Annotated in this window: 114 protein-coding genes and 1 pseudogene (2 of these 115 cut by a window edge); 67 read left to right on the forward strand and 48 right to left on the reverse strand. The window is 70.3% G+C overall.

Annotation, left to right across the window (positions count from 1 at the left end; translation table 11 throughout):
- The 4 genes in view from OG943_RS41350 to OG943_RS41365 are tightly spaced (at most 19 nt apart) and all read left to right on the forward strand, a layout consistent with a single transcriptional unit that may run on beyond the window.
- A protein-coding gene (locus OG943_RS41350; RefSeq protein WP_328606322.1) for an MFS transporter crosses the window boundary here: on the forward strand, positions 1-1,097 show its 3' portion. It extends 112 nt beyond the left edge of the window; the window shows 1,097 of its 1,209 coding nt (coding positions 113-1,209); its start codon lies off the left edge, out of view; its stop codon occupies positions 1,095-1,097.
- 19 nt (positions 1,098-1,116) lie between these two features.
- Positions 1,117-1,770 (forward strand): spermidine synthase, encoded by a 654-nt coding sequence (locus OG943_RS41355; RefSeq protein WP_328606323.1) that lies wholly within the window; start codon positions 1,117-1,119, stop codon positions 1,768-1,770.
- Entirely contained in the window at positions 1,752-2,327 is a 576-nt protein-coding gene (locus OG943_RS41360) for a hypothetical protein (RefSeq protein ID WP_328606324.1), read from the forward strand. The genes OG943_RS41355 and OG943_RS41360 overlap by 19 nt, the downstream gene beginning before the upstream one ends.
- Positions 2,328-2,331: 4 nt before the next feature.
- Positions 2,332-2,913: an HhH-GPD-type base excision DNA repair protein gene (locus OG943_RS41365; RefSeq protein ID WP_328606325.1), complete on the forward strand. Its 582-nt coding sequence runs from the start codon at positions 2,332-2,334 to the stop codon at positions 2,911-2,913.
- 7 nt (positions 2,914-2,920) lie between these two features.
- Here OG943_RS41365 and OG943_RS41370 read toward each other — a convergent pair whose 3' ends face one another.
- Positions 2,921-3,691 carry an AraC family transcriptional regulator gene (locus tag OG943_RS41370; protein WP_328606326.1) on the reverse strand — a complete coding sequence of 257 codons (771 nt, stop codon included), beginning with the start codon at positions 3,689-3,691 and terminating at the stop codon, positions 2,921-2,923.
- A gap of 50 nt (positions 3,692-3,741) precedes the next feature.
- Between OG943_RS41370 and OG943_RS41375 the strand changes: the two genes are divergently transcribed.
- Entirely contained in the window at positions 3,742-4,155 is a 414-nt protein-coding gene (locus OG943_RS41375; RefSeq protein ID WP_328606327.1) for a DUF2000 domain-containing protein, read from the forward strand.
- Positions 4,156-4,258: 103 nt separating this feature from the next.
- Complete coding sequence (locus OG943_RS41380) at positions 4,259-4,780, forward strand: hypothetical protein (RefSeq protein ID WP_328606328.1); 522 nt, start codon at positions 4,259-4,261, stop codon at positions 4,778-4,780.
- On the opposite strand, the gene OG943_RS41385 is transcribed toward OG943_RS41380, so the two are convergent.
- The 3 genes from OG943_RS41385 to OG943_RS41395 are packed head-to-tail and all read right to left on the reverse strand — an operon-like array spanning position 4,777 to position 6,274.
- The gene (locus OG943_RS41385; protein WP_328606329.1) at positions 4,777-5,376 is read right to left on the reverse strand and encodes a class I SAM-dependent methyltransferase; all 600 of its coding nucleotides are present in this window, start codon (positions 5,374-5,376) and stop codon (positions 4,777-4,779) included. The two genes, OG943_RS41380 and OG943_RS41385, sit on opposite strands and share 4 nt — an antisense overlap.
- Before the next feature lie 32 nt (positions 5,377-5,408).
- A complete protein-coding gene (locus OG943_RS41390; protein WP_328606330.1) occupies positions 5,409-5,771 on the reverse strand; it encodes a DUF2203 domain-containing protein in 363 nt (120 codons plus the stop codon).
- A gap of 29 nt (positions 5,772-5,800) precedes the next feature.
- Entirely contained in the window at positions 5,801-6,274 is a 474-nt protein-coding gene (locus OG943_RS41395) for a hypothetical protein (protein WP_328606331.1), read from the reverse strand.
- 229 nt (positions 6,275-6,503) lie between these two features.
- Here OG943_RS41395 and OG943_RS41400 point away from each other — a divergent pair, with 229 nt between their 5' ends.
- Positions 6,504-7,727, forward strand: a complete 1,224-nt coding sequence (locus OG943_RS41400) for an NADP-dependent isocitrate dehydrogenase (protein ID WP_328606332.1) — start codon at positions 6,504-6,506, stop codon at positions 7,725-7,727.
- A 199-nt stretch (positions 7,728-7,926) separates the two neighbouring features.
- The gene (locus OG943_RS41405) at positions 7,927-8,226 is read left to right on the forward strand and encodes an SH3 domain-containing protein (protein ID WP_328612297.1); all 300 of its coding nucleotides are present in this window, start codon (positions 7,927-7,929) and stop codon (positions 8,224-8,226) included.
- 398 nt (positions 8,227-8,624) lie between these two features.
- Here OG943_RS41405 and OG943_RS41410 read toward each other — a convergent pair whose 3' ends face one another.
- Complete coding sequence (locus tag OG943_RS41410) at positions 8,625-9,908, reverse strand: MBL fold metallo-hydrolase (protein ID WP_442874642.1); 1,284 nt, start codon at positions 9,906-9,908, stop codon at positions 8,625-8,627.
- A 62-nt stretch (positions 9,909-9,970) separates the two neighbouring features.
- Between OG943_RS41410 and OG943_RS41420 the strand changes: the two genes are divergently transcribed.
- Positions 9,971-10,780 carry an exodeoxyribonuclease III gene (locus OG943_RS41420; RefSeq protein WP_328606333.1) on the forward strand — a complete coding sequence of 270 codons (810 nt, stop codon included), beginning with the start codon at positions 9,971-9,973 and terminating at the stop codon, positions 10,778-10,780.
- Positions 10,781-10,847: 67 nt separating this feature from the next.
- Here the strand turns inward: OG943_RS41420 and OG943_RS41425 are convergent, their stop codons facing one another.
- A complete protein-coding gene (locus tag OG943_RS41425; protein ID WP_328606334.1) occupies positions 10,848-11,693 on the reverse strand; it encodes a chitinase in 846 nt (281 codons plus the stop codon).
- Positions 11,694-12,099: 406 nt separating this feature from the next.
- Between OG943_RS41425 and OG943_RS41430 the strand changes: the two genes are divergently transcribed.
- The 4 genes from OG943_RS41430 (at position 12,100) to yhjD (ending at position 15,345) form a co-directional block, all read left to right on the forward strand.
- On the forward strand, positions 12,100-12,408 hold the full coding sequence (locus OG943_RS41430; RefSeq protein ID WP_328606335.1) for a hypothetical protein: 309 nt from the start codon (positions 12,100-12,102) through the stop codon (positions 12,406-12,408).
- A 330-nt stretch (positions 12,409-12,738) separates the two neighbouring features.
- Complete coding sequence (gene trpS / locus OG943_RS41435) at positions 12,739-13,761, forward strand: tryptophan--tRNA ligase (RefSeq protein ID WP_328606336.1); 1,023 nt, start codon at positions 12,739-12,741, stop codon at positions 13,759-13,761.
- Between the two features lie 11 nt (positions 13,762-13,772).
- The gene (locus tag OG943_RS41440) at positions 13,773-14,276 is read left to right on the forward strand and encodes an AAA family ATPase (protein ID WP_328612299.1); all 504 of its coding nucleotides are present in this window, start codon (positions 13,773-13,775) and stop codon (positions 14,274-14,276) included.
- Between the two features lie 55 nt (positions 14,277-14,331).
- Positions 14,332-15,345, forward strand: a complete 1,014-nt coding sequence (gene yhjD / locus OG943_RS41445) for an inner membrane protein YhjD (RefSeq protein WP_328606337.1) — start codon at positions 14,332-14,334, stop codon at positions 15,343-15,345.
- Here yhjD and OG943_RS41450 read toward each other — a convergent pair.
- Positions 15,342-16,604 (reverse strand): D-alanyl-D-alanine carboxypeptidase family protein, encoded by a 1,263-nt coding sequence (locus tag OG943_RS41450; RefSeq protein WP_328606338.1) that lies wholly within the window; start codon positions 16,602-16,604, stop codon positions 15,342-15,344. The genes yhjD and OG943_RS41450 overlap by 4 nt on opposite strands.
- 42 nt (positions 16,605-16,646) lie before the next feature.
- Between OG943_RS41450 and OG943_RS41455 the strand changes: the two genes are divergently transcribed.
- The 3 genes from OG943_RS41455 to OG943_RS41465 all read left to right on the forward strand — a co-directional run bounded on the left by OG943_RS41455 (position 16,647) and on the right by OG943_RS41465 (position 19,499).
- Positions 16,647-16,898, forward strand: coding sequence for an SCO4848 family membrane protein (locus OG943_RS41455; RefSeq protein WP_328606339.1), 252 nt, complete (start codon positions 16,647-16,649; stop codon positions 16,896-16,898).
- 78 nt (positions 16,899-16,976) lie between these two features.
- Positions 16,977-18,377 (forward strand): S8 family peptidase, encoded by a 1,401-nt coding sequence (locus tag OG943_RS41460; protein ID WP_328606340.1) that lies wholly within the window; start codon positions 16,977-16,979, stop codon positions 18,375-18,377.
- A 249-nt stretch (positions 18,378-18,626) separates the two neighbouring features.
- On the forward strand, positions 18,627-19,499 hold the full coding sequence (locus tag OG943_RS41465) for a hypothetical protein (RefSeq protein ID WP_328606341.1): 873 nt from the start codon (positions 18,627-18,629) through the stop codon (positions 19,497-19,499).
- A gap of 64 nt (positions 19,500-19,563) precedes the next feature.
- On the opposite strand, the gene OG943_RS41470 is transcribed toward OG943_RS41465, so the two are convergent.
- Genes OG943_RS41470 through sdhC form a run of 4 tightly spaced genes read right to left on the reverse strand, consistent with a single transcriptional unit; the run spans position 19,564 to position 23,002 of the window.
- Positions 19,564-20,337, reverse strand: coding sequence for a succinate dehydrogenase iron-sulfur subunit (locus tag OG943_RS41470; protein ID WP_328606342.1), 774 nt, complete (start codon positions 20,335-20,337; stop codon positions 19,564-19,566).
- Positions 20,337-22,091 carry a succinate dehydrogenase flavoprotein subunit gene (sdhA, locus tag OG943_RS41475; protein WP_328606343.1) on the reverse strand — a complete coding sequence of 585 codons (1,755 nt, stop codon included), beginning with the start codon at positions 22,089-22,091 and terminating at the stop codon, positions 20,337-20,339. Before sdhA ends, OG943_RS41470 begins: the two co-directional genes overlap by 1 nt.
- Before the next feature lie 48 nt (positions 22,092-22,139).
- The gene (locus tag OG943_RS41480) at positions 22,140-22,556 is read right to left on the reverse strand and encodes a succinate dehydrogenase hydrophobic membrane anchor subunit (RefSeq protein WP_091624059.1); all 417 of its coding nucleotides are present in this window, start codon (positions 22,554-22,556) and stop codon (positions 22,140-22,142) included.
- A gap of 2 nt (positions 22,557-22,558) precedes the next feature.
- Positions 22,559-23,002 (reverse strand): succinate dehydrogenase, cytochrome b556 subunit, encoded by a 444-nt coding sequence (sdhC, locus tag OG943_RS41485; protein WP_328606344.1) that lies wholly within the window; start codon positions 23,000-23,002, stop codon positions 22,559-22,561.
- A 581-nt stretch (positions 23,003-23,583) separates the two neighbouring features.
- Between sdhC and OG943_RS41490 the strand changes: the two genes are divergently transcribed.
- The 6 genes from OG943_RS41490 to OG943_RS41515 all read left to right on the forward strand — a co-directional run bounded on the left by OG943_RS41490 (position 23,584) and on the right by OG943_RS41515 (position 30,422).
- The gene (locus OG943_RS41490; protein WP_328606345.1) at positions 23,584-24,732 is read left to right on the forward strand and encodes a BMP family lipoprotein; all 1,149 of its coding nucleotides are present in this window, start codon (positions 23,584-23,586) and stop codon (positions 24,730-24,732) included.
- 78 nt (positions 24,733-24,810) lie between these two features.
- The gene (locus OG943_RS41495) at positions 24,811-26,379 is read left to right on the forward strand and encodes an ABC transporter ATP-binding protein (RefSeq protein WP_328606346.1); all 1,569 of its coding nucleotides are present in this window, start codon (positions 24,811-24,813) and stop codon (positions 26,377-26,379) included.
- Entirely contained in the window at positions 26,376-27,473 is a 1,098-nt protein-coding gene (locus OG943_RS41500; RefSeq protein WP_328606347.1) for an ABC transporter permease, read from the forward strand. The genes OG943_RS41495 and OG943_RS41500 overlap by 4 nt, the downstream gene beginning before the upstream one ends.
- Positions 27,470-28,753 (forward strand): ABC transporter permease, encoded by a 1,284-nt coding sequence (locus OG943_RS41505; RefSeq protein ID WP_328606348.1) that lies wholly within the window; start codon positions 27,470-27,472, stop codon positions 28,751-28,753. The genes OG943_RS41500 and OG943_RS41505 overlap by 4 nt, the downstream gene beginning before the upstream one ends.
- Entirely contained in the window at positions 28,753-29,148 is a 396-nt protein-coding gene (locus OG943_RS41510) for a cytidine deaminase (protein ID WP_442874643.1), read from the forward strand. Before OG943_RS41505 ends, OG943_RS41510 begins: the two co-directional genes overlap by 1 nt.
- Positions 29,145-30,422 carry a thymidine phosphorylase gene (locus OG943_RS41515; RefSeq protein ID WP_328606349.1) on the forward strand — a complete coding sequence of 426 codons (1,278 nt, stop codon included), beginning with the start codon at positions 29,145-29,147 and terminating at the stop codon, positions 30,420-30,422. The genes OG943_RS41510 and OG943_RS41515 overlap by 4 nt, the downstream gene beginning before the upstream one ends.
- 85 nt (positions 30,423-30,507) lie before the next feature.
- Here the strand turns inward: OG943_RS41515 and OG943_RS41520 are convergent, their stop codons facing one another.
- Positions 30,508-31,638, reverse strand: coding sequence for a PA containing protein (locus tag OG943_RS41520; RefSeq protein ID WP_328606350.1), 1,131 nt, complete (start codon positions 31,636-31,638; stop codon positions 30,508-30,510).
- A gap of 211 nt (positions 31,639-31,849) precedes the next feature.
- Here OG943_RS41520 and OG943_RS41525 point away from each other — a divergent pair, with 211 nt between their 5' ends.
- Together OG943_RS41525 and OG943_RS41530 are read left to right on the forward strand one after the other, a co-directional pair.
- Positions 31,850-32,941 carry an adenosine deaminase gene (locus OG943_RS41525; protein WP_328606351.1) on the forward strand — a complete coding sequence of 364 codons (1,092 nt, stop codon included), beginning with the start codon at positions 31,850-31,852 and terminating at the stop codon, positions 32,939-32,941.
- 110 nt (positions 32,942-33,051) lie between these two features.
- The gene (locus tag OG943_RS41530; protein ID WP_328612301.1) at positions 33,052-34,260 is read left to right on the forward strand and encodes an MFS transporter; all 1,209 of its coding nucleotides are present in this window, start codon (positions 33,052-33,054) and stop codon (positions 34,258-34,260) included.
- Between the two features lie 7 nt (positions 34,261-34,267).
- Here OG943_RS41530 and OG943_RS41535 read toward each other — a convergent pair whose 3' ends face one another.
- Positions 34,268-34,849, reverse strand: a complete 582-nt coding sequence (locus tag OG943_RS41535) for a TetR/AcrR family transcriptional regulator (RefSeq protein WP_328606352.1) — start codon at positions 34,847-34,849, stop codon at positions 34,268-34,270.
- Between the two features lie 98 nt (positions 34,850-34,947).
- On the opposite strand from OG943_RS41535, the gene OG943_RS41540 reads away from it, so the two are divergent.
- Entirely contained in the window at positions 34,948-35,673 is a 726-nt protein-coding gene (locus OG943_RS41540; RefSeq protein ID WP_328606353.1) for an SDR family NAD(P)-dependent oxidoreductase, read from the forward strand.
- Positions 35,674-35,749: 76 nt separating this feature from the next.
- Here the strand turns inward: OG943_RS41540 and OG943_RS41545 are convergent, their stop codons facing one another.
- On the reverse strand, positions 35,750-37,000 hold the full coding sequence (locus OG943_RS41545; protein ID WP_328606354.1) for a primosomal protein: 1,251 nt from the start codon (positions 36,998-37,000) through the stop codon (positions 35,750-35,752).
- A 154-nt stretch (positions 37,001-37,154) separates the two neighbouring features.
- Here OG943_RS41545 and OG943_RS41550 point away from each other — a divergent pair, with 154 nt between their 5' ends.
- Positions 37,155-39,659, forward strand: a complete 2,505-nt coding sequence (locus tag OG943_RS41550; protein ID WP_328606355.1) for a DEAD/DEAH box helicase — start codon at positions 37,155-37,157, stop codon at positions 39,657-39,659.
- 22 nt (positions 39,660-39,681) lie between these two features.
- On the opposite strand, the gene OG943_RS41555 is transcribed toward OG943_RS41550, so the two are convergent.
- On the reverse strand, positions 39,682-40,311 hold the full coding sequence (locus OG943_RS41555) for an NADPH-dependent F420 reductase (RefSeq protein ID WP_328606356.1): 630 nt from the start codon (positions 40,309-40,311) through the stop codon (positions 39,682-39,684).
- Positions 40,312-40,385: 74 nt separating this feature from the next.
- Between OG943_RS41555 and OG943_RS41560 the strand changes: the two genes are divergently transcribed.
- A complete protein-coding gene (locus OG943_RS41560) occupies positions 40,386-40,727 on the forward strand; it encodes a winged helix-turn-helix transcriptional regulator (protein WP_328606357.1) in 342 nt (113 codons plus the stop codon).
- Here the strand turns inward: OG943_RS41560 and OG943_RS41565 are convergent.
- Complete coding sequence (locus tag OG943_RS41565) at positions 40,713-40,904, reverse strand: hypothetical protein (protein ID WP_328606358.1); 192 nt, start codon at positions 40,902-40,904, stop codon at positions 40,713-40,715. The two genes, OG943_RS41560 and OG943_RS41565, sit on opposite strands and share 15 nt — an antisense overlap.
- A 123-nt stretch (positions 40,905-41,027) precedes the next feature.
- On the reverse strand, positions 41,028-41,486 hold the full coding sequence (locus OG943_RS41570; protein ID WP_328606359.1) for a GNAT family N-acetyltransferase: 459 nt from the start codon (positions 41,484-41,486) through the stop codon (positions 41,028-41,030).
- 136 nt (positions 41,487-41,622) lie between these two features.
- Here OG943_RS41570 and OG943_RS41575 point away from each other — a divergent pair.
- The 3 genes and pseudogenes from OG943_RS41575 to OG943_RS41585 all read left to right on the forward strand — a co-directional run.
- Positions 41,623-42,579: pseudogene (locus OG943_RS41575) on the forward strand (WXG100 family type VII secretion target); the annotation flags it as partial.
- Positions 42,580-42,987: 408 nt separating this feature from the next.
- Complete coding sequence (locus OG943_RS41580; protein ID WP_328612302.1) at positions 42,988-43,431, forward strand: toxin glutamine deamidase domain-containing protein; 444 nt, start codon at positions 42,988-42,990, stop codon at positions 43,429-43,431.
- A gap of 52 nt (positions 43,432-43,483) precedes the next feature.
- On the forward strand, positions 43,484-44,797 hold the full coding sequence (locus tag OG943_RS41585) for a YrhB domain-containing protein (protein WP_328606360.1): 1,314 nt from the start codon (positions 43,484-43,486) through the stop codon (positions 44,795-44,797).
- 123 nt (positions 44,798-44,920) lie between these two features.
- Here the strand turns inward: OG943_RS41585 and OG943_RS41590 are convergent, their stop codons facing one another.
- Complete coding sequence (locus OG943_RS41590) at positions 44,921-45,916, reverse strand: sugar-binding transcriptional regulator (RefSeq protein ID WP_328606361.1); 996 nt, start codon at positions 45,914-45,916, stop codon at positions 44,921-44,923.
- Between the two features lie 131 nt (positions 45,917-46,047).
- Here OG943_RS41590 and OG943_RS41595 point away from each other — a divergent pair, with 131 nt between their 5' ends.
- From OG943_RS41595 to OG943_RS41615, 5 genes are all read left to right on the forward strand, one after another.
- Positions 46,048-47,052: a zinc-dependent alcohol dehydrogenase family protein gene (locus OG943_RS41595; RefSeq protein ID WP_328606362.1), complete on the forward strand. Its 1,005-nt coding sequence runs from the start codon at positions 46,048-46,050 to the stop codon at positions 47,050-47,052.
- Entirely contained in the window at positions 47,045-48,385 is a 1,341-nt protein-coding gene (locus tag OG943_RS41600) for an ABC transporter substrate-binding protein (protein WP_328606363.1), read from the forward strand. Before OG943_RS41595 ends, OG943_RS41600 begins: the two co-directional genes overlap by 8 nt.
- Positions 48,382-49,314 (forward strand): carbohydrate ABC transporter permease, encoded by a 933-nt coding sequence (locus OG943_RS41605; protein WP_328606364.1) that lies wholly within the window; start codon positions 48,382-48,384, stop codon positions 49,312-49,314. Before OG943_RS41600 ends, OG943_RS41605 begins: the two co-directional genes overlap by 4 nt.
- Positions 49,315-49,397: 83 nt before the next feature.
- Entirely contained in the window at positions 49,398-50,186 is a 789-nt protein-coding gene (locus tag OG943_RS41610; protein ID WP_328612303.1) for a carbohydrate ABC transporter permease, read from the forward strand.
- A gap of 13 nt (positions 50,187-50,199) precedes the next feature.
- Positions 50,200-51,288: an ABC transporter ATP-binding protein gene (locus OG943_RS41615; RefSeq protein ID WP_328606365.1), complete on the forward strand. Its 1,089-nt coding sequence runs from the start codon at positions 50,200-50,202 to the stop codon at positions 51,286-51,288.
- Positions 51,289-51,369: 81 nt separating this feature from the next.
- Here the strand turns inward: OG943_RS41615 and OG943_RS41620 are convergent, their stop codons facing one another.
- From OG943_RS41620 to OG943_RS41635, 4 genes are read right to left on the reverse strand one after another with little or no spacing between them, the layout of a single operon-like run.
- Positions 51,370-51,564, reverse strand: coding sequence for a ferredoxin (locus OG943_RS41620; RefSeq protein WP_091624110.1), 195 nt, complete (start codon positions 51,562-51,564; stop codon positions 51,370-51,372).
- 40 nt (positions 51,565-51,604) lie between these two features.
- A complete protein-coding gene (locus tag OG943_RS41625) occupies positions 51,605-52,810 on the reverse strand; it encodes a cytochrome P450 (protein WP_328606366.1) in 1,206 nt (401 codons plus the stop codon).
- A 10-nt stretch (positions 52,811-52,820) separates the two neighbouring features.
- Positions 52,821-54,023 (reverse strand): cytochrome P450, encoded by a 1,203-nt coding sequence (locus OG943_RS41630; RefSeq protein ID WP_328606367.1) that lies wholly within the window; start codon positions 54,021-54,023, stop codon positions 52,821-52,823.
- A 10-nt stretch (positions 54,024-54,033) separates the two neighbouring features.
- Entirely contained in the window at positions 54,034-55,248 is a 1,215-nt protein-coding gene (locus OG943_RS41635) for a cytochrome P450 (protein WP_328606368.1), read from the reverse strand.
- Positions 55,249-55,453: 205 nt separating this feature from the next.
- On the opposite strand from OG943_RS41635, the gene OG943_RS41640 reads away from it, so the two are divergent.
- Positions 55,454-56,086: a TetR/AcrR family transcriptional regulator gene (locus tag OG943_RS41640; protein WP_328606369.1), complete on the forward strand. Its 633-nt coding sequence runs from the start codon at positions 55,454-55,456 to the stop codon at positions 56,084-56,086.
- Here the strand turns inward: OG943_RS41640 and OG943_RS41645 are convergent, their stop codons facing one another.
- The 7 genes from OG943_RS41645 to OG943_RS41675 are packed head-to-tail and all read right to left on the reverse strand — an operon-like array spanning position 56,087 to position 61,628.
- Positions 56,087-56,263 (reverse strand): hypothetical protein, encoded by a 177-nt coding sequence (locus OG943_RS41645; RefSeq protein WP_328606370.1) that lies wholly within the window; start codon positions 56,261-56,263, stop codon positions 56,087-56,089.
- Positions 56,264-56,265: 2 nt separating this feature from the next.
- A complete protein-coding gene (locus tag OG943_RS41650; RefSeq protein ID WP_328606371.1) occupies positions 56,266-56,451 on the reverse strand; it encodes a hypothetical protein in 186 nt (61 codons plus the stop codon).
- Positions 56,452-56,484: 33 nt separating this feature from the next.
- Complete coding sequence (locus OG943_RS41655) at positions 56,485-57,369, reverse strand: aldehyde dehydrogenase family protein (protein WP_328606372.1); 885 nt, start codon at positions 57,367-57,369, stop codon at positions 56,485-56,487.
- Entirely contained in the window at positions 57,362-58,795 is a 1,434-nt protein-coding gene (locus OG943_RS41660) for an aldehyde dehydrogenase family protein (protein WP_328606373.1), read from the reverse strand. Before OG943_RS41660 ends, OG943_RS41655 begins: the two co-directional genes overlap by 8 nt.
- A 1-nt stretch (position 58,796) precedes the next feature.
- On the reverse strand, positions 58,797-59,771 hold the full coding sequence (gene deoC, locus OG943_RS41665; RefSeq protein ID WP_328606374.1) for a deoxyribose-phosphate aldolase: 975 nt from the start codon (positions 59,769-59,771) through the stop codon (positions 58,797-58,799).
- A gap of 23 nt (positions 59,772-59,794) precedes the next feature.
- Complete coding sequence (locus OG943_RS41670) at positions 59,795-60,988, reverse strand: serine hydrolase domain-containing protein (RefSeq protein WP_328606375.1); 1,194 nt, start codon at positions 60,986-60,988, stop codon at positions 59,795-59,797.
- 25 nt (positions 60,989-61,013) lie between these two features.
- The gene (locus OG943_RS41675; protein WP_328612304.1) at positions 61,014-61,628 is read right to left on the reverse strand and encodes a DUF1707 SHOCT-like domain-containing protein; all 615 of its coding nucleotides are present in this window, start codon (positions 61,626-61,628) and stop codon (positions 61,014-61,016) included.
- A gap of 108 nt (positions 61,629-61,736) precedes the next feature.
- Here OG943_RS41675 and OG943_RS41680 point away from each other — a divergent pair, with 108 nt between their 5' ends.
- The 4 genes from OG943_RS41680 to OG943_RS41695 all read left to right on the forward strand — a co-directional run bounded on the left by OG943_RS41680 (position 61,737) and on the right by OG943_RS41695 (position 64,751).
- Complete coding sequence (locus OG943_RS41680) at positions 61,737-62,174, forward strand: protein-tyrosine phosphatase family protein (RefSeq protein WP_328606376.1); 438 nt, start codon at positions 61,737-61,739, stop codon at positions 62,172-62,174.
- Positions 62,175-62,274: 100 nt separating this feature from the next.
- Complete coding sequence (gene upp / locus OG943_RS41685) at positions 62,275-62,898, forward strand: uracil phosphoribosyltransferase (RefSeq protein ID WP_328606377.1); 624 nt, start codon at positions 62,275-62,277, stop codon at positions 62,896-62,898.
- A gap of 63 nt (positions 62,899-62,961) precedes the next feature.
- A complete protein-coding gene (locus tag OG943_RS41690; RefSeq protein ID WP_328606378.1) occupies positions 62,962-63,501 on the forward strand; it encodes an RNA polymerase sigma factor in 540 nt (179 codons plus the stop codon).
- Entirely contained in the window at positions 63,498-64,751 is a 1,254-nt protein-coding gene (locus OG943_RS41695) for a hypothetical protein (RefSeq protein ID WP_328606379.1), read from the forward strand. Before OG943_RS41690 ends, OG943_RS41695 begins: the two co-directional genes overlap by 4 nt.
- Here OG943_RS41695 and OG943_RS41700 read toward each other — a convergent pair.
- Both OG943_RS41700 and OG943_RS41705 read right to left on the reverse strand, forming a co-directional pair.
- Positions 64,738-65,334, reverse strand: a complete 597-nt coding sequence (locus OG943_RS41700) for a TetR/AcrR family transcriptional regulator (protein WP_328606380.1) — start codon at positions 65,332-65,334, stop codon at positions 64,738-64,740. The two genes, OG943_RS41695 and OG943_RS41700, sit on opposite strands and share 14 nt — an antisense overlap.
- A gap of 38 nt (positions 65,335-65,372) precedes the next feature.
- Positions 65,373-66,266 (reverse strand): esterase/lipase family protein, encoded by an 894-nt coding sequence (locus OG943_RS41705; RefSeq protein WP_328606381.1) that lies wholly within the window; start codon positions 66,264-66,266, stop codon positions 65,373-65,375.
- Between the two features lie 127 nt (positions 66,267-66,393).
- Here OG943_RS41705 and OG943_RS41710 point away from each other — a divergent pair, with 127 nt between their 5' ends.
- The 12 genes from OG943_RS41710 to hisS all read left to right on the forward strand — a co-directional run bounded on the left by OG943_RS41710 (position 66,394) and on the right by hisS (position 78,764).
- A complete protein-coding gene (locus tag OG943_RS41710) occupies positions 66,394-67,020 on the forward strand; it encodes a TetR/AcrR family transcriptional regulator (protein WP_328606382.1) in 627 nt (208 codons plus the stop codon).
- 56 nt (positions 67,021-67,076) lie between these two features.
- Entirely contained in the window at positions 67,077-67,478 is a 402-nt protein-coding gene (locus OG943_RS41715) for a MerR family transcriptional regulator (protein ID WP_328606383.1), read from the forward strand.
- Positions 67,475-68,455: an aldo/keto reductase gene (locus OG943_RS41720; protein ID WP_328606384.1), complete on the forward strand. Its 981-nt coding sequence runs from the start codon at positions 67,475-67,477 to the stop codon at positions 68,453-68,455. Before OG943_RS41715 ends, OG943_RS41720 begins: the two co-directional genes overlap by 4 nt.
- Positions 68,456-68,483: 28 nt before the next feature.
- A complete protein-coding gene (locus tag OG943_RS41725; protein ID WP_328606385.1) occupies positions 68,484-69,485 on the forward strand; it encodes an aldo/keto reductase in 1,002 nt (333 codons plus the stop codon).
- A 184-nt stretch (positions 69,486-69,669) separates the two neighbouring features.
- The gene (locus OG943_RS41730) at positions 69,670-71,220 is read left to right on the forward strand and encodes an NAD(P)-binding domain-containing protein (protein WP_328606386.1); all 1,551 of its coding nucleotides are present in this window, start codon (positions 69,670-69,672) and stop codon (positions 71,218-71,220) included.
- Positions 71,221-71,222: 2 nt separating this feature from the next.
- Entirely contained in the window at positions 71,223-72,266 is a 1,044-nt protein-coding gene (locus OG943_RS41735) for an alpha-hydroxy acid oxidase (protein WP_328612305.1), read from the forward strand.
- Entirely contained in the window at positions 72,263-73,726 is a 1,464-nt protein-coding gene (locus OG943_RS41740; protein WP_442874644.1) for a cytochrome P450, read from the forward strand. The genes OG943_RS41735 and OG943_RS41740 overlap by 4 nt, the downstream gene beginning before the upstream one ends.
- Positions 73,723-75,003, forward strand: coding sequence for a cation:proton antiporter (locus OG943_RS41745; protein ID WP_328606387.1), 1,281 nt, complete (start codon positions 73,723-73,725; stop codon positions 75,001-75,003). Before OG943_RS41740 ends, OG943_RS41745 begins: the two co-directional genes overlap by 4 nt.
- A 93-nt stretch (positions 75,004-75,096) precedes the next feature.
- Positions 75,097-75,744, forward strand: a complete 648-nt coding sequence (locus OG943_RS41750; RefSeq protein WP_328612307.1) for a response regulator transcription factor — start codon at positions 75,097-75,099, stop codon at positions 75,742-75,744.
- A gap of 13 nt (positions 75,745-75,757) precedes the next feature.
- Positions 75,758-76,960 carry a sensor histidine kinase gene (locus tag OG943_RS41755; protein WP_328606388.1) on the forward strand — a complete coding sequence of 401 codons (1,203 nt, stop codon included), beginning with the start codon at positions 75,758-75,760 and terminating at the stop codon, positions 76,958-76,960.
- Between the two features lie 91 nt (positions 76,961-77,051).
- Positions 77,052-77,435: a hypothetical protein gene (locus OG943_RS41760; protein WP_328606389.1), complete on the forward strand. Its 384-nt coding sequence runs from the start codon at positions 77,052-77,054 to the stop codon at positions 77,433-77,435.
- Between the two features lie 36 nt (positions 77,436-77,471).
- Complete coding sequence (gene hisS / locus OG943_RS41765) at positions 77,472-78,764, forward strand: histidine--tRNA ligase (protein WP_328606390.1); 1,293 nt, start codon at positions 77,472-77,474, stop codon at positions 78,762-78,764.
- 25 nt (positions 78,765-78,789) lie between these two features.
- Here the strand turns inward: hisS and OG943_RS41770 are convergent, their stop codons facing one another.
- From OG943_RS41770 to OG943_RS41805, 8 genes are all read right to left on the reverse strand, one after another.
- Positions 78,790-79,533, reverse strand: coding sequence for an alpha/beta fold hydrolase (locus OG943_RS41770; protein ID WP_328606391.1), 744 nt, complete (start codon positions 79,531-79,533; stop codon positions 78,790-78,792).
- Positions 79,530-81,194, reverse strand: a complete 1,665-nt coding sequence (locus OG943_RS41775) for an FAD-binding dehydrogenase (RefSeq protein ID WP_328606392.1) — start codon at positions 81,192-81,194, stop codon at positions 79,530-79,532. Before OG943_RS41775 ends, OG943_RS41770 begins: the two co-directional genes overlap by 4 nt.
- A 1-nt stretch (position 81,195) precedes the next feature.
- The gene (locus OG943_RS41780; protein ID WP_328606393.1) at positions 81,196-81,807 is read right to left on the reverse strand and encodes a TetR/AcrR family transcriptional regulator; all 612 of its coding nucleotides are present in this window, start codon (positions 81,805-81,807) and stop codon (positions 81,196-81,198) included.
- 103 nt (positions 81,808-81,910) lie between these two features.
- Positions 81,911-83,056, reverse strand: coding sequence for an amidohydrolase family protein (locus tag OG943_RS41785; RefSeq protein WP_328606394.1), 1,146 nt, complete (start codon positions 83,054-83,056; stop codon positions 81,911-81,913).
- A 4-nt stretch (positions 83,057-83,060) separates the two neighbouring features.
- On the reverse strand, positions 83,061-84,272 hold the full coding sequence (locus OG943_RS41790; protein WP_328606395.1) for an MAB_1171c family putative transporter: 1,212 nt from the start codon (positions 84,270-84,272) through the stop codon (positions 83,061-83,063).
- Positions 84,269-84,790 carry a hypothetical protein gene (locus OG943_RS41795; RefSeq protein ID WP_328606396.1) on the reverse strand — a complete coding sequence of 174 codons (522 nt, stop codon included), beginning with the start codon at positions 84,788-84,790 and terminating at the stop codon, positions 84,269-84,271. The genes OG943_RS41790 and OG943_RS41795 overlap by 4 nt, the downstream gene beginning before the upstream one ends.
- A complete protein-coding gene (locus OG943_RS41800) occupies positions 84,787-85,194 on the reverse strand; it encodes an XRE family transcriptional regulator (protein WP_328606397.1) in 408 nt (135 codons plus the stop codon). Before OG943_RS41800 ends, OG943_RS41795 begins: the two co-directional genes overlap by 4 nt.
- Positions 85,195-85,542: 348 nt before the next feature.
- On the reverse strand, positions 85,543-85,995 hold the full coding sequence (locus OG943_RS41805; protein ID WP_328606398.1) for a flavodoxin family protein: 453 nt from the start codon (positions 85,993-85,995) through the stop codon (positions 85,543-85,545).
- Positions 85,996-86,047: 52 nt separating this feature from the next.
- Between OG943_RS41805 and OG943_RS41810 the strand changes: the two genes are divergently transcribed.
- On the forward strand, positions 86,048-86,389 hold the full coding sequence (locus tag OG943_RS41810) for a hypothetical protein (RefSeq protein ID WP_328606399.1): 342 nt from the start codon (positions 86,048-86,050) through the stop codon (positions 86,387-86,389).
- On the opposite strand, the gene OG943_RS41815 is transcribed toward OG943_RS41810, so the two are convergent.
- Positions 86,370-88,001, reverse strand: a complete 1,632-nt coding sequence (locus tag OG943_RS41815; protein WP_328606400.1) for a phospho-sugar mutase — start codon at positions 87,999-88,001, stop codon at positions 86,370-86,372. The two genes, OG943_RS41810 and OG943_RS41815, sit on opposite strands and share 20 nt — an antisense overlap.
- 108 nt (positions 88,002-88,109) lie before the next feature.
- On the opposite strand from OG943_RS41815, the gene OG943_RS41820 reads away from it, so the two are divergent.
- The gene (locus OG943_RS41820; RefSeq protein ID WP_442874839.1) at positions 88,110-89,261 is read left to right on the forward strand and encodes a glycosyltransferase; all 1,152 of its coding nucleotides are present in this window, start codon (positions 88,110-88,112) and stop codon (positions 89,259-89,261) included.
- 27 nt (positions 89,262-89,288) lie between these two features.
- Here the strand turns inward: OG943_RS41820 and OG943_RS41825 are convergent, their stop codons facing one another.
- From OG943_RS41825 to OG943_RS41835, 3 genes are read right to left on the reverse strand one after another with little or no spacing between them, the layout of a single operon-like run.
- Positions 89,289-90,074: a purine-nucleoside phosphorylase gene (locus OG943_RS41825; protein WP_328606402.1), complete on the reverse strand. Its 786-nt coding sequence runs from the start codon at positions 90,072-90,074 to the stop codon at positions 89,289-89,291.
- A complete protein-coding gene (locus tag OG943_RS41830) occupies positions 90,071-90,499 on the reverse strand; it encodes an ABA4-like family protein (protein WP_328606403.1) in 429 nt (142 codons plus the stop codon). Before OG943_RS41830 ends, OG943_RS41825 begins: the two co-directional genes overlap by 4 nt.
- Positions 90,496-91,455, reverse strand: a complete 960-nt coding sequence (locus OG943_RS41835; protein ID WP_328606404.1) for a hypothetical protein — start codon at positions 91,453-91,455, stop codon at positions 90,496-90,498. The genes OG943_RS41830 and OG943_RS41835 overlap by 4 nt, the downstream gene beginning before the upstream one ends.
- Positions 91,456-91,559: 104 nt before the next feature.
- Here OG943_RS41835 and OG943_RS41840 point away from each other — a divergent pair, with 104 nt between their 5' ends.
- Entirely contained in the window at positions 91,560-92,198 is a 639-nt protein-coding gene (locus tag OG943_RS41840; protein WP_442874645.1) for a MerR family transcriptional regulator, read from the forward strand.
- Between the two features lie 18 nt (positions 92,199-92,216).
- Here the strand turns inward: OG943_RS41840 and OG943_RS41845 are convergent, their stop codons facing one another.
- Entirely contained in the window at positions 92,217-94,148 is a 1,932-nt protein-coding gene (locus OG943_RS41845; RefSeq protein WP_328612308.1) for a serine/threonine-protein kinase, read from the reverse strand.
- 191 nt (positions 94,149-94,339) lie between these two features.
- On the opposite strand from OG943_RS41845, the gene OG943_RS41850 reads away from it, so the two are divergent.
- From OG943_RS41850 to OG943_RS41870, 5 genes are all read left to right on the forward strand, one after another.
- Entirely contained in the window at positions 94,340-96,208 is a 1,869-nt protein-coding gene (locus OG943_RS41850) for a methylmalonyl-CoA mutase subunit beta (protein WP_328606406.1), read from the forward strand.
- The gene (gene scpA / locus OG943_RS41855) at positions 96,205-98,400 is read left to right on the forward strand and encodes a methylmalonyl-CoA mutase (RefSeq protein WP_328606407.1); all 2,196 of its coding nucleotides are present in this window, start codon (positions 96,205-96,207) and stop codon (positions 98,398-98,400) included. The genes OG943_RS41850 and scpA overlap by 4 nt, the downstream gene beginning before the upstream one ends.
- A 3-nt stretch (positions 98,401-98,403) precedes the next feature.
- Positions 98,404-99,399 (forward strand): methylmalonyl Co-A mutase-associated GTPase MeaB, encoded by a 996-nt coding sequence (meaB, locus tag OG943_RS41860; protein ID WP_328606408.1) that lies wholly within the window; start codon positions 98,404-98,406, stop codon positions 99,397-99,399.
- Positions 99,400-99,552: 153 nt separating this feature from the next.
- Positions 99,553-99,888, forward strand: coding sequence for a hypothetical protein (locus OG943_RS41865; RefSeq protein WP_328606409.1), 336 nt, complete (start codon positions 99,553-99,555; stop codon positions 99,886-99,888).
- Between the two features lie 192 nt (positions 99,889-100,080).
- The gene (locus OG943_RS41870) at positions 100,081-101,382 is read left to right on the forward strand and encodes an amidohydrolase (RefSeq protein ID WP_328606410.1); all 1,302 of its coding nucleotides are present in this window, start codon (positions 100,081-100,083) and stop codon (positions 101,380-101,382) included.
- Positions 101,383-102,049: 667 nt separating this feature from the next.
- On the opposite strand, the gene OG943_RS41875 is transcribed toward OG943_RS41870, so the two are convergent.
- Positions 102,050-102,502 (reverse strand): gamma-glutamylcyclotransferase, encoded by a 453-nt coding sequence (locus OG943_RS41875; RefSeq protein ID WP_328606411.1) that lies wholly within the window; start codon positions 102,500-102,502, stop codon positions 102,050-102,052.
- A 130-nt stretch (positions 102,503-102,632) separates the two neighbouring features.
- Between OG943_RS41875 and OG943_RS41880 the strand changes: the two genes are divergently transcribed.
- The 6 genes from OG943_RS41880 (at position 102,633) to OG943_RS41905 (ending at position 107,307) form a co-directional block, all read left to right on the forward strand.
- Positions 102,633-104,036, forward strand: a complete 1,404-nt coding sequence (locus OG943_RS41880) for an NAD(P)H-quinone dehydrogenase (RefSeq protein WP_328606412.1) — start codon at positions 102,633-102,635, stop codon at positions 104,034-104,036.
- A gap of 85 nt (positions 104,037-104,121) precedes the next feature.
- The gene (locus OG943_RS41885; RefSeq protein ID WP_328606413.1) at positions 104,122-104,586 is read left to right on the forward strand and encodes a hypothetical protein; all 465 of its coding nucleotides are present in this window, start codon (positions 104,122-104,124) and stop codon (positions 104,584-104,586) included.
- Positions 104,587-104,790: 204 nt separating this feature from the next.
- Positions 104,791-105,327, forward strand: coding sequence for a hypothetical protein (locus OG943_RS41890; protein WP_328606414.1), 537 nt, complete (start codon positions 104,791-104,793; stop codon positions 105,325-105,327).
- Between the two features lie 42 nt (positions 105,328-105,369).
- The gene (locus OG943_RS41895) at positions 105,370-105,639 is read left to right on the forward strand and encodes a hypothetical protein (RefSeq protein ID WP_328606415.1); all 270 of its coding nucleotides are present in this window, start codon (positions 105,370-105,372) and stop codon (positions 105,637-105,639) included.
- A gap of 161 nt (positions 105,640-105,800) precedes the next feature.
- A complete protein-coding gene (locus OG943_RS41900; protein ID WP_328606416.1) occupies positions 105,801-106,403 on the forward strand; it encodes a class F sortase in 603 nt (200 codons plus the stop codon).
- Between the two features lie 97 nt (positions 106,404-106,500).
- Positions 106,501-107,307, forward strand: a complete 807-nt coding sequence (locus OG943_RS41905; protein ID WP_328606417.1) for a VOC family protein — start codon at positions 106,501-106,503, stop codon at positions 107,305-107,307.
- 141 nt (positions 107,308-107,448) lie between these two features.
- Here OG943_RS41905 and OG943_RS41910 read toward each other — a convergent pair whose 3' ends face one another.
- From OG943_RS41910 to OG943_RS41920, 3 genes are all read right to left on the reverse strand, one after another.
- Positions 107,449-108,228 (reverse strand): polysaccharide lyase family 7 protein, encoded by a 780-nt coding sequence (locus OG943_RS41910; RefSeq protein ID WP_328606418.1) that lies wholly within the window; start codon positions 108,226-108,228, stop codon positions 107,449-107,451.
- Positions 108,229-108,506: 278 nt separating this feature from the next.
- Positions 108,507-110,015 (reverse strand): glycerol kinase GlpK, encoded by a 1,509-nt coding sequence (gene glpK / locus OG943_RS41915; protein WP_328606419.1) that lies wholly within the window; start codon positions 110,013-110,015, stop codon positions 108,507-108,509.
- Between the two features lie 31 nt (positions 110,016-110,046).
- On the reverse strand, positions 110,047-110,793 hold the full coding sequence (locus tag OG943_RS41920) for an MIP/aquaporin family protein (RefSeq protein WP_328606420.1): 747 nt from the start codon (positions 110,791-110,793) through the stop codon (positions 110,047-110,049).
- A 234-nt stretch (positions 110,794-111,027) separates the two neighbouring features.
- Here OG943_RS41920 and OG943_RS41925 point away from each other — a divergent pair, with 234 nt between their 5' ends.
- Positions 111,028-112,332, forward strand: the 5' portion of a protein-coding gene (locus OG943_RS41925) for a glycerol-3-phosphate dehydrogenase/oxidase (protein ID WP_328606421.1). Its footprint extends 435 nt past the window's final position; the window shows 1,305 of its 1,740 coding nt (coding positions 1-1,305); its start codon is at positions 111,028-111,030; its stop codon lies beyond the right edge, outside the window.

A 112,332-nucleotide genomic window follows, 5' to 3' on the forward strand; every position in this document is an offset into this window, starting at 1 on the left:
CGGAGCTGCACGTCTCCGCGACGGCCGCCGCGCAGCTCGTCACGTCCTTCGCCATCGCGTACGCCATCGGCTCGCCGCTGTTCGCCGCGGCCACCGGGCGCTGGGAGCGCCGGTCACTGCTGGTCGCCGCGCTCGTCGTCACCGGCCTCGGCAACCTGTTCGCCGCCGTCGCGCCGGGTTACACCACGCTGATGATCGCGCGGGTCGTCACCGCGGTCGGCGCCGCCGTCTTCACCCCCGGCGCCACCGCGGTCGCCGCGGAGCTGTCCACGCCGGAACGCCGCGGCCGCGCGGTCGCGACGGTGTTCGGCGGGCTGACCGTCGCGCTCATCTTCGGGGTGCCGCTTGGCAGCCTGATCTCGCAGCAGCTCGACTACGAGGCCGCGTTCCTGCTCGTCGGCGTGCTGTCACTGGCCGGCGCGGTCGGCATCCGGCTCGTGCTGCCGAAGGTCGCGCCGCCGCCGGCCGTGCGGCTGGCCGAGCGGTTCGCGGTCGCGCGGGACAAGCGCGTGGTCGCGCTGCTGGTGACCACCGTGCTCGCGTGCCTCGCCGCGTTCATGGTCTACACGCTGGTGTCGCAGCTGCTGGCCGCGACGGCCGGGGTCACCGGTGCGACCGTCACGGTCCTGCTGTTCTGCTACGGCATCGGCGGCGCGGTCGGCAACTACGTCGGCGGCCGGGTGGCCGACCGGTGGGGCGCGCGGGTGCCGATCCTCGTGGTGCTGGCCGGGATCACCCTGGTGTTGGCGCTGCTGCCGCTGACCACCACCACGGTGGTGGGCGCGGGCGTGACGCTGTTCTTCTGGGGCGTGGGCACGTGGGCGTTCAGCCCGCCGGTGCAGCACCGGCTCATCGAGCTTTCGCCCGGCCACGCGGGCCTGGCGCTGTCGCTCAACGCGTCGGCGATCTACCTCGGTGTCGGGCTGTCCGGCGTGGTCGGCGGCGCGGTGCTGACGTCCGCGGGCCCGAAGGTGCTGCCGGAGATCGCCGCGGTGCTGACCGCTGTGGCGTTTGCCGTGATGCTGTTCTTCTGGGGCGCGCGGGCCCGTCCGGTCGTGCGTGAGGAGCGGCTGCCGGCCGATTCGACCGCCGGGTGATTGTGAGAGGCTGCCCGGCGTGGCTGAGGTGCTGGATGTGGTGACCGGCCGCGGCGGTGAGCTGGTGCTGCGGCGTGACGGGTCGGCGTTCGAGGTGATCGCCAATGGCGTTTTCCTGATGGACACGCGTAACGGGGAGTCGGAGCGGCTGCTCGTCACCGGCGCGGCCGGCCGGCTGGCGCCCGGCGCGACGATCCTGATCGGCGGCCTCGGCGTCGGGTTCTCGCTGCGGGCCGCGCTGGACCACCCGAACGTCGGCTCCGTCGTCGTGGTGGAGCGCGAGGCCGCGGTGATCGAGTGGAACCGGGGCGGCCCGTTGCGTCCGGTGCACGGCGACGCGCTCGCGGACCCGCGCGTGCGCGTCGTCGAGGCTGATCTGGTGGCGTGGCTGCGTTCCGCGTGGTCGGCGGGGGAGCGGTTCGACGCGCTGTGCCTGGACATCGACAACGGTCCGGAGTGGACAGTCACCGAAGGCAACGCCGAGCTGTACGCGGAGTCCGGAGTGGACGGTCTGGCGCGGCTGCTCCGCCCCGGCGGCGTGCTGGCCGTGTGGAGCGCGGGCGCGGCGCCGGCGTTCACGGACCGGCTGCGCGCCCGGTTCGGCGACGTGCGGACCGTCGACGTCCCGGTGCCCCGGGGAGAGCCGGACGTGCTGTGGTTCGCCCGCTCCTGACCGCGGCCGTCGAGGAGAACGCGGGCTGGTGCGACGCGTACTGCCGGGTCCACGGCGTCACGGGCGTCTTCGGCCCGCGTGCGTGGACGGCGCCCTCGCGAACTCCGGAGTTCTATCCGGACGCGGTGACGCTGACCCCGTCCGCCACGGCGGCGGACGTGCTGCCGCTCGTGGACGCGTCGGCGGGCTGCTCGGTGAAGGACAGCTTCGCGAGCCTGGACCTGCCGGGTTTCACGCTGCTGTTCGAGGCTTCGTGGCTGCACTTCCCCGTGCCCGCCGCGATTTCGGGGTGGACGGCCTCGCCGTCGCCGGATCCGTCGTTCGTGTTCTTGACCGGGCCGGGCTCGTCCGCGGTCGCCCATTGTGGCTCGTCGGCGGCCGGCCTTTCGAACTTCACGGGCGATGACTGGCGCGGTGCCGTTGCCGCGGTCTCGGCGGCTTTCCCGGGGCTGCCGGTGGTGGGCTACGAGCACGGCGCCGCCCTGTCCGCCGCGCTCGCTGGCGGTGCCGAGCCGCTCGGCGCGTTGCGCGTCTGGCTCCGCGACCTGCCAAAATGAGCCCATGACGCGTGAAGTGCACCTGAGCGGCGAGGCCGAGGCCGACAAGCTGCTGAGTGAGGACCCGGTGGCGCTGCTCGTCGGGATGCTGCTGGACCAGCAGATCGCCATGGAGGTCGCGTTCATCGGGCCGCGCAAGATCGCGGACCGGATGGACGGGTTCGACGTGCGGAAGATCGCCGAGGCGGATCCCGAGCAGTTCGTCGAGCTGTGCGTCACGCCGCCCGCGATCCACCGTTACGGCGGCTCGATGGGGCGCCGCGTGCAGGCCCTGTGCCAGTTCATCATGGAGAACTACGACGGCGACGCCGAGGCGATCTGGACGTCCGGCCGGCCCAAGCCGGACGGGCCCGAGGTGCTCAAGCGGCTCAAGGCCCTGCCCGGTTACGGCGAGCAGAAGGCCAAGATCTTCCTTGCCCTGCTGGGAAAGCAGTACGGCGTGCAGCCGAAGGGCTGGCGCGCCGCCGCCGGCGCGTACGGCGACCGCGGCTCGCGTCGCTCGATCGCCGACGTCGTCAACCCCAAGACCCTGGCGGAGGTCCGCGCGTTCAAGAAGGCCGCGAAGGCCGCGGCCAAGGCGGGTTAGCCGGGTTTCAGCGTCGGGCGAACCGGCCGGGCGTCGTGCCCAGGTAGCGCTTGAAGTGCCGCGTCAGGTGGGCCTGGTCGGTGAAGCCGGCGGCGGCCGCGACGTCCGCGGGCGGGGTGCCGTCCAGCAGCAGCCGCCGGGCGCGGTCGACGCGGCGGCCCGTGACGTACCGGTGCGGCGGCAGCCCGAACCGGCGTCCGAAGGACCGCACGAGGTGCACCGGGTGCGCGCCGAGGGCGTCGGCGGCTTCGGCGAGGGTCAGCGCGCCGGGCAGGCGATCGTCGAGCAGGTCGCGCAGGTCTTCGGCCAGGCCCTTGGTGGTCACACCGGTCGGTGCCGGGGCGCCGAGGTGCGCGCGCAGGCGTTCGGAGACGAGCACCAGGCGGCTCTCCGCCTCGAGCGGCTCGGGGTTCGCGAGCGTCTCGTGCAACTGGTGGACGCGGGTGCGCAGCAGCCCGTCCGCGAGGCTCGGCCGGTCGACGGCGGCGCCGATCAGGTCGTCGCCGAGCACGCCGGCGTCGAGGTAGAGCACGCGTTTGCGGAAGCCGTGGCTGGTGGCCGCGCGGCCGTCGTGGGCGACGTTCGGGGGCAGCAGCGTGACGGCGGTGCCGAGCGCGCCGTGGTGATGGCGGTCGAGGTCGTAGCGGATGGCGCCGTCGTCGACGATCAGCAGCGTCCAGGTGTCGTGCGTGTGCACGGGGTAGGCGTGGTCGACGAAGCGGGCGTGGAACACCTCGGCGATGCCCGGCACCTGCGGGCGCCACGCCGAGACGGTCATGTTCAGAACGTACAAGACCCGCGCGTTCCGGTTGGGCGACGCTGGCCGCCATGATCCGATTCGACACGAAGATCGCCGTGCTGCTGCGGGACGACCTCGCCTCGTGGCAACGGCTCAACGTCACCGCGTTCCTGGTCAGCGGGATCGCCCACGTGACGCCCGAGCTCATCGGCGAGCCCTACGCCGACGCCGACGGCACCGAGTACCTGCCGATGTTCGGCCAGCCCGTGCTCGTCTTCTCCGGCTCCGCCGACACCCTCGCGACGGCCCACCGCCGGGCCCTTGACCGCGGCTTCCGCATCCCGATCTTCACCGAGGACCTCTTCCACACGGGCAACGACGCCGACAACCGGGCCGCCGTCCGCGCCGTCCCGCGCGAGAAGCTCGCACTGGCCGGGCTTGCCGTCCACGGCCCGAAAAACGCGGTGGACAAGATCCTGAAGGGTGCGGAACTGCATCGCTGAGGACGACGGTTTGCGCCGAACGGCGCCTTCCTGGTGACCCGCCGCGCTGCAAAGATCACCGACAGTGCCGCGTACGCAGCACTGTCCAGGGGAGGGAAAACAGATGAAGCCGAGCCATGTCCTGACGGTCGTCGCGGTGGCCGCCGCGGTCGCGGGAATGACCACGACGGCCGCGAACGCCGAGCCCGTGTCCAGCTTCGGGTACACGTCCGAGCCGGGTGCCTCGCCGCTGAGCGGTGACGCGAAGTGGGCCGCGCCCGCCGACGAGGTCGACGTCTGGGAGTACTCGGGCGCGGTCAAGGTCGACGCCCAGACGGCTGACGGCTGGGACTCGGCGCGTGTCGAACTCAGTGCTCCTGCGGGAGAGCAGCTGCACGAAGGCACGTACACCGGCGCGCGGTACCGTGACCAGACCGCCGAGCAGCTTGATACCCCGGGGTTCTACGTCGTCCGCGGCACTCGGGCTGGTGCGGTGGGCTGCAGCGATGTGTACGCCGACTTCACCGTCAGCCGCCTGGTGCGGGACGGCGGTGGCGCCATCACGGACTTCGACGCCGTCTTCGATCAGCGCTGCGGCGCGGCCGACGCCCCCGCCACCCACGGCGAGGTGCACTTCCACCGCTAAACCACCGCGTGCACCACGAAGACCGAGCGAGTCCGGTCGCCCGCGGTGCTGGTCACGGTGTCGGCGGTCGCTTCACGGAAGCCCGCCGCCGTGGCCAGCGCCGCGGCTTCGGCCAGGTCTCCCGGCATCTGCAGGTCGGCCGCCACCACGTCCGCGAATGCGTCCGAGTTCTGGAACCGGTGGACCGACGGCACGCTGAACGCCGCCTGCCCGCCCGGCCGCAGCACGCGCCGCCAGTCGGCCAGCGCCGCGGGGCCCAGGAAGTGCAGGGCGGACGCGCAGACGACGGCGTCGGCCGAGCCGTCTTCCAGCGGTAGCGGCACGCCGGGGCCGACCTGCCACGAGATCCGGCCGTCCGGGTCCAGCGAAGGGACCTTCGCGGCGGCCAGCTTGATCATCGCCGGCGAGATGTCCACCGCGAGCACCGAGCCGGGTGAAAGGCGCAGCGCCGCGAAGGCCGCGGCGCCCGTCCCGGTCGCCACGTCGACCAGCAGGGACGGTTCGGGGGTGAGCCCGTTGATCAGTGCCTCGGCCACCAGCGGGTGGAAGGCGTTGTCGTCGTAACCGGGGGCCAGCGCGTCGAAGAATTCACTCACCGGCTCACTTTAGTGGCGCTGACCAGCGATTTTCAGCCCAACGGCCGGCGACCGGCGAAGCCGAGATCGGTGCGGTGGTACCAGGACAGCTCGTGGTCGCCCTCGAGCCAGCACAGCAGCACGTCGACGCCGTCGAGCTCCGCGGGGAAGTCCACCAGCAGCGGCGCGAAGCCCTTCAGCTCCGCGCCGGTGCGCTGGACCGTCGTCATCAGGTCGTCGAGCCGGGCCTGCGCGGCCTTCCACTCGGGCAGCCCGCCGAGGTCGGTGTCCCGCCCGCCCGGCCGCAGCGACGCGGCCAGCTCCGCGGCGTCGGCGCGCACCCGCACCAGCTCGTCGAGCACGGGGCGCAGCCGGGCGAGTTCGGCGCGAGCCTCCGGCACGGTGAACAGTCCCATGCGCGAAATGTTCCCACCGGGACGGGCGGTCATCGGCGGCGCCGCACCAGTGTCGCCGTCAGTCCCGTGCCCACCAGCAGGAACCCGGCCGCGATCAGGCCGCCGGAGAACAGCCAGACACTCGCGCCCGCCATCAGGTCGAAGGGTAGCGCGCGCAGCAGGTCGAGGTCCCATTCCGGCATCGCCAGCCCCACGACGCCGGGCAGCACGCCCCACACCAGCCCGCCGAGCAGCGGCCCGGTCGACGACCACGCGCCGAGCGCGGCCACGACCAGCAGCAGGATCGCGCCGCCGGCCAGCATCGCGATGGCCGGCGCGTCGCGGTGCGTGACGACCATGGCCAGCTCGTTCTGCTGCTCGCGGAAGCCGCCGTAGCTCAGCAGCCCGAGCGCGACGGGCGTCAGGACCAGGCCGAGGACGCCGCTGACCAAGCGCGGCACGGCCCGGCTGTGTGGTTCCGCGACGGCCGGCTGGTAGGCGGTGTACGGCTCGGAGTACGACATGGCGTGACCTCCCGGGTGACTGAGTGCCCGAGGGGATGATCGCCGAGTCCGGCCGGTTCCGCGATCCGCTGAACGCGGGGTAAACCCGGTGATCGGCGCCATCGGCGCTTGTTGGAGACTTGACGCCTACCACTTCTGGAACCATCCAGCTCCGTCAAGCAGTACGCTTGTACCGCTACGACGAGTCGAAGAAGTATCGCGAAGATCCGCGGAAGGAGCACCGCTGCTCATGGCCAAGATCAAGGTCCAGGGCACCGTCGTCGAGCTTGACGGCGACGAGATGACCCGCATCATCTGGCAGTTCATCAAGGACAAGCTGATCCACCCGTACCTGGACGTCAACCTGGACTATTACGACCTGGGCATCGAGGAGCGGGACCGCACCGACGACCAGATCACGGTCGACGCGGCCAACGCCATCAAGCTGCACGGCGTCGGCGTCAAGTGCGCGACGATCACCCCGGACGAGGCCCGCGTCGAGGAGTTCGGCCTGAAGAAGATGTGGCGGAGCCCGAACGGGACCATCCGCAACATCCTCGGCGGCGTGGTCTTCCGCGAGCCGATCATCATGTCGAACGTCCCGCGGCTGGTGCCGGGCTGGACCAAGCCGATCATCATCGGCCGCCACGCCCACGGCGACCAGTACAAGGCCACCGACTTCAAGGTCCCGGGCCCGGGCACACTCACCATGACCTACGTGCCCGACGACGGCTCCGCGCCGATGGAGTTCGAGGTCGCGAAGTACCCCGAGGGCGGCGGCGTCGCCATGGGTATGTACAACTACCGCCAGTCGATCGAGGACTTCGCGCGCGCGTCGCTGCAGTACGGCCTCGACCGCGGCTACCCGGTGTACCTCTCCACCAAGAACACGATCCTCAAGGCCTACGACGGCATGTTCAAGGACGTGTTCCAGGAGATCTTCGAAGCCGAGTACAAGGCCGACTTCGACGCCAAGGGCCTCACCTACGAGCACCGGCTGATCGACGACATGGTCGCCGCGGCGCTCAAGTGGGAGGGCGGCTACGTCTGGGCCACCAAGAACTACGACGGTGACGTCCAGTCGGACACGGTCGCGCAGGGCTTCGGCTCGCTCGGGCTGATGACGTCGGTGCTCCGCACGCCGGACGGCAAGACCGTGGAGGCCGAGGCCGCGCACGGCACGGTGACCCGGCACTACCGCCAGCACCAGCAGGGCAAGCCGACCTCGACCAACCCGATCGCGTCGATCTACGCGTGGACCCGGGGCCTCGAGCACCGCGGCAAGCTGGACTCCAACTCGGAGCTGGTCGGCTTCGCGAACAAGCTGGAGCAGGTTGTCATCGACACCGTCGAAGGCGGCAAGATGACCAAGGACCTCGCGATGCTGATCGGCAAGGACCAGCCGTTCCAGACCACCGAGGAGTTCCTCGCGACGCTGGACGAGAACCTGGCCAAGAAGATCGCGCAGGGCTGATCTTCGGCGCTTTTTCCGCAAGGGCACCTCGGAGGAGTCTTCCGAGGTGCCCTTGTCGTTTTTACGCAGAGTGATGATGTGGTGACGCGGTTGGCGCCTCCGGGTGGTCTGGGGTCCGAGGCCTGTCCGCCGGACCCACTCAGTGTCTACCCTGGTCCAGCACACTTTTCGCGACAGAGGAGCGGCCGGCATGCTGGGCTTGTCGAAGAAAACGCTGATCATCCTCGCCGCGGTCGCCGCTGTGGTGATCATCTACGTGCTGAACCAGAAGGGCCAGGCCGACGCCCAGGGCTCCACGACCGGGTGCAAGGTCGCGGTGACCGCCGACGTCCTGAACGCCCGCGAGACCCCGGACGGCAACGGCAAGGTCGTCGGCAAATACCTCAACGGAGCCCAGTTCGACGCGCTGCCGGTGGTGCAGAACGGTTTCCGCAAGGTCGCGGAGGACAAGTGGGTGGCCGGCGACTTCGTGAAGCCGCTGGCTGGTTCGAAGTGCTGACGGTGGCTGGTTTCCGGCGTTGACGGTGGCTGGCTTCTGGTACTGACGCTGGTCGGTTTCCGGCGGTGGCGAGTTGAGCCGCTCGGCGCTGACGGCCTGAGCCGCGCTGTTGGCTCGCAGTTGACGGTTTGATCCGCGCGGTTGTTTGGCGCTGGTGGGTTTGAGCCACGCCGTTGGGCTAGGCGCCTGCGGTTTGGGCCGCGCTTGTTGGCTCGGCGCTGATGGGTTGGCCGAGTAGTTGTCTCGGTGCTGACCGCCGCCGATTGTCTGAGCGGTCCTCCCCGCGCCGACGGTTTTGGCGCCCGGTCAGGTCTTTTGCGCCTCGTCCGTCCTCTCTCGTGCCGCAGGGCTTCTCGGGCTTCCGGGTTTTGTCGGTGCCGGGTGGTAGACCTGGGGCATCACAGAGTGAGGGTCAGTCCCTCGTCCGCCACGAGCACGTCGCCGGGGAATTCCGCGCGTGCCTCGGCCACCGACACCGCCCGGTCCGTCCCGGGCCAGAAATGTGTGAGGAGAAGTGTGCCCACCTTCGCTTCGGCCGCTGTCCGCCCGGCTTCGGCCGCCGTCATCAACTGTCGCGGCTCGTCCGTGGGCGGCTCGCCCTGGAGGGTCGCGTCGCAGATCAGCAGGTCCGCGCCCCGAGCCAACTCGACGAGAAGCCGCGACGGCCCGCAGTCACCCGAATAGACGACGTTCAGCCCCGGCGCGCTCAGCCGCACGCCGTGGTTCGGCACGTAGTGGGGCAACAGAACGGAGGTGAGCCGGAACGGCCCGACGTCCCATTCCGAACCGAGTTCCCGCGCTGCGCGGTGCGCTGACCCCGGGCTGGGTTGCCGCTGTGAGCTGAGTTCTCGTGCTGAGCTGTGTTCCTGTCCTGGGCTGGGCTGTGGCCCTGAGTCGGGCTCCGGCGTTGCACCGTGGTCTGGTCCCTGGCTGGGTTGCCGGGCTGCACCGTGGTCTGGTTCCGGGTTGGGTGGCGGTGTTGCACCGTGTTCTGGTTCCAGGCTGGGCTGCCGCGCTGAACCGGGTGTGGACCCCGCGCGGGGCTGGCGCTGTGAGCCGAGTTCTCGTGCTGAGCTGTGTTCCTGTCCTGGGCTGGGCTGCGGCCCTGAGTCTGGCTCCGGTGTTGCACCGTGGTCTGGTTCCGGGCTGGGTGGCCAGGCTGCACCGTGCTCCGGTCCAGAGCCGGGCGGCCGCTCAGAGCTGAGTTCCCCAGCGAAGGCATGCGCGCGCCCCGAACTCAGGTCCCGCACGTCGAAGATCGTCGTGGGGTGGGGGCGTGGTTCTGTGGCCTCGAGGCGTCGCAGTGTGCCGGGTGTGCAGAACAGCGGCAGCCGGGGCAACGGCAGCCGGGGCAACAGCAGCCGCGGCAACGGCGGCAGGCCCTCGGCGTCGTGGCCACGCGACGCGCGCGCGTCCGGATCCGTCAGGGAGGGCGCAGCCTGCACCGTGTAGTGCCACGCGCGGCCGAGGGCACTCAGGTCGGCCATGTGGTCGGGGTGTTCGTGGGTGATCACCACGGCGCCGACGTCCCGGGCGGCGGTGTGGGCCAGCAGTCGGCTCACAGTGCCGTAGCCGAGGTCCAGGACCACGTGGAAACCGTTGTGGGACAACAAGAACCCGGCACAGGCGCGGCCCGGTTCTGGCCAGGCGCCGCAGCTGCCCAGGACGGTGAGCTGGGTCATGGGCGCAGTCTCGCAGAAGGTCTCGCCGCGGATTGTCGGACCCGCGAGGTAGCGTTCGCGACGTGCTGACCGTCTCGACCGTGAATGTCAACGGCCTTCGGGCCGCCGTGAAGAAGGGCTTCGTCGAGTGGCTTGCCACCACGAAGGCCGATGTCGTCGCCTGTCAGGAGGTGCGGGCTGAGGCTGCGCAGTTGCCGGCGTCCGTTGTGTCGCCCGAGGGGTGGTTCGCTGTGCACGCGCCCTCCTCAGCGAAGGGGCGTAGCGGCGTCGCGCTGTACAGCCGCGTTGAGCCTGAAGAGGTGCGCGTCGGCTTTGGCGAGGCCGAGTTCGAGGACAGTGGGCGTTACCTCGAGATGCACCTGCCCGGCGTTGTCGTCGCGAGCCTGTATCTGCCGAGTGGTGACGTCGGAACCGAGCGGCAGGACGAAAAGGAACGTTTCATGGCGGCCTTCCTGCCCTACCTCGTCGAGCTGCGCGCGAAGTCCGCCGCCGCCGGGCGTGAGGTCGTGGTGGTGGGCGACTGGAACATCGCCTACGACACCGTCGACCTCAAAAACTGGCGTGGCAACCAGAAGTCCTCCGGCTTCCTCCCCGAGGAGCGCGAGTGGCTCGGCCGCGTCTACGAGGAGGCGGGCTACACCGATGTCCAGCGGCGCCTCGACCCGGCGGGGCCTGGCCCGTACACGTGGTGGTCCTACCGCGGCCAGGCCTTCGACAACGACTCGGGCTGGCGCATCGACTGCCAGCTCGCCACCCCGGGCCTGGCCGAGAAGGTCACCTCCGTGGTCGTCGAGCGCGCCGCGAGTTACGACCAGCGCTGGTCCGACCACGCGCCCCTCACCGCCGTTTACGACTACCCGTTCACTCGCTGATTTCCTTGCCGCACAAGCGAAAGGTCCCCTCGGCAGGCGCCGAGGGGACCTTTCACTCAAATGCTGACTAGCAGCTCAGGTTGCCACCCGGGTCGACGCCCAGGATGCCCGTGATCTTCTGGTAAGCGTCGATCCGGCTCTGCACCTGGCTGGGGTTGCCGCCGTTGCACTCGATGGAGCCGTTGATGCTGCGGATCGTCTCGCCGAAGCCGCGCTGGTTGACCATCGCGTCGTGCGGGGTCATGGTGCCGGGGCCGGTCTGGGTGTTCCAGTACCAGAGCCCGGTCTTCCACGCGACGGCCGCGTCCTGCTCGACCAGGTAAGGATTGTTCAGCAGGTCGATCCCGAGCGCGTCGCCGGCGGCCTTGTAGTTGAAGTTCCAGCTCAGCTGGATCGGGCCGCGGCCGTAGTACGCGGCCGTGCCCGCCGGGCAGCCGTAGGACTGGCTCGTGTCGCAGTAATGCGGGTAGTTCGAGGTGTTCTGCTCGACGATGTAGACGAGGCCGCCGGTCTCGTGGCTGACATTCGCGAGGAACGCCGCCGCCTCCTGCTTCTTCACCGTGTCACTGCCGGTGTTGGCGAAACCGGGGTACGCGTCGAGCGCGGCCGTCAGTCCACTGTAGGTGTAGAAGGCGTTCCGGCCCGGGAACATCTGGTTGAACTGGTCCTCGCTGACGACAAAACTGGCGTCCGGCGACGAGGCGGTGGCGCTTCTGGTGGGTGCCGCGGTGGCCGTCGAGGCCGGGATGACCGCCGCCGCGGTGGCGACGAACGCGGCCGCCGTAATTCCGACGGCCGTCAGAATCCTTCGTAGAGACATCGTCAGCTCCCTTGGTCGGGCCCCCTGAAGTGGTCTACACCACAGAGGTATAGACCAATAAGCGTCAGCTGAACAGGGGCGGAAACCGGACATCGGTAAGAAAGCCGCGATAAGACCAGTGGACTTGGTGAGAAATTTGCGGAGAGTGAGTCCGATGCCGCCATGTGGGTGAATATTCTTCGGGTTCCCGGCGGCTGGGAGGCGGCAACGGCGTTGGTCCGGACGGCGCCGGCGTCCTTCGTGCGTTCAGCCGACGGTCCGCCATCCGGTGACCGATTAGTCACGGAGCGCTGACCACGAACAACACCGAGACGCTGGGGGTGGTCATTCGACAGCCACGGATGGGCGCTAGTCTCGGCGCCCGAGTTGATCAAAACCGTCGGGTCTTGACACGCTCGGTAGTTTTCTCACCAGTAGCTCATCCTTACGGGTGAGCGTTCTCGCCAGGCACAGTCACTTCGCGGGAGGCACTCCGGTGCGTTACCCAGGTCATCTCCTGATGCGGTACACCCTGCGCTCGGCCCGGACGGCGACGCTGGTCGCTTTCCCGGCGGCACTGCTCCTCGCAGGCAGCAGCGTCGCCTTCGCCGACGACGGGGTCGCCCGCGCGGAGACCACCTCCGCGGGTTTCGGCATGCTCGGGCCGGTCGGCCTGGTCGCCGTGGCCCTCGGCATCGTCGGCATGATGCTCGGCGTCCTGCGCCAGCGCCGTAAGGCCCGCGCGGCCGCCGCGCCCGCACCGGTCGCGGAGCCCCGCGTGGACAGCGAGGACCCGACCCGCCCGCTTACCCCGCTCCGCCAGCCCTGACGCCGTTCAGAGCGCCGTTTCGCGCTCTCCTGGGCGGGGCGGCACGCGCTGAGCCGCTTCGGGATCGCTCCAGCAGGTCCAGCGCTGAGGCCGGGCTGAGCCGTTTCATTGTCGTTCGGGCAGGCACGGTGCTCCCCGGGCAGAAGCCGGCTCCGACGGCCGCCGAAAGGCCGTCGTGGCGGAAAAAACCAGCCTGACCTGGCCGTTTCCCATACCTCCGGCCGAAACCGCGGTAGCTGTCCGTGAACCACTGCTGCGTCGAGTGAGCGGAGGACACCCGGGGGAGACCTCCGTGTGACCCGTCGCGGCGGGGCCTGAAAGAATCCACGCGTGTCCGACGAACAGAACGGGCGCCTGCGGGTGCTTTCCGGGATCCAGCCCACTGCCGACTCGTTCCACCTCGGCAACTACCTCGGTGCGCTGCGCCAGTGGGTGCGGCTGCAGGAGACGCACGAGACGTTCTACTGCGTCGTCGACCTGCATGCGATCACCGTCGAGCAGGATCCGAAGGTGCTGCTCGAGCGGACGCGGCGGTCGGCGGCCCAGCTGCTGGCCATCGGCGTCGACCCGGGCCGGAGTGCGCTTTTCGTGCAGAGCCACGTGGCCGAACACGCACAGTTGAGCTGGGTGCTGGAGTGCCAGACCGGCTTCGGTGAGGCCGGCCGGATGACGCAGTTCAAGGACAAGTCCGCCAAACAGGGCACTGACCGCGCCAGCGTCGGGCTGTTCACGTACCCGATCCTGCAGGCCGCGGACATCCTGCTCTACCAGGCGAACGCCGTGCCCGTCGGCGAGGACCAGCGGCAGCACCTCGAACTCACGCGCAACCTCGCGCAGCGCTTCAACAACCGGCTCGGCAAGACGTTCACCGTGCCGGACCCGCACATCGTCAAGGACACCGCGAAGATCTTCGACCTGCAGGACCCGACGGCGAAGATGAGCAAGTCCGCGTCCACGGCCAACGGACTGGTCGAGCTGCTCGACGACCCGAAGCGCTCGGCGAAGAAGATCCGCTCCGCCGTCACGGACACCGGCCGCGAGGTCCGCTTCGACGCCGAGAACAAGGCCGGCGTCTCGAACCTGCTCACCATCTACTCCGCCCTCACCGACCGCACGATCGCCGATCTCGAGGCGGCGTACGACGGCAAGGGCTACGGCGACCTCAAGAAGGACCTCGCCGACGTCCTGGTGGAGTGGGTGACTCCGCTGCAGGAGCGCGTTCAGTCCTATTTGGACGACGTGGCCGAGTTGGACAAGGTCCTGGCCGCCGGTGCGCAGCGCGCCCGTGAGGTCGCGGCCGCCACCCTCGCGACGGTGTACGAGCGCATCGGCTTCCTCCCGGCGGCACGCTGAGCCCGCGGCTGATCGTCCTCAACGGCCCGCCCGCCGTCGGCAAGTCGACGCTGGCGGGCCGTTATGCCGACGAGCATCGGCCGGCGCTGGCCCTCGACATCGACAAGGTGCGCGCGCTGATCGGCGGTTGGCGGGAGGACCCGTCCGGCGCCGGCCTCGCCGCGCGTGAGCTGGCGGTTGCCGCGGCCCGCGCGCATCTCGAGGCGGGACACGACGTCGTCGTCCCGCAGCTGCTCGGGCGAGTGGAATTCCTGGACCGGCTGGAAGTGCTGGCGCAGGAAACCGGCGCGGCCTTCCACGAAATCGTCCTGTGGGACACCAAGGACGAGATCCTCCGCCGGTTCGCGGAGCGGCCGCCGAGGCCCGAGCACGCCGACACCGCGCCCGCCGAAGTCGCCGCGCTCTACGACCGGCTCGCGTCACTCCTCGAAGCCCGTTCTTGCGCAGACGTGGTGCAGGTGTCCGCCGGACGGGTGGACGACGCCTACCGTGCGTTCCTGTCCTGTCTCGACTGACCCACTCGCACCCGCTCGCGTTGCGGGGTGACACCCGCGTAGTTAGCGTCAACCGGTGGCGAAAGAGACCGGCGAGAAGGAAAAGCTGCTGCCCCGGCTGCGGCGGAAGTACCAGTGGCTGGATCACCTGATCCGCGCCAATGACTCTTTCAGCGAGAACTACGGCAATCACTACGCCGCCGCGATCACCTATTTCAGTGTGCTGTCGGTGATCCCGATCCTGATGGTCGCCTTCGCGGTCGTCGGCATCGCCGTCGGCGGCGACCAAGCGGTGATCAAGCAGATCAACGACGGAATCAACAGTTCCGTCCCCGAGGGCCTGCGCGGCCTGGTCGGTCAGATCACCGATGCGGCGATCAAGTCCGGCAGCGGCATCGGGATCTTCGGCCTGCTGATCGCCCTGTACTCCGGCATCGGCTGGATGGCGAACCTGCGCGACGCGCTGACTGCCCAGTGGGGCCAGGAGAAGAAGCAACAGCCGTTGGTCACCACGACGCTCAAGGACCTGCTGTCGCTGCTCGGGCTCGCTCTCGCGCTTGTTGTTTCGTTCGCGCTCACGGCCGCAGGCAGCGGCATCGGCAAGCTGCTGCTGGAACTGGTCGGCCTGGAAGACCAGGCCTGGGCCAAATTCCTGCTGACGGCCGCGACGATCGTGCTGGGCCTGGTCGCGAACACGCTGGTGTTCCTGTGGGTCATCGCGCGGCTGCCGCGTGAACGCGTCGCGCTGCGCAGCGCCGTGAAGGGTGCGATCTTCGCCGCCGTGGGATTCGTGATCCTGCAACAGGTGGCGACGTACTACCTGGTCAGCGTGACGAAGTCACCGTCGGCCGCGCTGTTCGGGCCGGTGATCGGGCTGCTGGTCTTCGCGAACCTCGTCTCGCGCTTCCTGCTGTTCGTCACCGCGTGGACGGCGACGGCGCGCGAGAACCAGCGCCGCGTCGTGCTGCCTCCGCCGCCGGTGCGGCTGGAGCCGCAGGTGACTGTCCAACGTGGACTGGGCCTGGGCGCGGCGGCGGGCGCCTTCAGCGCCGGTGCGCTGCTCGGCTGGCTGGGACGGCGCCGGCCCTAAGAACTCCGCTGCTTGCGGAGCCGGTGGCGGAGGCTGAACCCGGCCACGATGATCACGGCCACCACCAGCGTGAGGATCCAGCCCGTGGTGCCGAACGGGTCCGGCTTCACCGGGGCGGCCGACTTCGCCGCGGCGGGTGCGACGTTGACCGGCGGCGCGCCGGGCGGGGCGGTGGCGACGAGGGCCTCGTACGCGATCCGCCCGACCGGGGCCGCGTGCTTGTCCTCCAGCGCGAAGCTGTAGTCGAGCAGCTTGCCTGCCTGGGCGACGACGAGGGTGGGCCGCTGCTCGGCCCGCATCATCACCACGGCCAGGCGGTGCCCGTCGCGCTCGGCGGCGCCGACGTAGGTGTGCCGGGCGTCGTCGGTGAAGCCCGTCTTGCCGCCGAGGAAGCCGGGGTAGACGCCGAGCAGCTTGTTGTCGTTGAAGACCGGGATCGGCGGCTTCCCGCCGGTCGCCGGGATCGTGTACGCCTTCGTCGCGACGGCCTGCGCGAACGCCTGCTGCTTCATCGCGTAGTGGAAGATCAGGCTCAGGTCGTAGGATGACGTCGACATGCCCGGCCCGTCGAGGCCCGACGGCGTGGCCGCGCGGGTGTCGGTGGCGCCGATGCGCGCGGCCAGCCGGTTCATCTTCCCGACGGCCACGTCCACGCCGCCGAGCGCGGTCGCGAACGCGTGCGCGACGTCGTTGCCCGAATGCATCAGCAGCCCGTGCAGTAGCTGGTCGACGGTATACGGAGCGCCCGCGGAGATGCCGACGCAGGTGCACTCCTGCTTGGCGTCCTCCTCGGTCGGCACCACGATCTTGTCCGGCTTCAGCTCGGTGACGACCACCAGCGCCAGCAGCGTCTTGATCAGCGACGCGGGCCGCTCGCGCGCGTGCGGGTTCTTGGCGGCGATGACGTTACCGGTGTCGAGGTCCTGCACCACCCACGACGCGGCGGTGTCGCCGGCGGGCAGCGGCGGCGCGCCGGGCGGGAGGATCGTGTCGCAGCTGCCGAGGAGCGGGCCGCCGACGGGCTGGGCCGGCACCGGCAGCGGGGGCGGCACGGTCTGGCCGGGAGCCGGCTTCTCGGACGTGTCCACCGGTGCCGGCGGCGCTGCGCCGGCAGCGCACGACGGCGACTGCGCGAGCGCCTGCGGGGCCGCACCGGACTGCGGGGCGGCGCCCGCTATCGGTGGTGCGGCGACGGACAGGACGCCGACGGCAAGCGACGCGACGAGGAGCCGGAGTGACCGGGGGGAAGAGCTGAACACCCACGCAATCTAGCCCGGCGGGCCCGGTTGCATACTCAGGACATGCGCATCACTCGAGGTACCGCGTTGTTCCTGCTGGCCTTCGGCGTGTGGTCCTGGATCATCTGGATCACGTTCGCGAAGAACCTGTGGGCCAGCGATCAGTCCTGGTCAGCGGACGGTTCGCCCACCGCGTACTTCATCGTGCACGCGGTGCTGACGGTGGTTTCGTTCGTGCTCGGCACGATCATCGGCGTGCTGGGCTGGCGCGCGGTCCGCGCGACGGCGAAGGAACGGGCCACCTCCAACACCTGATCCGGTGACGGTCCTTTGGTCGGTGGCGGGCGGCGCACGCGCTGCCTAACGTTCTCGCCACCAACCCCGGAGGTGGGAATGTCCCGTTTACGTCGATTGCTCGTGCCCGCGGCGCTGGTGTCCGTCGTCGCCGGTGGGCTGGCCGCGCCGGCCTCGGCTGCCACCCCGGCCGCTGCTCCGGCCGCCGCCTGTGACACCACGAGCACGCCGTTCAGCTACGTGGTGCTGTACCAGCCGGGCTCGCCGCAGTTCGTGGTCGACACGGAGCTTCGAGCCAAGTGCGGGACGAAGGTGGCGTACTACCCGGAGATCGGCGTCGCCGTCGCGAGTTCGCGCAATGCGGACTTCGCGCAGCGGATCGGCGTCAACCGGGCTTATTCGGGTGGGAAGGACGTGGCCTCGCAGGCCGCGGGGGTCTCGGCGCGGTCGGCCGTCCGGACGCTGGAGGCGACGCAGCGCGTGGCCGGTGACGACGACCTTTCGGCCCAGCAGTGGGACATGCGCGCGATCCACGCGCCCGAGGCGAACAAGGTGGACCAGGGCTCGCGGTCGGTCACCGTCGGCGTGCTGGACTCGGGCATCGACGCCAAGCACCCGGCGCTGGCGAAGGCCGTGGACGCGCGTTCGTCGGCGGGCTGCGTGACGGGCGCGCCGGACCGCACCCCGGCGTCGTGGGCCCCGACGAACTCCGACCACGGCACGCACGTCGCCGGCACCATCGCGGGCAAGGACCCGGCGCGCGGCTTCACGGGCATCGCCCCGGGCGTGCGGCTGGCGTCGGTGAAGGTGGTGAACGACGGCGGTTACATCTTCCCGGAGGCCGCCGTGTGCGGCTTCGTCTGGGCCGCGCAGCACGGTTTCCGCGTGACGAACAACAGCTACTACATCGACCCGGGCATGTTCTACTGCTCGCGCGAGCCGGGTGATTCGGCCGCGTACGAGGCGGTCCGGCGCGCTGTCGTGTACTCGACCCACCGCGGCGTGCTGAACGTGGCGGCGGCGGGCAACAGCGGCTTCGACGTCACGAAGCAGACGACGGACCCCAACCGCCCGCACCCGGTCGACTCTTCATGCGGCATCCTCCCGAAGGCGATCGACGGCGTCGTCACGGTCTCGTCGGTCGGCTACCTGGGGACGAAGTCGTCGTTCTCGAACTTCGGCGCCGTCACGGTCACCGCCCCGGGCGGCGACTTCTCGCAGCTCCCGCCCACGGGCTCGGGCGAGGGCTGCCCCCTGTCGACGATCTTCGACGGCGGTTACGGCACCAAGTGCGGCACCTCGATGGCTTCCCCGCACACGGCCGGTGTGGCGGCTTTGCTGGCTTCGCGCCATCCGTTCGCCTCGCCTCGGATCTTGACGGCGTTGTTGGAGGGCGAGGCGGATCCGGTGGCTTGCGATGTGGCGGAATGCTCGGGCTCGGCCCGGGACAACTCGTACTACGGGCACGGCCTGGTAAACGCCCTGGACGCGGTCCGGTGACCGTTCCTGGCCGGCCCTGAAGGCCACCATGAGGGACCTATGCGCCCTCATGGTGGCCTTCAGGGCCTTCAGGAGTTGTGCACATACGGCGGTGGCTGTGGACAAACGTCGTGATGGGTCAGTGCCGTTGCTTGTCCAGGGCATGCTGTATTCATGATCAAAATCGGGAGCTGGGCCGATCGGCCTCAAACGTTATGGGGCCATAGTAGGCGCGGCGTCATCACGGCGGCCACGCTCAAAAGACTGGGGATGAGCAGCAAGACAATCTACCGAAAATGCCTGCCCGGGCAGACGTGGCAGCGGCTGCTACCGGGCGTCGTTCTGCTACATAACGGAACACCGAGCCAGGACGAAAAAGTCACGGCTGCTTTGACTTACGCAGGTCCGGACGCGCTGCTGACTGGTGCAGAAGCGTGTCGTCGGCACGGCCTCCGGACAGGCGCATTGCCTGACGTGAGCCAGCTGCATGTGCTGGTCCCACATCAGCACAAAATCAAAAGCGCGGAGTTCGTCACCGTCGAGAGAACAATCCGAATACCGCCATTACAGCTGCGTGAGGGATTTCGGCTGGCACCACTGGTTCGCGCCACCACCGACGCCGCTCGCAGGCTGCGGAGCATCGAGCCGGTTGAACGGCTGCTCGTAGAGGCGCTTCAACAGGGGCGATGCCCGCCTGGGGATATCGGTTATGAGCTGGATCACGGCACGCAGCGCGGTACAGCGATAGCACGGCGTGTGCTGGCCGGCCTCGTTACAGTGCGGTCGATGGCCGAAGTCAGGGCGAAGGCGCTGGTCTCGGAACTAGAGATGCCGCCGAGTCATTGGAACGTGCCGATTTGGCTGCCTGGCGGTCGGTATGTGGGCTGTCCCGATGCTTGGTGGGACGATGTCGCGCTCGCCTGGGAAATTGATTCGTTCGAGTTCCATTTCGAGCGATCGGGCTACGCACGGACTCTCAAGCGGAACTCGCGCTACGCCGCGGCTGGTGTGACCGTGGTACAGACGTTGCCGTCGAGGCTTGAGCGGGATCCCGCTGGTGTGCTGGCTGAACTTGCAGGCGCACTTCGCGCTGCGAGCGCCCGCCCCCGTCCAGCAGTTTCCCTGAGACAACAGGTCGCGTGATGCCCTGAAGGCCACCATGAGGGACCTACATGCCCTCATGGTGGCCTTCAGGGACCAACAGACGTCAGACGCGCTTGAACAGCAGTGCGCGCTTGACTTCCTGGATCGCCTTCGTGACCTGGATGCCGCGCGGGCAGGCGTCGGTGCAGTTGAAGGTGGTGCGGCAGCGCCAGACGCCCTCGCCGTCGTTCAGGATGTCGAGGCGTTCTTCGGCGCCGTCGTCACGGGAGTCGAAGATGAAGCGGTGCGCGTTGACGATCGCGGCGGGGCCGAAGTACGAGCCGTCGTTCCAGTAGACCGGGCAGGACGACGTGCAGCAGGCGCAGAGGATGCACTTGGTGGTGTCGTCGAAGCGGTCGCGGTCCGCCTGGGACTGGATGCGCTCGCGGGACGGCTCGTTGCCGTAGGTGATCAGGTACGGCTTGATCGCGCGGTAGGCCTCGAAGAACGGGTCCATGTCGACATAGAGGTCCTTCAGGGTGGTCAGGCCCTTGATCGGCGCGATCGAGATGACGGTCTTCTTGCCGTCCTTCTCCAGCAGGTCCTTCATCAGGACCTTGCAGGCCAGCCGGTTGATGCCGTTGATCTGCATCGCGTCCGAGCCGCACACGCCGTGGGCGCAGGAGCGGCGGAAGGCGAACGTGCCGTCGAGGTAGTCCTTGACGTAGAACAGCAGGTTCAGCAGCCGGTCCGTGCGCTGCGCCGGGACGTCGTAGGACTCCCAGTGCGGCTCGGAGTCGACCTCCGGGTTGAACCGCAGGATCTTCAGCGTGACCGTGATCGGCGTGTGCTCTTCGGAGGCCTCGGACGCGGGGGCCTCGGGGGTTGCCGTCGTCATCAGTACTTCCGCTCCATCGGTTCGTAGCGGGTGAAGGTCACCGGCTTGTAGTCGAGCCGGATGTCGGACGAGAGCCCCTCGCCCTGCTTGTAGGCCATGGTGTGCCGCATGAAGTTCGTGTCGTCGCGGGTCGGGTAGTCCTCGCGGGCGTGGCCGCCGCGGGACTCCTTGCGCGCGATCGCGCCGACGATCAGGACCTCCGCCAGCTCCAGCAGGAAGCCGAGCTCGACGGCCTCGAGCAGGTCGGTGTTGTACCGCTTGCCCTTGTCCGACACGGTGATCCGCGTGTACCGCTCCTTCAGCGCCTGGATGTCGGTCAGCGCCTGCTTGAGCGTGTCCTCGGTGCGGTACACCGAAGCGTGCGAGTCCATCGTCTGCTGCATCTCCTTGCGGATGTCGGCGACGCGCTCGTCACCGTGGTCCGACAGCAGCAGCTCCAGCTGGTCCTCGACCAGCTTGGTCGGGATCTCCGGCAGGTCGACGTGCTCGTGGGCGAGCGCGTACTCCGCCGCCGCGATGCCCGCCCGGCGGCCGAACACGTTGATGTCCAGCAGCGAGTTGGTGCCGAGGCGGTTCGAGCCGTGCACCGAAACACACGCGACCTCGCCGGCCGCGTACAGGCCCGGGATCACGTTTTCGTTGTCGCGCAGCGCTTCGCCGTGGATGTTGGTCGGGATGCCGCCCATCACGTAGTGGCAGGTCGGGAACACCGGCACCGGCTCCTTCACCGGGTCGACGCCCAGGTAGGTGCGCGAGAACTCCATGATGTCCGGGAGCTTCGCGTTCAGCGTCTCCTCGGGGATGTGCGTGACGTCGAGGACCACGTAGTCCTTGTTCGGCCCGCAGCCGCGGCCCTGCAGCACCTCCTGGACCATCGAGCGGGCGACGATGTCGCGCGGCGCGAGGTCCTTGATGGTGGGCGCGTAACGCTCCATGAAGCGCTCGCCATCGGAGTTGCGGAGGATGCCGCCCTCGCCGCGGACGGCCTCGGAGATGAGGATGCCCAGGCCCGCGAGGCCGGTCGGGTGGAACTGGAAGAACTCCATGTCCTCCAGCGGCAGGCCCTTGCGGAAGATGATGCCGAGGCCGTCACCGGTGAGGGTGTGCGCGTTCGACGTCGTCTTGAAGATCTTGCCCGCGCCGCCGGTGGCGAACACGATCGACTTGGCCTGGAAGACGTGCAGCTCGCCGGTGGCCAGCTCGTAGGCGACGACGCCGGAGGCGACCGGGTTCCCGTTCTCGTCCTCGTTGGTCACCAGGTCGAGCACGTAGAACTCGTTGAAGAACTCGGTGCCGTACTTGACGCAGTTCTGGTACAGCGTCTGCAGGATCATGTGCCCGGTGCGGTCCGCGGCGTAGCAGGCACGGCGGACGGCGGCCTTGCCGTGGTCGCGGGTGTGCCCGCCGAACCGGCGCTGGTCGATCTTGCCCTCGGGCGTCCGGTTGAACGGCAGGCCCATCTTCTCCAGGTCGAGGACCGCGTCGATGGCCTCCTTGGCCATGATCTCGGCCGCGTCCTGGTCGACCAGGTAGTCACCGCCCTTGACGGTGTCGAAGGTGTGCCACTCCCAGTTGTCCTCTTCGACGTTCGCCAGCGCGGCGCACATGCCGCCCTGGGCCGCGCCGGTGTGGGACCGGGTCGGGTACAGCTTCGTGAGGACCGCGGTGCGGGCGCGCTGGCCGGATTCGATGGCCGCGCGCATGCCGGCGCCGCCGGCGCCGACGATCACCACGTCGTACTTGTGGAACTGCATGGGAAAGACTCCGCTTGTTCTCGGATGTGCGCTGTGGTGGGTGCGCCGTCAGCTGGCGGGCATCTCGGGGTCGAACGTGAAGATCACCATGGTGCCGACGGCCAGGATCAGCGCCATCGAGACGTACAGCAGGATCTTCAGCCAGAACCGCGTCGAGTCCTTGCGGGCGTAGTCGTCGATGATCGTGCGCAGGCCGTTGCCACCGTGGATCTCCGCGAGCCACAGCATCGCCAGGTCCCAGAACTGCCAGAACGGCGAGGCCCAGCGGCCGGCGACGAAGCCCCAGTTGATCCGGTGCACGCCGCCGTCGAGGATGTTCATGATCAGCAGGTGGCCGAGCACCAGGATGATCAGCGCGAGGCCGGAGATCCGCATGAACAGCCAGCTGTACAGCTCGAAGTTGCTGCGGCGGGCCGCGGGGCGCTTGGGCGCGCGCGGCTTCTCGATGATGAGCGAGTCGGCCATGGTCAGTTACCCCCGAAGAGCGTCTCGACCGTGCGCTTGAGCATGAAGAACGCACCGGGAATCATCACGACCACCCAGACGACGCCGATCACCCACAGCATCGTCTTCTGGAACTTCGGGCCCTTCGACCAGAAGTCGACCAGCATGACCCGGACGCCGTTGAGCGCGTGGAAGAGCACCGCGCCGACGAGGCCGACCTCCAGCAGGTTCACCAGCGGGGTCTTGTACGTCTCGATCACCTGGTCGTACGTGTTCGGTGACACGCGCACCAGCGCGGTGTCGAGCACGTGGACGAACAGGAAGAAGAATGTCAGCACGCCGGTGATGCGGTGCAGCACCCAGGACCACATGCCCGGGTCGCCCCGGTAGAAGGATCCTTGACGGCGTGAGGCACCCGCCCGATCGCTCGCGCCTGCCTCAGTGGCAGGGCTCGCCGTGGTGGACATCGGTGAACGGCCTCCAACGTCATCTGTCGTGCCCGGGTGACCGGTGAGGTCCGCACTCGCCTCCGGGGTCGGTCCACTGGGGACAACTCCGGCAACGGTGCCGAGATCAGGGGCCATCGAGCGTGGATGAATGGATGCTAGACCCGCTATCCGGACCCGGCTCACCTCCGGGTTCGTCTCTGTGATGGACCAGACACCGGGAGCGTCCTGCTCCACTCGGGGGTGTGGTGTGGAGCACGTGGCGGTGCCGCTGCGCTGTCGGAGGGCCTCCGCGTCGCCCCCGGGATGGCCACAATGGACACCGAACGTGCCGGTCGGGCGGGCCGGGCCACCCGACCGGTTCCGCTGATCAGGTGAGACCGGCGAGCCGACCCTGCGGAGTGTGTCCGGCGTGCTCACCGTAAGTACACGAATGGTCGCGCATCGGGCCGCTGAGTAAACGTTTGTGTTACGTAGCGTGCCTTTCCTATGGCGTCTTCCTGGCCGTTGGGTACGGTCTGGCGGTCGAACCCGGCGTTGTGGCCGGGTCGTTCTCGGATCATCCGCTGGATCAGCGGGGAGGGAGACACACGTTGCGTCGCATGCGTGGAACCGCGCTGGCCGCCGTGACCATGGCTGGGGTACTGACCTTGGCCGGTTGCGCGAAGGACACCGGGAACAGCAGTAACACCGCCTCGGGCTCGACCGCCGACTCCGGCTCGAGCTGCGTGACCGCGCCGAAGCCGCCCGTCGCCCCCGCGGCGGCGACCAGCAGCAGCGCCACCGAGGGGAAGGTCGACGCCAGCAAGCTGAAGATCGGCCTGGCCTTCGACGTCGGCGGCCGTGGTGACGCCTCGTTCAACGACGCGGCCGCTGCCGGCACCGACAAGGCGAAAGCCGACCTCGGCGTGACGCAGGTCAGCGAGAGCACCGCCAGCGCCAGCGAGGCCGAGTCCGCGAAGCAGCAGCGTCTCGAGCAGATGGCCTCGGATGGCCTGAACCCGATCATCGCGGTCGGGTTCGCGTACGCCCCCTCCGTCGCCGCCATCGCGCCGAAGCACCCGGGCACCAAGTTCGCGATCGTCGACGACGACTCGATCAATCAGCCGAACGTGACCCCGCTGGTCTTCGCCGAGGAGCAGGGCTCGTTCCTGGCCGGCGTCGCCGCGGTCTACAAGAGCAAGAGCTGCCACATCGGCTTCGTCGGCGGGGTCAACACCCCGCTGATCCAGAAGTTCGAGGCCGGCTACATCCAGGGCGCGAAAGCCGTGTCGGACAAGGTCAAGATCGACGACGAGTACCTGACCCCGGCCGGTGACTTCTCCGGGTTCCAGGACCCGGCCAAGGGCAACGTGAAGGCCGCGGCCGAGATCGCCGACGGCGCGGACGTCATCTACCACGCTGCCGGCGCCTCCGGGAAGGGCGTGTTCGACGCCGCCAAGACGTCCGGCAAGGCACTGGCCATCGGGGTCGACTCCGACCAGTACAACCAGAAGACCGTCGCCGCCGACAAGGACATCATCATCACCTCGATGATCAAGCGCGTCGACGTCGCCGTCTTCAACTACATCCAGGCGGTCGCCAAGGGTGACCTGAGCGTGCTGCCGAAGCGTTTCGACCTGAAGGTCGACGGCGTCGGCTACTCCACCTCGGGCGGCAAGATCGACGACATCAAGGACGTGCTCGACGGGTACAAGGCCCAGATCATCGACGGCACGATCAAGGTTTCGGACAAACCAGAGAAGAAGTAGCTCACTGACGCGCCAGGGCTCGGAAGGATCTTCCTTCCGAGCCCTCACGCGTTTCGACAGAACTGGATGCCTTCCTCCATGAGCACCGCAGAGGCCGAAGCCGTCCCGGACCGGGGCGTGGCGGCCGTCCAGCTGACCGGGATCACCAAGCGCTTCCCGGGTGTGGTCGCGAACTCCGACGTTTACCTGACCGTGGCACCGGGCGAGGTCCACGCCCTCTGCGGTGAGAACGGCGCCGGCAAGTCGACCCTGATGAAGATCCTCTACGGGATGCAGCAACCCGACGAGGGCACCATCACGATCAACGGCACCGAGGTGAAGCTGCGCAACCCGCAGGACGCCATCCACGCCGGGATCGGCATGGTGCACCAGCACTTCATGCTCGCCGACAACCTCACCGTCGGCGAGAACGTCTTCCTCGGCGCCGAGGCCCTGCACGGGATCGGCCGCGCGGCCAGAGCCCGGCTGGCGACGCTGGCCGAGCAGACCGGCCTGCACGCGAAACCCGAGACCCTGCTGGAGGAACTCGGCGTCGCCGACCGCCAGCGCGTCGAGATCGTGAAGGTGCTCTACCGCGGCGCGAAGATCATCATCCTCGACGAGCCGACCGCCGTGCTCGTGCCGCAGGAGGTGGACGCGCTGTTCGCCACCGTCCGCGAGATGCAGGCCGACGGCTACACGTTCCTCTTCATCTCCCACAAGCTCGACGAGGTGCGCGCGATCGCCGACACCGTCACGGTGATCCGGCGCGGCACCACCGTCGGCACGGCCGACCCGAAGACCATCACCAGCCGCCAGCTGGCGGAGATGATGGTCGGCTCGGAGCTGCCCAGCCCGGAGACCCGCGAGTCGACGGTGACCGATCGCGACATCCTGCGCCTCCGCGACCTGCGGCTCGCCGCGGAGGGCTCCGCGCGGAACGTGCTCGACGACATCACCTTCACCGTGCACGCGGGTGAGGTGCTCGGCATCGCCGGCGTCGAGGGCAACGGCCAGACCGAGCTCGTCGAGACGGTCATGGGGATGCGCAAGGCCAGCGGCGGGCACATCGAGCTGGTGTCCGCCGACGGCGAGGCCCGCGACCTGGTCAAGCTGGGCACGCTGGCGCGGCGGGAGGCGGGCATCGGCTACATCGCCGAGGACCGCACGCGGCACAGCCTGCTGCTCACGCAACCGTTGTGGGTCAACCGGATCCTCGGTTACCAGACGCGCAGGCCGGTCTCGGGCGGCCAGCTGCTCGACATCGCGGGCGCGCGCGCCGACACCGAGCGCATCGTGCGTGAGTACGACGTGCGCACGCCCGGCATCGAGGTGCCGGCCGCCGCGCTGTCGGGCGGCAACCAGCAGAAGCTGATCGTCGGCCGCGAGCTGTCCGGGAACCCCGTGCTGCTGATCGCTTCGCACCCGACGCGCGGCGTCGACGTCGGCGCGCAGGCGATGATCTGGGAACAGATCCGCCAGGCCCGCGCCGACGGGCTCGCGGTGCTGCTGGTCTCCGCGGACCTCGACGAGCTGATCGGGCTGTCCGACACCATCCGCGTCATGCTGCGCGGCCGTCTGGTGAGCGAGGCGAACCCCGCCACCGTGACCCCGCAGGAACTCGGCTCCGCCATGACCGGCGCCGAAGAAGGTGAAGAAGAGTTATGAGTTCGTGGCGCACGCGGCTGCTGCCGCCTCTGCTGGCGATCGTCTTCGCCCTGCTGCTCTCGGCGATCGCGCTGATCATCTCCGGCGCCGACCCGCTGCAGGCGTACGGCACGATGGTCGGCCAGCTGTTCAAGGGGTCCACCGCGGTCGACACGGTGAACCTGGCGACGGTGTACTACCTGTCCGGGCTCGCGGTGGCCATCGGCTTCCAGATGAACCTGTTCAACATCGGCGTCGAGGGCCAGTACCGGTTCGCGGCGGTGGTCGCGGCCATCATCGGCGGCGCGCTGCAGCTGCCGCCGGTCATCCACACCATCGTGATCCTGCTCGTCGCCATCGTGTCCGGCGCGCTCTACGCGGCGGTCCCGGCGGTGCTGAAGGTGACCCGCGGGGTCAGCGAGGTCATCTCGACGATCATGCTGAACTCGATCGTCGCCGGGATCATCGCGTTCCTGATCAACGCCGACCAGTTCGGCGTGCAGACCGGCAACAACATCGGCACCCGCGTGATCGCGCCGTCGGGCCGGATCCCGGGCATCCCGATCGGCTCGGGCACGCTGTTCGGCTTCGTGATCATCGCGGCCGTCATCGGTGTCGCGTACTGGTTCATGCTCAACCGGACGCGGTTCGGCTTCGAGCTCAAGGCCAGCGGCGAGTCGTCCACCGCGGCGGCCGCGGGCGGCGTCAACGCGAAGAAGATGACGCTGATCGCGATGATCCTCTCGGGCGCGGTGGCCGGCCTGGTCGCCATGCCGGAGCTGCTCGGCCGCGATTACAGCTACGGCATCACGTCCACGCAGATGTACGGCTTCACGGGCATCGCGGTGGCGCTGCTCGGCCGCAACAACCCGGGCGGGATCGCGCTCGGCGCGCTGCTCTGGGCGTTCCTGGACACCTCGGCGGTGTCGCTGGAGCAGCTCAACGTGTCCAAGGAGATCGCGACCATCATGCAGGGCATCATCGTGCTGTCGGTTGTCGTCGCGTACGAGGTCGTGCGGCGCGCGGACCTGGCCGCCGAGCAACGCCGGGTGGGCCGGGCACTGGCCGGCAACGGGCGTAAGGGCTCCTCGGTCGCGGAAGGCGGTGCGGTGTGACCGCCACGACGGAGTTCTCCCGCCCCGAGCCCGAGTCCGGCACGCCGAGGCCGGCCGAGCCCCGCCGTCGCCGGATCCCCGGCTGGGCGCGCGGCGTGATCTGGGCGGTCGTCGCGATCGTGGTCATGTCGACCGCTTCGTACTCGACCGGCGTCGCGGCGCTGACGTCGAGCAACACGGCGTCGACCGCGTTGCGGCTGGCGCTGCCGATCCTGCTGTGCGCGCTCGGCGGCCTGTGGGCCGAGCGCGCGGGCGTGGTCAACATCGGCCTTGAGGGCATGATGATCCTCGGCACGTGGGGCGCGGCCTGGGGCGCGTACAACGGCGGCGTGTGGGCCGGCCTGATCGCGGCGATCGTGTTCGGCGCGCTGGGCGGCCTGCTGCACGCGGTGGCGACGGTGACGTTCAACGTCAACCACATCGTCTCCGGCGTCGCGATCAACCTGCTCGGCCTCGGCGTCGCGAAGTACCTGGCGAACCTGATCTTCACGCCGATCTCCGGCAACCCGCGGCAGTCGCCGCCGGTGCCGAAGTTCGACACCTACTCGGCGTCGGGCCTGTCCGACTGGCTGGGCTCGCTGGAGAACGAACAACGGGTCGGGATCTCGGACGTCGCGGGCGTGCTGCGCGGCCTGGTCACCGGCGTCGCGCCGCTGACGATGATCGCGATCCTGCTGGTGCCGATCAGCTACTACGTGCTCTGGCGCACGCGCTTCGGGCTGCGGCTGCGCTCGTGCGGCGAGAACCCGGTCGCGGCCGAGTCGCTGGGCGTGAACGTCTACCGGCACAAGTACGTCGCGATGCTGATCTCGGGCGGCTTCGCCGGCATGGGCGGCGCCTCGCTGGTGCTGCTCAAGGGCGGCGCGGACTACCTGGAGAACCAGACCAACGGCCGCGGTTATATCGGCCTCGCCGCGATGATCTTCGGCAACTGGCGGCCCGGCGGGCTGCTCGGCGGCGCCGCGCTGTTCGGTTACGCGGACGGCCTGCAGCTGGCCGGCGGCGGTCAGGCGGTGCTCGCGCTGCTGTACGGCTCCGTGATCCTGCTGGCGGTCATCGTGGTCGTGCAGCTGTTCCGGCGGCGGTGGCTGGCCGCGGGGCTCGGCGTTGTCGGCGCCGGGATCCTGTACGCGATCTACTGGACGAACGACACGCTGCCCAGCGACCTCATCCCGTACACGGCGCACTTCGTGACGCTGATCGTGCTAGCTGTTGCCTCGCAACGGCTACGGCCGCCGAAGGCCGACGGGCAGCCCTACCGGCGGGGTGAAGGCGACTGATGGTTGTGTCTACTGTGGACTGGACGGCGTTGCGGGCCGCGGCGGTTTCCGCCGCCACGCACGCGTACGCGCCGTACTCGGGCCTGCACGTCGGCGTCGCGGGCATCGTGGACGACGGCCGTCAGGTGACCGGCTGCAACGTCGAGAACGCCTCGTACGGCCTCGGCCTGTGCGCGGAGTGCACGATGGCGGGCCAGCTGCGGCTCTCGGGCGGCGGCCGGCTGGTGGCGGTCGCGTGCCGCAGCGGTGAGGGCGAGCTGCTGATGCCGTGCGGCCGGTGCCGGCAGATCCTGTTCGAGCTGGGCGGTTCGACGTGCCTGGTGGACACCCCGCGGGGTGTGCTGCCGATGTCGGAGGTCCTGCCGGACGCGTTCGGGCCTGAGGACCTGCCGTGACTTTCGCGGCTGTAGATGTCATCAGGACGAAGCGCGACGGTGGCCGGCTGAGTGACGAGCAGATCGACTGGGTCGTCGACGGTTACACACGCGGGGTCGTCGCGGAGGAGCAGATGGCCGCGCTGGCCATGGCGATCTTCTTGCGTGGCATGGACTCCGGCGAGATCTCGCGCTGGACCGGCGCGATGATCGAGTCGGGCTCGCGGCTGTCGCTGGACGTCTCGCGCCCGACCGTGGACAAGCACTCGACGGGCGGGGTCGGCGACAAGATCACGCTGCCGCTGGCGCCGCTGGTCGCCGCGTGCGGCGCGGCCGTGCCGCAGCTGTCCGGCCGCGGCCTCGGCCACACGGGCGGGACGCTGGACAAGCTGGAGTCGATCCCGGGCTGGCGGGCCGCGCTGTCGCTGGACGAGATCTCGGCCCAGCTCGACTCCGTCGGCGCGGTCGTCTGCGCGGCGACGGACGGGCTCGCGCCGGCGGACAAGAAGCTGTACGCGCTGCGGGACGTGACGAGCACCGTCGAGTCCATCCCGCTGATCGCCAGCTCGATCATGAGCAAGAAGATCGCGGAGGGCGCGTCCGGGCTCGTCCTGGACGTCAAGGCGGGCTCCGGGGCGTTCATGAAAACGGTCTCCGACGCCCGGGGGCTGGCCCGGACGCTGGTGGACATCGGCACGGCGCACGGCGTCGCCACGGTCGCCCTGATCACCGACATGAACGTGCCGCTGGGCCGCGCGGTCGGCAACGCGGTCGAGGTCGCCGAAGCGGTCGAGGTGCTCAAGGGCGGCGGCCCGGCCGACGTCGTGTCGCTGACGGTGTCGCTCGCCCGGGAGATGCTCTCGCTGGCCGGCCTGTCCTCAGTGGACCCGGCGGCGGTGCTCGCGTCGGGCGCGGCGTACGAGACGTGGTGCCGGATGATCGCGGCCCAGGGCGGCGACCCGTCGGCGGCGCTGCCCGAGCCTTCGCACGTCCACGTGGTCAAGGCGCCTTCGTCGGGCGTGCTGGCCTCGCTGGACGCGTACGCGGTGGGGGTGGCGGCCTGGCGCCTCGGCGCGGGCCGGGCCCGCAAGGAGGACCCGGTCCAGGCGAGCGCGGGCATCCTGTGCCTGGCCAAGCCGGGCGATCGCGTCTCGGCCGGCGACCCGCTGCTGGAACTGCACACGGACACCCCCGACGCGGTCCCGTCCGCGCTGGCGGCGCTGGAAGGCGCGTACACGGTGGCCGACTCGGCGCCCGGCGTCGGCCCGATCGTGCTGGAGACCGTCCGCCCCTGAACGCCGAAAAGCCGTTAAGGCCTCCTTACCCGCGTCCTACGCGGGTAAGGAGGCCTTAACGGCTTTGAGCGTGAGCGTTGGAGAGCTACTCGGAAGGCGTGCCTTCGGCGTCGGAGCCGTTGTTCGCCTTGGCGTCGGCCGCGGCCTTGGGGGAACGGCCGTTGCGCGAGCTGCGGCGCGGCTGGCGCGGCGCGGGCGGCGGCGGGGAGATCTGCTGCACGGCCGGGCCGCCGCCGAGCATCAGCTCCGCGAAGGTGGCCATGGCCTCGTCCAGCTGGCCGCCGATGCGGCGCACGGACTCGTCGTTGCTGCGGCGCACCAGCGAGTCCACCGAGTCGGTGTCCGGCTGCTTCGCCAGCGTGCCCTCGACCTTGGACAGGCCGGTCTTGAGCGCGCCGTCGAGGTCACCGAGCTGCGAGACGAAGCCGTCCTCCACCTTGTCCAGGCGGTTGCCGAGGTCGTCGAGGCGCTGGGTGACGTTCTCGAGCCGGTTGCCCAGGTTCTCCAGCCGGTCGGACGAGTCGATCATCTCGCCGGTCTCGGTCAGCGCCGTCTTGAGCGCCTCGGTGCCGGCGTTGATCCGCTCCTTGGTGGCGCGGTCCAGCTCGTCGACGCGCGAGCGCAGCTCGTGGTCGGTGGTCTCGATGCGCTCGCGCAGGCTGGCGTCGGAGGTCTCGATGCGCTCGCGCAGCGCGGCCTCGGCCGACTCGACGCGCTCGCGCACCGGGCCGAGCACCGACTGCGGGATCGACTCGAGCTTGGCGTCCTGCTTGTCCAGGTGGCCGCCCAGCTCGTCGATCCGGCGGTGGATGTTCTGGAGCTTGTCCTCGAGCCCGTCCATCCGGCCCGCGACACCCTCGAACCGGGCCGCGACACCGTCCAGGCGGCCGTCGAGCTGGGCGAACGGCTTCGCCAGCTTGTCGACGATGCTCTCCACCGCGTGCGTGATCGCCGCGATGGCGTTGTCCTGGGCCTCGAGGCGGGTCATGGCCTCGTCGAGGCGCTCGGCGAGCACGCCGACCTCGGTGCGGTCGGGCATCTCGGACAGCCGCTTGCGGACCGCGCCCAGCGAGTCGACCGGGGCGAGCCGGGCGTAGATGTCGTCCAGCGCGTCGAAGATCTGCTGCTGTTCGCTCTCACGCACCTCGGCCGCGCGCACCAGCATGTTGCGCATCCGGTCGAAGGACGGAGCTGCAATGTGGTTGTCAGTGGTCACTGCTGTGTCCTTCGTCGGCGGGGAAATGGAAGGGACGTGGGACGAAGCTTATCGATAAGAAAATTGCGCTGCGTGTGGCCCCCGTGAACGTGGGATAACGGCCGGGCTACCCGGATGGCCGATTCGATCCTTGATCGACAAAGCTGAGGGTTGCCTCGGGGCTCTGAGTTACGGCCATGTAGGGGAATGACAGCGAGGTTACCGTTGGGGCATGTCAGATGTAACCCCGCTCGGCGCTGAGACCCTGCGCCAGGCCCCCAAGGTCCTGCTGCACGACCACCTGGACGGCGGCCTGCGTCCCGCCACCGTCGTCGAGCTGGCGGAGGCGACCGGGTACCCCGGCCTGCCGACGACCGACGTCGACGCCCTCGGCCGCTGGTTCCGGGAGGCGGCCGACTCGGGCTCGCTGGTGTCCTACCTGGAGACGTTCGCCCACACCTGCGGGGTGATGCAGACCGAGGAAGCGCTGGTCAGGGTGGCGGCCGAGGCCGTCGAAGACCTGGCCGCCGACGGCGTCGCCTACGCCGAGGTGCGGTACGCGCCAGAGTTGTTCGTCGAGCGCGGCCTGTCACTCGATGCGGTGGTCGAGGCTGTGCAGGAGGGGTTCGCCGAGGGAACACGGCGCGTGGCCGCCGAGGGGGGCCGGATCGTCGTCCGGACGTTGCTCTGCGCGATGCGCCAGCACGCCCGTTCGCTCGAGATCGCCGAGCTGGCGGTGCGCTACCGCGACGCCGGCGTGGCGGGCTTCGACATCGCCGGGCCGGAGGACGGATTCCCGCCGACCCGCAATCTGGACGCATTCGAGTATTTGCGCCAGAACAATGCGCATTTCACTATTCATGCCGGAGAGGCGTTCGGACTGCCCTCTATTTGGGAGGCGATCCAGCACTGCGGCGCGGAACGGCTCGGGCACGGCGTGCGGATCGTCGAGGACATCAAGACCGATTCGGACGGAACGGTCCACCTTGGACGGTTGGCGAGCTACGTGCGGGACCGCCGGATACCGCTGGAGATCTGCCCGACGTCGAACGTCCAGACCGGCACCGTGCCGTCGTTCGCCGAGCACCCGATCGGGCTGCTCGCCCGGCTGCACTTCCGGGTCACCGTGAACACGGACAACCGGCTGATGAGCGGATGCACGATGACCAGCGAATTCGCCGCGCTGACCGCCACGTTCGGGTTCGGCCTCGACGATCTGCGCTGGTTCACCATCAATGCCATGAAATCCGCGTTCCTCGATTTCGACTCCCGGCTCGCGCTGATCAACGACGTGATCAAGCCCGGGTACGCCGCTCTGGGCTGAGTCAGCTGCTTCCGGACGTGATCGCCAGAACGGCGGTTGCGTCCTTTAGCATGCCCAACTAATGTTCACCATGTAGGAAGTGGTTCCCATATTTTGAGACGGTGACAAAGATGGCGCAGGTCGCGGCCGATGGCGCAGTGCGGGAAAAGCCCAGTTCTCGACGGTGGCTCATCCTCGCGCTCGGCCTCGCCGCGCAGACCGCGAGCTGCTCGTTCCTCTATGGACTGCCGTTCCTGGTGCCCGCGATGCGCGCCGCCGAGGGCCTGTCCCTCGCCGAGGCGGGAACGGTCGTCGCGGCGCCCAGCATCGGGCTCCTGCTGACCCTGATCGTGTGGGGCGCGGCTGCGGACCGTTACGGAGAGCGCCTGATCATGGCCCTCGGGCTGGGGGTCTCGGGGCTACTCTTGGTATACGCCGCCGTCTGGCATCACCCAGTCGGCCTACTCATTGGGATCTTTCTCGTCACCGGAGCGTGCACGGCCTCGGTCAACGCGGCGAGCGGCCGGGTCGTGATGGGCTGGTTCGCGAAATCCGAGCGCGGCGTCGCGATGGGCATCCGCCAGACGGCCCAGCCGCTGGGGGTCGGCGTGGCCGCGCTGGGGCTGCCGCCGCTGGCCGCGCACTGGGGTTTCCAGGCCGCGATGCTGCTGCCGGCCGCGCTGGCGATCCTGGTCTCGCTGCTGGTCGCCGCGTTTGTGGTCGACCCGCCGCGTCCGCCGCGCGCGGCTGCGGGGGAGAAGCCGCCGTCGCCGTACCGGAAGCCCTGGCTGTGGCGGGTGCACGGGGCGAGCGCGCTGCTGGTGGTGCCGCAGTTCGCGGTGTCGGCGTTCGCGCCGGTGTACCTGGTCTCGCAGCAGCACTGGAGCCCGTCGGGGGCCGGGGTGTTCCTCGCCGTGGCCCAGGTGCTGGGCGCGGCGGGACGGCTGGGGTCGGGTTACTGGTCGGACCGCGTCGGCAGCCGGCTGCGGCCGATGCGCCAGCTCGCCGTCGCGAGTGTGGTGGTGATGCTGCTGGTGGCGGTCGGCGACGTGAGCTGGCTGTGGCTCGTGCTCGTCGCCCTGGTCCTCGCCGCGGTCATCACGGTCGCCGACAACGGCCTCGGCTTCACCGCGTCGGCCGAGCTGGCGGGCGTCGCGTGGTCGGGCCGCGCCATGGGCACGCAGAACACCGCCCAGAACATCGCGGCCTCCCTCACGCCGCCGCTGCTGGGCCTGGTCATCGGCGACAGCCGGTACGCGCTGGCCTTCTGCGTCGCCGCGATCTTCCCCGCGCTGGCCATCGCCGTCGTCCCGGTCCGCGCGGAGTCCGAAGCGGACTGACTTCCCGTCAGGCCTGGGCGGCGGAAGTCCGCAGCCCGTCCAGGAAAAACGACAGGTGACGGCGCCAGGCGTCGGGTGCGGTGTCGATCGATTCGTGGATCAGCTGGGACATCGCGCCGACCAGGGAGGCCAGGTCGGACGGCTCGAAGTCGGGGCGCAGCCCGCCGGCGGCCTTCGCGCGGGTGAGGATCCGGTCGGCGTGCTGGAAGCCCTGGTGGCAGGCCTCGAGGACGGCGGGGCTGAGCGGGAGCCGCCGGGCGAGGGCGTCGTTCAGGCCGTGGTCCTTGGCCTGCATGGTGAACAGGCCCTCGATGAACTCGACGAACCCGCGCCACGGGTCCGGCTCGGCCAGTGCCCGTTCGGCGATCTCGTCCAGTGCGGCCAGCTGTGCGGGCAGGATCGCGTCGAGGAACGCCTCGCGGGTGGGGAAGTGGGCGTAGAGCGTGCCGATGCTGACACCGGCGGCGCGCGCGATCTGCTCCAGCGGCGCGTCGAGCCCGTGCTCGGCGAACGCGCGGGTCGCGGCGGCGAGCAGCTTGTCGCGGTTGCGCGCGGCGTCCGCCCGCAGCGGCTTGGGTCCGGCGGCCATGCGGCCATCCTACAAGTCGAGGGCACCCTCGGGTTTTGTGGTAGCGTCGGCGGCGAAATCGAGGTGACCCTCGACTTACTGGGGAAAGGAATTCCACCATGGCTGCAGCGACCCGCCCGACCGCCGTTGTCCTCGGGGCCGGGCCCGGGCTCGGGATGTCCATCGCGCACCGGTTCGGGCGCGAGGGGTACGACGTCGCGCTCGTCTCGCGCACCGACACCCGCCACGCCGGTTACCTGGCTTCCCTCGCCGACGCCGGGATCACCGCCGAGGCCTTCGTCGGTGACGTCCGCGACGGCGTCCTGACCACCCTCGACGCGATCACCGAACGGTTCGGGGCCATCGACTTCGTCTACTACGGACCCGCGGGGACCGACCCGGACAGCTTCCCCACGGCCATCACCGAGGCCGATTCCGCCGCGGTCGCGCGGGCGATGAGCTGGGTGTACCCGGCGATCGACGTGGTCGGCCGGGTGCTGCCCGGCATGCGGGAGCGCGGCCGCGGCGGGCTGCTGTTCGCCGGCGGGCTCAGCTCGGTCCGGCCGATGCCCGCGCTCGGCGCCCTCGCCGTTTCGGCGGCGGCGCTGCGAAACTACGCCGTGACCCTCCACGCGGGACTCGACGGCACCGGCGTCTACGCGGGCAGCCTGACCATCGGCGGCGTGATCGAGCGCGGCGACATCCACCGCATGGTGGCCTCGCGGCCGGAGGAGTTCGGCGACGTCGCCCGCGCTCACCTCGACCCGGACGCCATCGCGGACGTCGCCTGGCAGCTGTACTCGGACCGGAGCGAGGCCGAGGCCGTCGTCAGCGTTTTCGACTGAGCGGTAGAGAAAAACCGTAAAAAACGACCGGAGGCCGCCCCCGCGGGGACGGCCTCCGGTCGGACGAACGTCAGGTTCAGACCACCGTGAGGCGGTTCTCGAACGATTCCACCAGCTTGCGCCACGCGCCCTGCTCCGCCTCGAACGGCGCGCTCGGTTCGAGGCGCGTCGGGTCCGGGCGCAGGACGAAGGAGACCAGCCAGCCGAGGCTCTCGTTCGCGGCCAGCGCGGCCTCGACGGTGTCGTCGCCCGCCCAGTCGGCGGCGTCGGTGATCAGCTCGACCGCCAGCTCCAGCTGGGTCGCGTCGATCGACTCGGGGCCCTCGGCGATGTCGTCGTCCAGGCCGCCCAGCACGTAGGTGTTCTCGGTGTCGACCTCGACCTCGAGCTCGCCCGCGGTGGCCTTGGCGACCACCTCGTCCCAAGTGGACACGTCGGCGATGTCGGTGTCGGCCAGGTCCTTGCCGCCCTTGATGGCCTTGAGCAGCGCCTTCTCGGAGGTGAACACGTCGATCTCGCCGTCGCTGCCCAGGAACAGCGGCTTGTCGTCGAGGTAGCAGCGCAGGGTGTAGTACTCCGTGCCGGAGGTGACGATCTTGATCGGGTCGATCCCGACCTCGCCCCAGAAGCCGACCGGCTCGTCGTCTTCCTCCTCCTCGTCGGAGTCGGGCGCGTCCACGGCCTCGAGGTCCTCGGGCTGCGCGGCCTCGGCCTCGGCCGACTCCTCGTGGAACGCGGCCAGCTCCTCGGCCGTCTGCTCCAGCACCGCGGCGTCGACGTCGGGCGTCGTGACCAGGTTGTCGATCGCGTCGAGCACGATGTCCCACTTCTCGGACACGGCCTTCGACAGGTCGTTCCAGAGCGCCTCGCCCTCACGCCCGGTGAACGGCAGCCGGCCCTGCTCCAGCAGCGAGAAGCCCTCGTACGCGTCGAGGACTTCGTGCACCTCCTCCAGCTCGCACACGTCGGCGAGCGAGCGGACGATGCCGACGATCTCGGCCAGCTCGGCGATGGTCCACGAGTCCGGCTCCTCGGCCACCAACTCGGGCACGCCGACCAGGTCGTAGGAGTGGTCGTCGTCCGGGATCAGCTCGGGCACGTTCAGCGCCGGCACCGCGTCCCACGCCGGGTGGTCCAGCAGGTCGTGCTGCTCGGACGTGCGCACGAAGGCGGCCAAGTGGGCGGCGTCGGGGAAGGCGTACAGGTCGTCCTCGTCGCCGAGGAACGCTTCCCACTCCTCGCCGTCCTCCCGCCACCGCGGCGCCCACAGGGTGACGACGTCGCCCTGCGGCAGTCCGAGTTCGATCGGGATGATGTCCTGTGCCATTCCTGAACCCTCCGGATGTACCGCCCGTGTGCGCGCTCGCCCGAAAGTATCCCCCGGTCGGTGCGCGGTACCGCGAAGCCTACGGGTTTGGGCAAGCAGCCGCGATCGCCCCTCACCAAGAAACCGGCCAAGGGATGGCACGATGGGTCCCGCGATGACACTCACAGACCTCCTGCCTGCGGATCCCGATCCCGACGCCCTGTTCGAAGCCTTCTCCACGTGGACGGCCGAGCGGGGCATCCAGCTGTACCCGGCGCAGGAGGAGGCGCTGATCGAGGTCGTCTCCGGCGCGAACGTGATCCTCTCCACGCCCACCGGCTCCGGGAAGAGCCTGGTGGCCGTCGGCGCCCACTTCACCGCGCTCGCCCACGGCCGCCGCAGCTACTACACGGCGCCGATCAAGGCGCTCGTCTCGGAGAAGTTCTTCCAGCTCATCGAGATCTTCGGCGCGGACAACGTCGGGATGATGACGGGTGACTCGTCGGTCAACGCCGATGCCCCGATCATCTGCTGCACCGCCGAAATCCTGGCGAACATGGCGTTACGGCTCGGTGCCGACGCGCCCGTGGGCCAGGTCGTGGCCGACGAGTTCCACTTCTACTCCGAGCCGGACCGCGGCTGGGCCTGGCAGGTCCCGCTGATCGAACTGGACAAGGCCCAGTTCGTCCTGATGTCGGCGACCCTCGGCGATGTGTCCTTCTTCCAGAAGGACCTCACCCGCCGCACGGGCCGGACCACGGCCGTGGTCACCTCGGCGGAGCGGCCGGTGCCGCTGACCTTCCGCTACGCCCTCACCCCGTTGCACGAGACGATGTCCGAGCTGCTCCACGGCGGACAGGCGCCGGTGTACGTGGTGCACTTCTCGCAGGCGGCGGCGATCGAGCGCGCGCAGACGCTGATGAGCATCAACGTGACCACCAAGGCCGAGAAGGACGCCATCGCCGAGCTGATCGGCGGCTTCCGGTTCTCCGCGGGCTTCGGCAAGACGCTGTCCCGGCTGGTCCGCCACGGCATCGGCGTGCACCACGCCGGCATGCTGCCGAAGTACCGGCGGCTGGTCGAGACGCTCGCGCAGTCCGGGCTGCTCAAGGTGATCTGCGGGACGGACACGCTCGGCGTCGGCATCAACGTGCCGATCCGCACGGTGGTGTTCTCGGCGCTGACCAAGTACGACGGCGTGCGGCAGCGGCACCTCAAGGCGCGCGAGTTCCACCAGATCGCCGGCCGCGCGGGCCGCGCCGGGTACGACACCGACGGGTACGTGGTGGTGCAGGCGCCCGACCACGTCGTGGAGAACGCGAAGGCGCTGGAGAAGGCGGGCGACGACCCGAAGAAGCGCAAGAAGATCGTCCGGAAGAAGGCGCCCGAGGGCTTCGTCAACTGGACCGAGAGCACGTTCGACCGGCTGATCGCGGCCGAGCCCGAGCCGTTGACCTCGAGCTTCCGGGTCAGCCACTCGATGCTGCTGAACGTGATCTCGCGGCCCGGCAACGCGTTCGAGCACATGCGGCACCTGCTGGAGGACAACCACTCCGACCGGCCGGCGCAGCGCAAGCTGATCCTGCGCGCCATCGCGATCTACCGCGCCCTGCTGACCGCGGGCGTGGTCGAGCGGCTGCCCGAGCCGGACGAGGACGGCCGCATCGTGCGGCTCACGGTCGACCTGCAGTTCGACTTCGCGCTGAACCAGCCGCTCTCGCCGTTCGCGCTGGCGGCGGTGGAGCTGCTCGACCTGGAGTCGCCGTCGTACGCGCTGGACGTCGTGTCCGTTGTGGAATCCACTGTGGACAACCCGCGGCCGGTCCTGTCGCAGCAGCAGTTCAAGGCCCGCGGCGAGGCCGTGCAGGCGATGAAGGCCGAGGGCATCGAGTACGACGAGCGGATGGAGCTGCTCGAAGGCGTCACGTACGCGAAGCCGTTGGAGGAGCTGCTCACCGGCGCCTACGAGTCTTACCGGCACGGTCACCCGTGGGTCGCGGACTACGAGCTTTCGCCGAAGTCCGTGGTCCGCGACATGTACGAGCGGGCGATGAACTTCGTGGAATACGTGGGGTTCTACCAGCTCGCCCGGTCCGAGGGCCTGGTGCTGCGCTACCTCGCGGACACCTACGACGCGCTGCGCCACACCGTCCCGGACGAGGCGAAGACCGAGGCGCTGCAGGACCTCATCGAGTGGCTGGGCGAGCTGGTCCGCCAGGTCGACTCCAGCCTGCTCGACGAGTGGGAAGCGCTCCGTCATCCGGGCGAAGAAGGCCCCGTCTCGCAGCGTCCGCCGTCCGAGCCGCCCGGGGTCACCCGCAACGAGCGGGCGTTCCGCGTGCTGGTGCGCAACGAGCTGTTCCGCCGCGTGGAACTGGCCGCCCGCCGCAACTTCTACGCACTCGGCGAGCTGGACGCCGAAGCGGGCTGGGACGCGGACGCGTGGGAAGACGCGATCGAGGACTACTTCGACGAGCACGAGACGCTCGGCATCGGCCCGGACGCCCGCGGCCCGGCGCTGCTGCTCATCGAGCAGGAGACCGACCTCTGGCGCGTCCGCCAGATCTTCGACGACCCGGCCGGCGACCACGACTGGGGCATCAGCGCCGAGGTCGACCTGCGCGCTTCGGACGAGGTGGGTGCCGCGGTGGTGCACATCGTGGACGTGAACCAGCTGTAGCCGCTCTTGTCCCGGGGATGGGTCAGGACGGCGCGAGGATGGCTTGGGCGTCGAAGCCGGACATCCACAGGCTGATCGTGAAGGCGGCGGTCGCTTCGAGGAGGGCGGCTCGGGACAGGTCGCCGGCGGGCAACGGCGTGCAGCCGACGTCGCGGACCAGGGTGGAGACCGTCGTGACCGCTTCGGGTGAGCCGCACAGCGGGATGGCCACGGGGCGGCCAGCGAAGACCGGTGGGGTGAGGCGCAAGACGTCCACGTGCACCAGGTTGAACGCCTTCACCACCGACGCCCCCGGCGCCAGCTCCGCGATCCGCGCCGCGACCGGTGCCCCCGACGGCGGGTCCTCGCTGGTCGGGCCCGGGTCGTTGGTGCAGTCGACGAGGATCTTGCCGCTCAGGGACAGCGGCGGCAGCAGTTCGGCCAGCGCCGGGACGGGCAGGGCCAGCAGGATGACGTCGGCGAACTCCGCGGCCGCCGGCCAGGAGAGCGTGCGGACGGCCGCGGGGTTCGGGCCGGCGGTGCTGAGGCGGCCGGCCAGCGCGGCGGCCCGCGACGGGTCCCGGCCGGCGACGGCGAGGTCGTGGCCCGCCCGGGACCACGCCGTGCCGAGGGCGTCGGCCATGCCGCCGGTGCCGAAGAGTGCGATGCGCATGAAAGGGTCCTCCCATAGGTGCGAAGTGCACCCGACGTTAGAGACCCCGCCAGGAACCGAAAGGTAACCAGCGCATGGAGTTCCTCGCAGACTGCCGCACCCGGCTCGCGTTCGACCTGGTGGCCAACACGTGGCATCCCGTGGTGCTGTGGGCGCTCAAGGACGGGCCGCGCCGGCACGCGGACCTTCGCCGGGGCATCGGCGGCATCAGCGCGAAAGTGCTCACCGAAGCCGTACGGCGGCTGGAGCACGACGGTCTCCTCACCCGCGTCGACGGCGCGTACGGCCTCACCGAGCTGGGCCGGACGTTCCTCGAGCCGATCGAAGGCTTCAGCCGATGGGTCGTGGAGCACGGGGACGCCGTCCTCGCGGCGCAGGCAGCTGCGGAGGCGGCCTCGGGGTCAGGCCGCGACTAGCCGCGGACGCCGCCCGCTCAGCAGCACGACCAGCATCACCACCGACAACGCCGGCAGCGGATAACCCAGCAGCAGCCCCACAACCGTGTCCGCCACCGGCGCGGCGACGCCCAGCACGAACACCCACCGCGGCGCCGTTCCCGGGCGCCGGGCCGGGCTCCGTTTGTTCCGCCCCAATGTGGCGTTGGTTGCGTTGGACGCACCGAACGCCACATTGGGTGCGTTGAGCGCACCGAACGCCACATTGGGGCGCATTCCGCCGTGGCGCACGGGGACGCCGCCACCGAGGTGAAACCCGGGTCACGGCTTGGCTTGCAGCAACGCCGGGGACCCGGCGAACCCGTGCCGCTCATATGCGCGCACGGCTCGGGTGGAGGAGTGGACGGTGACCCGTTCCAGTCCGAGCTCCGCGGCCAGATGCAGGACGGCGTCGATCAGCAGCCCGCCGAGCCCGCTGTCGCGAGCTTCCGGCACGACGTAGACGCACTGCACGTCACCGGACGCGCGCGAGAACACCCGTGGCGTCGGCACCCGCGCGGTGATCGCGAGGAACGCCATGCCGATCAGCTGCTCGTCCCGGAGGAGGACGAGGCATCGGTGGGTGGCCGCGTTCTCCCGCGCCCAGGCGGTGAACTCCCTCACAAATTCGGCTAGCCCGCCGTCGGGCAGGCCGTCCTGCTCCGCCACCCAACGCCACCGCAATGCGGCGACGGCCTCGAGTTCGGCGAGACGGGCGGCGCGGACCTCGGCCTTTGGCATGCGCCCATTCTGCTTCGACGCCGTAACAGGGACACTCGGGCACTGATTCCGTCGAGGCGCTCCGCCGTTGATCACCCGGTGTTAGCTTGAAATTGGCTCCCCTTGTTCGCCCTGATCAGTGAAAGAGACACCCTTCGTGAGTAATCCGTTGGTCGCGCCGGTGAAGGATTCGACGACGTCGGTGTCGGGTGTGCCGTTGCTGGAGGATGCGACCGGGCTGAAGTCGGCGATCGAGAGCAAGGACTGGGCCGGGGTCGCGATGGGCGCGGTGGGGACTGCGCTGGACGCGCTCACCGCGGTGATGGACCCGTTCGGCGCGATCTTCGCCGCAGGTGTGGGTTGGCTGATCGAGCACGTAGGTCCGTTGAAGGAAGCGCTGAACGCGCTGACCGGGGATGCGGATCAGATCGCGGCGCAGTCGGAGACGTGGGCGAACGTCGCCAAGGAGCTCGAGAGTGTCTCGGCGGAGTTGACCGATCTGGTCAAGAAGGACTTGGAGAGCTGGAAGGGCGACGCGGCGGACGCGTACCGGAAGAAGGCGGAGGACACTTCGGCGCTGATCGCCAGTGCGCAGAAGGGTTGCGAGGGCGCGGGCAGCGGGGTCAAGACTGCGGGTGAGGTGGTCGGGGCGGTTCGCACGCTGGTGCGTGACACGATCGCCGAGTTGGTGGGGCACCTGATTTCGTGGGCGTTGCAGGTGGTGTTCACCCTCGGCATCGGGATGACGTGGGTGGTGCCGCAGGTTATCGCCGCGGTGGCGAAGACGGCGTCGAAGATCACTCAGGTCACCACGAAGCTGGTGAAGGCGATCAAGGCGCTGGTGCCGCTGCTGAAGAAGGCCGGGACGCTGTTCGAGGACGCGGGCAAGGCGCTCAAGAACCTCAAGGGCGGCAAGGTCAAATCGGCCGACAAGCCCAAGGACATCAACGTCAAGTCCGACAAACCCAAGTCCGATCCCAAGGACAACGAGCACACCGACCCCTCGGGCAGTTTCGGTGGCCCGCCCGGCAAAGGGCCGGACCGCTCCGGCGAGTCCGGCGGCGGCAAGGACGGCTCGGACTCGCCGGACAACCCGTTCGGCGGCCCCGGCGGACGGCCGCGCAAGACCTTCCAGCAGATCAAGGCCGAGAAGGAGCGCCAGCGCCTGCGCGAGCGGGTGGAGCAGCAGTTGCGCCGGAACCAGTCGCGACGGCAGCAGGATCCGCCGGCGCAGGATCACGAGATGAGTGACCCGCCGAAGGATCATTCGGATACTGACGCGCCGTCGCAGGACCACGAGATGACTGACGCGCCGCCGAAGGAGCATGATCCGCCGAAGGACCAAGATCCCCCGGCACAGGATCACGAAATGAGTGACCCGCCGTCACCGGAGCACGAGAAGCCGGATTCGCCGCCGCCGCCGGACGGGCCGGAGCAGGGGCCCCACGGGCCGCCGCCCGGGTGGCCGACGGACGCGATCACCAGCGGCCACTTCAAGTCCCGTGAAGACGCCGAGATCTTCATGAAGCACGAGTATCCGGACTTCGACAAGATCAACCAGCAGAAGTACGACAACAACGTCCCCGACCACAACACCAACTGCGGCAACTGCACCAGCTCCACGGCCGATCTGCTGCTGCACGGAAAGGTGAACCCGGCCGGGCCGTCGAAGCCCCAGACGCTCACCGACGTCGAGGGCCGGACCGACTTCGGCGGCAAGTTCCAGCCCGTCGGCGACTACGGCAAACTGCACCAGGACATGCTGAGCTCGCCGCCGGGAACACACGCGTCGATCGCGGTCAAGTGGCCCGGTGAGTCGGTCGGCCACTTCTTCAACGCGCACCGGGCTCCCGACGGCACGGTGCGTTACCTTGACGGACAGTCGGGCCTGCCCGCCGACATGAGCAGGCCTCCCTCGGAGATCTGGACCATGAAGTACCCGCTCCCCGGGGCGGCCGTACCGTGACCATGGCCCCGAATGTCTGGCCGTCCCCGAGTAGGAGCAGGTAAGCACCGAGATGACGGACCCGATTTCCGCCGCCGCCGGCTGGCTGCGGCAGACCTACGGCGGACGTGTCGTGGTGGCGGGCACCCGCCCGATCGCCGAAGGGCGGCACAGCTGGCTCGTGGCCTGCCGGTTCGCCGACGAGGTGATCCGCGGGCACGCCGCCCCGCAGCCGCTGCTGGCCTCGACGGTGCTCGTGCCCAAGGACGGCGGCGATCCCTTCCCGGCCGCGAACTCCGCCCCGCTCGACGAGCTGCTGAACGTCGGGCCCGGCGCCCAGGGCGGGCAGCCGTGGCGCTCGCGAGTCAACGCCCGCGGCTGCCTGCTGGCCGCCGACGCGTTGCTGCACGGCGCCCCGGCCAGCGCGTTGAGGTGGGAGCCGGAGCACGAGCAGCCCGACTGGTGGTCCCGGCTGCTGGCCGCGCACTTCCCCGACGCGGTGACCACCCGGCACCTCACCTGGGCTTCGGCCAGCGAAACGATCGCGGCGACCGGGCCGGGCGGCGGCGCGATCGTGTGGCTGCGCCGGCGTTACCGGGACGCGGAGATCACCGGCCACCTGCTCTACGCCGACAGCACGGCCCGCGGGGTGATGGTCCTCGACCCGCAGCGCGGCCTGCCCGCGGCGGTGCAGGACAGCGAGGTGCTGGAGCTGGTCGTGGCCGCGTTCCGGCACGCGTCGGTGGAACCGGTGCCCGCGCCGTGGCAGGCGCCGGCGGCCGACCTCGCCGCGGCCGTGCGGAAGGCCACCGCGTGGCTGGAGGCGACCTACGACGGCGAGGCGGTGCTGGTGGCACCGTCCGAAGTGGACCGGACCAGCCGGGGCTGGCTGTTCGCCTGCACCACACGCGAGTTCGCCGCGACCGGCGACTGGCACCACCAGATGCTCGACGCCGCGCTGGTCGTCCCGCAGGACGGCGAAGCGCCGTTCGGCCTGCCCAACGACGATCCGTGGACCTACTTCCAGCGCTGGGACGGCGGCGCCCCGGACCTGCCAGCCCCACCGGACACCGGGGCCGCGGCCTGGTTCGCGCCGACGATGGCCGGCCTCGGCCCGGTCCGCGCCGAGCGCCTGCTCGCGAGCTGGCCCGAGGTGCTCGCCGAGCTGGCGACCCTGCCCGAGGGCACCGCGGGCCTGGTGTGGGCGCGCCGGCAGGACCGGCACGGCCGGGAGACCGTCGGGAACCTGTTCCTGGCGGTGAACGAGGGCGGCGAGCCCCGGATCGCCGACGCCCGCGAGCCGCAGGCCCCGCCCCGGATGGAGAACAGCCCGCTGGGACTGGTCGTGGTGACCTACGCGCACGGGGTCGTGCCCACCGGCCGCTGAGCGTCCGGCTGAAGCGCCCCAATGTGGCGTTGGTTGCGTTGAGCGCACCCAATGTGGCGTTCGGTGCGTTGAGCGCACCGAACGCCACATTGGGGCGCAAACCAGGGACGGTCACGGGATGCCCTAAGTGGCCGCCGGCTCGGGAAGCGGGTTCCGTGCCACCAGTTCCAGCAGCGGCCCGGCCGCCGCGGCGTCCGTGACGAGGGTCGAGACCATGCCGGAGCGCAGGACGGCGTCCACGGCCGCGGCTTTGGGCTCGCTGTAGCCGATGGCGATCACCTCCGGGACGGCGCGCAGGTCTTCCGTGCTGATTGCCAGCACGTGGTGCGCCAGGCCGGTCGACACGGCGTTGCCGGAGGCGTCGAACAGTCTCGCGGCCACCTCGGCCGTGGCGCCGCGGGCGGTGATCGCGGCGCGCTCGGCTTCGTCCAGTGCGTCGTAGACGGTGGACTCGCCCGGTTGCCAGGCGCCGATGCTCACCACCGCCTTCGTCAGGTTCTTGAACTGGCCGAACGTCTCCGCGATGCCCGGCTGGCGGCGCAGGGTCTCCGCGGTCCGGCGGTCGGGGAGCACGAGCGGGCCGAAGATCGGGTACGCGTCGCCGCCGGACACCGCGGTCACGCGGCTCACCGTCTCGACCGACCGGCCCCGCATGTCCATCCCGGCCTGCACGCCGCACAGCTGGACGATCGGGCAGCGCGGCAGGGTCCGGATGGCCTCGGTCATGGCGTTGACCGACCGGGCCCAGGAGAGGCCGACGACGTCCTTCGAGCTGACGATCTCTTCGAGCAGATGAGCGGCCAGCGCGCCGACCTTCTTGCGCACCAGTTCCTTCGGCTCCTTCTCCGCCGTGCGTTCGAGCACCAGCACCCGGTCCAGCCCGTAGGCCAGCCGCAGCTCGTCGGACAGCTCCACGTCGACGGGCGCCGGCAGGTCGAACTCGACCCGCACCAGCCCGCTCTCCCGAGCGGTGTCCAGCATGCGGGCGACCTTGAACCGGCTGACGCCGAACTCGTCCGCGATCTCGAGCTTCGAGCGGCCCTGCACGTAGAAGCGCCGGGCGATAGTGGCCAGCTCCAGCATCTCAGTCAGGCGAGGTTGCCCTTTCTTCCTGCTCATATGAGCACTCTAGCCTGAAAATCACTAGAAGAGGTTGACGTAACCCCTAGGAAACACCTCTAATGCTCACACATGTTAGCTGAGCTATAGATCACAGTCGCTCAGATGAGCGAACAGGAAGGGGATGAGGCATGCGCGCCGCGATCGTGGACCGGCCCGGCGAAATCCGGGTCGGGGACGTTCCCGATCCGAAGCCCGGAGAGCGCCAGGTCGTCGTGAAGGTGGGTGCCTGCGGGATCTGCGGGACCGACCTGCACATCGCCGACGGGCACTTCCCGCCGACCCCGTATCCCATCGTCCCCGGCCATGAGTTCGCCGGGGAGATCGTCGAGCTCGGCGCGGACGTGCCGCCCGAGTGGAAGGTCGGCGACCGCGTTGCCGTCGACCCGTCGCTGTACTGCGGGTACTGCACCCCCTGCCGCTCCGGGCACGGGAACCTCTGCGCCAACTGGAACGCGACCGGTGACACGGTGGACGGGGCGTTCGCCGAGTACGTCGCCGTGCCCGCCGACACCTGCCACCGGATGCCGGACTCGATGACCTGGGAACAGGGCGCCATCGTGGAGCCCGTCTCCTGCGCCGTGCACGGCGTGCGCCGCATCGGCGTCGAGGCCGGTGAGCGGTTCCTGGTCGTCGGCGCCGGCACGATGGGCCTGATCATGCAGCAGCTGCTGCAGCGTTCGGGCGCCGAAGTGACGGTGGTCGACCGCAACGCGAGCCGCCTGCCGCGCGCCACCGGGCTCGGCGCCGTCGCCGTGGCCGAGGACGTGTCCGCGCTCGACGGCGAGCTGTACGACGCCGCGGTCGACTGCACCGGGGCCGCCCCCGCCATCGAGTCTGCCTTCGACGCGCTGCGGCGCGGCGGACGGCTGCTCGTGTTCGGCGTCGCGCCGGCCGAGGCGCGCGTGGCGCTCTCGCCGTTCCGCATCTACAACGACGAGATCACCATCGTCGGCTCGATGGCGGTGCTGAACAGCTACGCGAACGCGCTCGACCTGGTGGCCAAGGGCGTCATCAACACCGAGGCCCTGATCACCGACACCCTGCCGCTCGAGCAGTACCCGGACGCGCTGGCCAAGATGCGCAGCGGCTCCGGCCTGAAGATCCAGGTCCTTCCCGGAGGCAGCCGTGCGTAAACTCCTGTGCTTCCTGGCCGTTACAGCGCTGTTCGTGACGGGATGCGCCGGAGCCGGTTCACTCGGCAACGGCGGGCGGACACTGGTCGTCGCGATCGTGTCCAACGCCCAGATGAAGGACGCCATCTCGCTGAAGGGCGAGTTCGAGAAGAACAACCCCGGCGTGAACCTCAAGTTCGTCTCCCTGCCGGAGAACGAGGCCCGCGCGAAGATCACCGCCTCCACCGCCACCCAGGGCGGCGAGTTCGACGTGGTGATGATCAGCAACTACGAGGCCCCGCAGTGGGGGGCCAACGGCTGGCTCGAGAACCTCGAACCGCACATGAAGGCCACCCCCGGCTACGACGAGGACGACTTCATCCCGAGCATCCGGGAGTCGCTGTCGTACCAGAACCAGATGTACGCGGTGCCGTTCTACGGGGAGTCCTCCTTCGTCGTCTACCGCAAGGACCTCTTCCAGCAGGCCGGCCTGACCATGCCCGCGCACCCCACGTGGGACCAGATCGCCGGCTTCGCCGCGAAGCTCGACAACAAGCAGACCGGCGTCTCCGGGATCTGCCTGCGCGGCAAGCCCGGCTGGGGCGAGAGCCTCGCGCCGTTCACCACGGTCGCCAACACGTTCGGCGCGCAGTGGTTCGACAAGGACTGGAACGCCAAGCTGACCAGCCCCGAGTTCACCAAGGCGGCGAACTTCTACGTGAACCTCGTGCGCGACCACGGTGAGGTCGGTGCCTCCAGCGCCGGGTTCACCGAGTGCGGCACGCGCTACGCCCAGGGCAACGCCGCGATGTGGTACGACGCCACGTCGATGACCGGCACCACCGAGGACCCGTCCACCAGCCTCGTGGTCGGGAAGAACGGCTACGCCCCCGCCCCGGTCGACAAGACGCAGGCCAGCGGCTGGCTCTACACCTGGTCACTGGCCATCCCGAAGGTCGCCAAGGACAAGGACGACGCCTGGAAGTTCATGGCCTGGATGACCGACAAGGAGTACGCGAAGAAGGTCGGCGAGACCTACGGCTGGAACCGCGTGCCGCCGGGCATCCGCAAGTCCACTTACGAGATCCCGCAGTACAAGGAAGCCGCCAAGGCGTACGCGCAGCCGACGCTGGACGGCATCGCGAACGCGAACCAGCAGAAGACCATGGTCAACCCCGTGCCCTACCCGGGCATCCAGTTCGTCGGGATCCCGGAGTTCCAGGACCTCGGCACCCGGGTGAGCCAGCAGCTGTCGGCGGCCATCGCCGGGCAGACCTCCGTGGCGGACGCTCTCGCGCAGTCGCAGAAGTACGCGGAGACCGTGGGCAAGTCCTATCAGGAGGTGGCCCGGTGAGTACTCTCTCGGTCCCCGCCGGCACGGCGCCGGCAACCGCGGCCGCACCGGCGAAGAAGGAAGTGAACAAGTCCGGGAAGCGGCGGCTGCCGCTGCTGCCCGCGCTGATCTTCGTCATCGCGGTCACGCAGATCCCGTTCCTGCTCACGCTGTACTACTCGTTCCAGTCCTGGAACCTGGTGCGGCCGGGCTCACAGCACTTCGTCGGCTTCAGCAACTACGTCGACGTCTTCACCGACACCACGTTCCTCGGCGCGCTGCTCAACACCGTGGTGCTCACCGTGGTGTGCGTGCTCGTGTCGCTGCTGCTCGGGCTCGGCCTGGCGATCCTGCTCGACCGCAAGTTCGCCGGCCGCGGGTTCGTCCGGACGCTGCTGATCACGCCGTTCCTGATCCTCCCGGCGGCCGGCGCGCTGCTGTGGAAGACCACGATGTTCGACCCGACGTTCGGCCTGCTGCACTTCGTGTTCAACACCGACGTCGACTGGCTTTCGCAGTTCCCGCTTGCCGCGGTGATGGCCCAGATCGTGTGGCAGTGGACGCCGTTCATGATGCTGCTGACCCTGGCCGGCCTGCAGAGCCAGTCGAAGGAGGTGCTGGAGGCCGCGTCGGTGGACGGGGCGAGCCGCTGGCGCACCTTCTTCTCGATCACGCTGCCGCACCTTTCGCGGTTCCTGCAGCTGGCCACGCTGCTCGGCGCGATCTACATCGTGAACAGCTTCGACGCGATCTTCCTGATGACGCAGGGCGGGCCGGGCACGGCCAGCACCAACCTGCCGTTCTACATCTACCAACGCGCGTTCGAGGGCTTCGACATCGGCCAGTCCTCGGCGATGGGCGTGGTCGTGGTCATCCTGACCATGATCGTCGCGACCTTCGCCCTGCGGCTGATGTTCCGCGCGTTCTCCGTGGACGGAGGCACGAAGTGACCACCGCAACCGCCACCGCACCTGTCGGCACCGGCTCGGAACCACCGCGGCGCAAGGCGAAACGCCGCGTCGGGGCGGGCTCGCTGACCGTCGTCACCTGGGTGCTGGCGATCCTGTTCGTCTTCCCGCTGCTGTGGATGATCCTCACCGCGTTCAAGCAGGAGTCCGACGCCTACAGCGATCCGCCGAAGCTGTTCTTCAAGCCCACCTTCGACCAGATCTCCGGGGTGCTGAACGGCGACTTCCTGCCCTACCTCGGAAACTCGGCGTTCGTCACGGTCATCTCCACGCTGCTGGTGCTGCTGCTGGGCATCCCGGCGGCGTACGCGCTGTCGCTGGCACCGGTCAAGGGCACCAAGAACGCGCTGAGCTTCTTCCTCTCCACGAAGATGCTGCCGATCGTCGCGGCGATCATCCCGCTGTACGTGATCTCGCAGAACACCAACCTGCTGGACACGGTGTGGGCGCTGATCATCCTGTACACCGCGATGAACCTGCCGCTGGCGATCTGGATGATGCGCTCGTTCTTCCTGGAGGTGCCGGGCGAGATGATCGAGGCGGCGCGGATCGACGGGGCGAACCTGCCGACGCTGCTGCGCAAGATCATCATGCCGGTGGTCGCGCCCGGAGTGGCCGCGACCGCGCTGATCTGCGTGATCTTCTCCTGGACGGAGTTCTTCTACGCGGTCAACCTCACCGCTGCCAGGGCCGGCACCGTGCCGGTGTTCCTGGTCAGCTTCATCACCAGCGAGGGCCTGTACTGGGCCCAGCTGTCCGCCGCCGCGCTGCTGGCCTCGCTGCCGGTGATGATCGTCGGCTGGATCGCGCAGAACCACCTGGTGCGCGGTCTGTCCATGGGCGCCGTGAAGTAAAGGGAGAGACGCTGTGTCCGCTGAAGTGACTTACGACCAGGCGTCGCGTGTCTACCCCGGAAACCCGGGCGTGCGCGCCGTCGACAAGCTGAGCCTCGAAGTCCCCGACGGCGAGTTCCTGGTGCTGGTGGGCCCGTCCGGCTCGGGCAAGTCCACCGCGCTGCGGATGCTGGCCGGGCTGGAGGACGTGAACGAGGGCGCCATCCGGATCGGCGACCGCGACGTCACCGACCTGCCGCCGAAGGACCGGGACATCGCCATGGTGTTCCAGTCCTACGCGCTGTACCCGCACATGACCGTGGCCGACAACATGGGCTTCGCGCTCAAGCTGCGCGGGATGTCCAAATCGGACATCGACGCCAAGGTGGCCGAGGCCGCCGCGATGCTGGACCTGACCAAGTACCTGGAGCGCAAGCCGAAGGCGCTCTCGGGCGGCCAGCGCCAGCGCGTGGCGATGGGCCGGGCGATCGTGCGCGAGCCGAGCGTGTTCCTGATGGACGAGCCACTGTCCAACTTGGACGCGAAGCTGCGGGTGGAGACGCGCGCCAACATCGCGAAGCTCCAGCAGCGCCTCGGCACCACCACCATCTACGTGACCCACGACCAGGTCGAGGCCATGACGATGGGCGACCGGGTGGCCGTGCTCAAGGACGGCGTGCTGCAGCAGTGCGCCGCGCCGCGGGAGCTGTACGAGAACCCGACAAACGCCTTCGTCGCGGGTTTCATCGGCTCGCCGGCGATGAACCTGGCGACCCTGCCGCTGGCCGAGGGCGGGGTCAAGCTCGGCGACCTCGTGATACCCCTGCCGACGGCCGAGCTGACGGCCGCCCGCGCGGACAGCCTGTCGGAGGTGATCTTCGGTGTCCGGCCGGAGTCCCTGCGCCTGGTCGGCGAGGCCGAGGAGGGCTTCGAGCTGGTGGTGGAGCTGGTCGAGGAGCTGGGTGCCGACGCCTACCTGCACGGCAAGGTCGGCGACGACCGGTTCGTGGTCCGCGTCGACGGCCGCACGCCGCCCCGCATGGGGGACAACGTGCGCGTTGCCCTGCGCGGCGAGGGTGAGACCCACGCATTCCACCCGGGGACGTCGCTGAGCCTGAGCTGAGGCGTTCCCGGGTCCAAACGCCGTTAAGGCCTCCTTACCCGCGTGGCACGCGGGTAAGGAGGCCTTAACGGCTTTGTCGTCCTACTCCTGCAGGGAGAGGGCCTGGCTCGGGCAGACGTTGACGGCCTCACGGGCCTTGTCCACCAGCTCGCCGTCCGGGGTCTCGTTCAGCACGATGACCGTGCCGTCGTCCTCGCTCTGGTCGAACAGGGCGGGTTCGGTGAGTACGCACTGGCCGGCGCCGACACACTTGCCGGTGTCCGCGATGATCTTCATGACTTCCTCTTCCTGGCTCGTGGTGGGAGCACTCTGATCTCTACCAGGTCACCGGCAGCCGGTACAGGCCATAGATCGACGCGTCTTCCTTGAATGGCAGCTCTTCGACCGGCGCGGCCAGCTTCAGGTCCGGGATCCGTCGGAACAGGGTGTCGAAGACGATCTGCAGCTCGGCGCGGGCCAGGTTCTGGCCGAGGCACTGGTGCGGGCCGAAACCGAAGGCGACGTGGTGGCGCGCGCCGCGCTTGATGTCGAGCTCGGCCGGCTCGTCGAAGACCCGCGGGTCCCAGTTGGCGGCGTAGCCCACCGCGAGCACACCTTCACCCGACCGGATGGTGACCCCGTCGATCTCGACGTCTTCCGTCGCGAAGCGCGAGGTGGCCAGGTCGACGATCGTGAAGTAGCGCAGCAGCTCCTCGATCGCGTGGAGCGTCTTGCCCGGGTCCGCCTTGATCGCCTCGAGCTGGTCGGGGTGCCGCAGCAGCGCCACGGTGCTGAGCGAGATCATGTTCGCCGTGGTCTCGTGCCCGGCCAGCAGGAGCAGGAAGGTCAGCCCGACCAGCCCGTCGCGGTTGTAGGTGCCTTCCTCGCGCAGCTTGACGATCTGCCTGCCGATCAGGTCGTCGCCCGGCGCGGCCTCCTTCGTGGCGACCAGCTCGCGCAGGTACGTGCGCACCCGGTCGGACGCGGCCTGCCGCTCCTCGAACGGGAGGTCCCGCTTGAGCAGCTTCGCCGTGTCCTTCTGGAACAGGTCGTGGTCTTCGTAGGGCACCCCGAGCAGCTCGCAGATCACCAGCGAGGGCACCGGCAGTGAAAGCATCTCCACCAGGTCCACCGGGCCGGGGGAGGCGAGGATCTCGTCGATCAGCTCGTCGACGATCTGCTGGATCCGCGGCCGCAGCGCGTTCACGCGCTTGACGGTGAACTCCCCGAGCACCGCCTTGCGCGCCGGGCCGTGCTGCGGCGCGTCCATGGAGATCAGCGACCGCTCGGACTCGTTGCGGCGGAACACGTTGCCGCCCTTGACCAGGATCGGGAAGTTGTCGCTGAACCGGTCGGAGGAGAACCGCCGGTCGTTGAGCACCGCGCGGACGTCCTCGTGCCGGGTGACCAGCCAGACGTGTTTGCCGTCGGGCACGCGCACGCGCGTGATCGGCTGCTCTTCGCGGATCTGCGTGTACGCCTCCGGCGGCCCGAACGGGTTCGTGCGGGAGAGCGGGAACTCCAGTTCTTCAAGCGTGGTCATGCTTTCTCCTTCACCAGGTGACCGGCAGCCGGTACAGGCCGTAGATCAGCGCGTCGTCCTTGAAGGGCAGGTCGTCGACCGGGGCCGCCAGCGCCAGCGTGGGCACGCGGCGGATCAGGGTGTCGAAGACGACCTGCAGCTCGGTGCGGGCCAGGTTCTGGCCGAGGCACTGGTGCGGGCCGAAGCCGAACGCCACGTGGTGGCGCGCGCCGCGCTCGACGTCGAACGTGCCGGAGTCGGCGAACACCCCGGCGTCCCAGTTCGCGGCGTAGCTCATCACCACCACGCCCTCGCCGGCCTTGATGGTGACGCCGCCGATCTCGACGTCCTCCTTCGCCACCCGCGCGGTGTTCTCGACGATGGAGAAGTACCGCAGCAGCTCCTCGATGGCCTCGGGCGTCTTGCCGGGGTCCGCCTTGATCGCGGCCAGCTGCGCCGGGTTCTCCAGCAGCGCCACGGTGCCGAGCGAGATCATGTTCGCCGTGGTCTCGTGCCCGGCCGCCAGCAGCAGGAACGCCAGGCTGGTCAGCGGCCCGCGCTCGTACGGGCCTTCCGCGCGGCGCTTGGCGATCTGCCTGCTGATCAGGTCGTCACCGGGGGCCGTCTCCTTCGCGGCGATCAGCTCCGAGAGGTAGCCGATCACGTTGTCGAACGCCGCCCGCCGGTCCTCGTTGCCGGTCGTGCGCCTGAGCAGCTTGCTGGTGTTCGCCTGGAAGAAGTCGTGGTCGGCGTACGGGACGCCGAGCATTTCGCAGATCACCAGTGAGGGCACCGGCAACGCGAGCCGCTCGACGAGGTCGGCGGGCTTCGGCCCGGCCAGCATCTCGTCGATCAGCTCGTCGACGATCTCCTGGATCCGCGGCTTCAGGCCCGCGACCCGCTTGACGGTGAACTCGCCGAGCACCGCCTTGCGCGCCGGGCCGTGCTGCGGCGCGTCCATCGAGAGCATGTTCCGGTCGGACTCGCTGCGGCGGAACGCGTTGCCGCCCTCCGCCAGGACCGGGAAGCCGGGGTTGAACCGGTCGGCGGAGAACCGGGGGTCGTTGAACACGGTCCGCACGTCTTCGTGCCGCGAGACCGCCCAGGCCTCGTTGCCGCCGGGGAGCCGCACCCGCTGGACCGGGTGCTCACCCGGCTTCGCGAGGTGCTCGGCGTATTCCTTGGGCGGCTCGAACGGGTCCGTGCGCGGGACCGGGAGCTCCATCGTGGTCATGGGTTCCTCCTCACCAGGTGACGGGCAGGCGGTGGAGACCGAAGATCTGGGAGTCGTGCTTGAACGGCAGCTGCTCGACCGGGGCGGCCAGCTTCAGCGTGGGGATGCGGCGGAACAGCGTGTCGAACACGATCTGCAGCTCCATCCGCGCGAGGTTCTGGCCGAGGCACTGGTGCGCGCCGAAGCCGAACGCCACGTGGTGGCGGCCGCCGCGGGTGATGTCGAGCTTGTCCGGCTCGGGGAACGCGTCGTCGTCGAAGTTCGCGGCGTAGCTCAGGCCCAGCACCCCCTCGCCCTCCTTGACGGTGACGCCCGCGATCTCGACGTCCGCCGTCGCGACGCGGGTGGTGGCGAACTCCGCGATGGTGAAGTAGCGCAGCAGCTCCTCCACGGCGTCCAGCGTCTTGCCGGGGTCGGCCTTGACCGCCTCGAGCTGCTCGGGGTGCTCCAGCAGCGCCACCGTGCCGAGCGAGATCATGTTCGCCGTGGTCTCGTGCCCGGCGATGAGCAGCAGGAAGGCCATCGCCACGAGGTCTTCGCGGTCGTAGGTGCCGTCTTCACGGCCCTTCACGACCTGGCGGCCGAGCAGGTCGTCGGAGGGGGCCTGCTCCTTCTTCACGACCAGGTCGGTGAGGTAGTCCCGCAGCGCCTCGACGGTCTTCAGGCGCTCTTCTCCCGGCACCTCGCGGCTGAGGAGCTTGCTGGTGTTCGCCTGGAAGAAGTCGTGGTCGCCGTAGGGGACGCCGAGCTGTTCGCAGATCACCAGCGACGGCACCGGCAGCGACAGGGCCGACACCAGGTCGGCCGGCTGGTCACCGGCCAGCATCGCGTCGATGTGCTCGTCCACGATCTCCTGGATGCGCGGCTGCAGGGCCTTCATCCGCCGGACGGTGAACTCGCCCAGCACCGCACGGCGGGCGGGGCCGTGCACCGGCGGGTCCATGTTGATCAGCGACGGGTTGAGCCGCCGCTGCCCCGGCTGCTGCGGGGCGTCCTTGACGAGGTTCGGGAAGCCGGGCTTGAAGCGGTCGGAGCTGAACCTCGGGTCGTTCAGCATCGCGCGCACGTCTTCGTGCTTCGAGATCACCCAGGCGTTCTGGCCGGTCGGGAGCTCGACGCGCTCCGCCCGTGACTTCTGGAACCGTTCGTACTCCGGTGGCGGAGCGAACGGGTCAGTGCGCGTCATCGGGAAGCTGGCGAGCTCGGGTTCGGCAACTTCGGTCATGATCGAGTCCCCTTTGGGTGATATGAACCTGTACGGAACGTATGTGGAGGACTACATTCCGGTTCGTGGTCCACGGTACCGAAGCGGAATATCTTCGTCCACTAGCAAAGGGGTGACGAGTCGTGGTCGCAGTGCGTCGACGACTGACCATGCGAGAATTCGGGCTCGTAATAGATCCGAACGGGCTAGGCGGAAGGGCGGGGCCATGAGCGCAGACCCCCACATTCCCTTGAGGGCGGACGCGCGGCGCAACCGTGACCAGATCATCGCGGCGGCGCGGCTGATCTTCGCCGAGTACGGCCCCGAGGTGCCGATGGAGGAGATCGCCCGCTCGGCGGGGGTCGGTGTCGGCACGCTCTACCGGCGGTTCCCCGACCGTGAAGCCCTCATCCGCGCGGTCGCGGTCGACAACTTCGCCCGCGTGCTCGACGATGCGCGCGAGGCCATGGCCCAGGAGCCGACGGCGTGGCAGGCGCTGGTCCGGCTGCTGTACCAGTCCGTGGAGCTGCACCTGTCGATCCAGCTGGCGATGCTGTCGAAGAAGGCGCTGGAGATCGTCAAGGACGACCCGGCGATCACCCGGCTGCGCGACGAGCTGCTGGTCGAGGTCGAAACGATGGTCCGCGGCGCGCAGGAGGAGGGCGACCTGCGCCCGGACATCGGGGCGGGCGACGTCGCGATGCTGTTCGCGCTGCTGCTACGCCAGATGGAGTCGCGCCGGCCGGAGATCAGGGAGATGTCCACCGCCCGCTGCATCGCGATCATGATCGACGGCCTCCGGGCCAACCCGGGCACCCCGCTGCCCGGCCGCGCGCTGGGACGTCACGACATCAACTGATCACCGCGGGACCACTCGCCGGACGAAAAACGCCGCGAACCTGCCGTACGCGGCCAGCACGAGCGCGGGCAGCAGCAGGTCGAGCCCGACGGTGACCTTGCCGAAGTTGATGCTGAGCGCGAGCGGCAGCAGGAAGAAGCTGAGCACTGTTTCGGCCAGGCCCGCGAGCCAGAGCACGATCACGTTCCGCTGGGCGGCGAAGCCGGCGTTCCGGTCGAGCGGACCGCGACGAAGACGACCGCGACGGTGGCGACGATGACCAGGCCCAGCTGCCCCAGCCCGACGGGCAGGGCCGAGCGCCGGATCCGCGCCACCCGGTCCGGCGGGATCGGCTGGTAGCGCACCGGTGGCCGGGCCCGGCCCATCGTCGTCCCCTCGGTTTTTCAGACGCCCGGTTCTCAGACGCCCAGCGGATGCCAGACGGTCTTCGCCTCCAGATAACGGCGCAGGCGCGACAGGTCGGGCCGCGTGGTCCAGTCCGGTTCCGCGTCGGGGACGGACAGCACGCGCTTCACCGTGCCCGCCGCCTCCTGGGCCAGCTTCACGCGGTCGGCGACCGTGGCGCCGGTCGGGTCGAGGGCGTTGACGTCGCCGTGCGAGGCCAGCCACGGGCCCAGCTCGGCGGCGTGGCCGGTGAGGATGTTCGCGACGCCGCCCGGCAGGTCGGACGTCGCCAGCACCTCCGACAGCGTGATCGCGGGCAGCGGCCGCTCGGCGCTGGAGACCACGACGGCGGTGGAGCCCGTGGCCAGCACCGGCGCGAGCACGCTCACCAGGCCCAGCAGCGAGGACTGCTGCGGCGCCAGCACACCCACCACACCCGTCGGCTCCGGGACGGTGAACGAGAAGTACGGCCCCGACACGGGATTCGCCGAGCCGAGCACGGACGCGATCTTGTCCGTCCAGCCCGCGTACCAGACCCAGCGGTCGATGGCGGTGTCCACAAGGGACTCGGCCTTGCGGTCGGACAGCCCCTCCGACGCCGCGACCTCGGCGGTGAACTGGCCGCGCCGGCCCTCCAGCATCTCGGCGACGCGGTAGAGCACCTGGCCGCGGTTGTACGCCGTGGCACCGGACCAGCCGCCGAACGCCTTGCGCGCCGCCACCACGGCGTCCCGGGTGTCCTTACGCGACGCGTGCGCCGCGTTGGCCAGGAACTTCCCCTTCGGGCCGGTGACCGGGTACACCCGGCCGGACTCCGAACGCGGGAACTTTCCACCGATGTAAAGCTTGTACGTCTTCGCGACGGCTATACGAGTCTCAGACTGATTTGAATCAAACACTGAGGTAGGCCTCCAGTCCCGTACGCCCGCCCTCGCGGCCGAACCCGGACTCCTGGTAACCGCCGAACGGCGCGGCGGGATCGAAGCGGTTGAAGGTGTTGGCCCAGACGACGCCGGCCCGCAGCTGGTTCGCCATCCACAGGATGCGCGAGCCCTTCTCGGTCCAGATCCCGGCCGAGAGCCCGTACGGCGTGTTGTTGGCCTTCGCCACGGCTTCCTCCGGCGTGCGGAACGTCAGCACCGACAGCACCGGCCCGAAGATCTCCTCACGGGCGATCCGCATCGACTGGTGCACCTCGGAGAACACGGTGGGGGCGAAGAAGAAACCGCGCTCCGGCACCGGGCACGGGCTGGTCCACCGCTGCGCGCCCTCGGCGTCGCCCGACTCCACCAGGCCGCGGATCTTCGCCAGCTGCTCGGCGGAGTTGATCGCGCCGATGTCGGTGTTCTTGTCCAGCGGGTCGCCGAGGCGCAGCGTGGAGACGCGGTAACGCAGCTTCTCCAGCACCTCCTCGGCCACCGACTCCTGCACCAGCAGCCGCGAGCCCGCGCAGCAGACGTGGCCCTGGTTGAAGAAGATCCCGTTGACGATCCCCTCCACGGCCTGGTCCAGCGGCGCGTCGTCGAACACCACGTTCGCCGCCTTGCCGCCCAGCTCCAGCGTCAGCTTCTTGCGCGTGCCCGCGACGGTGCGCTGGATCAGCTTGCCGACCTCGGTCGAGCCGGTGAACGCGATCTTGTCGACGTCGGCGTGCTCCACAATGGACGCGCCGATGTCGCCGGCGCCCGGCAGGATGTTGACCACACCCGGCGGCAGCTCCGCCTGCTGGCAGATCTCGGCGAACACCAGCGCGGTGAGCGGCGTGGTCTCGGCCGGCTTCAGCACCACGGTGTTGCCGGTGGCCAGCGCCGGCGCGATCTTCCACGCCAGCATCAGCAGCGGGAAGTTCCACGGGATCACCTGGCCGGCCACGCCGAGCGGCTTCGGGTCCGGCCCGTAACCCGCGTAGTCGAGCTTGTCGGCCCAGCCCGCGTGGTAGAAGAAGTGCGCGGCGGCGGTCGGCACGTCGGAGTCGCGTGACTCCTTGATCGGCTTGCCGTTGTCCAGCGACTCCAGCACCGCCAGCTCGCGCGAGCGCTCCTGGATCAGCCGGGCGATGCGGAACAGGTACTTGGCCCGTTCCGTGCCCGGCATCTTCGACCAGACCGAGGTGTACGCCTTGCGCGCCGCCTTCACCGCGGTGTCCACATCGGACACCGACGCCGTGCCGACCTCCGCGAGGACCTCCTCGGTGGCCGGGTTGATCGTCTTCAGCGGCTCGCCGGAGCCGTCCACGAACTCCCCGCCGATGAAGGGCCGGTAGTGGTCCTTGAGGTTGGCCAGCGCACGCGACTCGGGCGCGGGGGCGTATTCGAAAATGCCCATGTCAGTCCACCGTCACGTAGTCGGGGCCGCTGTAGTGGCCGTCCACCTGGGTGCGCCGCTGCAGCAGCAGGTCGTTGAGCAGGCTGGAGGCGCCGAACCGGAACAGGCCGGGGGTCAGCCACGCCTCACCGGCCACCTCGTGCACCGCCACCAGGTACTTGATGGCGTCCTTGGTGGTCCGGATGCCGCCCGCGGGCTTGACGCCGCGCAGCTCGCCGGTCTGCGCGTGCCAGTCGTGCACCGCCTGCAGCATCACGTGCGTGACGGGCAGCGTCGCGGCGGGGGAGACCTTGCCGGTGGAGGTCTTGATGAAGTCGCCGCCGGCCAGCAGCGCCAGCCAGGACGCGCGGCGGACGTTGTCGTACGTCGCCAGCTCGCCCGTTTCGAGGATCACCTTGAGGTGGGCTTCGCCGCAGGCCGCCTTGATGGCGCGGATCTCCTCGAACACGCTCAGGTAGCGGCCTTCGAGGAACGCGCCGCGGTCGATCACCATGTCGATCTCGTGCGCGCCCGCTTCCACGGCCAGCCGCGTGTCGGCCAGCTTCACCTCGCGGCTCGTGCGGCCGGACGGGAAGCCGGTGGCGACGCTCGCCACGTGCACCCCGCTGGTGCCGAGCGCGTCGACGGCGGCCTCGACCATGTCCGGGTACACGCACACCGCGGCCACCCGCGGGCAGTCCTGGCGCTCGGGGTCCGGCCGCACGGCCTTGGCCGCGAGCCCGCGGACCTTGCCGCGGGTGTCGGCGCCCTCGAGCGTGGTCAGGTCGACCATGGAGATGGCGGTGTCGATCGCCCAGCGCTTGGCGTCCTTCTTGATCGAGCGGGTGGCCAGGCCCGCCGCGCGCTGCTCGACACCGACCTGGTCGACGCCGGGCAGCCCGTGGAGGAACCGCCGCAGGCTCGCCTCGTCGCGAGTCACGTCCGCCAGTGGCGCCGGGGTGGCCGGCGCCGCTGACGAGCTGGTGGTAGCTGTCATACGGGTGAGTGTAGGTGGGCCCTTCAGACCGCGAAGCGGAACAGCTGGGCCGACGCGGCCGACGCCGCCGGTGCCGAGGCCGGTGGCGGGGTGAAGGCGCAGAACTCGTTCACGAACGGGACCTGGCGCAGCAGCATCTGGCGGGTGTTCGCGGTGACGTCCAGCGTGGCGACCGTGGTGATCTGCCGTGGCCCGGCGGCGTCCTTGAACGCCAGCGTGTTGTACCCGAACACGTCGCCGGCGTGGCCCCACACCTTCACCGGCGTGCCGCAGATCGGGGTGAGGTCGAAGCTCATCAGGCCGAGGCCGTAGGCGAAGCCCTGGTTGACGCCGGTGGGGGTGTCGACGGCGGGCACGGTCGTCTGCATTTCGGCCAGCTGCGCGGCCGGCAGCAGCCGCCCGCCGAGCAGGGCGTCGAGGAACCGGTTGACGTCCGGGCCGCTGGAGACGAGCTGCCCGGCGCCGAGGTAACGCGAGTAGTTGTACGTCGTCACGTTGGTGATCGGGTGCGGCACCGGGTACGCCTGCTCGTAGCCGTGCGCGGCGGGCCGCGGGACGAACGGGAAGTCGCCGGGCAGGAACGTGCTGTGCAGGCCCAGCGGCCGCGCGATCCGCTCGTCGAGCACCTTCGCCAGCGGCTTCCCGGTGACCTTCTCGACCAGCAGGCCGAGGATGTTGAAGCCGGTATTGGAATACGACCAGCCGGTGCCGGGCGCGAACAGCAGTGGCTGCGTGGTGCTCAGCCGCACCGATTCGGCCGGGTCGAAGTGCTCGAACCGCTCCGTGTCGACTTCCGGCAGCGTCGCCCAGGTGTACGCGAGCGGCAGGTCGCGCGGCACGCCCGAGGTGTGCTGCAGCAGCTCGTGCACGGTGATCGGCTCGGGGTAGGGCAGCAGGCCGGGCAGCCGCTGCTGCACCACGTCGTCCAGCGAGAGGCGGTGCTCGGCCACGAGCTGGAGCACCAGCGTCGCGGTGAACGTCTTGGACACGCTGCCGACGCGGAACTGCCCCGACGGGTCCGGCTTGCCCGGCCGTTCGAGGTCGAGCCGTCCGCTGGACCCGCGCCAGTCCGGGGCCACGGCGGTCATGCCCGGTATCCCGGCCGCGGTGGCCGCGTCCATGGCGGCTTGCCTGCGGTCCACCGACGCATCGGCGGGGGCCGCGGTAACCAGCGCGGCGGCAGTGACGGTGCTCAGTAGTACGTGGATCAAGCGCATTTGTTTTCCCCCAGGAAGTTTGTGCTCAGCCCTCGATCTGCGGGTGGTCCCGTTTGGCGGGCTTGCGGTAGACGACCACGCCGCCCCAGAAGGCGAGGCCGTTGACGGTGACGGTCGGCGCGGTCGGCGGCGCGGGCTGGGCGCCGGAGCGGTCCTCCAGGACGAAGCCGCCCATCAGGCCGATGCCGGTGACCTCGACGTTGATGTCGTCGGGCACGGTGATCTCGATGCCGCCCATGATCGCGACGGCGGTGATCGTCGAGTGCTTCTCCGAGAAACGGGCGGCGCGCAGGTCGATCTCGGTGCCGCCCCAGAACGCGACGCTGGTGTGCTGCGAAGGCAGCACCCAGCTGCCCTTGCGCTGGGCACCGGACATCACGGCGATCGACAGGTTCGAGCCGGGGTGGCCGCCGACGCGGGTGTCCGGGAGGCCCAGCGCGCGGGTGGTGGCGGGCTGCAGCGCCGTGGACGGGTTGCCGATCGGCAGGTCGGCGGTCGCCGGTTTCAGCTCGCCCACCGTCTTCGCCGCGTAGACGGCGGTCAGCCGCTCCTCGAGTTCCGTGATCGTGATGCGGCCCTCGGACAGTGCCTGGTGCAGAACCTGCGCGACCTGCTCGCGGTCGGCGTCGGACGCCCGCATCTGCTCGGGGCCGGGAATGGCTGGGTCTTGACTCACCCGGCGCAGCCTAGCCCTGGCCGGGTGCGCCCGGCGTCCGTCGAACGACGGATATGGGGTCAGAATGGGCCGATGGCATCCGCACTGGTGGGGACTCTCGTGCTGCCGGACGGCGCTGAACTGCGCGGCCGCGGCCTCGGCCGCCCGAAACCCGGAGGCCCGGACCCGGATTACGGCCTCTACCTCGGCTCGCACCGCCTGCGCCGCAAGTACGACGGCGGGCTCGGCTGGGACCACGACTGGATCCACTGGCCGGACTTCCTGTTACCCCTGGACTGGGCCGGGGCCCGGCGCCGGATCCTGGGGTTGCACTCCCGCGCGCTGGCGGGCGAGGCCGTGGAAGTGGCCTGTTACGGCGGGGTCGGCCGGACCGGCACGGTGCTGGCCTGCCTGGCCACCGTGTCCGGCCTGACCCCGGACGAGGCCGTCGCGTGGGTGCGGGAGAACCACCACCACCGTGCGGTGGAGACGGCCTGGCAACGGCGGTGGGTGCGCTGGTTCGCGGAGTAACTGCCGTCAAGGCCTCCTTACCCGCGTGCGACGCGGGTAAGGAGGCCTTGACGGACTTCCGGCGGGTCGCGGGCGCGGTCTGCCAGCTAAGTTGTGCGGCATGGATGTGCACGTCGTCGATCACCCGCTGGCCAAGGCCCGCCTCTCCACGATGCGCGACGCGCGTACGGACAGCGCCGCGTTCCGGGCCGCGCTGCACGAGCTGACCGTGATGCTCGTGTACGAAGCCACGCGCGACGTCCCGGTGCGCGCGGAGCGGATCCACACGCCCGTCGCTCGCACGGAGGGGTACCGGCTGGCGAGCCCGCCGCTGCTGGTCCCGGTGCTGCGCGCGGGACTCGGCATGGCCGACGAGGCGCACCGGCTGATCCCCGACGCGCAGATGGGCTTCGTCGGCCTGGCGCGCAACGAGGAGACCCTGCAGCCGACGCCGTACCTGGAGTCGCTGCCGGAGTCGCTCGCCGATCGGCCCGTGCTGGTCCTCGACCCGATGCTGGCCACCGGGGGCTCGATGGAGTACACGATCCGCCTGCTGACCGGCCGCGGCGCCACGGACGTCACGGCCATCTGCGCGCTGGCCGCCCCGGAAGGCCTGGCGCACCTGGAGCAGACCGGCCTCCCGGTCCGCGTGGTGACCGCGAGCATCGACGAGCGCCTCAACGACTCCGGTTTCATCGTGCCCGGCCTCGGCGACGCGGGGGACCGGCAGTACGGCGCCGTCTGAGCGGGTTCACAACACTTTCCCCGGAGCCGGCCACTTCCCGATGTGACCATCCAAGGGGGAACCGTGGACGCCGAGCTCTTCGGCCGGGCCGCGGACGGCGACGAGCGGGCGTTCGGTGAGCTGTTCGAGCGCCACGTGCAAGCCGTGTGGAACCACGCGTACCGGCTGACCGGCTCGTGGTCGCTGGCCGAGGACCTGACGTCCGACACGTTCCTGATCGCGTGGCGCAAGCGTGCCGAGCTGAAGCTGGTGCGCGACAGCGCGTTGCCCTGGCTCTACACGGTCGTCGGCAATCTCGCGCGGACCGAGTACCGCGGCGCGCATCGCCGGCTGCGGCTGCTGCACCGGATTCCCGAGCCGGCCACGGTTTCCGACCACGCCGACGCCGTGGCCGGCCAGCTCGACGGCGAGGCGCGCCTGCGCGAGGTCCTCGCCGCCGTGCGGGGGCTGCCGAAGGCGCAGCGCCAGGTCGTGGAGCTGTGCCTGCTGGGCGACGTGGCGATCGCCGACGCGGCGGCGCTGCTCGAGGTCGCGGAGGTCACCGTCCGCTCGCACCTGTCCCGGGCGCGGGCCCACCTGCGTGCCCTCCTGGAGGAGAAATGACCTACGACCTCCCCCCACGCCGCGAACTGCCGCCCGAGGCGCGCGATCGCATCCGCCTGCGGTTCCGCGCCGGGCTCGATCAGCCGGAACGCCACCACCGCCGTCCGGTCTGGCTCGCGGCCGCGGCCGTGGTCCTGCTCGCCGCGGGCGCGGTCTTCGCGACCGGAGTCTTGCGGGACGACTCGTCCGGACCGTCGCCCGCCCCACCGGCCGGCGGGGCGCAGCTGGACCTGGGCCTCGCGGCCAAGTCCCTCGACCGGTGCTGGGCCGCCGCGAAGTCCGGTGGCGCCGTCGTCGCCGACCGGCGGGACTGGACGCCCCTGTTCACGGTGAAGCACGGCGACGCGGTGGTGGTCGCGGTGATGGCTGGGGACCGGCCGCTCTTCTGCGAGGCGACGCTGACCTCGGTGACCGTCTCGAACCCGGCGGCCGCCCCCGTCCCGGTGCCCGGCACGAAGGCCGAGCTGCTTCTGCGCACGACCGATGGCCTGATCGCGGGCCTCGCGGACCCGGAGTGGCCGGGCGTGCGGGCGACGGCCCGCGAGGCGAACCTGCTGCCGTCCGGCATCAACACCACCGGCCTTTCGCCGCTGTCCCGGCAGTTCGCGGCGTTCACCGACGCCGGCCCGGCCGTGCCGCTGGCCATCGGGCCGTCGAACACCGAACAGCTCGCGGACCTTCCGGCGGCACCGGCGCCGCTCGCCACCGTGGTCGACCGGCCGGCGCCCGCGGAGCGGACGTCCGAGGCCGGCCGGTTCCTCGGCCAGTGCCTCGCTGGTGCCCAGCAGCAGGTCCCGGACCGCGACGCGTACGTGGCGGGTGCCTACCTCAGCTGGAATGGCCGCAAACTGGTCGTCGCGCGGCTGGGGCAGCGGGTGCTCGTGTGCTCGGCGCGCCCGGACCCGGGCCAGGCCGGGGCGGTCTACTACGGGCTGAATCCGGAGGTCTCGCCTGGCGAGCTGAAGCCCGGCGACGGAGTGGCCACGCTGCTTCCGGTGCTGGCGCCGGTCAAAGACACGGGCACCCCCGAGCAGCTGGTCGTCGCGGCGGCCGTACCGGAGAACGTGACCAAGATGTCGGTCACTTTTCCCGGCGGGCAGCCGAAAGACGCGGTGGTGGCGCACGGGACCTTCGCCGTCTGGTACTCCGATGCCGACGATTCGTCGACTGTCGTCGACGCGCGGACCACGGTGAAGGCTTACGACGCCGCAGGCAGTCTGGTGCTTCAGTCCTCGCTCAAGCTGTTCTGAGCCAGCCCGAAGCGTTGGCGCGCAACGCCTGTTCGTACGCGCCGCTCACGGTGAACCCCTCCGGCAGGTTCCCGGCCAGTTCGAGGGAGACCAGTCCGTGGACGACGCCCCACGCGCCGATCGTGATCACCTCCGGCGCGACGTCCGCGAACTGCCCGGACGCCACGCCGTCGGCGGCGATCTCCTCCAACGGCCGCAGGGTGGCGCGGGCGAAGCGGTCGGCCTCGTCGTTGGGCTCGAAGCCGGGCACGGAGCGGGTGAACATGATCGCGTACAGGTGCGGGTCGGCCTGCGCGCTGGCGCGGTAGGCGACGCCGAGGCGGACCAGATCCTCCACGGCGTCGCCCGTGCGCTCCACCGCCGCCAGCCGCTCGCCGAACCGGCGGAAGCCCTCCACGTACAGGGCGTTGACCAGGTCGGGCTTACTTCCGAACAGCGAGTAGACGGCGGTGGTGGACGTGCCCGCGTCGGCCGCGAGCTTGCGCAGGGAGAGCGCCCGGGGGCCGTCGGCCGAGATCAGCTCGCCGGCCCGGTCGAGCAGTTTCAGGCGGAGTGCTTCGTCGTGCGTACGGGGACGGGGCATGCACCCACCGTAACGCGACAGTGTTACGGATGCAGCGGTCAGCAGCTCACCGGCTGCGCGTGCGCGGGGTCGAGCGCGTTGCCGACGAGGCCGTACACCGTCTTCGAATAGCTGAGTTCTCCGTGGCTCGCCTGGTCGGCCGGGCAGGTGTCCTGCACCCACAGGTTGTGCACGCCGGGCTCGTCGATGAACGCGGAGCCGGCCGGGGTGACCACGGACTCGTTACGCGTCTCGATCACCGTGTAGTCCACATCGGACTGGGCGATCGGGCCGTCGCCGACGGCGCGCACCACCGGGGAGCCGACGATCTGGTCGGCGCAGGCCGGGCACGCGACGCCGACCAGCGCCTCGCCGCCGGGGAACGCCTTGGCCAGGTAGGCCAGGCCGTCGAGGGTGGTGCCGTGGGTGGTCGGCGACAGGCCGACGAAGCTGTGCACCTTCGCCGCCCCGCCGAGCAGCTTCAGGTAGTACTCGCCGATCAGCCCGCCCTGCGAATGGCCGACGAGGTCCACCTGCGCCGCCCCGGTTTCCGTCCGGACCTGGTCGACGAACGAACTGATCTGCTTCGCGGATTCCGGCACCCGCCCGATGGTCTGCACCACCGATTTCGGGCTGCCGCCGATCGGCGTGCTGTAAACGCAGTAACCGGCGTTGGCGAGCGTCGGGCCGAGGCCGGCCCAGTCGTCGGTCATGTTCCCGAACGTGCCGGTGATCAGCACGACCGGGCGCGGGTGCGCGGCGCTGGGCTCGCACGAAGCCACGTTGACGCCCGCGGGCGGCGCCGACGGGTCCTTCAAGGACTGTGCGATCCCGGCGTACAGGTTCGGTGTCACCGGATAACTCGTTGCCGCGCCGGCTGGGGCGGCGAGCGCGGTCAGGGAGATCGCCGCGAGGACTGCGGGGAACCAGCGGCGGAAATGCTTCGAGGACATCTGCGGCCTCCAAAAGCCATTATCTGAATAACTCGTGTTTCAGACTTGACCACGGAAGGTAGCCCTCCTGGTGCGCGGGGGCAAGACGCGGTAGTAGGTGGATCGATCCACCGCCTAGGGTGACGCTGTGACCCAGCCCGGACCCCGTGGCCGCTACGCCGGCCGCACCGCCACCGAACGCCGCGCCGAGCGGCGGGACCGCCTGATGGCCGCGGGACTGGAGCTGTTCGGGACGGCGGGTTACGCGACGTCCACCGTCGGGCGGGTCTGCCGCGCGGCGAACCTGTCCACGCGCCAGTACTACGAGGAGTTCGCCGGCCGTGAGGCCCTCCTGATCGCGGTGTACGACCAGGTCAACGCCGAGGCGACGGCCGCGGTGGCCGACGCGCTGGCCGGGGCCGATGGCCAACCACTGGCCACGCGGATCCGGGTCGCGCTGACCGCGTACGCGCTGAGTACCGCGACCGACCTACGCCGCGCGCGGGTCGCGTACGTGGAGATCATCGGAGTGAATCCCGCGGTCGAGGCGCACCGGATGGCCACCCGCTCGCGCTGGGCCGGGTTGATCCGCGACCTGCTCCGCGCGGGCGTCGCCGCCGGCGAGATCCCCGGCCGCGACTACCGCCTGGCCGCGAGCGCCTACATCGGCGCGGTCAACGGCCTGCTGCAGGACTGGTGCGCCGCCGGGGACCGGGCGCCGCTGGAGGACGTCGTCGACGAACTGGCCCGGATCTCGGCCGCCCTGACCGGCTGAAGTGCCCCGATCGATGATTTGACCTGGAGTGCACTCCAGGTCGTACTGTCGAGCGCATGAGCTACTCGATAGCGGAAGCCGCACGACGTAGCGGCCTGTCCATCGACACCCTCCGGTACTACGAGCGGATCAAGCTCGTCGACCCGCCGGCCCGCGACGGCGCCGGGCGGCGCGCGTACTCGGACGAAGACCTGAGCTGGCTGGAGTTCCTCACCAAGCTCCGGCTCACCGGCATGCCCATCAAGAGCATGCGTGAATACGCCTCGCTGCGCCGCCACGGGGTGGCCAGCGCCGGGCGGCGCAAGGCGATCCTGGTCGAGCAGCGCCAGTCGGTGGCCGACCGGATCGCCGAGCTCCAGGGCTGCCTGGACATCCTCGACTACAAGATCAGCCACTACGACCAGATCGACCGCAAGGCACTGGGCCAGCGGCCGGCCATGGAGGAGATCTCCGCGTGATCAGCAAGAGGAAGCTCGGCGAGCTGGAAGTCAGCGCACAGGGCCTCGGCTGCATGGGCATGAGCCAGGCCTACGGCGTGCGCGACAACGACGAGGAGTCGATCGCCACCGTCCACCGCGCGCTCGAGCTGGGCGTGACCCTGCTGGACACCGCCAACGTCTACGGCGCGGGCGTGAACGAGGAGCTGGTCGGCCGCGCGATCGCGGACCGGCGCGACCAGGTGGTGCTCGCGACGAAGTTCGGCATCGTCTGGACCGAGGACGGCATGACCGCGCGCGGCGACGCGGCGTACGTGAAGCAGAGCTGCGACGAGTCCCTGCAACGCCTCGGGGTCGACCACATCGACCTCTACTACCAGCACCGGGTCGACCCGGACGTGCCGATCGAAGAGACCTGGGGCGCGCTCGCGGAGCTCGTGCAGGCCGGGAAGATCCGGTATGCGGGGATTTCCGAGGCCAGTGCCGCGACGATCCGGCGCGCGCACGCCGTGCACCCGGTGACGGCGCTGCAGAGCGAGTGGTCGCTGTGGACGCGCGGGATCGAGGACGAGATCCTCGGCACCTGCCGTGAGCTGGGCATCGGCCTGGTGCCGTTCTCACCGCTGGGCCGCGGGTTCCTCACCGGCCAGGTGACCTCGCTCAAGGACCTGCCCGAGGACGACATGCGCCGCACCATGCCGCGTTTCGCCGAGGGGAACTTCGAGCGGAACATGGCCATCGTGGAGGCGCTGCGGGCGCTGGCGGCGGAGAAGGGCGTGACCGCCGGGCAGCTCGCGCTGGCCTGGGTGCAGGCCCAGGGTGACGACGTCGTCCCGATCCCGGGCACCAAGCGGCGGAAGTACCTGGAGGAGAACGTCGCGGCGGCCGGGCTGGAGCTGTCCGAAGAGGACATTGCCGCGATCGAGCGGGCGGCCCCGCAGAGCGCCGTCGCCGGGGCGCGTTACCCCGAGCGGCTCGCGCGCGCTGCCGGGAAGTAACGGTTTTCCGTACCACAGGGGAGAAATCATGACTGGACCGACGCTGCCCACCCGCAAGCTCGGCGGGCTGGAAGTCGGCGCGCAGGGCCTCGGCTGCATGGGCATGAGCGAGTTCTACGGCGAGGGCGACGACGCCGAGTCGACGGCCACCATCCACCGCGCGCTGGAGCTGGGCGTCACCCTGCTCGACACCGCCGACATGTACGGCATCGGGCACAACGAAGAGCTGGTCGGCCGGGCCATCGCGGACCGGCGCGACCAGGTGGTGCTGGCCACGAAGTTCGGCATCGTGCGCGACCGGGAGGACCCGAGCGTGCGGGGTGTGCGCGGCGACGCGGAGTACGTGCGCGGGGCTGTCGAGAAGTCGTTGCGGCGGTTGAACACCGACCACATCGACCTGTACTACCAGCACCGGGTCGACCCGGAGGTGCCGATCGAGGACACCGTGGGCGCGATGGCCGAGCTGGTGCGGGAAGGCAAGGTCCGCCACCTCGGGCTGTCGGAGGCGGGCGCGGAGACCATCCGCCGGGCGCACGCCGTGCACCCGATCAGCGCCGTGCAGACGGAGTGGTCGCTGTGGTCGCGCGAGATCGAGGAGGCCGTGGTGCCGGTGTGCCGTGAGCTGGGCATCGGCCTGGTGCCGTACTCGCCGCTCGGCCGCGGCTTCCTGACCGGCCGGTTCGCCTCGAAGGAGGACTTCGGCAAGGGCGACTTCCGGATGACGACTCAGCCGCGGTTCGCTGAAGGCAACCTCGAGAAGAACGTCGCCATCGTCGAAGCGCTGCGCACGCTGGCGGCGGAGAAGGGCGTGACGGCGGGGCAGCTCGCGCTGGCCTGGGTGCAGGCGAAGGGCGACGACGTCGTCGCGATCCCGGGCACCAAGCGGCGGAAGTACCTGGAGGAGAACGTCGCGTCCGTCGCGCTGGAACTGTCCACTGAGGACGTTCAGGCGATCGAGGCCGCGTTCCCGGCCGACGCGGTGGCGGGCGCCCGCTACCCCGAAGCCGCCCTGCGGCTGCTCTCGCGCTGATCTCCCGCACCCCGGCGTTCTGATGCCCTGAAGGCCACCTTCAGGGCATCTGCGTCCCTGAAGGCCACCTTGAGGGCATCTGCGTCCCTCAAGGTGGCCTTCAGGGCGTCTCTGAGCCTTTTCTGAGATCTCCGGTCCAGGCTGTCGCCGATCGGGTGATCGGGATCGGACGCAGGAGGCTTACGTGTCGGAGGACGTTCTGGACTATCTGGTGGTCGGCGCGGGGCCCGCGGGCCTGCAGCTCGGCCAGCAGCTCGACCGGGCGGGGCACAGCTACCTGGTACTCGAAGCGGGCTCGGCGCCCGCGACGTTCTTCCGCACGTTCCCGCGGCACCGCACGCTGATCTCGGTCAACAAGAAGTACACCGGCTGGACCGACCCGGAGCTGAACCTCCGGATGGACTGGAACTCGCTGCTGGCCGCGGGCGACCCCGAGCCGCTGCTGTTCACCGACTACAGCGCGGAGATGTTCCCGCCGGCCGAGGCCCTGCTGCGCTACACCGCGGACTACGCGGCGAAGCACAAGATCGCCGTCCGGTACGACACCCGGGTGGCCCGGATCAGCCGCGCCGACGGGAACTTCGTGGCGACGGACGAGGCCGGCACCGCCTTCACCGCGCGCCGGCTGATCGTGGCCACGGGCGTGACCAAGGCGTACGTCCCGGACGTCCCGGGGATGGAGCTGGTCGACCAGTACGCCGACTTCGACACCGATCCGGCGCAGTTCACCAACCAGCGCGTTCTGGTGCTGGGCAAGGGGAACTCGGCGTTCGAGACCGCCGACAGCCTCAACGCGCACGCCGCGGTGCTGCACGTCGCGGGGCCGCGGCCGGTGAAGCTCGCCTGGCGCACGCACTTCGTCGGCCACCTGCGCGCGTTCAACGCCGGTGTGCTGGACATGTACCAGCTCAAGCTGCAGCACGCGATCCTCGACGGCGACGTCCGCGAGATCACCAAGCGCGAAGACGGCTACCACGTGAAGTTCGCCTTCTACCGCGCCGAAGAGGTGATCAAGGAACTGCGCTACGACCGGGTGATCGCCTGCACCGGCTTCCGGTTCGACGCCTCGATCTTCGACGCGGACTGCCGTCCGGAGCTGACCATCAACGGCCGGTTCCCGGCGCAGACCTCGTCCTGGGAGTCGGTGAACGTGCCCGGGCTGTACTTCGCCGGCACGATCACGCAGGTCCGCGACTTCAAGAAGGCGACCAGCGCGTTCATCCACGGCTTCCGCTACGGCGTGCGCGCGCTGTCGAAGGTCTTCGAGGAGCGCTACCACGGCCGCGAGTGGCCGCACACGGTGCTGAAGACCGACATCGGCGACCTCGTCGACGCCGTGATCACCCGGATCAACCGCAGTTCCGCGCTGTACCAGCAGTTCGGCTTCCTGGCCGACGTGCTGACGCTCGAGCGCGGGCAGGCGCGGTACTACGAGGAGGTGCCGGTGGCGCGGGTCGCCGAGCGCTCGCCGGACGTCGAGAACGCGTTTGTGATCACCCTCGACTACGGGCCGGACCACGACAAGGTGGACCCGTTCGACTTCACCGTCAAGCGCGCGAGCCAGGACGTCGCCAACGACACCGGCGAGGGCCACTACCTGCACCCCATCGTCCGGCACTACCGGCACGGCGAGCTGGTCGCGACCCACCACGTCACGGAGAACCTCGAGAACGAGTGGAACCGCGAGGTGCACGTGGACGCGCTCACGGCGTTCCTCACGAAGCAGCTGGCTTGACCATGCGCACGATCGCGGAGTTCGAGGCCGCGGCACGCGAGCGGCTCGAACCGGCGCACTACGACTTCTTCGCGGGCGCGGCGGGAGACGAGCTGACCCTGCGCGCCAACGAAGAGGCGTTCGGCCGGCGCTCGCTCGTGCCGCGGGTGCTGCGCGGCGGGGGAAAACGGGACCTGGCGGTCGAAATCGCCGGTTCGCCGCTGTCGATGCCCGTCCTGGTTTCGCCGACGGCGTTCCACCGGCTGGCGCACCCGGACGGCGAGCGCGCCACGGCCGAGGCGGTGGCCGCCGCCGGCACGGTGCTGGTGGTGAGCATGGCCGCGACCACGGCGATCGAGGACATCGCGGCCGCGGCCCGGGCCGTCGTGCCCGATCCGGCGCTGTGGTTCCAGCTGTACCTGCAGCCGGACCTGGAGTTCACCGGGTCTGTGGTGCGCCGCGCCGAGCGCGCGGGCGTGCGGGCGCTGGTGGTGACCGTCGACTCGCCGGTGTACGGCCGGCGCGAGCGGGACCACCGCAACGGCTTCCACGACCTGCCGCCGGAGCTGGTCGTGGAGAACATGCGGGACGGCTCCGGGCGGGTGCGCGACATCGAGATGTCGGCCGAGCTGTCCTGGGAGCACATCGCCTGGCTGCGGGAGACGACGTCGCTTCCGGTGCTGCTCAAGGGAGTCCTGCATCCCGAAGACGCGCGGTTGGCCGTCGCCGCCGGGGTCGACGGGCTGGTGGTCTCGAACCACGGCGGCCGCCAGCTGGACACGGCGGTGTCCACTTTGGACGCGTTGCCCGAGCTGGCCGCGGCCGTCGGCGGCGCGATCCCGCTGGTGCTGGACGGCGGCGTGCGGCGTGGCACGGACGTGGTGAAGGCGCTGGCGCTGGGCGCCGACGCCGTCGGGATCGGGCGGCCGGTGCTGTGGGGCCTCGCCGCGGCGGGCCGGGAAGGAGTGGCGGAAGTGCTGGAACGACTGCGGGACGAGCTGGACCACACACTCGCGCTGTGCGGGGCGAGGACACCGGCCGAGCTGACCGCGGACCTCGTCCGATGAAGCGGTTCCTGGTGCGGGTGCTGCTCGCCGGGCTCGCCGGTCTCGCGGTGACGCTGCCCCGCTGGCTGCCGGGCCGGGTGGTGGCGTTGCGGATGAAGATCTTCGCGCTGGTCAACGGCGAGGAAGGCCTGCCGATCCCGGGCGAGCGTGTCGGGGTCGAGGACTTCCGGCGGGTGTACGCCGACCCGGCGGCCGGCGGGCGGAGCAAGGGCGCCGCGCTGTCGGACCTGTTCTGGTACTGGCTCGCGCCCGGTCCGCAGGTGCACCAGGAGCACCTGGAGGCCGGGCCGCGGTACGACGAGGTCGCCAAGACCACCCGCCAGATCCTGGTCAAGACCAAGGCGGAGTCGGAGGAGCTGACCCGCCGCTGCGCCGCGCGCGTGCTGGACGGGCTGGAAGCCGGCGACGGCCGGACGATCCGGCTGCGCGACGAGATGATGCCGATCTGGGCCGAGCTGTACTACGAGCTGGTGTTCGGCGAGCCGTGCCCAGCCGAGGCGCGGGACCTGATCGTCGGGCACGCGGACGACGTGGTGTCGGCGCTGAAGTGCGTGCGGCCGCGGAACATGCGACGCCGCGCGCGGCTGACCGCGTACCTGCGCCGCCGCCTGGCGGACGTGCCGCACACCATGCCGTCGCGGCTCACCCCCGAGGAGCAGGTTTTCTACCTGCAGGGCACCTTCTTCAACACCGCCGTGGTGCAGATGTCCGAGGCGATGGCGCACCTGCTGATGATCATCGCGCAGCACCCGGACGTGCAGGCGCGGCTCGCCGCGGACCCGGACGACGACGAGTACCTGGACCGCGTGATCGACGAGGGCCTGCGCACGTACCCGCTGTTCGGCATCGCCCACCGCATCGCCACCGACGACATCGAGCTGGACCACACGAAGATCGACGCGGGCACCGTGCTGCTGTTCAGCTACCCGGACTTCCACCACGCCGGCTTCGAGCGGCCGGACGAGTTCGACCCCGAGCGCTGGAACCCACAGCCGTTGAACCCGCAGCCCTTGAACACGCAGCCCTTGAAGACGCAGCCGGAAGCGAGTGTCCCCGTGGCGTCCGCCGGGTTCCCGGTCCGCACCGCGGTCGCGCCGGTGCCGGCGAAGAAGGACGCCAACTTCCTGCCGTTCGGCGTGGCGCAGAACCGCGCGTGCCCGGCCCGCGGCCTGGCCCCGCTGACGATGCGCGTGGTCACACGGGAGGTCCTGCGCCGGTTCTCGCTGGCGTCGAGCGCCGCCCACACCCGCTCGATCCCCAACCGCGGCCCGGTGATCCTCACCCCGCGCGGCTCGCGTGCCCCGTCGAGCGCGGCGCTGGCGAGCCTCGCCGCCCGCGACCGCTGGGAAGACGTGTGGCGCAGCCTGGCCCAGCTCGTGTTCGGCACCTACATGGTGCTCGACGCCCGGCACAAACGCTTGTGCGCCAAGTACTTCGAGAGTTACGGAGGCGAGGGATGACCCCGACCCAGGCCGCGCCCGCGTTTTTCCTCGCGGTGGTCGTGATCCTCGCGGTGTGCCGGCTGGTCGGTGCGCTGGCGGTGAAGATCGGGCAGCCGCCCGTGGTCGGCGAAATGGTCTCCGGCGTGCTGCTCGGGCCGTCGCTGCTCGGGCTCGTGCTGCCCGGCGTGCAGGCCGCGCTGTTCCCCGACACCGTGCGGATGCTGCTGTACCTGGGCGGCCAGATCGGGCTCGTGATCTACATGTTCGGCGCGGGTTACGAGTTCCGCGTCGGCACGATCAAGGGCTCGGTGAAGTCCGTCGTTTCGGTTTCGGCGGCCGGCACGGTGGTCCCGCTCGTGCTGGGCGTCGGGGTGAGCGTGCTGGGCGCGAGCTGGGTCGGCATCCTCAAGCCCGGGGTGTCGCCCGCGGTCTCGGCCGCCTTCGTCGGGGTGGCGATCGCCATCACGGCGTTCCCGATGCTCGCGCGGATCATCACCGAGCGCGGTCTCGGCCGCACCCGGTTCGGCTCGCTGGCGCTGGCCTGCGGCGCGCTCGACGACGTGCTCGCGTGGGTCCTGCTCGCCGTGGTGCTCGGCATGCACGCGGGCTCGACCGGGCCGGTCGTGACGGCCGTCGGCGGCGGGGTCCTGTTCGCGCTGCTGATCTGGCTGGTCGTGCGCCGCGTGCTGGCGAAGACGATGGCCAGCCCGCGGTTGAGCGACGACCACCGGCTGCTCGTCACGGCGGTGCTCCTGTTCGCCTCCGCGTGGTTCACCGACGTGATCGGGCTGTACGCGGTGTTCGGCGCGTTTGTCCTCGGCATCGCGTTCCCGCGGGGCGAGGCGTCCGACGCCGTGATCGCGAAGTTCATGCCGATCGGGCGGATCGTGTTCCTGCCGCTGTTCTTCACCTACTCCGGCCTGAACACCCGGTTCGCGCTGCTGGCGGACCCGAGCCTGCTGGCGTACGCGGTGGTGGTCGTCGTGGTCGCGGTGATCGGGAAGCTCGGCGCTTCGTGGGGCGCCGCGCGGCTGGCGGGGGAGCCGCAGCCGATCGCGTTGCGCGTGGGCGTGCTCGTGAACGCGCGGGGGCTGATGCAGCTGATCGCGCTGAACGTCGGGCTGCAGGCCGGGATCGTGTCGCCGGCGCTGTTCACGGTGCTGGTGCTCGTCGCGCTGGTCACCACGATCATGACCGCGCCGCTCCTGAGCTGGCTGGACCGCCGCGACGCGCGCCGGTACGCGGGCCAGGAGCTGCCGGAATTCCTCCTTTCGGCACAACCGGCCCGATCATGACCGATTACCGACGAAAGTTGAGGGTTCAATCTGGCGAATCACTGCCAGTATGGGTATGTGCACGATGAGGTGGAATCCCAGGCTCCGGCCCGGGTGCTCCTGGTCGAGGACGACCGTGAACTGGCCGGGATGCTCGCCGAGCTGCTCCGCGAGGAGGGTTACGACACCGACCAGGCGCACGACGGTCAGCGCGGCCTGCACCTCGGGCTCACCGGGCACTACGACGTGATCGTCCTCGACCGGCGGCTGCCGGTGATGGACGGCTTGGCCGTGCTCGCCGGGCTGCGGCGCAAGGCCGTCACGGCGCGGGTGCTGGTGCTCTCGGCGCTGGGCGAGCTGGCCGACCGCGTGAACGGCCTCGACGCGGGCGCCGACGACTACCTGGTGAAGCCGTTCGAGACCGACGAACTGCTCGCGCGCCTGCGGGCGCTCTGCCGTCGTGACCTCGACGGCGCGGAGTCGATCCCGCTCGGCACGGCGGCGCTGGACCTGCTGCGCCACGAGGTGGTGCTGGCGCGCGGCGAGCGCGTGACGCTGTCCGGGCGCGAGTTCGAGCTGCTGCGCACGCTGGCGCAGCGGCCGAAGTCGATCCACCCGCGCGCCGCGCTGCGCACCAACGTGTTCGCCGACTCGACGGGGGAGTCCATAGTGGACACATACGTGTACTACCTGCGGCGCAAGCTGGGCCGGGACGTGGTGAAGACCGTGCACGGCCTCGGTTACCAGATCGGGGCCATGTGACGGCGGTGGTGATGTGACGGCGGTGGTCGATCCGGAGACGCGGGCGCTGCGGCGCGCTCGGCGGACGATCGCGGGCCAGATCGCCGTGGTGATCACGCTGGTGGTGCTGGCGGCGGGCGGGATCTCGTACTGGGTGCTGCTGCGCGGACAGAACGACGAGGTCGACCGCACGCTGAACACCACGCTGGCTCGCGGCCTGTCGGTGACGCCGCCGGGCTGCGTCTACCTGGTGACGCCCGCCGGCCACGTGCCGTCCGGGCCGATGCCGTTCGCCGTGCCGCCGCCCGCATCGGTGCCGAACGACGGCGACGTCGTCACGGAGGAGCGCTCGCTCGGCGGCGGGACGTACATGATGCGCACGGTGAACCGCGGCGGGCAGGTGTCGCAGGCGTTCATGGACGAGTACTACCTGATCATGGACCGCGAGCAGCTGGTGTTCGGGCTGGCCGTGGCGGAGCTGGTGGTGCTGCTGGCGGCCGTCGTCAGCGGTTACCTGCTGGCGGGCCGCGCGATCCGGCCGCTGGGCGAGGCGCTGCGGCGGCAGCGGACGTTCGTGGCGGACGCGTCGCACGAGCTGCGCGCGCCGTTGACGCGGCTGCACACCCGTACCCAACTGCTGGCCCGCCGGGCGCGCGGTTCGTCGGCGCCGGTATCCCCGGCCGAGCTGGACACGCTGGTCGACGGCACCCGCGAGCTGGGCGAGGTGGTGGAAGACCTGCTGCTGTCGGCGCAGGCGGGGTGCGAGCGCCCGTCGCTGGAGCCGGTGGAGCTGGGCCTGCTGGCGGAGCAGGCGGTGGCCGCCGAGGCCGTCCGCGCGGGCGACCGCCGGGTGCACATCTGCGTGCACCGTTCCCCGGGGCTGGCCGACGTCGTCCCGGGGGTGCCCACGGCGTTGCGCCGCGTGCTCTCGGCGCTGCTGGACAACGCCATCGGCCACACCCCGCCGGGCGGTTCGATCGAGGTGACCCTGGCCAACCCGGACGACCGGCACGTGGAACTCCGCGTGCAGGACACGGGAACGGGGTTCGCCCAGCGTGACGCGGAGCGCCTGTTCGAGCGCTTCGCCCACGGCACCAGCGGCGAGGGGCGCCGTTTCGGCTTGGGTCTCGCCTTGGTCCACGAGGTCGTCACCGGCCACGGCGGCACCATCGCGGCCGCCGGAGCGCCGGGCGTGGGCGCGACTTTCACCCTGCGTTTCACCCGCGCTGCTCGCTAGCCGTCCGGCCTGGCTCTGCGCACGGGAGTTTCGTGACAGTGTTTCAAAACAGTGTTACGGTTGTCGCCAGTCGACCTGGAGGATGATGACCATGCACGGCCCCGTTCAGCTGTTCACCGTGATCGCCCTGGTCTCGCTGCCGACCGTGATGTACGGCGGGTACGCGCTGATGGGCGTGCTCCGCCGCGGCGACCTCACCGACGCCCAGCGCGGGATGTTCCGCGCCGGCCACGCGCACGCCGGGGTGCTGCTGGTCCTCGTGCTCGCGGCGTTGCAAGTACTCGACCGCGGCGGGCTCGGCGACTCCGCGCGGTGGGTCGTCTGCCTGCTGCTGCTCTTCGGGGTGCTGGCGCAGTCCGGCGGGTTCTTCCTGGCCATGCTGAAGACCAAGGTCGGGATGCGGGTGACCACGGCCGGCGCCGTGCTGCTGGGCGCCTCGATGCTGATCACGGCGTACGGCGTCGCGTTCCCCTGAAGAACGCGCTCGCACCCGGTCGTTAAGCTTGATGACGTGCCTGAATACCTGTCGACCGCGCCTGTCAAGGGGACCCGAGACTTCCTCCCCGCCGAAATGTCCGTCCGCACGCAGGTGTTCGGCCATCTCTACGAGGTGCTGGAGAGCTACGGCTTCCTCCGCTACGACGGCCCGGTGCTGGAGCAGGCCGAGGTCTACGAGCGGAAGTCCGGCCAGGAGATCGCCGACCAGCAGCTGTACACGCTGACCACGCGGGGCGGCGAGCGGCTGGCGCTGCGCCCGGAGATGACGCCGTCGGTGGCGCGGATGATCGCGGGCAACGCGAAGTCGCTCTCGTTCCCGGTGCGCTGGTACAGCCACCCGAACTGCCACCGCTACGAGCGCCCGCAGCGCGGCCGCGTGCGTGAGCACTGGCAGATCAACGCGGACATCTTCGGCTCGGACAGCGCGAACTGCGAGATCGAGATGTTCGAGCTGATCCACGACCTGATGGGCGCGCTCGGTGCGTCGCCGGACATGTTCGCGGTGCGCGTGAACGACCGGAACCTGCTCTCCTCGGCGCTCACCGACGTCGTCGGCGTCAGCGCCGAGCAGCTGCCGCAGGTGTTCGCGCTGGTGGACCGCTGGGAGAAGACGGCGGCCGACGACCTTGCCGCGAGCGCGGCGGAGATCGGGCTCGCGGACAAGCAGTTCGAGAAGCTGACCGAGACGCTCGCCGCGGGCCCGGCGCTGCTCGACGAGCTGCCCGCCGAGGTCAAGGAGAACTCGAACCTGGTGCGCGTGCTGTCCAGCAGCGCCGCGAGCCTGGTGCGCTTCGAGCCGATGATCGTGCGCGGGCTGGCCTACTACACGTCCACCGTGTTCGAGGTCTTCGACACCTCGCCGCAGAACCGCCGCGCCCTGTTCGGCGGCGGCCGGTACAGCGACCTCGCGTCGCTGTTCACCAAGGAGCAGATCCCCGGCATCGGCTTCGGCATGGGCGACGTGACGCTGATGGACTTCCTCAGCACGCACGGCCTCACGCCGTCCCCGCGCAGCGAGGTCGACGTCGTGGTGATCCCGGTGACCGAGGAGCTGGGCGACGCGGCGCGCGAGGTCGCGACGTCGCTGCGCCGCGCGGGCCTGCGCACGTCCACCCCGCTGGAGCCGCGCAAGCTGGGCAAGGAACTGACCCGCGCCGACAAGTCCGGGGCGGCCGCCGTGGTCATCGTCGGCCAGGAGGACTGGGCGGCGGGAAACGTTACTGTCCGGGGCCTTGCCACTCGCGAACAGCAGCAGGTCGCGCTGGCGGAGGTGCCGGCCGTGGTTTCCGCGTTGCTCGACCACTAAAGGCTCGTGAGTGGCTATGACGGTTCTAACCGTCATAGCCACTCACGAGCAGTTTCCTCAGCAGCAACGCGACTTCCGCCGGCCGGGTACTCGCCACGGAGTGCCCCGCATTCGCCACCACTTCCACCCGAGCCCCCGCCGCCGCGTAACGGGTCGCGGTTTTCGCGCAGTCGTACAAGCTGTCGCGGGCACCGAGGATCACCAGCGCGGGCAGGCCCAGCTCACGCAATTGGACGTCCAGCGGCCGGGCCGCGAGGACGCGCCGCCGGTCGACCAGGACGGTGCGGTCCATGGCGGGACTGCTCACGGCGAAGTCCGCCACGAGGTCGAATCGCCGCAGAAACGGGCTGGCCGCGAGTAACCGCAGCGGGCCGCCGACCAACGGGAGCAGGCCGTGGCCCGGCGGGAACGTCGCGTAGCTGTAGTCCGGCGCCTGCCCGATCACGACCACCCGCTCGACCAGGCCCGTCCGCTCGGCCAGCGCCAGCACCACGTCGGCGCCGAAGGAGTGCCCGACGGCCGTGACCGCCGAACAACCGAGTACCTCCAACACGTTCGCCACCGCCGAGGCCTGCGAGAGCGCATCGAGGCCGGTATGCCCGCCCGTCGAACCGTGGCCGCGCAGGTCGACGCGCACCACGCGGTAGTCCTCGGCGAGCAGCGGGACGAGCCGGTCGTACGAGCGCAGCGAGCCGCTGAACCCGTGCACCAGCAACACAACCGGCGCGTCCGACGGTCCGTCCTCGCGGACGTGCAGCGGCGCCGTCATTCCACGGCCCGGGCCATCGCCCGGCCCGCGGCGCGGCCGGAGAAGATGCAGCCGCCCAGGAAAGTGCCCTCCAGTGCGTTGTAACCGTGGACGCCACCGCCGCCGAAGCCCGCGACCTCACCCGCGGCGTACAGGCCGGGGAACGCCGAGCCGTCGGCGCGGACCGCCTGGGAGTCCAAAGTGGTCTGGACGCCGCCGAGGGTCTTGCGGGTCAGGATGTTCAGCCGGACGGCGATCAACGGCCCGTGCGCGGGGTCGAGGAAACGGTGCGGCTTGACCACCCGCGCCACCCGGTCGCCGATGAACCGGCGCGCGTTCGCGACGGCCATCAGCTGCAGGTCCTTCGAGTACGGGTTCCCGACCTCCAGATCCCGGGCCACGATCTGGCTCTCCAGCTCCGCGGCGTCGATCCGCGGCCCGCGCGAGAGCTTGTTCATCCCGTCGACGAGTGCGGGAACATCCTGCGCGACAACGAAGTCCACGCCATGGCGCTTGAACGCGTCGACCGGCCCCGGCGCGCCCTTGGCCGCGCGGGCGGTCAGCGTCAGCTTGAGGTCCTTGCCGGTGATGTCCGGGTTCTGCTCCGAGCCCGACAGCATGAACTCCTTCTCCAGGATCGTCTGCGTCAGCACGAACCACGAGTAGTCGTGGCCGGTGGCGAGGATCGTCTTCAGCGACCCGTTGGTGTCGAAGCCGGGGAAGTTCGGCGCGGGCAGGCGCTGCCCGGTGGCGTCGAACCAGAGTGACGACGGGCCGGGGATGATCCGGATCGCGTGGTTCGGCCAGATCGGGTCCCAGTTGTGGATTCCCTCGGTGTAGTGCCACATCCGGTCGCGGTTCACCACGTTCGCGCCGGCCGTCTCGGTGATCGCGATCATGCGACCGTCCACATGGGCCGGCACGCCGGGGATCATCGTGGCGGGCACCGGGCCCAGCCGCTCGACCGGCCAGTTGCGCCGGACCAGCTCGTGGTTGTGGCCGATGCCGCCCGAGCTGACCAGCACCGCCTTCGCCCGCAGCTCGAACTCGCCCGCCTTCTCGCGCGACGACTTCCGGCCGCGCTCCTCGTCGGACGGCACCAGCACCGTGCCGCGGACGCCGACCGCCGCGCCGTCTTCGACGACCAGCTCGTCCACCTGGTGCCGGAACGCGAACTGGACCAGCCCGCGCCGCTCGCCGTCGAGGACGGGCTCGGCGAACACCCGCACCACCTCGGGGCCGGTGCCCCAGGTGAGGTGGAACCGCGGCACGGAGTTGCCGTGCCCGCCCGCCGTGCCGCCGCCGCGCTCGGCCCAGCCGACCATCGGCGTCACGCGCAGGCCCAGGTCACGCAGGTACTGGCGCTTCTCGGTGGTGGCGAAGCGCACGTACGCCTCGGCCCACTTCCGCGCCCAGTGGTCCTCGTCCTCACGGTCGAAGCCCGCGGAGTCGAGCCAGTCGCGCAACGCGAGTTCGTAGGAGTCCTTCACACCGAGCCGGCGCTGCTCGGGGCTGTCGACGAACATCAGCCCGCCCAGCGACCAGAACGCCTGGCCGCCGAGGTTGGCGCGGTTCTCCTGGTCCAGCACGAGCACCCGGCGGCCCGCCTTGACCAGCTCGTGCGTCGCGACGAGCCCGGCGAGGCCCGCCCCGACCACGATGACGTCCGGTTCGAAGGTCATTTCACACTCCTGGGGTGCTGTAAGCCGTCACGACGTGCACGGCGAGGTCGGTGCGGCGCTGCCACACCACGGGGTCGTCCGGTTCCATCAGGCACTGCACGGTGGTGCCGTCGTGGGCCGCGATCAGTGCCTGGCCCAGCGCGGCGCGGTCGGGCACGGTCCGCCCGGCCCGCGCGAGCAGGCGTTCGAGCAACGGCATCAGCGCCTCGACGATCGCGTCCTCACGCGCCGTCATCATCCGCCGCAGGCCCGGATTGCGCAGGGCGTGCGCGGTGAATTCGGCGCTGACCCGGTACCAGGCGTCGTCCACCGGGATCGCCGGCAGCAGCAGCTCGACGGCGGCGCGCACATCGGTGACGTCGTCCGCGCCCGCCTCGTCGAACGCCGCCCGCAGCCCGTCGATCATCGCCGCGGACCGCTGCTCCCACATGGCCAGGAAAAGCTCGTCCAGCGAGGCGAAGTTCGAGTAGAACGCGCCGCGCGTGTACCCCGCGCGCTCGCAGATCTGCTCCACAGTGGACCGTCCGAAGCCCTCTTCGGCGAACACTTCGAGGGCGGCGTCCAGCAGCCGTCGCCGGGTCTCGGTCCGGCGCCGGGGTACCCGAGTGGTCATGGTGAGCCCCTTTCGATACGCCAACGTACTCAATACACTGGCGTATCGAAAGGCCTCGTGAGTGTTTATGACGGTTAGAACCGTCATAAACACTCACGAGGGGTCAGGCGATGCGGCCCTCCGCCATGACCAGCAGCGGGTGCCGCAGTGCGTCGAGGTCGGCGAGGGGATCACCGTCGACGACCAGGACGTCCGCGGCCAGCCCGGCCTCCAGGCGGCCGGTGACGCCGCCCAGGCCGAGGCCCGCGGCGCTGTCCTCCGTCGAGATCTCCAGGATGCGGCGGCGCGAGAAGCCGAGCCACTCGTACAGCTCCAGCGCGCCGACCGGGTCGTCGAAGACCGAGCCGCGCAGGCCCGCGTCGGTGCCCGCGATCAGGCGGACGCCGTGCTCTTCGAGCCAGGGCAGCCGGCCGTAGACGCGCCTGCTCACTTCCTCGCCCATCCGCTCGGCCATCATCCGCCAGTTGCGGCTGCTGGTGGAGCAGGCGGAGATGTTCGCCGCGGCCATCCGCCGGGCGACGTCCGGCCGCAGGTCCGTCTGCCCCGGCCCGGTCATGAAGGTGCAGTGCTCGATCGTCGCGACGCCCGCGTCCGCGCAGTCCGCGATCGCGTCCGCGCCGTGCGCGTGCGCGGCCACCGGCAGGCCGTGCCGGGCCGCCTGCTCGACGACGACCCGCAGCGCGGCCGAGTCGAACTGCGATTCCCACATGTCCGCGCCGCCCTCGGTGATCTGGCCGCCGCTGGCCATCACCTTGATCACGTCGGCGCCGGCCGCGGCGTTGGCGTCGACCAGCGCGCGGATCTCGTTGTCCCCGGACACCGCGCCGCCGAAGAAGTGGCAGTGGCCCTCCGGGACGGTCAACGGCGGGCCGGACGCCAGCAGCCGCGGGCCGACGCCGGGCTTCGAGACGGTGCGGCCGCCGAGGTCGCGGACGGTCGTGACCCCGCTGCGGAGGAGCTGCGTCAGCCGGTCGCGCGCGCCGTCGGCCAGGGTTTCCTCGTCCGCGGCCAGGAAGTTCGGCAGCATCTCCGGGCTCGCGTCGAACGACAGGTGCACGTGGACGTTGAACAGCCCGGCGAGCACGGTCCCGCCGGGGAAGTCACGGGTCACCGGGTCGATCGCCAGCGGCGCCACGTCGTCACGGCGGCCCACGGCGACGATCTCGCCGTCGCGGACCAGCACCGCGCCGTGCTCCAGCGGGGTGTTCGGCCGGGGCAGCACGCGGTCCGCGGTGATCAGGGTGTCCACAGTCTCAATCGTCCTTTCCGGATACGGCCGCCGAAAGCGCGAGCAGCGGCCGGACGTCTGACTCCAGGTCGCTCGCGCCGCCGGGCAGGACGAGCTTCGCGCGGCCGTCGTTCGCCTCGCCCGCGACCTGCCGGTCGAGCGCCCGCCGCAGCGCTTTCGCCGCCGCGGCCGGGTCTTCGGCCGTGAGCGCGGCGAAGTCGGTGTCGAGGTACGGGCTGAGCTGAACGAGGCCGTCGCGGATCTCGATGACGCGCCGGTAGTAGCGGCGGTGCACGGCGAGCCGGTCGCGCATCCCGCCCGGGGGCGTGCGCAGCACGATGCTCGGGTAGGCCTTCGCCAGCAGTGTCCACAGTGGAGCAAGCCGCTCGAGGTCGTCGCGATGACGGCGGCGGCGGCCGAGCGCCGAGAGCCGCGCGCGGACGCCGGGGTAGGTGATCCCGGCCAGGAACAGCACGCTGCCGATCACCACGAACGGCACGCCCAGCCACAGCAGCGCGGGCACCACCGGCCCGAACGCCCACGCGACCACGATGTACAGCGCGCGGAACGTGCTGCCGATCGCCGCCGCGGCGAGGCCCGCGGCGGCCAGGCGCAGGCCGGTGCGCAGGTGCCGGTCCGCCGTGCGCTGGTACCGGGTGATCCACCAGACGCACGCCACGATCGCGTAGATCAGGTACAGCCCGGCGCCGAGGTAGAACAGCGCGATGCCGGAGACGTGCACCGTGGCCGGGCTCAGTGCGGCGCCCCGCAGCGGCGCCGGGGTCAGGCCCGTCGCCACGAACATCAGCACGACGGCGGCCCCGAGCGGCACCAGCTCCACCATGCTGTGCCAGTCGTTGCTGATCCGACGGCAGCCACGGCGGAAAGGGGTTCCTTCGAGTCGATCGGTTGCAGCCCGTGTCCGCCTGCTTTCGGCCGGATCAGCAACCTGGCGCACCTGGCCCTCTCCGTGCGCGGAGCCGTGGAAGAAGACCAGCAGCGCGCAGGCGGCGCCGGCGAGCAGCACGTTGTTCGCGAGGCGCGCGCCTCCCGGGGCGGTCAGCGCGTCGAACCAGTCCGAGATTCCCTTCTGCTGGAACAGGAACCCCGCGGTCAGGCACGCGATGGCCGCCGTGACGGCCCCGTTCGGCAGCCGCGGCGAGCGCACCAGCTGGTACAGCCGCCAGCCGAGCGCGACGGCGAAGAGCACGAGGGCGAGCAGGGACCCGGAGTTCACAGCCAGCCCTGGTGGTCGCCGAGCGTGCCCTGGATCCGGCGCAGGTCGTGGTCGGCCGCGCGGCGCGGGATCGTGTAGTTCAGCACCGACGCCCACTCCAGGATGATCGTGGCGACCGTTTCGGCCTCCCACTCGTGGGCCTCGTCGTAGGAGGTGCGGCGCAGGGCGCGGCGCACGGCGTCGCCTTCGAGGCCGGTGGCCGGGCCGCGCAGGAAGTCGGCGGGCTCGGCGTCACCGCCGGGCTCGTGCTCGGCGAGCAGGTGGCCCAGCTCGTGCAGGATGATGTGGTCCTGGTGGGCCTTGGTGGTCTCCTGCTGGAAGAAGATGTAGTCCGCGGCCCCGGTCGCGATCCAGCAGCCGAACGGGCCAGGCACCTCCAGCGGGTACGCCATGAGCCGGATCGGCCGCTCCCGGCTCGCGCCCAGCCGCTCGCACAGCTGGGCGACGTCCAGCGGCGGGCTGATGTCGAGGTCCTTGAGCAGCCGTCGGCAGCGCCTGCGCAGTTCGCGTTCCTTCACGTGCCCCCCGGGCTGTCCCGCTCCGCCTTCTCGTACCGCTCCACCAGGTCCAGCAGGGCCATCACCTGGCGGCGGCCCTGCGGCGAAAGCTCCTGCGCGCGCATGGCCATCAGCTTCACTTCGACGTCGGCGCCACCGCCCCCGGTTCCCCGTTCGGCCTCGTCTTCGAAGAAGTAGGTCACCGGCACGGCGAACAGCTTCGCGAGCGCCTCGACGTAATGGATCTTCGGGTTGACCCGCTTGCCCGTGGCCAGTTGCTGCAGGTACGCCGGCGACATCGCGGGACCGCCGGCCCGCTCGATCGCCGCCGACATCTCCCGATAGCTGTGCGGCGCGCGGCCGTCGGCGCGGGCGGAGTCGATCAACGTGCTCAGTTTCTCCGCGAAGGTGCGCTGCGATGGCATGCCGCCCCCTTCTCCCTCAATGGCCGGATCGTAGCTCCGGACTACTGTACGCACCTGTTGACAGCTGTTGTATGCAGTGGTTTACAGTGGCCGCGTCCCGCTCCGGAGGTCCGCACTCTGGGGGTGTCCGGAACCCGGAGCGGGATCTTGTCCTGCCGCCTGGCTCGTCATGATCGCCCTGTCTGTAGTACGCTTGGCTGGTCAAGGTCGATCGCCTCGTTGCGAACCCTTGATCTGGCCTGTTGCCGGAGGTCGACCCCCAGGGCTTCCGGTGACAGGCCCCTTACTTTTCCGGGCCTGTTTGATATTCGGCTTTGTTTCCGCTCAAATGAGCATTTCCGCACCGATTCAGGACATCAGCGTCGCCGCCACTGTGCCGCCCAATTCCCGCAGCGCGTCCAATTCCGCTTTGCCCGGTTCGCCCGTGACGAGCACCGGTTCCGCCACCCGTTCCCAGCCGAGGCCGGTGGTGATCGCGTCGAGCTGGCGGACGGTGCCCGCGGTGTCGTTGTTGCCGTGCACGTACGCGCCGAACGGGCGCCCGCGTGTGGCGTCGAGGCAGGGGTAGTAGACGGTGTCGAAGAAGTGCTTCAGCGCGCCGCTCATGCTGCCGAGGTTGGCGGGCGTGCCGAGCAGGTAGCCGTCGGCGGCGAGCACGTCGGCGGCGGTCGCGCCGAGCGCGGGACGGCGGACGACGTCGACCCCCTCGATGTCCGGGTGCTTCGCGCCGGCGAGCACGGCCTCGAACATCGCCTGCATCGAGGGCGAAGGCGTGTGGTGCACGATCAACAGCGTTGCCATGCCCCGAGCCTGCCACTTGTGCGGACGCCCGCGCGCGGGCAAGCTTCCGCGGGTGATGGGGGAGATCCGCCGTCGGCGCGTTGACGTCGTCGTGCTTGTCCTGCTGGGAGTGGCCGGCTTGGCGGCCACGTTGATCCTGCTCGTCTACGCGTTCATGGCCGCGCTGTTCCAGCCCGCCCACGGCTGGGTCGAGGAGCTGCGCGAGCTGTGGCCGTGGCTGCTGCCGGCCGTCCTGGGGCTGGCCGGCGCGTTCGCGCTGCGGCGTCGTGAGTTCGTCGCCGCTTTCGTGGTGCTGCTGGTGATCGACGTGGCCGGCCTGTTCGGGCCGGAGCTGCTGGTCAGGAGCACCGATCCGGCAATGCCCTCGGCGCCGGTCAGCTCAGCAGTTCGTTGATGTCCGCGCGCACCGCGTTGAGGCGGGCCGCCGCGCTTTCCCGCGCCGCGGCGAGGCTGCCGGTCACCGGCTGCACGGACTGCAGGTACGCCTTGAGCTTCGGCTCGGTGCCCGACGGCCGGATCACCACTCGCAGGCCCTCGCCCGCCAGGCGCAGCACGTCGGCGTCCGGCAGCAGGTCCTCCAGCGTCACCGGCACACCGCCGAGCGAAGACGGCGGCTGCGCGCGCAGCCCGGCCATCAGCTTGCCGCGCACGGCGAGATCGGTGACCCGCAAGGAAACCTGGTCGGTGAGGTGCACGCCGTGGCGGGTGGCGATCTCGTCGAGCACGTCCAGCGGGCTCCGGCCCTCGGCCTTGAGCGAGGCGGCCAGCCCGGCGGCGACCACCGCCGCGGCGATGCCGTCCTTGTCCCGCACGAAGCCGGGGTTCACGCAGAGGCCCAGCGCCTCCTCGTAGGCGAAGACCAGGCCCTCGCCCGCGCGGACCAGCCACTTGAAGCCGGTCAGCGTCTCGGCGTAGCGGGCGCCGGCGGCCTTCGCCAGCTCGCCGAGCAGCGAGGACGACACGATGGTGGTGGCCACCAGCGGGTCCGTGCTGTCCGTTGTGGACAGAACGTGCGAGCCGAGCAGCACGCCCGTCTCGTCGCCGCGGAGCATGCGCCAGCCGCCGTCGCGGTCGCGGACGCCGAGGGCGCAGCGGTCGGCGTCCGGGTCGAGGGCCACCGCGAGGTCAGCGTCCACTTCGGACGCCAGCGCCAGCAGCAGGTCGGTGGCGCCGGGCTCCTCCGGGTTGGGGAAGGAGACCGTGGGGAAGTCCGCGTCGGGCTCGGACTGGGCGGCGACCAGGTGGACGTCGGTGAACCCGGCCTCGGCCAGCGCGGCGTGGACCGTCTCAGCGCCGACGCCGTGCAGCGCGGTGGCGGCGATCCGGATTTCGCGGGCCGGGCCCTGCGGCAGGTCGGCGACTTCCGCCAGGTACGCGGCGCGCGGGTCGACAACCTCGGCGCCGGGCGCGCGCGGCACGCTCACCGCGGCGGGCACGGCCTGGATCGCGCGTTCGATCTCCCCGTCGGACGGCGGCACGATCTGGCCGCCGGTGCCGTCGTAAAGCTTGTATCCGTTGTCCGCGGGCGGGTTGTGCGACGCGGTGATCTGGATGCCGGCCACCGCGCCGTAGTGCTTCACGGAGTACGCGAGCAGCGGCGTCGGCAACGGTTCGGGCAGCACCTTCACGGCGAAGCCAGCGGCGGTGAGCACCTCGGCGGCGGCCGTGGCGAAGGCCTCCGAGCCGTGCCGTGCGTCGCGGCCGACCACCACGACGCCGCCTGCGTGACCGTGCGCGGTCAGCCAGTCGGCGACCCCCGCGGTGGTGCGCGTGACCACCGCGACGTTCATGCCGTTCGGCCCCGCGCGCACCGGCCCGCGCAGGCCGGCGGTGCCGAACTCCAGCGGGCCCGCCATGCGGTCGGCGAGTTCGTCGGCCGCGCCGGGCTCCTGGCCCAGCGCGCGGGCGAGGATCCGCTGCAGCTCGTCGCTCGACGCCGGATCGGGGTCGTCGGCGATCCAGCGGTAGGTGGCGTCGCGCAGCTCGGTGGTCAGGTTGTTCGGCACCGCGCCAGCCTACGACCCGGCCGGGGCGGGCGTCCGGTTGATCCCGGGGCAGGGGTGGAATTCGGGGGATCCGGCGGGCTTGATGCCGCTACTCTCGGGAAAGTGCGAATGCTCTTCACCGCCCTTGGGGCCCACGGCCACCTGTACCCGCTGATGCCGCTCGCGGTCGCCGCGCGTGAAGCCGGGCATCACGTCGTCTTCGCGACGGCCGAGGATTTCCACGCCACGCTGGGGAAAGCGGGCTTCGAACCGGCCAAGGCGGGGCTGACCATCGGGGAGGCCTTCGCCACGCAGATTTCCGGTGACCCCAGGCAGGCCCGCGAAGAGGCGCCGCCGGAGGTCCTGAACGCGTTGATCGGCAAGGTTTTCGGCCGGGTGATGCCCGACGCGTTCGCCGCGGACCTCCGTGCGCTCTTCGAGCAGAACCGGCCGGACCTCGTCGTCTACGAGTTCGGCAACGCCGGCGGGGCCTTCGCGGCGATGACCGCCGGGATTCCGGCCGTGGGCCACGGATTCGGCCGGGTTTCGCGCGACGGCCAGATGATCGAGATCGAGCGCGTGATGCAGGAGCACGCCGCCGAACTGGGTATCACCGACGACCGGCCGTCGTGGGGCAACCCGGTCGTCGACATCTGCCCGCCTTCGGTGCAGGCGCCCGATTTCCTGGCGCGGGCCCGCCGCCTGCCGCTGCGCCCGGTCGGCTGGAGCGACGCCGGTGACCTGCCGGACGGCGTCGCGGACCGCGACCGGGGCCGTCCGCTCGTCTACCTCACGCTGGGCACGTCCCCGATGAGCCAGGCGGCGGTGTTCACCTCGGCGATCACCGGCCTGTCCGGGCTGGACGCCGACGTGCTGGTGGCGACCGGGCCGTCGCTGGACCCCGCGTCGCTGGGCGAGGTGCCGCCGAACGTCCGCTTGGAGTCCTGGGTGGCGCAGTCGGCGCTGCTGCCGCACGTCGACCTGGTGGTCCACCACGGCGGCAGCGGCACGACGTTGGGCGCCTTCTCCGCCGGCGCGCCGCAGCTCGTCCTCCCGCAGGGCGCGGACCAGTTCACGAACGCCGAAGCCGTCCTGGCCTCCGGCACGGGCACCCGCCTCCTCGGCGACGAGGTGACCGCCGAGTCCGTCCACGAGACCGCCGCCCGCCTCCTGACCGACTCAACCGTGGCCGACGCCGTGCGCGGGGTGGCTGCCGAGGTCGCGGGCATGCCTTCACCGGCTGAGGTGGTCCAAGGACTCGTGAGTGTTTATGACGGTTAGAACCGTCATAAACACTCACGAGCGGGTTCAGGCGCGGGCAACAAGTTCCCGAAGCAGCGAACCCATGCGAGTGGCGGCGTTGCGGCCCGCCTCCAGGACCTCTTCGTGGTTCAGCGGCTCGCCCGTCATGCCGGCGGCGAGGTTGGTCACCAGCGAGAGGCCGAACACCTCGACGCCGGCGGCGCGGGCCGCGATGGCTTCCAGCACGGTCGACATGCCGACCAGGTCGGCGCCCATCGTGCGCAGCATCCGGATCTCGGCGGGCGTTTCGAAGTGCGGGCCGACCAGGCCGGCGTAGACGCCCTCCTCCAGCGAGCCGTCGATCTCCTTCGCCAGGCCGCGCAGCCGGGCGGAGTAGAGGTCGGTGAGGTCGACGAAGTTCGCGCCCACGATCGGCGAGCGCGCGGTCAGGTTGAGGTGGTCGGAGATCAGCACGGGCTGCCCGACGCTGAAGCCCTCGCGCAGGCCGCCGGCCGCGTTGGTGAGCAGCACCGTGCGCGCGCCGGCCGCGGCGGCCGTGCGCACGTTGTGCACCACCGGGTCGATGCCCTTGCCCTCGTAGAAGTGCGTGCGCCCCAGCAGCACGAGCGCGCGCTTCCCGCCGACGTCGAGCGAGCGCACCGTGCCGCCGTGCCCGACGGCTCCGGGGGTGGTGAAACCGGGCAGCTCGCCGAACGGGATCTCCGCCTCGGCCGTCCCGATCACGTCCGCGGCCGGGCGCCAGCCCGAGCCCAGCACCACGGCGATGTCGTGCTTCTCGACGCCCGTGCGCTCGGCGATGACGGCGGCGGCCGCCTCCTCGTGGTTACTCATGCCGCCGAGCGTATCCGGGCACTCCGGACGGCCAGGAACACGACCAGCCCGAACGGCGACAGGAAGATCGTCAGCACCAGCACCGGGCTCAGCACCCACCACGGGACGCCGTGCTTCCGCGCCTCGAAGAACATCCACCGGCCGAGGAACAGGTCGAACGCGATCAGCTGCGCCCAGATCAGCGCGGCCCCGTACGAAGAGCCCGCAAACGCTTGCAGCACGCCGAGGTCCGGCCGGCTGACCGCCGTCCACAGCTCGCCGAAGTGGGCCGCGGCGAGCACGAAGTAGCAGACCAGCGGCAGCAGCGGCACCCACGGCGACGCCAGCACCCGCCGCGTCCACCGCCAGCCCGGCAGGAAGATCATCAGCGCCCAGAACGGCACGGCGATCGGGAACGTCCAGGCGAACACCGTCAGGTCCGTCATCGGGTCAGCTCCCGCACCGGCCGGTACACCGAGACCAGGGCGCCCAGCGCCACCGCGGCGAGCAGCAGCGTCAGCGCCGTGAGCGTCGCGCGCCCCGGGTGGACGAGCGACTCGCCGCGCTCGGCCTGCCAGGTGACCAGCGCGACCAGGCCCGCGTACCCCAGCGAGCCGACCCACACCAGCCGCGCGCGGACGGCGCTCTCCCGCAGCCGCGGCAGGCGCGTCGCGAGCAGCCCGAGCCCGAGGGCGAGCAGCGGCAGCGCCTGCAGCGCGTGCATGCCGATGAAGTGCGGGATCCGCAGATCGCCGCCGGTGGTGCTCCAGCCCAGCAGCGGCAGCCCCGGCCCGCCGTCGGTGACGCCGACGCTGTGCGCCCCGATCAGGTCCGAAACGCCGGTGGCCTTCAGCGACGCCTGCTGCTGCGCCGTCGGACGTGTCATCAGCGCGCCGAGCCCGGCCCCGATCAGCGACAGGACCGCGCCGGTGCGCACCGCCCAGTAGGTCGCGCGGTCCTCGATCCGGCTGAACATCAGCAGGACGGTGAGCACCAGCGTGGCGAGCCAGATCCCGGCGACCATGGACCCCATGACCTGGAACAGGGCGTTGTCGAACGGCGTCGCGTTGTTGAAGTGGCTCGCCCGGCCGCGGGCCGCCTGGAACACGATCAGCACGTACTCACCCGAGAACAGCACGATGACGACGTCGGTGGCGATCCCGGCGCCGCGGCGGAAGCGCGGCAGGAGCGAGACGAGCCAGCTCCAGGTGGAGAAGTACAAGGAGCCGGAGATGGCGAACTTGAGCGGCTTCGCCCAGACCGGGGCGCCCAGCAGGGTCCGCTGGTCGAGCAGCAGCAGCGCGACGCAGCCGACGGCCACCACGGCCAGCACACCCGCGAAGAGGGCCGATGGCCGGTGCCACGTGCTTGTCCGGCCGCGGAGATCGGTCAGGATGGTCATGGTTGGTCCTCCCAAAATGGATAGTGAAGCTCTCCGTTATGGGAAGTTAAACTATCCATCCTGAGAAGTCTTCAGGGTTGTCCCTGAGATCGGAGCGGTGTCACGTGCGGATGGCGGAACTGAGTGCGGAGTCGGGCGTGCCGGTGGCCACGGTGAAGTACTACCTGCGCGAAGGCCTGCTGCAGCCCGGCGAGCGGACCAGCCCCAACCAGGCCCGGTACGGCGACGACCACGTCCAGCGGCTCAAGCTGATCCGCGCGCTGCTGGACGTCGGCGGCCTCTCGGTCGCCACGGTCGGCGAGGTCCTCTCCGCGGTCGACTCCCACGCCCCGACCCACAAGGTCCTGGGCCTGGCGCAACGCGTCCTGTCCGGCTCGGCGAAGGACGTCGACGAGGAGTCCCAGGCCTGGGCGCTGGACCTGATCCAGGGCCTGGCCGCCCGGCACAGCTGGAAGGCGGAGCCGGGCAGCCCGACGGTCTCCGCCTTGATCGTCACCCTCTGCACCATCCGCGACCTGGCCCAGGGCCACGACGGCCTGCTCGCCCGGCTGGACGACTACGCCGCCCTCGCCGACCGCACCGCGGAAGTGGACCTGGACACCGTGACGTCAATGCCGTCACTGGACCGCATCGTCGAGGCCGCCGTCATCGGCACCGTCCTGGGCGATCGTCTCTTCTCCGGCCTGCGCCGCCTGGCCCAAAGCGCCGAATCGGCCCGCCGCTTCCTGCCCGCCGAGGCTTGACCCGCGCCGCCGAAGACCTCAGGAGGAGGGGAACGTCAACGTCGGCGCGATCTCGTTGAACGTCCCCGCCGCCGTGTCCTCCTGCTCCGAAGGCACGGTCAACGACAACACCCACAGGTTCCCCTCGGCCTGCCGCAGCGACGCGAACGTCGCGCGGGTGATCGGCGTGCTCGATTCCTGTTGCCGGGGGGACGTGGCGTGCTCGACGTTGCGGTACATCAGGTCTGTGCCGCCGGCCGTGGTGGCCGGGCCCTGGACGATGGTGAACGACTCCGGGCCGTAGGTCTCCGGCAGGCTCTTCAGGTAGTCGTCGGTCGAGCGGGTCTTGAAGTAGCCGGGGAAGCGCTCCAGCCGCAGCGACTGGCGGCCGTCCGGCGAGACGTACTGGACGATCGTCGACGGCCCCAGCTTGCTGGTGCGCCCGGCGACGAACCGCTTCCAGCCGTCCGGAATCGACACCGTGTACAGGCTGTCCGCCGTCGCGTTCGCGGTGTCGCTCGCGTCGCCCTTCTGCGGCACCAGTTTCAGCGGCTCCGGCGGCAGCGTGGTCCCGCCGGGGGCCTCGGTGCCGTCGGTCATGCCGGCCGGCGGCAGCAGCTCCTGCCCGCTGGCCACCCGGGCCAGCGCGAACCCGCCGCCGGCGGCGGCCAGGAACAGCACCACCGCGACCAGCGCCAGCACCACGGACGCCTTGGCCCCGCGGCGGGCGGGCACCGGGGCGGCCACGGACGTCGTCCCCGGAACCGCCGGCCCCGGAGGAGCCGGCGGGTAACCCCCGGAGCCGGACGGGCCGGAAGCGCCGGACCCGGACGAGCCGGCGCCGGAAGCCCCGAGACCGGACAGCGCGGCGCCGAACGACCCCATGCCGGACGCTCCGGCCGCTCCAGCTCCGAAAGCTCCAGTACCGGATGACCCAGGGCCGGATGCCCCAGGACCGAAAGCCCCAGGACCGGAGCCGGACGACCCACGCAGGAACGGCAGCGGCCCGGGGTCCGCGGCCAGCTCGGTGCTGGACGCGGCCTTCGGCTCGGCCGCGTCGCTCTCCGGCGTGACGGTCTTGATCACCTGGGTGTCGGTGGCGTCGAGGTGCGCCGCCGTCTTCTTCCCGTCCGGGGTACGGAACAGCTCCGGCCCGAACAGGTCCAGCGCGGTCTTGCCCTGCATCGGGTACAGCCGGTGGCGCACCTCGCGCAGCGAGATCCGCTTCTCCGGCTCCTTTTTCATCAGCGCGCTGATGACGGCGGCCAGCGGCCCGGGGTTCGGCTTGGGCACCTTGCCGTTGACGACCTTGCCGACCGTCTCCAGCGGGTCACCGTCCGCGTCGTACGGCGGGGCGCCCTGCGCGGCGGCGAACAGCGTGGCGCCGAGGCCCCACAGGTCCGCGTTGGGCGTGACCGCGCCGCCGGACGCGACCTCGGGCGCGATGTACGCGGGGGAGCCGAGCATGATCCCGGTGCGCGTCATCGTCGCCTCGGAGACGTTGCGCGCGATGCCGAAGTCGGTGAGCTTGATCCGCCCGTCGCCGGCCACCAGCACGTTGCCCGGCTTCACGTCGCGGTGCGTGATGCCCGCCGCGTGCGCCGCCTCCAGCGCCGCGGCGACCGCGATGCCGACGGCGGCGGCCTGCTCCACGTTCAGCGGGCCGTGGTCGCGCAGGATGTGCGCGAGGCTGCGCGAGGGCAGCAGCTCCATGACCACGAACGGCTCGTTGTTGTCGCGGGCCACGTCGTGCAGGATGATCACGTTCGGGTGAGAGAGCACCGCGATGGCGCGCGCCTCGCGCAGGGTCCGCTCGCGCAGCTCGTCGGCCTGCGCCGCCGGCACCCCCGGCGGCAGCTTCATCTCCTTGACGGCCACCGGCCGGTGCAGGAACTCGTCGTAGGCGGACCAGACGGTGCCCATGGAGCCGGCCCCGAGCACGGACCGCAGGCGGTACCGGCCGGCGACCACTCGCGAGGTCTCGCGGGAAGGGGATTCGCTCGAGGACGACACCCCCTGATTGTGTCGTAAGGCACCGACAGTCTTCGACTCAGTGGGGGTGTCCAGCCCTTCCGGGCCAAATCGGGGGTACCCCTGGATACTTCCGGCAGGCGACTAGAGTCACAGGTGCCGGGACTGGCGTGCCTCTACCATCACTGGGTATGACGAACGTGGCTGGCCCGGAGTCAGTGCCGATCTCCGAACCCGAGCTCGCCCTCGCCGCCGAGTTCCCGGCAGCCGAGCGGGCCCGGTGGCAGGAGCTCGTGGCCGGCGTCCTGCGCAAGAGCGGGCGCCTGCCGGAGGACTTCGACGGCGCGCCGGAGAGCAAGCTCGTCACCCGCACTTACGACGGCATCGAGATCCAGCCGCTCTACACCCGTGAAGACGCTGTCGGCGACCTCGGCTTCCCCGGCCTGCCGCCGTTCGTCCGCGGCTCGAAGCCCGAAGGCGTCGTCAGCACCGGCTGGGACGTCCGCGTCCGCCACGCCGGCACCGACGCGAAGGCCGTCAACACCGCCGTGCTCGCCGACCTCGAAGGCGGCGCCTCCTCCGTGTGGCTGCGCCTCGGCGAGGGGGCCCTGCCCCTGACCGCGCTGGCCGACGCGCTGAACGAGGTCTACGTCGATCTCGCGCCCGTGGTCCTGGACGCCGGCCCCGGGTACGAGGCCGCGGCGCGGGCGCTGCTGGACGTGTTCGCGGATCGGGAGATCCCGGCCAGTGAGGCGGTCGGCACGCTGGGTGCGGACCCGATCGGCGTGACGGCGCGGACCGGCGAAGCCCAGCCCGTCGCGCCGGCCGCCGAGCTGGCCGCGCGCGTCGCCGCGAAGTACCCGAAGCTGCGCACGCTCGTGGCGGACGGCCTGCCGTTCCACGAGGCGGGCGGGTCCGACGCGCAGGAGCTGGGCGCCACCATCGCTGTCGGTGTCGCTTACCTGCGCGCGCTCACCGAGACGGGCCTGGACGTCGACGCCGCCGCGGCACAGCTGGAGTTCCGGCTGGCCGCGACCGCCGACCAGTTCCTCACCATCGCCAAGTTCCGCGCCGCCCGGCGCCTGTGGGACCGCGTCCTCGAGGTCTCCGGGGCCAAGCCGGCCGCGCGCGGCATGCATCAGCACGCCGTGACGTCGCCCGCGATGCTGACCCAGCGTGACCCGTGGGTGAACATGCTGCGTACCACCGTCGCGTGCTTCGGCGCGGGTATCGGCGGCGCGGACGCCGTCACGGTGCTGCCGTTCGACTCCGCGATCGGCCGGCCGGACGTGTTCTCCTCGCGGATCGCCCGCAACACCAACGCCGTGCTGCTGGAGGAGTCCCGGCTCGGCGGCGTGATCGACCCGGCGGGCGGCTCCTGGTACGTCGAGAAGCTGACCGACGACCTGGCGAAGGCCGCGTGGGCCGAGTTCACCGAGATCGAGGGCGCGGGCGGTGTCGAGGCCGAGCTGGCCTCCGGCGCGCTGGCCGGGCGGCTCGCCGCGACCTGGGAGAAGCGCACCAAGCGCCTGGCCACCCGCCGTGACCCGATCACCGGCGTCAGCGAATTCCCGAACCTGGCTGAAAAGCCGGTGCGGCGCGAGCCTTCGTTTGTATCCACTGAGGACGGTGGCCTGCCGCGCCACCGTTACGCCGAGGGGTTCGAGAAGCTGCGCGACGCGTCGGACGCCCACTTGGCCGCGCACGGAGAACGGCCGAAGGTCTTCCTCGCCACGCTCGGCCCGGTCGCCGCGCACACCACGCGTGCCGGGTTCGCCGCGAACCTGTTCCAGGCCGGCGGCCTGGAGGCGGTCAACCCGGGAGCGACCGACGACCTGCCCGCCGCGTTCCGCGCCAGCGGCGCCCGCGTCGCCTGCCTCTGCGGCACGGACGCCGCGTACGAGGAACAGGCGGCTTCGGTCGCCGCCGCGCTCGGCGCCGAGACCGTGCTGCTCGCCGGCAAGGCGTCCTACGACGGGGTGAGCGGCAACGTCTTCGCCGGCTGCGACGCACTCGAAGTCCTGACCGGCATCCACGTACAGCTGGGAGTGTCCGCATGACCGTGCCGAATTTCGCCGACGTCCCGCTCGGCGCGCCCGAGCCGGCCGATCGCGCCGCGTGGGCGCAGGCCGTGCAGGACGCCACCGGCAAGGGGCCCGACGCGCTGGCCTGGGAGACGCCCGAGGGCATCGGCGTGAAGCCGGTGTACACCGCCGACGATCTGTCCGATGTGGACTTCCTCGGCACGTACCCCGGCATCGCGCCCTACCTGCGCGGGCCGTACCCGACGATGTACGTGAACCAGCCGTGGACCATCCGCCAGTACGCCGGGTTCTCCACCGCCGAGGAGTCCAACGCCTTCTACCGCCGCAACCTCGCGGCCGGGCAGAAGGGCCTGTCGGTCGCCTTCGACCTGGCCACCCACCGCGGTTACGACTCGGACCACCCGCGCGTCTCCGGCGACGTCGGCATGGCGGGCGTGGCGATCGACTCGATCTACGACATGCGCCAGCTCTTCGACGGCATCCCGCTCGACAAGATGTCCGTGTCGATGACCATGAACGGCGCCGTGCTGCCGGTGCTCGCGCTCTACGTCGTCGCGGCCGAGGAGCAGGGGGTGAAGCCGGAGCAGCTCGCGGGGACCATCCAGAACGACATCCTCAAGGAGTTCATGGTCCGCAACACCTACATCTACCCGCCCCAGCCGTCGATGCGGATCATCTCCGACATCTTCGCGTACACCTCGCAGCACATGCCGAAGTACAACTCCATCTCGATCTCCGGCTACCACATGCAGGAGGCCGGGGCGACCGCCGACCTGGAGCTGGCGTACACGCTCGCGGACGGCGTCGAGTACATCCGCGCGGGCGTGGACGCCGGGCTGGACGTGGACAAGTTCGCGCCGCGGCTGTCGTTCTTCTGGGCGATCGGGATGAACTTCTTCATGGAGGTCGCGAAACTGCGCGCCGCCCGGCTGCTGTGGGCGAAGCTGGTCAAGCAGTTCGCGCCCGCTGTTGGTAAGACACTGTCGCAGAAGTCCTTGTCGCTCCGTACACATTCGCAGACTTCGGGCTGGTCGCTGACCGCGCAGGACGTCTACAACAACGTCACCCGCACCTGCGTCGAGGCGATGGCCGCGACGCAGGGGCACACACAGTCGTTGCACACCAACGCCCTCGACGAGGCGCTGGCGCTGCCCACCGACTTCTCCGCGCGCATCGCCCGCAACACGCAGCTGTTGCTGCAGCAGGAATCCGGCACCACCCGCGTGATCGACCCGTGGGGCGGCAGTGCGTTCGTCGAGAAGCTGACCTTCGACCTGGCGCGCAAGGCGTGGGGGCACATCACCGAGGTCGAGGCCGCGGGCGGGATGGCGCGCGCGATCGACGAGGGCATCCCGAAGCTGCGTATCGAGGAGGCCGCCGCGCGCACGCAGGCGCGGATCGACTCCGGCCGTCAGCCCGTGATCGGCGTGAACAAGTACCAGGTCACCGGCGCCGACAGCGAAGACACAGCCATCGAGGTCTTGAAAATTGACAACGCCGGCGTGCGGACCCAGCAGCTGGAGAAGCTGCGGCGGCTGCGCGAGGAACGCGACCCCCAAGCCACCGAGGACGCGTTGCGACGGCTGACCGAGGGGTCGCAGAACGGCGGCAACCTGTTCGCGCTGGCCATCGACGCGGCCAGGGCCAAGGCCACCGTCGGCGAGATCTCCGACTCGCTGGAAAAGGTCTGGGGCCGCCACTCCGGCCAGATCCGCACGATCTCCGGGGTGTACCGGGAAGAGGTGGGGAAGTCGGACAACGTCGAGAAGGCCCGTGAACTGGTCGCGAAGTTCGCCGAGGACGAGGGCCGCCGCCCGCGCATCCTGGTCGCGAAGATGGGCCAGGACGGGCACGACCGCGGCCAGAAGGTGATCGCCACCGGCTTCGCCGACATCGGCTTCGACGTCGACGTCGGCCCGCTGTTCTCCACCCCGGAAGAGGTCGCGCGGCAGGCTTCGGAGGCCGACGTGCACGTGATCGGCGTGTCGTCGCTGGCCGCCGGGCACCTGTCGCTGGTGCCCGCGCTGCGCCACGAGCTGGCCGAGCTGGGGCGCGAGGACATCATGGTCGTGGTCGGCGGCGTGATCCCGCCGCAGGACTACGACGAGCTGCGGGCCGCCGGGGCGGCCGCGATTTTCGGGCCGGGCACGGTGATCGCGGACGCCGCGATCGGCCTGCTCGAACAGCTGTCCAAGCAGGAGTCCTGAGCCTTGCCGCGCAAGATCGACGTCGCCGCGTACGCGAAGGGCGTCCTCGCCGGTGACCGCGGAACGCTGTCCAAGGCGATCACGCTGGTCGAGTCCCAGCGCACCGACCACCGGGCGCAGGCGCAGGAGCTGCTCGTCGAGCTGCTGCCGCACGCCGGGGGCGCGCAGCGGGTCGGCATCACGGGTGTGCCCGGGGTCGGCAAGTCGACTTTCATCGACCAGCTGGGCACGGACCTGACCTCGGCCGGGCACCAGGTCGCGGTGCTGGCCGTCGACCCGTCGTCCACCCGCACGGGCGGCTCGATCCTCGGAGACAAGACCCGCATGGCGCGGCTCGCGGTGGACAGCAAGGCGTTCATCCGGCCGTCGCCGACGTCCGGCACGCTCGGCGGCGTCGCCCGCGCCACGCGCGAGACGATCGTGCTGATGGAGGCCGCGGGCTTCGACGTGGTGCTGGTGGAGACAGTCGGCGTAGGACAGTCCGAAGTGGCCGTGGCCAACATGGTCGACTGCTTCCTGTTCCTCACCCTGGCCCGCACCGGCGACCAGCTGCAGGGCATCAAGAAGGGCGTGCTGGAGCTGGCCGACGTCATCGCCGTCAACAAGGCGGACGGGCCGCATGAGAAAGACGCGAAACGGGCGGCGCGGGAGCTTTCGGGCGCACTGCGGATGATCTACGGCCGGGACGCGCCGTGGACACCGCCGGTGCTGACCTGCAGCGCCCTCGAAGGAACCGGCCTCGACCAGGTGTGGGGCGAGATCGGCAGGCACCGCGACCAGCTCACCGAGTCCGGCGAGCTGGCGGCCCGCCGCCGTCAGCAGCAGGTCGACTGGACCTGGTCGATGGTCCGCGAACAGCTGCTCGACCGCCTGACCTCGCACCCCGGCGTGCGGTCGCTGGTCAGCGAGCTGGAACGCGCGGTCCGGGCGGGCGAGCTGACGGCCACGCTGGCCGCCGGGCGGATCCTGGACGCCTTTTCCACGCCGGCCGGAGAATGAACCGCTCCGCCGGACGGTGGACGGCGAACGACCGTCCGGCGGCGCCCGGCGGTCGACGCCGAGGGCTGAGCGGAGGCCGTCTCCACCGCGTGGCGGCTGACGGACGGGCCATTCGGCGGGCACAATGCCCTTCAGTGCCGTAGAAGGGAAGTCATGGCGAAGGTGCGGGGTCTGCTGCTGGTGGGGCTGCTGGGCGTGCTGTTGCTGTGTGCGCCGCCCGCGCAGGCGGTCGTGGTCGTGCCCGCCGGGCCCGCGCCGGTGCCGGCCGAGGTCGCGGTGACCGCGTCGGCGCTGCTCATCGCGCCGCAGCAGGTGCAGCCGGGGCCGGTGATCGACCCGGCGCAGACGAACGCCGCGAACGCCGCGAAGACCCGGAACAAGCTGATCGCGGGCGGGGTCGCCGTGGTGCTGCTCGCGATCGTCTTCTTCGGCCGCCGGTCCCGGGCCAAGAAGCGCAAGAAGAGCAAGGACCAGGCCGCGGGCAAGTAGCTCTTTCCGTTCGCCCTGACCGAATTCCGGCAAGCCGTTCAACGCAGATCCGGTACCGGCCGTCTCGGACGCCCGTCGGCGGCGCGACTCTTGCCACCTGCATGGTGCACGATCGTCGGCAAATGCGTAAGACAGAACGATCGGCACGCTGCGTGACCCCTGGGCCACCCGTGTTGCGGGAGGAGGCGCGGCGTGACTGTGCTTGATTCACGACCGGACGTTCCAGGCGACCCTCAGGGTCGTATTGCCAACCCGAACGAGGTGCCCGCCGCGCTGATCACCGAAGCCGGAGTCAGCATGGCACCCGTGGAGGATTTCGGCGCGGGTCGCGGACCGTTCTGGCTGGACGACTGGCTGCGGGCCAACGCCACCGACGTGCTCGCCTGGCGCCGGCACATCCACGCCCACCCGGAGCTGTCGCGGCACGAGTTCGCGACCACCGAGCTGGTCGTGTCGCTGCTGCGCACCGTCGGGCTCAAGCCGTGGGTGCTGCCCGGCGGTACCGGCGTGGTGTGCGACATCGGCAAGGGCGACCGCTGCGTGGCCCTGCGCGCGGACATGGACGCGCTGCCGCTCACCGAGGACACCGGCCTGCCCTTCGCCTCGGCCACCGAGGGCGCGGCGCACATGTGCGGCCACGACGCGCACACGGCGATCCTGCTGGGCGCGGCCCGCGCGCTCGCCGGCGCCCCGGAGCTGCCCGGCCGCGTGCGGCTGATCTTCCAGGCCGCCGAGGAGGTCATGCCCGGCGGCGCGCTGGACATGATCGCGGCGGGCGCGCTGGAGGGCGTCGAGCGGATCTACGGCCTGCACTGCGACCCGCGGCTGGAGGTCGGCAAGGTCGGCACCCGGGTGGGCGCGCTGACGTCCGCGGCGGACCTGATCGAGCTGCGGCTCACCTCACCCGGCGGGCACACCTCGCGGCCGCACCTGACGGCCGACCTGGTGTACGCGCTCGGCACGGTCATCACCTCGCTGCCCTCGGTGCTCTCGCGCCGGGTCGACCCGCGGTCGGGCACCGTGCTGGTGTGGGGCGCGGTGCACGCCGGCCAGGCCGCCAACGCCGTGCCGCAGGACGGCGTGCTGCGCGGCACGCTGCGCACCGCCGACCACGAGGTGTGGAAGCAGCTGGAGCCGCTGGTCGCGGCCTCGGTGGAGTCGCTGCTGGCGCCCACCGGCGTCGGCTTCTCACTGGACTACCGCCGCGGCGTCCCCCCGGTCGTCTCCGACCAGGAGTCGACGGCGCTGATGCGCGCCGGCGTCGAGGCCGCCCTCGGCGAGCAGGGCCTGGCCGGCACGGAGCAGTCATCGGGCGGCGAGGACTTCGGCTGGTACCTGGAACACGTCCAGGGCGCCTTCGCCCGCCTCGGCGTCTGGTCCGGCCCCCCGGCCCCTCAATCCGACATCCACCGCCCGACGTTCACCCTCGACGAGCGAGCCTTGCTGGTGGGGGTCCGGACACTGGTGCACACGGCGTTGGCCACGCTGGCCTGACCTCGGGCCGCCCGCGGCCGCCGCTTCAACGTCCGTCAAGGCCCCCTTACCCGCCTTGGATGCCAACGCCACGAACCTACGGTCGGGCGCGCTCGTGACTTGCGGCTGGTGGTCGTGATGCCCTGAAGGCCACCTTGAGGGACGTAGATGCCCTCAAGGTGGCCTTCAGGGCGCCATGACTCGCTCAAACGGGTCGCCGACAAGCCTCGAGCCATGGTCGAGCACTGTCCACGACCTGCGCGGCCCCTCGGTTATCCACAGATCTGTCCACAGCCTGCCCGGCCAGCCCGCCCCAGGTTGTCCACAGGCGACCCTCGGCTGTGGACAACTCCGGTGGGTGATTTCCGCCTCGATCCCGGGCGCTGTGGGCGACCATTTCACCCGGTCTCGTGACGCATGATCACGACCGTGGATGATGTATTCACCGCGGGTGATTCCACACCCCCGCGAGACCTCTTGGAGACAAGCCGTAGGCGACCGATTTCCCTTGCGTCCCAACGGATTCCGCAACCACGAGCGCAGTGCCCCGATATTGGCGGAAGTCCCGGAACGCCGCCGGTGGTGAAACAGGACACGATCTTGTGCCGGACCTAAGCCCGGTAATGGTGAACGCTGTTCATGAAGCCCTGGTCGGCGGCCTGCGCCGCCGAGTTATCCACAGGCTGGGTCAGCCGGTGATCCCGGAGCACGGCCGGGTGCGCAGGTCATCCACATAGTCGGCGGGGGCGCCGGCGGCCTCGGCGGCGTCGGCCAGCACGCCCAGGTAGCGGGCTGAGGGCAGGCCGCCCTCGTAGGCGTCGAGGACGTACAGCCACGGCAGCACCGAGCCGTCCATGGTCTGCACCCGGAGCCGGAGCTTGGTGTGCATCCCGAGCTCGCCGCCCTCCCACCGGTCGAGGCCTTCCTCGTCGAGCGGGGTGACGTCGTAGATCACCACGAACACGCGGGAGCCGGCGTCTTCGACGATGGTGGCCAGCGCGCCTTCCCAGCCCAGGTCCTCACCGCCGAAAGTCAGCCGCCAGCCTTCCAGCCAGCCGGTTGTGGCCATCGGCGAGTGCGGGGCGCGCTCCAGCATCTGGGCGGGCTCCATGTTCGATCCGTAAGCGGCATACAACGGCACGGGCGACAGCCTAGCGACCCATCCGCCGCACAAGCGGAAGCACGTGCCGTGTCCGGCCACTTCCGTGTGGCCGGCACCCCTCCGCGTACGGTGAGAGCACCGCAGACGCGTCCAACTAGGAGGACTCCAGGTGACCAGGATCGTGATCATGGGCGGGGGCCCGGCAGGTTACGAGGCCGCATTGGTCGCCGCGCAACACGGCGCCGACGTGACGATCGTCGAACGCGACGGCCTGGGTGGCGCGTGTGTCCTCTATGACTGTGTGCCGTCGAAGACGTTCATCGCCTCCTCCGGCGCGCTCGCCAAGATGCACGACCTCAGCGAGCTGGGCATCAACACCGACATGGCGGACACGAGTGTCGACCTGCCGACCGTCCACGGCCGGGTGAAGGGGCTCGCGCTCGCGCAGTCCGCCGACATCCGGGCGCGGGTGCAGCGCGAGGGCGTCCGGGTGGTCATCGGCGAAGCGCGCTTCTGCGACGACGAGCCGGGCCTGGCCACGCACAAGGTCGCCGTCACGCACACGGACGGCACCACGGAGGCCCTGAACGCCGACGTCGTGCTGATCGCCACCGGCGCCACCCCGCGGGTGCTGCCCGGCGCCGTGCCCGACGGCGAGCGCATCCTCGACTGGCGCCAGCTCTACGACCTCAGCGAGCTGCCCGAGCACCTCGCCGTGATCGGCTCGGGGGTGACGGGCGCCGAGTTCGCCTCGGCGTACACCGAGATGGGCGTCAAGGTCACCGTGATCTCCAGTCGCGACCGCGTGCTGCCGCACGAGGACGCCGACGCCGCCGCCGTGCTGGAGGAGGTTTTTTCCCAGCGTGGCACCACTGTCGCGAAGCACGCCCGCGCGGAGCGGGTGGAGCGCACGGAAAAGGGCGTCGCCGTCCACCTCGCCGACGGCCGCGTGATCGAGGCCAGCCACGCGCTGATGACCGTGGGCTCGATCCCCAACACCGCCGACGTCGGCCTCGACCGGGTCGGCATCGAGCCCGGCCCCGGCGGTTTCATCACCGTGGACCGCGTCTCTCGCACGAGCGTGCCCGGCATCTACGCCGCGGGTGACTGCACCGGCCTGCTGATGCTCGCGTCGGTGGCCAGCATGCAGGGCCGCATCGCGATGTGGCACGCGCTGGGCGAGGGCGTCGCGCCGATCAAGCTCAAGACCGTCGCCGCCAACGTGTTCACGCACCCGGAGATCGCGACCGTCGGCATCAGCCAGCACGCGATCGACTCCGGTGAGGTGCCGGCGCGCACGATCATGCTGCCGCTGGCGACCAACGCGCGCGCCAAGATGGAAGGCCTGCGCCGCGGCTTCGTGAAGCTCTTCTGCCGCCCCGCCACGGGCGTGGTGGTCGGCGGCGTCGTGGTGGCGCCGTCGGCGAGCGAGCTGATCCTGCCGATCGCGCTCGCGGTGCAGAACCAGCTGACCGTGGACCACCTGGCGCTGACCTTTTCGGTGTACCCGTCGCTGTCCGGGTCGATCACCGAGGCGGGCCGTCAGCTCATGCGCCACGACGATCTGGACTGATTCTCCCCGCGCGGGCAACCCCGTCGAGGATCCCCGCGTCTAGCTCGGTGACAGGCTGACTGCGATGTGGGACAAGGGGCCGAGGGTGCGCAAGAGGGCGGTTTTCGTTGCGGTGGCGGCGATCGGGGCGGCCGCGGTGGCCGGTCCGGCGACGGCGGCGACCGGTGGGCAGGCCCAGAGCCAGTCCGACCCGGCGGTGTCCGTCCAGCTGAACCTGGACACCGCCGGCCTGCACGGGATGGTGAACAAGTTCCAGCGCGGTGAGGACAACGTCGCGCTCGCCCAGTGCCCCGGGGCCAAGGCGGGCGCCACCTCGTTCAGCTCGCCGGTGCTGCACTTCGAGAACTACTACTTCGGCCAGACGGTCGGGGTGAAGGCCACCATGAGCGCCGACGCGCTGCTGGTGACCGGCACGCCCGCGGGCAGCTACCCGCTCACGGTGAACTGCGGTGGGAAGGCGTACAGCGCGACGTTCACCGTGCCGGCCGCGCAGGTCGCCAAGGTGCCCGCGGGCGCCGCGAAAGCGGGCGACGGGAGCCTCGCCGAATAAGTGCGCAGAACGATCAAGAGCCGCCGGGAATCCGTTCCCGGCGGCTCTTTCGTTTTTCTCCGGACCGGCTGGCAACCCCCGTACCAGCCGAGACGTCTCTAGGGTGTCGGAGGAAAAAGCGCCAGGACGGCAGGGGGAACTGCGCGTCGGGTGTGGGGCCCTCCGTGTCGGATATCGGGAAGAATTCATTAATCGGGGTTAACCATGAAGCGTATTGCTGTTTTCTCGACCGTGCTGGCCGCGGGGATGCTCATCGCGGCGCCGGCGTTCGCCGCCGGCAGCACCAGCACACCCACCGCGCCGCCGACCTCGGCGACGGGCACGCCCACCAGCACTCCGACCAGCTCGCCGACGGAAGCGCCGCCGACCGACGACAACGCGGGGGTCCCGAAGGCGTTCCTGCGGCTGCTGCCGACGGTCGGCCGTCCCGGCTCCCAGATCGCGGTGCGCGTGGGCTGCGAGGCGGGGTACATCGCGAAGCTGAGCTCGCCCGTCCTGGACTTCGGCAAGCTCACCGCCGGCCCGCAGAACGACCCGAAGGTCGCGCCGCTGTCGAAGGGCACGGCGACGGTGAAGAAGAACGCGAAGCCGGGCACGTACACCGCGTCCTACGAATGCGGCGGCGCGCAGATCACCACCAAGTTCACCGTGCTGCCGGCGAAGCAGGCGCCGAAGCAGGTCACGAAGGTGCCCGCGGGCGCCCCGCAGACCGGCGGCAGCGACGGCTACGTCGTCGACTGAAGTCCGTCGGCTGAAGGATTCCGGGTCTTCGGAGGAGGAGCTGTGCAGAAGGTGACGGTCGCGGGTCTGGTGACCGCGGGGTTCCTGGTGGTGGCGCCGGTGGTTGCCGCGGCATCGATGGGTCCGGCCTCGGCCGGGGATTCGGCAACGGCCTCGGCTCCGGCTCCGGCCGGGGATCGGGTCACAGCCACGGCCACGGCCGGAGCTCCCGCTCCGCGCAGTGATGACGAGTACCCGGCCGCGGCCGCGATGGGCGTACTGGCCCTCGGCAGCGCCGGAATCGCGTTGGTGCGTCACAAGACCCGTCGTTGACGGGTGAACTGCCGCCCGGTGGCGGGCCCGGCAACGGACCCGCCACCGGGGTGGCGTCGAGAGGGCACAGCCAACCCGGGGTGTGGCCCGCGCGTAATCGGAAACACGGGGCTGGTTGGCTGGGGCCGTGACCGCTCGGCCTCGGAGCCGGAGGGGGAGACATGATCAGGAAAACGTTCGCCGCGGTGGCAGTCGGGGCCGCGCTGCTGCTCGGCGGGTGCGGGGCGGGGCCGGGGACCGCGCAGGCGCCGCCCGTCACGCCGGTCCAGCCCGCGGCACCGGCGTCGGCCGTGGGGGCGATGGCCAAGTCGGACCCGGTGTCGATGGACATCCCGAGCATCGGTGCGCACTCGTCGCTCGTGCCGCTCGGGCTGAACGCCGACAACACCGTCCAGGTGCCGCCGGTCAGCACCCCGCTGCAGGCCGGCTGGTACAAGTTCGGGCCGACGCCGGGGGAGACCGGCCCGGCCGTCGTGCTGGGGCACGTGGACGGCAACAAGCACAAGGGCATCTTCTACCGGCTCAAGGACATGAAGCCCGGCGACGAGGTCGCGATCGCGCGCAAGGACGGCACCACCGCGCACTTCAAGGTGACCAAGGTGGACGAAGTCCCCAAGGACGTCTTCCCGAGCGACGCGGTCTACGGCGACACCGCGGGCCCCGAGCTGCGCCTGATCACCTGCGGCGGCGTGTTCGACCGCTCGGAGCACAACTACGTGGACAACATCATCGTCTACGCGGGACTGGTCGCCGACGGTCACTGATCGCACCTCGTACGTGGTAGTTCGGCTCGAAACCCGGTTTTGTCGGTGCCCGGTGCAACACTGTGACCACTGACACAACCGATGGTGGGAGAGTCAAATGCTGTACCGAGACGAGCGCTGGGCCGATGGCACGCCGTGCTGGGTGGATCTGATGGTGCCCGACCGCGTGCGGGCCGCGGAGTTCTACCAGGGCCTGCTGGGCTGGCAGATCGAGGTCGGTGGCGCCGACACGGGTTTCTACGGCATGGCGATGGTGGCCGGCCGGCCGGTCGCGGGGGTGGGCGAGACGCCGCCGGGACAGGAGGGCATGCCGGCCGCGTGGACGACGTACCTCGCGGTGTCCGATGTGGACAAGACCGTCGCGGCCGTCACCGAGGCCGGCGGCACCGTGCTGGCGCCGCCGATGGACGTCATGAGCGCGGGCCGCATGGCGATCGCCCAGGACCCGGCCGGTGCCGTCTTCGGGCTGTGGCAGGCGGGTGACCACTACGGCACGGGGGTGCTCGACGCCCCCGGCGCGCCGGCGTGGAACGAGTGCATGAGCCGGGACTTCGCCGCGGCGAAGTCCTTCTACGGAGAGGTTTTCGGCTACGGGTTCGGTGACCTGTCCAGCGGCGGGTTCACGTATTCGACGCTGGACCTCGCGGGCCGCCCGGTGGGCGGGCTGGGGCAGCTGGGCCCGGAGGTGCCCGCGGAGATCCCGTCGAGCTGGCTGGCGTACTTCTGGGTGGCCGACGCCGATGCTTCCGCCGCGCGCGTCACCGAGCTGGGCGGCCAGGTCGTGGACGCGCCGGCCGACACCCCGCACGGCCGCCTGGTGACGGCGGTGGACGACCAGGGCGCGGCGTTCCGGCTGATGATGCCGAACGAGCAGTCCGGCAACCCGCCGGGCTGGAAGGACTGAACAGGACCAGGGCTGAACAGGACCAGGGCTGAACAGGACCAGGGCTGAACAGGACCAGGGCTGAACAGCACCGGGGCTGAACAGCACCGGGGCTGAACAGCACCGGGTGTGCCGGATTGTCCGGCGCACCCGGTCGCCCATTCAGCTGTGGGAAAGCGAGAGCGAATAGAAATGCACTCGCGCGCCCACCGTGGAACTGCTTCCGCTGGTCTGGTCGTAGTCGCCGGCCTTGAAATACATCGGGTAGCTCTTGAATGAAGACGGCAACGGCCAGGTGGTGTTCTTGCCGTTCACGGTGAGCCCGAGCGTATCGCCGCCGGTGAGGCTGATCGTGTAAGACCATTGGGTGCCGAGCGGCACGTTTCCGACCTTGTGCTGGTCCTGGCCGCCGTCCGGGCCTCGCTCGACGCCCATCTTGATGTCGCCGTTTTTGTAGTAGTACAGCTCCACCACCGGCTTGGTCGAGCCGCTGCCCTCGGCGAGGTGGATCTGGCCGACGCACACGTGGTCGGGCACCTCGGTGACCTTCACACTGGCGTTGAGCTTGTGCGTGCCGGGGACCTTCCAGCTCGCCGCCTTGCCCGAGGACGCCATCTCGCGCAGCTCGGAGCGTGAGTAGTTGGAATTCGGTGTGGTGACCCCATTTTCCGGGTCCCAGAAGGTCATCGAGCCGTCGCCGGAGTCGGTGTAGAAGTACTTGTCCTGGAAGCCGCCCTTGAGCTTCGACGGCGAGATGGTGTCGGGGCTGCCCGGCGAGCCGGTGGGCTCCTGCAGCTCCCAGAGGGACAGGTTGAAGTTGCTGCCCGGAGGGGCGCCCGGGTCGAGCGAGGCCGCCGAAGCGGGGACGACCTGGACGGCCAGCGCACCGAGGGCGACGGCCGTGGCGCAGGCGAATAGCCGGGTCACGCGAATGGTGGACATAATTCTCCTGGGGACGGGGAGAGGAAGGCCGTGTTCCGGATCACGTTGCCGACCAGTGTGTGTGGTCCGAACCAAAAAGGTCAAGAGGATGGACAGCCATTTTCCGGCCGGTAAATGGGGTCGTCACATGGGTGAACCGGCATTCAACTGCCTGAATAAAAAACGGATGTTTCGGGCGAAATTCCGGCAGGTCCGCAAAAATAAAAGGGCCCCGCGCCACCCGGTCAAGGGTGAGCGCGGGGCCCGGGTTCCGGTCACCGGAGCAAGGGCGGCCGGCCTCAGTCCTCCACCCAGTCGAAGGTCTTCGTCACGGCCTTCTTCCAGTTGCGGTACTCGGACTCGCGCCGGGCCTCGTCCATCGACGGGTCCCACTGCTTGTCCTGCGCCCAGTTGGTGCGGATGTCGTCCTCGGACTCCCAGAAGCCGACGGCCAGCCCGGCGGCGTACGCGGCGCCCAGCGCGGTCGTCTCGGCCACCACCGGCCGGATCACCGGCACACCGAGGATGTCGGCCTGGAACTGCATCAGCAGCTCGTTCACGACCATGCCGCCGTCGACCTTCAGCGACTTGAGCGGCACGCCGGAGTCGGCGTTCATCGCGTCGATCACCTCACGCGACTGGAACGCCGTGGCCTCCAGCACCGCCCGCGCCAGGTGGCCCTTGTTGACGAACCGGGTGAGGCCGACGATCGCGCCGCGCGCGTCGGAACGCCAGTACGGCGCGAAGAGGCCGGAGAACGCCGGCACGAAGTACGCGCCGCCGTTGTCCTCCACCGTGCGGGCGTACTCCTCGACCTGGGCCGCGTTCGTGAGCAGGCCCAGGTTGTCGCGCAGCCACTGCACCAGCGAGCCGGTGACCGCGATGGAGCCCTCCAGCGCGTACACCGTGTCGTTCGAGCCGATCTTGTAACAGACGGTGGTGAGCAGGCCGTTTTCCGACATCACCTTCTCGGTGCCGGTGTTGAGCAGTACGAAGTTGCCGGTGCCGTAAGTGTTCTTGGCCTCGCCGGGGGAGAGGCAGGCCTGGCCGAACGTCGCCGCCTGCTGGTCGCCGAGGATGCCCGCGATCGGCACGCCCGCGAGCGCGCCCCGCTCGCGGACCTTGCCGTACTCCTCCGAAGAAGACCGGATCTCCGGCAGCATCGACAGCGGGATGCCCATCTCGGCGGCGATGCCCTCGTCCCAGCGGAGCGTGTCGAGGTCCATCAGCAGCGTGCGCGAGGCGTTGGTCGGGTCGGTGACGTGGATGCCGCCGTCGACCCCGCCGGTCATGTTCCACAGCACCCAGGTGTCCATGTTGCCGAAGATCAGGTCACCGGCCTCCGCCCGCGCGCGGGCGCCCTCGACGTTGTCGAGGATCCACTTGACCTTCGGGCCGGAGAAGTAGGTCGCCAGCGGCAGGCCGACCTTCTGCCGGTACCGCTCCTGGCCGCCGCCGAGCGCGCCCAGCTCGGTGACGATCTTGTCGGTGCGGGTGTCCTGCCAGACGATCGCGTTGTACACCGGCTTGCCGGTCTTGCGGTCCCACACCAGCGCCGTCTCGCGCTGGTTGGTGATGCCGACGGCGGCGATGTCGCTCGGCTTCAGGTCGGCCTTCGCCAGCGCGCCCGCGGCGACGGCGCGCGTGTTCTCCCAGATCTCTTCGGCGTTGTGCTCGACCCAGCCCGCCTTGGGGAAGATCTGCTCGTGCTCACGCTGGTCGACGGCGACCACCCGGCCGGAGTGGTCGAAGATCATGCAGCGGGTCGACGTGGTGCCCTGGTCGATCGCGGCTACGTACGAGGTCATGTTTTAGCTCCGGGTAACTCGGCGGTCGGGGTCAGGTCAGGTTGTGCACGGCGAGGTACAGCAGCGCGGCCAGCGCGCCGCCGACCAGCGGGCCGAGGACGGGGATCCAGGAGTAGCCCCAGTTCCCGTCGCGCTTGTTCTTGATCGGCAGGATGAACGAGTAGGCGATGCGCGGGCCGAGGTCACGCGCCGGGTTGATGGCGTAGCCCGTGGGCCCGCCGAGCGAGATGCCGATGACCAGGACCACAAAGGACACACCCGCGTAGCCGAGCGCGGAGTTGCCGAAGTTCGGCGTGCCGCCGCTCGTCGCGTAGACCGGGCTCAGCAGGATCCACGCGACCAGCACGAACGTGCCGATGATCTCGGTCACCAGGTTCCACACCTTGTTCGGGATCTGCGGTGCGGTGGAGAAGATGCCCAGCGTCTCGGCGGGCTCGGGGTGGTCGTCGAACTGCAGTTTGTAGACCGCCCAGCACAGCACGGCGCCGAGGATGGCGCCGACCATCTGGCCGAGGATGTAGTACGGCACATCGGACCACGGCGTCTTGCCCGCCATGGCGAGCCCGAGGGTGACGGCCGGGTTCAGGTGCGCGCCGCTCGGCGCGGCGATGCTGGCACCCGCGAACACACCGAAGGCCCAGCCGAAAGTAATGAACAACGTCCCGGCGTTGTGACCGTTGTTCTTACGCAGCACGTGGTTGGCCACGACGCCGTTACCCAAGAGGATCAGCACTGCTGTACCCAGCAGCTCCCAGATGAAAATCGCTCCGGCACTCAAGCTCGTTACCTCCACACTGGACACTCTGCGCAGGGCCGATCACGCGGTGCCACGGCATCGTTGCCGACCCAGATCGGGGGGACGTTACCTGTGCGTACATGATCATTCCAGGCACTGATGCCACCAATGTCACCAAGATCTTGGAGGGTTACGCCACACGTGTCACACCGAGGTGAGCGCGTGGTCACCGACCCGTGCGATGCTGGACTCCGGTAGCACGAGGAGGAGTGACTGGTGACGAGTTCTCAGCACGAAGCCGATCAGACCGCGGCCCGGCTGGGCCCGCTCCGCCGGGAAGAATCCTGGGAGCGCCTCGGCAAGGAGACCTTCGACCTGGTGGTCATAGGCGGCGGTGTGGTCGGTGCCGGAACCGCGCTCGACGCGGCCACGCGCGGGCTCCGGGTGGCGCTGGTCGAGGCCCGCGACCTCGCGTCCGGCACGTCCAGCCGGTCGAGCAAGCTCTTCCACGGCGGGCTGCGGTACCTGGAGCAGCTCGAGTTCGGGCTGGTCCGCGAGGCGCTGCACGAGCGTGAGCTGATGCTGACGAAGCTGGCCCCGCACCTGGTGAAGCCGGTGAGCTTCCTGTACCCGCTGACCCACCGGATGTGGGAGCGGCCGTACACCGCGGCCGGGCTGTTGATGTACGACACGATGGGCGGCGCCCGGTCCGTGCCGGGGCAGAAGCATTTGACCCGGGCGGGTGCGCTGCGGATGGTGCCGGCGCTGAAGCGCTCGTCGCTGATCGGCGGAATCCGGTACTACGACGCGCAGTCCGACGACGCCCGGCACACCATGACCGTCGCCCGCACGGCCGCGCACTACGGCGCCGTCGTGCGCACGTCGACGCAGGTCGTCGGATTCCTGCACGAGGCCGACCGGATCTCCGGCGTCCGCGTGCGCGACGTCGAGGACGGGCGTGAGACGGAGATCCAGGCCGGCGCCGTGATCAACTGCACCGGCGTGTGGACCGACGAGCTGCAGCGCCTGTCCGGCGGCCGCGGCCGGTTCCGCGTCCGCGCGAGCAAGGGTGTGCACATCGTCGTGCCGCGCGACCGGATCGTCTCGGAGTCGGGGCTGATCCTGCGCACGGAGAAGTCGGTGCTGTTCGTGATCCCGTGGCGCAACCACTGGATCGTCGGCACCACGGACACCGACTGGAACCTCGACCTGGCGCACCCCGCGGCCACCAAGCACGACATCGACTACATCCTCGAGCACGTCAACAAGGTGCTGGCCACCCCGCTTTCGCACGACGACATCGAGGGTGTGTACGCCGGTCTCCGGCCGCTGCTGGCGGGGGAGAGCGAGGAGACGTCGAAGCTCTCGCGCGAGCACGCCGTCGCGCGGGTGGCGCCGGGCCTGGTCGCGATCGCGGGCGGCAAGTACACGACGTACCGGGTGATGGCGGCCGACGCCGTCGACGCCGCCGTGGTGGACCTGCCCGGCCGGCCGCCGTCGTCCATCACGGACAAGGTGCCGCTGATCGGCGCCGACGGCTACCACGCGCTGGTCAACCAGGCCGACCACCTGGCCTCCGAG

Source organism: Amycolatopsis sp. NBC_00345 (assembly GCF_036116635.1).
Lineage (GTDB): Bacteria > Actinomycetota > Actinomycetes > Mycobacteriales > Pseudonocardiaceae > Amycolatopsis.

Coding starts and splice junctions, on each gene's coding strand:
- OG943_RS41365 (WP_328606325.1), top strand. CDS start 2,332: ATGACGCGTGAAGTGCACCTGAGCGGCGAGGCCGAGGCCGACAAGCTG.
- OG943_RS41370 (WP_328606326.1), bottom strand. CDS start 3,691: ATGACCGTCTCGGCGTGGCGCCCGCAGGTGCCGGGCATCGCCGAGGTG.
- OG943_RS41375 (WP_328606327.1), top strand. CDS start 3,742: ATGATCCGATTCGACACGAAGATCGCCGTGCTGCTGCGGGACGACCTC.
- OG943_RS41380 (WP_328606328.1), top strand. CDS start 4,259: ATGAAGCCGAGCCATGTCCTGACGGTCGTCGCGGTGGCCGCCGCGGTC.
- OG943_RS41390 (WP_328606330.1), bottom strand. CDS start 5,771: ATGGGACTGTTCACCGTGCCGGAGGCTCGCGCCGAACTCGCCCGGCTG.
- OG943_RS41395 (WP_328606331.1), bottom strand. CDS start 6,274: ATGTCGTACTCCGAGCCGTACACCGCCTACCAGCCGGCCGTCGCGGAA.
- OG943_RS41400 (WP_328606332.1), top strand. CDS start 6,504: ATGGCCAAGATCAAGGTCCAGGGCACCGTCGTCGAGCTTGACGGCGAC.
- OG943_RS41410 (WP_442874642.1), bottom strand. CDS start 9,908: ATGACCCAGCTCACCGTCCTGGGCAGCTGCGGCGCCTGGCCAGAACCG.
- OG943_RS41425 (WP_328606334.1), bottom strand. CDS start 11,693: ATGTCCGGTTTCCGCCCCTGTTCAGCTGACGCTTATTGGTCTATACCT.
- OG943_RS41430 (WP_328606335.1), top strand. CDS start 12,100: ATGCGGTACACCCTGCGCTCGGCCCGGACGGCGACGCTGGTCGCTTTC.
- OG943_RS41455 (WP_328606339.1), top strand. CDS start 16,647: ATGCGCATCACTCGAGGTACCGCGTTGTTCCTGCTGGCCTTCGGCGTG.
- OG943_RS41460 (WP_328606340.1), top strand. CDS start 16,977: ATGTCCCGTTTACGTCGATTGCTCGTGCCCGCGGCGCTGGTGTCCGTC.
- OG943_RS41465 (WP_328606341.1), top strand. CDS start 18,627: ATGAGCAGCAAGACAATCTACCGAAAATGCCTGCCCGGGCAGACGTGG.
- OG943_RS41470 (WP_328606342.1), bottom strand. CDS start 20,337: ATGACGACGGCAACCCCCGAGGCCCCCGCGTCCGAGGCCTCCGAAGAG.
- sdhA (WP_328606343.1), bottom strand. CDS start 22,091: ATGCAGTTCCACAAGTACGACGTGGTGATCGTCGGCGCCGGCGGCGCC.
- OG943_RS41480 (WP_091624059.1), bottom strand. CDS start 22,556: ATGGCCGACTCGCTCATCATCGAGAAGCCGCGCGCGCCCAAGCGCCCC.
- sdhC (WP_328606344.1), bottom strand. CDS start 23,002: ATGTCCACCACGGCGAGCCCTGCCACTGAGGCAGGCGCGAGCGATCGG.
- OG943_RS41490 (WP_328606345.1), top strand. CDS start 23,584: ATGCGTGGAACCGCGCTGGCCGCCGTGACCATGGCTGGGGTACTGACC.
- OG943_RS41495 (WP_328606346.1), top strand. CDS start 24,811: ATGAGCACCGCAGAGGCCGAAGCCGTCCCGGACCGGGGCGTGGCGGCC.
- OG943_RS41500 (WP_328606347.1), top strand. CDS start 26,376: ATGAGTTCGTGGCGCACGCGGCTGCTGCCGCCTCTGCTGGCGATCGTC.
- OG943_RS41510 (WP_442874643.1), top strand. CDS start 28,753: ATGGTTGTGTCTACTGTGGACTGGACGGCGTTGCGGGCCGCGGCGGTT.
- OG943_RS41525 (WP_328606351.1), top strand. CDS start 31,850: ATGTCAGATGTAACCCCGCTCGGCGCTGAGACCCTGCGCCAGGCCCCC.
- OG943_RS41530 (WP_328612301.1), top strand. CDS start 33,052: ATGGCGCAGGTCGCGGCCGATGGCGCAGTGCGGGAAAAGCCCAGTTCT.
- OG943_RS41535 (WP_328606352.1), bottom strand. CDS start 34,849: ATGGCCGCCGGACCCAAGCCGCTGCGGGCGGACGCCGCGCGCAACCGC.
- OG943_RS41540 (WP_328606353.1), top strand. CDS start 34,948: ATGGCTGCAGCGACCCGCCCGACCGCCGTTGTCCTCGGGGCCGGGCCC.
- OG943_RS41545 (WP_328606354.1), bottom strand. CDS start 37,000: ATGGCACAGGACATCATCCCGATCGAACTCGGACTGCCGCAGGGCGAC.
- OG943_RS41550 (WP_328606355.1), top strand. CDS start 37,155: ATGACACTCACAGACCTCCTGCCTGCGGATCCCGATCCCGACGCCCTG.
- OG943_RS41555 (WP_328606356.1), bottom strand. CDS start 40,311: ATGCGCATCGCACTCTTCGGCACCGGCGGCATGGCCGACGCCCTCGGC.
- OG943_RS41560 (WP_328606357.1), top strand. CDS start 40,386: ATGGAGTTCCTCGCAGACTGCCGCACCCGGCTCGCGTTCGACCTGGTG.
- OG943_RS41570 (WP_328606359.1), bottom strand. CDS start 41,486: ATGCCAAAGGCCGAGGTCCGCGCCGCCCGTCTCGCCGAACTCGAGGCC.
- OG943_RS41580 (WP_328612302.1), top strand. CDS start 42,988: ATGAAGCACGAGTATCCGGACTTCGACAAGATCAACCAGCAGAAGTAC.
- OG943_RS41585 (WP_328606360.1), top strand. CDS start 43,484: ATGACGGACCCGATTTCCGCCGCCGCCGGCTGGCTGCGGCAGACCTAC.
- OG943_RS41590 (WP_328606361.1), bottom strand. CDS start 45,916: ATGAGCAGGAAGAAAGGGCAACCTCGCCTGACTGAGATGCTGGAGCTG.
- OG943_RS41595 (WP_328606362.1), top strand. CDS start 46,048: ATGCGCGCCGCGATCGTGGACCGGCCCGGCGAAATCCGGGTCGGGGAC.
- OG943_RS41620 (WP_091624110.1), bottom strand. CDS start 51,564: ATGAAGATCATCGCGGACACCGGCAAGTGTGTCGGCGCCGGCCAGTGC.
- OG943_RS41625 (WP_328606366.1), bottom strand. CDS start 52,810: ATGACCACGCTTGAAGAACTGGAGTTCCCGCTCTCCCGCACGAACCCG.
- OG943_RS41630 (WP_328606367.1), bottom strand. CDS start 54,023: ATGACCACGATGGAGCTCCCGGTCCCGCGCACGGACCCGTTCGAGCCG.
- OG943_RS41635 (WP_328606368.1), bottom strand. CDS start 55,248: ATGACCGAAGTTGCCGAACCCGAGCTCGCCAGCTTCCCGATGACGCGC.
- OG943_RS41640 (WP_328606369.1), top strand. CDS start 55,454: ATGAGCGCAGACCCCCACATTCCCTTGAGGGCGGACGCGCGGCGCAAC.
- OG943_RS41650 (WP_328606371.1), bottom strand. CDS start 56,451: ATGGGCCGGGCCCGGCCACCGGTGCGCTACCAGCCGATCCCGCCGGAC.
- OG943_RS41660 (WP_328606373.1), bottom strand. CDS start 58,795: ATGGGCATTTTCGAATACGCCCCCGCGCCCGAGTCGCGTGCGCTGGCC.
- deoC (WP_328606374.1), bottom strand. CDS start 59,771: ATGACAGCTACCACCAGCTCGTCAGCGGCGCCGGCCACCCCGGCGCCA.
- OG943_RS41670 (WP_328606375.1), bottom strand. CDS start 60,988: ATGCGCTTGATCCACGTACTACTGAGCACCGTCACTGCCGCCGCGCTG.
- OG943_RS41675 (WP_328612304.1), bottom strand. CDS start 61,628: ATGCGGGCGTCCGACGCCGACCGCGAGCAGGTCGCGCAGGTTCTGCAC.
- OG943_RS41680 (WP_328606376.1), top strand. CDS start 61,737: ATGGCATCCGCACTGGTGGGGACTCTCGTGCTGCCGGACGGCGCTGAA.
- upp (WP_328606377.1), top strand. CDS start 62,275: ATGGATGTGCACGTCGTCGATCACCCGCTGGCCAAGGCCCGCCTCTCC.
- OG943_RS41695 (WP_328606379.1), top strand. CDS start 63,498: ATGACCTACGACCTCCCCCCACGCCGCGAACTGCCGCCCGAGGCGCGC.
- OG943_RS41700 (WP_328606380.1), bottom strand. CDS start 65,334: ATGCCCCGTCCCCGTACGCACGACGAAGCACTCCGCCTGAAACTGCTC.
- OG943_RS41705 (WP_328606381.1), bottom strand. CDS start 66,266: ATGTCCTCGAAGCATTTCCGCCGCTGGTTCCCCGCAGTCCTCGCGGCG.
- OG943_RS41715 (WP_328606383.1), top strand. CDS start 67,077: ATGAGCTACTCGATAGCGGAAGCCGCACGACGTAGCGGCCTGTCCATC.
- OG943_RS41725 (WP_328606385.1), top strand. CDS start 68,484: ATGACTGGACCGACGCTGCCCACCCGCAAGCTCGGCGGGCTGGAAGTC.
- OG943_RS41735 (WP_328612305.1), top strand. CDS start 71,223: ATGCGCACGATCGCGGAGTTCGAGGCCGCGGCACGCGAGCGGCTCGAA.
- OG943_RS41740 (WP_442874644.1), top strand. CDS start 72,263: ATGAAGCGGTTCCTGGTGCGGGTGCTGCTCGCCGGGCTCGCCGGTCTC.
- OG943_RS41745 (WP_328606387.1), top strand. CDS start 73,723: ATGACCCCGACCCAGGCCGCGCCCGCGTTTTTCCTCGCGGTGGTCGTG.
- OG943_RS41760 (WP_328606389.1), top strand. CDS start 77,052: ATGCACGGCCCCGTTCAGCTGTTCACCGTGATCGCCCTGGTCTCGCTG.
- OG943_RS41770 (WP_328606391.1), bottom strand. CDS start 79,533: ATGACGGCGCCGCTGCACGTCCGCGAGGACGGACCGTCGGACGCGCCG.
- OG943_RS41775 (WP_328606392.1), bottom strand. CDS start 81,194: ATGACCTTCGAACCGGACGTCATCGTGGTCGGGGCGGGCCTCGCCGGG.
- OG943_RS41780 (WP_328606393.1), bottom strand. CDS start 81,807: ATGACCACTCGGGTACCCCGGCGCCGGACCGAGACCCGGCGACGGCTG.
- OG943_RS41800 (WP_328606397.1), bottom strand. CDS start 85,194: ATGCCATCGCAGCGCACCTTCGCGGAGAAACTGAGCACGTTGATCGAC.
- OG943_RS41805 (WP_328606398.1), bottom strand. CDS start 85,995: ATGGCAACGCTGTTGATCGTGCACCACACGCCTTCGCCCTCGATGCAG.
- OG943_RS41820 (WP_442874839.1), top strand. CDS start 88,110: ATGCTCTTCACCGCCCTTGGGGCCCACGGCCACCTGTACCCGCTGATG.
- OG943_RS41825 (WP_328606402.1), bottom strand. CDS start 90,074: ATGAGTAACCACGAGGAGGCGGCCGCCGCCGTCATCGCCGAGCGCACG.
- OG943_RS41830 (WP_328606403.1), bottom strand. CDS start 90,499: ATGACGGACCTGACGGTGTTCGCCTGGACGTTCCCGATCGCCGTGCCG.
- OG943_RS41835 (WP_328606404.1), bottom strand. CDS start 91,455: ATGACCATCCTGACCGATCTCCGCGGCCGGACAAGCACGTGGCACCGG.
- OG943_RS41850 (WP_328606406.1), top strand. CDS start 94,340: ATGACGAACGTGGCTGGCCCGGAGTCAGTGCCGATCTCCGAACCCGAG.
- scpA (WP_328606407.1), top strand. CDS start 96,205: ATGACCGTGCCGAATTTCGCCGACGTCCCGCTCGGCGCGCCCGAGCCG.
- OG943_RS41865 (WP_328606409.1), top strand. CDS start 99,553: ATGGCGAAGGTGCGGGGTCTGCTGCTGGTGGGGCTGCTGGGCGTGCTG.
- OG943_RS41890 (WP_328606414.1), top strand. CDS start 104,791: ATGAAGCGTATTGCTGTTTTCTCGACCGTGCTGGCCGCGGGGATGCTC.
- OG943_RS41900 (WP_328606416.1), top strand. CDS start 105,801: ATGATCAGGAAAACGTTCGCCGCGGTGGCAGTCGGGGCCGCGCTGCTG.
- OG943_RS41905 (WP_328606417.1), top strand. CDS start 106,501: ATGCTGTACCGAGACGAGCGCTGGGCCGATGGCACGCCGTGCTGGGTG.
- OG943_RS41910 (WP_328606418.1), bottom strand. CDS start 108,228: ATGTCCACCATTCGCGTGACCCGGCTATTCGCCTGCGCCACGGCCGTC.
- glpK (WP_328606419.1), bottom strand. CDS start 110,015: ATGACCTCGTACGTAGCCGCGATCGACCAGGGCACCACGTCGACCCGC.